Consider the following 106,141-nt stretch of genomic DNA (forward strand, 5'->3'; position numbering starts at 1 on the left):
TTGCGCTGCTGGGCATGCCGTCGAACTCGCAACTGGCGGCGGTCTGCGCCAGCACCAAGCCGCCGCAGGCCTTGACGGCGTGCAAGCCTTGGCTGCCGTCGCAGCCATTGCCCGAGAGCACGACGGCGATCGCGCGCTCGCCCTGATCCTGGGCCAGCGAGCGAAAGAACAAGTCGATCGGCATTGACTGCCCATGTGGCAGGCCGACTTCGCTCAAATGCAGCTGACCGTTCAGCAGCGCGATCGCGTGGCCGGGCGGGCAGGTATAGACGCAGCCGCCGCTCACGGCCATGCCGTCCGCCGCCTCGAACACCGGCATGCGGGTGCAGCGCCCGATCAGCTCGGGCAGCAGGCTTTTGTGTTCCGTCGCGAGGTGCTGCACCAGCACAAAGGCGATCTGGTCGGCGCCCTTGGCCTCGGCGGGCATGGCGGAAAAGAAGGCTTGAAAGGCCGCCAAGCCGCCCGCCGAGGCGCCCAGGCCGACCACGACGGGGCTCATTTCGGTGGCGGGCGATGTTTGCTGCACGAGCTTCCTTTTCAGCGACCCTGGCCTGATGCCGCCGCAGAGTTCTTGACTGCAGGCATGGTACGCGAAAAGCCGACCCGCTAGCCGCAGGGAGTCGGCGCTAGGTATTCCGGCGGGGCACTCAATCGCGCAGCGCCAAGATCGGCCGCATCGCCAGTGCCGCCAGGCCATGGCGCAGGCTGGCCAGTGCGGTCACCAGCAGCAATCCACCGAAGGCGATGGCGAGCGGCCAGGCGCCGCTGCGCGCGCGGTCGGCAAACTGCGCCAGGTATTGCTCACCCAGCCACCAGGCCAGTGGCAGCGCCAGCAGCGCCGCGCAGGCGAGCAAGGTAGCGAATTCGCGCAGCAAGCTTCTCATGGCCTGCAGGCCGGAGGCACCGTGCAACTTGCGCATCACCATCTCCTTGGCATGGCGCCGCACCAGATAGGCCGCCAGCGCATAGACGCCGAAGCCGGCCAGCGCGAGCGTCAGCAGGCCGCAGGCGCTGACCAGCTGGGCGATGCGCAGATCGGTCTGGTAGGCGGCCAGCAAGGTCTGCTCGGCCGGCTCCACCGCAAAGGGCTCGCCCGCAAAGAAACGCTTCCATAAGGGTTCCAGCCATTGCTCGGCCCCTAGGGTCTGGCTGCCCGGCCGCAAGCGCAGATTGAGCACCCAAAAGCCCCGCCCGCCGCTCAAGGCCTGGGCGCTGGTCTGCAGCAAAAACGCATGCGGGCGCGCCGCCTGGCGGGTGCTCTCCAGCATCTGTTTGGGCACGACGGCGACGACTCGCCAGGAGGTTTGGGTCTGGTTCAGACCCGTCATCACAAAGTTGAGGGTCTGGCCCAGCGCCAGTTCCGGCCTGGCCCAGCCCAAGGCCCGCGTGGCCGGCTCGTCGAGCACCAGACCACCTTGGCTGACACCGTCTATCTGGCCCTCCAGCACCGGGATTTTGTAGAGCCCGAAGAAGTCGGCGTCGACATTGCTGATGCGCAGTTCGATCTCGCGCTCGTGATGGGTGAACTTGGCGTTACGGTCCATGAAGACATTGCCGGGCACGCTCTCGCTCCAGCCCAGCGCCTCGACTTCGGGTCGCTGGCGCAGCGCTTGATGCAGATCCTCGGCCTGCTGCGCGGTGGCGCCGGCGGGCATACGCAGCGTCAGCACGCCGGCGGGCTGAAAGCCTAAATCGCGGGCCAGCACATGGCGATTCTGAGCGCCAAGCAGCAAGGCCAAGCTCGTGGCCAATAGCGCGATGCCGAACTGCAGCGTCGTCAACACGCGGCGCAGCCAGCGGCCGCCTTCGCCTTCGCTGGTCTGCCGGCCTTGCAGCGCCGGGGCGGCCTGCATGCGCCACGCCAGCCAGGCGGGGTAGAGGCAGACCAGCATTGCCAGCAAGGCACAGGCCAGGCCCAGGCCGGCCAAGGGCAGCGGCTGCAGCAAGCTGTCGGGCAAGGGAACCTGTAGCGCGTCGGCCACCCAAGGCAGCAGCAACCAGGCCAGCAGCAGGCCAACGCCGGCCGCCAAGGCGATGCTCAGCTGCGCCTCGACGGCGAACTGCAAGAGCAGGCGTGCCGGGCCGATGCCCAGCGCCTTGCGCACCGCGATCTCGCGCTGCCGCTGCAAGGTGCGCACGCTGCTGAGGTTGACGGTGTTCAGCAGCGCCAGGCCGAGCAGCAAGGCGGCCACCGCAGCCAGCGCGAGCAGCACCGTCAGGCGCTGGCGGCCGGCGCTTCCTTCGAAGGGCATTTGCGTGACCGGCAGCGCGCGCATGAAGGCGGCCTTGCGCCCGCCGGCGGTCCAGTCGGCGGGCAATTGCTGCATCACCGGGCTGCGGTCGAGCAGGCTTTGCGCCAACGCGCCCAATTGCGCCGCGCTGGCGCCATGCGCGAGGCGGCCGAAGACTTGGCCATTGATCTGGAACCAGGCGCTGCGGGTTTCGTCGTCAATACCCGCCGCCGGCGAGTCGAAGCTGACGAAAGCCTCGGCGCGCAGCAGGCTCAGCGAGCTGGGTTGCGGCAGGATCGCGGCCACGGTGAGCCGGTGCGCGCCGACATCGAGCACGCGGCCCAGCGCCGTATCGCTGCCGAACAGCCGCCGAGCCAAGGGCTCGGTCAGCGCGATGCTGTCGGGCCGGCTCAGCGCGTCTTTCAAGTTGCCTTGCAGCGGGCGCAGATTGAACAGCTCCACCAGGCTGGCGTCGGCGGCCGTCACTTGGGCACGCAGCTGGCGCTCACCCTGGCGCAGCGTCAGCCTGTCGTCGGCGATGCGGGTGAGCAAACCGACCGGCGCCTGTGCTTCTTGCAGCGCCTGCTTGAAGACAAAGGGCGCGCCCAGAAACCAATCTTCTTGCCGGCCCGGCATATTGCCGTGGAAGTCGATCAGCACGATGCGCTCGGGCTCTTGCAGCGCCGGGTCGGGGCTGAGCCGCTCGCCCAAGAGCACGGCCAGCAAATAACAGCTCGCCAGCGCCAAGGCTAGGCCCAGAATCAACACCGCCGTGTTCAAGGGGTCGGCCCGTAATTGGCGCGCGGCGACGCGCAGGTCAAGCAGTCTCATCGGGGCCGGCTCCTTTGCTTAGAGGGTGGGAAATTTTGTAGCGAGCGGCCGTCAGGCTAGGCGGGCGGAGCGCAGGAACCGCAACGTACTTCCTGTACGTGAGGATTCCGAGCACCCGACCAACGACGCATGGCGGTCGCGCAGTAAAAAGTTCTCACCCTCTTAGTCGCGTAATGCCAAGATTGGCCGCATCGCCATCGCCGCCAGACCATGGCGCAGGCCTGCCAGCATCGTCATCAACAGTGTGCCCAGCAGCGCTGCCAGCAGCGGCCAGCCGCCCATATCGGCATGCTCGACAAAGCCGCCCAAATACTGCCGACCCGCCCACCAGATCAGCGGCAGGCTGATCGCCGCGGCGATGCCGAGCAAGGGCGCGAATTCCTTGACCAGCAAGCCGGCGATATGGCGGTGGTCGGCACCGTGCAGTTTGCGCATCACGATTTCCAGCGCGGCGCGGCGCACCGTGTATGCGGCCAGCGCGTAGACGCCGAAGCCGGCCAGCAGCAAAGCGATCAGGCTGGTGGCGGCGATCAGCATGCCGATATTGCGGTCGAGCCGGTAGCGCTGTGCCAGTTGCTCCTCGACGCCCCTCATCTCCACCACGGTGTCGGGCAAGTAACGTGGCCAGACCTCGCTGACGGCGGCGCGCAGCGCGGCCATGTCTGTGCCCTTCAAGGTCAGCACATTGCGGACCTTTTTGGACAGGCGGAAGACCTGCGGCTGGGCGATATTGCGCGCCGATTCTTGTTTGATCGCGCCGACCACGGCCTTCACCCGCCAACCATCGTTGCCCACCTTGAGCTGCGCGCCAATCGCCGCCTGTGGCGAAGCAAAACCCAGCGCCTTCACTGCGGTCAGGTCAATCGCGAGCGGCCGGTCAACGCCGGGCTCGGTCTTCTCGGGCAGCACAATACCTTCGAGACTGCCCGCCAGTAGCGGGATTTGGTAGACCTTGAAGAAGCCCAGATCGAAGCGTCCGGTGCGCACGCCGGCACGGGTTGTGCCGTTGTCCATCGTATCGACCTGGCCGACCGCATTGCGGCCTGGCACATCCTCGCTCCAGCTCAGGGCCTGTACCGCAGGGTGGCGCTGCAAGGCTTCATAGAGGCCGTCGGTCTGTTCCGGCTTCAGGCCTTCCGGCAGGTCCAGGGCCAGCAGACCTTGCGTCTTGAAGCCCAGGTCCAGGCGCGCCACATATTCACTCTGCCAGACCACCATCACGGCCGCGCCCGACAAGCACAGGGCGGCGCTGAATTGCAGCACCGTCATCGCGCGGCGCAGATTGCGCCCGCTCTTGCCTTCGCTTTGTTTGCGACCCTGCAAGGCCGGCGCGCAATGCACGCCCAAGGCAACGCGGGCCGGGTAGAGACCGGTCAAGGCGCCCAGCGCCAGGCAGCCCAGAAACAGGCTCAGCAACTGCATCGGCGCGAACAGCTTGGATGCGAATTTCACGTCGAGCAGATCGGCCAGGCCGGGGGCCAAAAGCCAGGCCAGCAGCAGACCCATCGCACCGGCCAGCAAGGCGACCAGGCTGGACTCGAACACGAATTGCGCGGCGATGCGCGCGGGGCTGGCGCCCAGGCTTTTGAGGATGGCGATCTCGCGCTGGCGGCGCAAGGTGCGCACGCTGCTCAAGTTGACATAGTTGATCGCGGCCAGGGCCAGCATCATCGCGCTCGCGGCGCTCAGCGCGCTGTAAAGCATCAAGCGGGTCGCGCTGTAGGCGCCATCAAACGGCAATCGGGTCAGCGCCACGGCGCGTGTGAAGGCCGCCTTGCGACCGCCGGCACGCCATTCCGGCGGCACTTCCAAGGTGCCGGGGCTGCGGTCAAAGATGCTCTGCATCAACTGGCCCAGCTGCTCGGTGCTGCTGCCATCGGCCATGCGCACAAAGACGCGGCCGGCAATCATGTACCAAGCCTTGTCCATGCCCTGGGCCATGATGCCCGAGGCTGGCGACTCGAAACTCGCCAAGGCATCGAATTGCAATTCGCTGTTGGAGGCTTGCACCGGCACGATGGCCGCCACCGTCATTTCCTGACCGCTCATGCGCACGCGCTGGCCCAAGGCTTCTTGGCCGGCGCCAAACAGGCGCTCGGCGGCCAGCGTGGTCAGCACCAGCGTGTCGGGTTTTTGCAGTGCCGCGCTCACATCGCCCTTGAGTGCCTTGAGGCCGAACATCGGCGCCAGATCGGCATCGGCAAACAGCACCGCATTCTTGCTCAGGCGCTCGCCGACGCGCAGGCTCAGCTCGGCCTCGGCGACCCGCGCCGACTGCGTGATCGGCGCCTTGTTTTCCAGCAAAGCATTGCGAAACACATAGGGCGAGCCCTGGAACCAGTCATCGTCGCGGCCGGGGATATTGCCTTTGAACTCCATCCTCGCGACCTGCTGCGGCGCCGGCACGGCCGGGTCGGGCAGCCAGCGGTCGTTCAAGAGCAGGGCGATCAGATAGGTGGCGGCGATGGCGATGGCCAGGCCCAGAATGACCACCAGCGAGTAGGCCGGTTCATTCAGCAGCTGGCGCCAGCTGACGCGCAAGTCTTTGAGTTTCATGGCGTCAACTTTCAGGCTGCCAAAGCATCGACCAAGATGCGGCCGTCGAGCAGGCGCAGGCAGCGATTGGCTTGCGCCGCATGGGCCGGCGAATGGGTCACCATCACCAGCGTCGTGCCCTCGTTATTGAGCTCGCGCAGGATGCGCATCACCTCGTCGCCCTGGGCGCTGTCGAGGTTGCCGGTCGGTTCGTCGGCCAGCAACAAGGCCGGGCGCGAGACGATGGCGCGGGCAATCGCCACACGCTGCTGCTGGCCGCCCGAGAGCTGCGAGGGCCGGTGGTTGGCGCGGTGATCAATGCCCAAGCGCTGCATCGCGGCATCAACGCGGCCGGCATGCTCGGCCACCGGCACATCGCCGTATTCCAGCGCTAACTCGATGTTCTCGCGCACAGAAAGGTCGTCGATCAGGTTGAAGCTCTGGAACACAAAGCCGATGCGGCCGCGCCGCAGCTTGCTCAATTGGCGCTCGTTCCAGCCGGTGACGTTCTGGCCGTCGAACCAATATTCGCCGCTGCTCGGTGCGTCGAGCAGGCCCAGGATGCTCAAGAGGCTGGACTTGCCGCAGCCGGAGGGGCCGGTGATGGACAGATACTCGCCCGCCTCGATATGCAGGTCGATCTGGTTCAGCGCGGTGGTTTCGATGTCGCTATTGCGATGCAGCTTGCTCAGGTTTTTCAGCTTGATCATGGGTTGCTCCTTGGCATGTGGGGTAGGTGAATCAGGATTTGATGTTCAGTAGCTTGGCGTCGCCGTACTGGCGCACCTTGGACGTGATCACGCGCTCGCCGGCAGCCAGGCCGTCCAGCACCTCGATGCGGCCGGCGGCGCGGCGGCCCAGGCGCACCGTGCGGCGCTCGGCGGTCTTGCCGTCGGCGCTCAACACATAGACCCAGGCGCCGCCGCTGTCGGCGTAGAAGGCGCCGTCGGCCAGCAGGCGCGCCTGTGCGGGCGAGCCCAGGCGGATGCGGGCGTCCAGGCTTTGGCCGGCCTGCATGCCGGGCGGCATGTCTTTGGCGAATTCCATCTCGACGCCGAAGCGGCCGTCCTTGACCTGCGGCAGGCGTTGCGACACCGTCAGGGGCCAGTTCTTGCCTGCCGCCTCCAGGCTGGCCTGCAAACCGGTCTGCACGCGCGCCAAATAGAACTCATCGACATTGCCGCTGAGCTTGAAGCTGGCGATGTCGTCGATGCGGCCGAGGCGGTCGCCCGGTTTGACCGAGCTGCCGACCTGCAGCGTGAAGCCGCTCAGCTGGCCGTCGCGCGGCGCGCGCGCCGACAGGCCGCTGGCGGCCTTTCGCACCACGGCCAGGCCTTCGCTCAGGCCCTTGACCGCGCGTTCCATCTCGGCAACGGCCTGCTCGCGGGTGCGCAGCTCGGCGGTGCCGTCTTGCTTGGCTTGTTCGAGCAGGCGCTGTTGTTGCGAGAGCTTGAGCTTGGCGTCCTCCAGCACCGCGTTCGACACGAAGCCCTGCGCCGCCAAGCCCTGCTGGCGCCTGAAGTCGTTCTCGGCCTTGGTCAATTCATGGGTGAGATTGCTGACGTCGCGGCGCTGCATCGCCTGTGCGTTGGCGAACGCCGTGCGCTGCATCGCCAAGTTGGCCTGCTGCTGGGCCACCTCGGCCGAGCGCTGCAAGATTTCTTGCTCGCGCTGCGGGTTGGACAAGCGGTAGAGCAGCGCGCCCTCCTTGAGCATGTCGCCATCGCGCACCAGCACCTCATCGACCCGGCCGCTCTCGGTCGCGTCCAGCAGCACCTGGTGAGCCGGCACGACCTGGGCGCGCAGCACCAACTCGTCGAGGAATTGGCCGTCGGCCACCGTCGCCAGGGTCAGGTCACTCATGGGCACGCTCAAGCCGCGCGGCACGCTGAAGTACAGCGCCGCGCCGGCGATGGCGACAGCGGCGGCAACCGCCGCCCAGCGCAGCGGCTTGGCGTATTTGTTCTTGGGCAGGGCGCGGTCCATGGCGGCGCCACTGACGGGCGGTGTGGGTCGCAGCGAGTGAAGGTTTGCATTCATGCCTGAGTCATTGCAAGCACCGTGCCAGCGTTTTCGCGCTTGTTCGGGCCGTTTTTGCGGCCGACTGTCCGATTCCGGACAGTCTTTTGCGGGCGCGATGGTCGAATCCGGACAGTCCGCGCTGCTACGCTATCGACCATGGCAATTTTGATCCTCGACGACGACCCCGATGTGGGCACGGCAGCCCGCTTGCTGCTGCAACGCCGCTTTGGCCCGGTGCGGCTGCTGCAACGGCCGGCCGAGCTGGCTGCGGCCATGGCTGCGGAGCCGGTGGAGCTGCTCTTGCTGGACATGAACTTCCTGCCCGGCCATACCGACGGTGCGCAGGGTCAGGCCTTGCTGCGCGAGGTTTTGGCGCGCGGACCCAAGGCGCCACCCGTCATCGTGATGACCGCTTACGCCGAGGTCAGCCTGGCGGTGGCGTCGCTGAAGGCCGGTGCCTTCGACTTCATCACCAAGCCCTGGGACAACCAGAAGTTAACAGCCACCGTGGCGGCCGCGCTGGCCAGTCGGCAGACCACGGCCCCTGTGGCCACCAGCTTGCTGGGCGAGTCACGCGCGATGCGTGAGCTGCGCGCCTTGATCCAGAGCGTCGCGCCGACCGAGGCGAATGTGCTGGTGCTGGGCGAGATGGGTTCCGGCAAGGAGCTGGTGGCGCGGGAAATTCATGCGCTGTCCAAGCGCGCCGGCCAGACCTTTTTGGCCGTCGACCTGGGTGCGCTGAGCGAGACGACGCTGGAGAGCGAGCTGTTCGGCCACAAGCGCGGCAGTTTTACCGATGCCCGCAACGAGCGGCCCGGGCGCTTTCAGGCGGCCGAGGGCGGCACGCTGTTTCTGGACGAAGTCGCCAATCTGCCGCTGGCCGGCCAGGCCAAGCTGCTGACCGTGCTGGAGCGGCGCGAGGTCACGCCGCTGGGGGCGGACAGCGCGCAGCCGGTCAATGTGCGCATCGTCAGCGCGACCAATCTGGATGAGACCTCGCTGTTTGATGCGCAGCGTTTCAGGCCCGACCTGCTGTACCGGCTCAACACCATCGTCTTGCGCGTGCCGCCCTTGCGCGAGCGGCGCGACGATGTGCCTTTGCTGCTCAATCACTATCTGGCCCATTACGCCGAACAGTACGGCAAGCCGGCTCGGACCTGCAGCGAGGCGGCGCTGGCGGCGTGCCAATCGCATGACTGGCATGGCAATGTGCGGGCGCTGCGCCATGCCTGTGAACGCGCCGTTATCTTGGCACAGGGGCCGCAGTTCGAGGCGGCGGATTTTGCGCTGCAGGGCGGCGGGCAAGCGCCTGACGCCGCAGCGCCGCCAATTTCTAGCGTGAGTAGCGCGGTGCCCTTGCCCTTGAGCGATATGGAGCGAGCCGCCGTGGTCGAGGCGATGCAATCGGCGCAAGGCAATATCAGCCAGGCCGCCAAACTGTTGGGTCTGAGCCGGGCGGCGCTGTACCGCCGTTTGGAAAAGCATGGACTCTAGGCGCGCGTTCAGCCGCTGGCCGCTGCTGTTGTGGGTCGCCTTGATGTGCCTGGGCGCGGCCTTGGCCGGCTGGCAGCATGAGGCGCCAAGGCCGCTGGTGCTGGCGCTGCTGCTGATGTTGCTGGGCTTGTACGGTGCGCAGGGTCAACTGAGGCGTCTGCTGGCGCTGGCCGACGCGGGCTTGGCCGAGCCGCTGCGGGAGCCGCCCGAGTCGGCCCGCGCCGCCGAGCTGACCCAGCAGCGCATGCTGCGCAATGAGGCCTTGTTGGAACATGCGCCGGTGGCCTTGTGGCATCAGTCGGCCCAGGGTCGGGTCTTGCCGCTGAACAACGCCGCGCGCCGATTGGTGGCGCCCGGTGGGGCGACGGACAGCGCCGATCTGCTGGCGCGCCTGGCGCAGCCGCGCGAGCAAAGCGCCGGCCATAGCCTGTTCAGCTTCGAGAGCGAGCGCGGCAGCGAGCGCTGCCTGCTGGCCGGCCGCGATCTGGTGCTCGGCCAAGTCCCAGAGCGCCTGCTGGCGCTGATGCCGATCGAATCCGAGTTGGAGGCCGAGACGCTGAAGGCCTGGCGCCAGTTGGTCCATGTGCTGACGCATGAAATCATGAACTCGCTGACGCCGATTTCCTCGCTGTCGCGCACCGCGCGGGAGTTACTGGCGGAGCAGGGCGGGGCCGACTCACCGGAGCAGCAAGACCTGACCCTGGCGATGGACACGATTGCGCGCCGGGCCGATTCGCTGGCCAGCTTTGTCGGCAACTACCGGCGGGTCAGCGAGCTGCCCGAGCCCAAGCTGGAGCCGGTGCGTTTGAGCGAGTTATTTGCCCGCTTGGAAGCATTGACCAGTGGCGATTGGGCGGCGCGCGGTGGTGCGGCGGTATTTGCTGTGGAGCCCGCCAGCCTGACGCTGATGGCCGACGCCGGGCAGCTGGAGCAGGCCTTGTTGAACCTGATCAAGAACGCGGCGCAGGCCTGTGCCGGTCAAGCCAAGCCGAGGCTGCATGTCACGGCCCGCCTGGTGCGCGGTGGGCGGCTCAGCATCGAGGTGCGCGACAACGGCCCCGGCGTGCCGGCCGGTCTTGAGAACGACATTTTCTTGCCCTTCTTCAGCACCAAGCCCTTGGCCAAACCGGGTGCGGCCGAAGGTGGCCAGGGCATAGGCCTGGCGGTGGTGCGCAATCTTGTTCACGGCATGGGCGGCAGCGTGCGCCATGTCAAGCCGGTCAGTGGAGGGGCGGCGTTTGTGTTGAGTTTTTAGAGGCGGCCAAGGGCTGGTGTAAACGGCGAACGTGCTGGCGTTGGTCAGCTCGGTTTCCGGAGCTGTCGAAGGGGGTTGAGGCTTGGCAGGCCATATGCGAGAGCGGCCTTTCAAGCCTTTGAATCCTCCCTGCTTCTCTGTTCGAGTGGCCGAACGACTTGGATTGCTCACACTGCGAGCCAAGCAGCCACATCATTCTGTGATGCAACTCACGCCCAAGGACTTTGCCCCCCCCGAACCAATGGAGGCCAGAGAAGGGTTGTCGACTAGCATGCGCTCACCCTTGAGGCTTGCCTGTTCCATTTGATTCCCATTCAATGGTCGGAGGAAGTCTTGCTCAACTACTCCGACAAAGGTCCGCCTCGTGCCGAAATCAATTTCCTCTATCCGCCCTAGTTTGACCCTAAAAGGCTTACTGACTCTGGGCCTGCTTGCGGCATTTGCACCAAGCTTTGCCACCACAACGACAACGACGATTTCAGCCGGCACTGTGGTCACTCAGACCAGCAATTACTGGATGGGAGCGAGCGGGAACACCGACACACTGAACGTCACGGGTGCTGGCGCGGTATTTAACGCCTCGGGTCGGACCATTAACGTGGGTTCTGGCGGCACCGCTATCTTGAATATCAGCAACGGCGGCGTCGTGATCGATGCCACTGGCAATGTGGGTAAGGAAATCGGTGGCTCAGGTACCGTCACGGTCACAGATTTGGGCTCGCGGTGGAGCAATATCCTGCTCAATATAGGCGGCGGAGATTCCAGCAGAGTTGGCACCCTGAACATCAAGAGTTCGGGCAAAGTGGTAGCTACGGGTGACGTGGCCGTCAAGAACGGTGGAACGGTCAATTTGAACGGTGGCAGCTTGGAAGCCACGGGGAACAATGGCGCCCCTTTTGGCGATGTCAGATTTGAGACCGGCTCGGTGTTAAGCATGAAAGTGTTTGGCACTACCCCTCTCGAGCAGTATGGCCGGTTGACCACCCTCGGTTCGATGAACTTCAATGGCATGCTGAACCTCAGTTTTGAGAGCGGCTTTACGCCTTTATCGGGCAGCAGTTTTTCCCTGTTTGATTTCAAAGGCTTTAGCGGATCTTTTGGTACAGCTCAAGACAGTTATTCGCACATCACCGTCGCTGGCTTTGAGCGCTCCAAGCTGGACTTCTCCCATCTGGCCACCGATGGCACCCTGCGGGTGGCCGTAACAGCTGTGCCGGAGCCACAAACCTATGCGATGCTCCTCGCCGGTCTTGGCCTCGTGGGCTTCGTTGCCCGCCGCCGCAGCAAGCAGCAATAATCGACTGGCTTTGGCTGCATGACAGAACCGGCTCAAGTGGCCGGTTTTTTTATGGGCGGGCGCGAAAGATGGGTTGTCAGGGCTGCTAGGTGCATTGCCCAGCAATTGGGGTAGCCCATCAACCCCTTTGAAGGCGCAATGAAGCGCAGAAGGCCGGGGCGCTTGCGCCGCAGGCGAGTTCCGGCATCGGGCGGGTAGCACCCCTCAATGGCTGCCGAACGATGCCACAAACCACCGGCACGGCTTCAAGCAGTAGCGCCGGGCACTAGCGTTCCCAAGATGAGCGCCAATCCAGCTCGCGGGCTTCAGCTTATTGGCCAAGCACCCATTTCGCGATTTGCCTGGCTTCCGCTTCGCTGACCAAGGGGCGTTCGGCTTGGTCGGGCATGGTGGCCTTGTTCCAGTGCGGGCCAGCGGTGGCTGCGCTGCCTTGACGAATGATCGCCACCAGCTTGGCTTCGGCGTCCTTATTGCCCTTCCAATGCTGGGAAATCTTCTGGAATGAGGGGGCGGCACCGTCGGGTTTTGTCGTGTGACAGCCGAAACATTGCTTGTCCTGCGCGAGTTTTTCGTTCGCCATGGCGACAGCCGGAAGGCTAGAGGCGATTGCGACGCTGAGGATCAGGGCGATTTTCATTGCTGAACTCCATTTGTCCGAAGGCCTTGGCAAGCGTAGAAGGCGCGGCCTCGGCTAATTTTGCGAAAAATCAAGAAGTGGCGGCTTCGGGCTTGGCGTTCAGCCTCAATGCCGATGCAGTTTTTCTTTTTTGACAAAGCCGATGTCTTGACGCTGCGCCAGCGCTTGAGGCTCGCCCATCTCTCCCATCTCGCCCGGCTCGATCAAGTACGCGAGCGTGTTGGTGACGGGCTGCCTGCGCCGAGTGCCGGCGTGGCTTTGGTTGCTCTTAAGGTTCGTGCCGCTATAGTTTTTGCATGCATATTCTCCTCATCGAAGACGACTTTGACTTCGGCGCCGCCTTGCAGCGTGCGCTCAAGGCCGAAGGCGTCAGCAGCGAATGGCGGCGCCGGCTGGCCGATGCGCCGCGGCCGCCCTTTGCGGCGGAAGATCTGCTGTATGACTGTGTGCTGCTCGACATCACGCTGCCCGACGGCAATGGCCTTGATCTTCTGCAGCGCTGGCGCAGTGCCGGCGTGACCCTGCCCATCATCATGATCACGGCTCGCTCGGCGCTGGAAGATCGCTTGACCGGCCTTGACGGCGGGGCCGACGACTTCATCATCAAACCCTTCGCCACTGCCGAGCTGCTGTCGCGCTTGCGCGCTGTGTTGCGCCGTTATGCGCAACAGTCCAGCGAGCTGTGGTGTGTGGGTGAGCTGCTGATCGAGCCGCGTGCTCACAGTGCGAGGCTGAGCGGCGAACGGCTGGATCTGTCGCCGCGCGAATTTCAATTGCTGCGCGAGCTGGCGCGTGAGCCCGGCGTGGTGGTGCCCAAGGGCTCGCTGGCTCAGCGCCTGGAGCCGCTCGGTGAGGCGCTGGATTTCAGCCTGCTTGAGGTCTATGTCTCGAACCTCAGGCGCAAGATAGGTGCCCAACGTATCCGCACGGTTCGCGGGGTCGGCTATATGTTGCAGCCATGAACAAGGCCCTCCACCGGTTATGGCAACCGACGCTGACGCGGCGCGTGATCCTGACGCTGCTGCTGACGGCCGGCTTGGCTTGGCTGGTGCTGCTGACCTACTACTACCAGCGGGAAACCAGCCCGCAGAGCGTCGACGCCTATCAGCGGGAGCGCACCCAGGCATTGGCCGCCGCCTTGGCCAAGATCGAACAGCCGGAGCAGGCGCTTGTCGCTGCGGCGTTCGCGGCCGACCTGCTCAATAGCAGACACAGGCAGGCAGGCCGGCCGCATCCCGTCTTGCTTCAGTTGGAGGACAGTCAGGGCCGACGCTTGTACCGATCGGCCGAGGCGGGCGCGACTGGAGGGGCAGTCTTGGCGGGCGAGCCCGGGCGCTTTGTGGACCTGAGCCTGAATGGCGTTCTCTACCATGTGCTGCGTATCGACAGTGGGCGCTGGCGGCTGCTGATTGGCGAGGTGCGCGCCGACGATAGTTGGCTGCTGGGTCGTTTGAGCAGTGACCTGGCGATGTCGGTGCTGATCTCTTTTCCCTTCGTTTTACTGCCGACCTGGTTTGCGGTCGCGCGGGGCTTGAGTCCGCTGCGCAAGCTGTCCCGCAGCATCGGAGCGCGCGGGCCAGATGATCTGGGGCCCTTGGGCTTTGTGGCCAGATACGCCGAGCTGGCGCCGGTTGCCGATGCGCTTGATCGCTTGCTGGCTCAGCTGCGCAGCAAGATAGCGCGTGAGCATGGCTTTGTGCAGGACGCGGCACATGAGCTGAGAACGCCGATGGCGGTGATCTCGGCGCAGGCTCATGTATTGGCCTGCGCCGACGGCGCGGACGAGCGGCGGCTGGCCGCCCAGCAGCTGGAGCAGGCTGTGGCTCGCGCCTCGCGGCTGATTCAGCAATTGCTCGAGATGGCCCGCATCGATGCTGCCGGCCCGGCCAAGCCATCGCTGATCGATGTGGCCCAGCTGCTGCGCCAAGAGCTGGCGGAGGCAGCGCCGCTGGCGATCTCGCGCGATATCGATTTGTCGCTGGAGGCGCCCGATTCGCTGCTGCATGAGCTCGAGGAGACGGCCCTGCGCTCGGTGTTGCAGAACCTGCTCGGCAATGCCTTGCGCTATGTACAGCCGGGTGGCCAGGTGGTCGTCGAGCTGGCTGCGCAGCAGGGCCGTTTGAGCCTGTCGGTGGCCGACGATGGCCCCGGCATCGCCGAGGCCGAACAAGGCTTGGTGTTCGAGCGTTTCTACCGCGTTGCGGGCAGCGAGGTGGCGGGCTCCGGGCTCGGCCTGGCTATCGTGACGCAGGCCGTCGCGCGGCTCCACGGCAAGCTGCGGCTGGACGCCGGCCTCGGCGGGCGCGGCTGCCGCTTCCTGGTCGAGTTGCCCGGCAAAGATTGACCCATCAACCCATCAATGGACTCGAAGAAATGAAAATATTGAAATGGATGGCCGGCGGCTTGCTGGCGCTGCTGGTCTTGGCGGGCGCACTGCTGGGCTACGCGATGCTGACGGCAATCGACAGCGAGCACCCGGTGGGCTTCCAGCTGAGCCAAGCCAGCGGGCCGGACGGCAAGGTGTTTCCAATCGGCGTTTGGTACCCGACCGAGTCGAGGGCCTGGCCCACGACACCAATTGGAATGACCGTGATGAAAGTGGCGGCAGGCGCGCCCATCGCCGGGCAGCGCTTGCCGCTGGTCCTGATCTCGCATGGCAATGGCGCCGGCATACCGGCTCACGCCGATCTTGCGATGGCAATGGCCAGCGCCGGCTACATCGTTGCGGCGCCGATGCATGGGGGCGATAACTTCGCCGATCAAAGCGCCGTCGGCAAGCCCGCTTGGCTGAGCGGCCGCGGCCAGGAGCTGAAGGCCACGCTCGACCATATGTTGCAGCGCTGGCCGGCGCGGGCGCAGATCGACCCCGCACGTGTCGGCGCCTATGGATTTTCGGCCGGGGGCTTCACCGTCATGAGTGTGATCGGTGCCATGCCGGACCTGCGTCTGATTGCCAAGCATTGCAGCGCGGCGGCGGAGTTCGCCTGCAAACTGCTCGCCCACAGCAAGTCGCCCTTGCTGAGCGCCGATACGGCAACGATGGGGGAGAGTTTCGTCAGCGATGCGCGGATCAAGGTGGCAGCGGTGGCCGCGCCCGGCCTGAGCTTCGCCTTCGGGGCGGAAGGTCTTGCGCAGGTGCGAGTGCCGGTCCAGTTATGGAGCGGCGATGGGGACGAGATCGTTCCGTTTGCGACGAATGGTCAGGCGATTCAGGCCGCCCTGGGTGCGAAACTCGAACTCCACAAGGTCCCGGGTGCGGGACATTTTTCCTTTCTGGCCCCCTGCAGCGGGCTGGCCAAACTATTGGCACCACCGCAGCTGTGCGAGGACGCCGGGCAATTCGACCGCAAGGCTTTTCATCGGGACATGAACGCCAGCGTCGTCAACTTCTTCGATGCGCAGATGAAACCGCGCTGAGCTGCGGCAATCCCCTTGTTCTGGATTTGATTGCCACAAAAAGCAGCAAAGCGAGTTTTTGCCGATGAATAGTGGGTACGCAGCATCGCTCAAGTGGGCATCCCCAGACTTATCCACAGAGACCATGGATAAGTCAGGGCGTTGCGCGCCCTGGGGTGGATACAAGCGTTTTCGGCCGATGTTGAGCATGACTTTCGCCAAACGACTGCAGCTGCGGCATCATGGATTTTCGCCCGGACTCGGGCCTAGTCTGGCCCGACCTCAGCCCCTTCTTCTTCTTCCTCCTGTCGCCATGAACAAATCATTTGCAGTTGCCAACATCGCCAAGCGCTCCGGCTTGCTCGTCGCTTTGCTGATCTCTTTCTCGGCTCAGGCGGCTCCGGCCGCAGCCATCCCCGAGGCGATCAAGGCGCCGGCCGGTCAAGCCATGAGCCTGGAAGTGCAAGCCACCGGCGTGCAGATCTATGAATGCAAGGCCAACGACGCTGCAAAGTTCGAATGGGTTTTCAAGGGCCCCGAGGCCGAGTTGTTCGACGGCGCCGGCATCAGCATCGGCAAGCATTACGGCGGCCCGAGCTGGGAATCGGCAGACGGCAGCAAGGTCGTCGGGGAGGTCAAGGCGCGCGACAACGGCCCCGATGCCAACGCCATTCCCTGGCTGCTGCTGAGCGCCAAGTCGAACAGCGGCGCCGGTGTGTTCGGCGCGGTGCAGAGCATTCAGCGCGTGAGCACCAGCGGCGGTAAGGCGCCGGCGGACGGTTGCAATGCGGCGGCTGCCGGCAAGGGCGTGCGCGTGGCCTACAAGGCGGCCTACTATTTTTATACCGCCAAGCCCTGAGATTATGAGGGGCTGATGAGGCTCGGATGGGGCGCCGAAAGCGCTGGCCGTTTGGTTCTGCGCCCTGATTGCCAAGCCACGCTGAAGCTCTCCACTTGAGCATCGGCTCGGTCCAGAGCCCTCACCAAACAGGCCGCCGCCGCGCCGGTCGCCGCACAGGCACGGGCCTGCTCGGGTTCAAGCAAACCACCTATCGCCACCACCGGTCGGCCGGCCATGCGTACCCACCAAGCCAGATTGACCAGCCCCTGCGGTTGCCAGGGCATGTCTTTGGTGGTGGTGGCCCAGACCGGGCCGCAGGCGATGTAATGCGGGTTCAGACCACGCGCCCTTGCTAACTCCCAAAGACTGTGGCTGGAGAGACCGAGCTTGATGCCGCTGCTTTGCAGCAGTTGCCTGTCGTGGGCGCTCAAGGCGGCCCAATCTTCTTGGCCCAGATGCAGGCCGACGCAGGGCAACTCAAGGGCAAAGCGCCAATGATCATTGATCCAGAGCTGGCAGCCGATATGGGCGGCCACGACCGCTTGCGCGGCCGCTATGGCGCCGCGGAGCGCGGCCTCGCTGCCCGGCGAGCTGGGGAATTTGATGCGCAGTTGAATCTGCTTGATGCCGGTGGCCGTCAACTCGGCGATGCGCTGCGGCCGGTCGGTGATGGCATAAAGACCCCAATCGACGGACTCGGTACTGTCCGCCTGCAAGACCTGCTCCCAGCGTGCCAGCGTGTCGGCGTCTATCGCTTCGCCGCCGAAGCTCATCACCGGCATGGCGCGCGGGTCAAATAAAAAACTTGCCGATGCGCGCACCGGCCCGGCTCCGGCGCCTGCCGAATGGCCGTCGCGCACCGCCACCCAGGTCGCCATCTTGGCCAGCAGCACCGCGTCGGCGGTGACAAAGCCGCGCGCTAGCGCGGACGCAGCGGAGCTGGCGAAGCTGCAGCCGCTGCCATGGTGATGCCCTTGCCCCAGCCTTGGCAGCGCCAGATGGCCCTTGGCCTCGGGGCTGTGCAGATAGTCCAGCGCCAGGTGATGCGGGTCATCGCCGCCGGTGATGCAGACCGCCTCGGTGCCTTGCGCCAGCAGCTTCTCGGCCATCAACTCGCGGCTCATTGCCTGCGGGGCCAGGCCCAGGAGCAACTCGGCCTCGCGCCGGTTCGGCGTGATCAGCTGCGCGCGCGGCAGCAATTGCTCCCGGTAGGCCCGCAGCAATGAGGCGTTAGCAAAGACCGAGGCCGGCCCGCCGGCGCTGGCACCTAAGACCGGGTCCACTACCAGGGGCACCGGGCGATCGCGGCGCAGCTCATCCAAAATTTCGCACAGCGCATGGACGGCATCGACCGAGCCTAAGAGGCCGGTCTTGATCACGGCCGGCCACAGATCGGTGGCCAAGGCGCGCATTTGCGCCAGCAGTTGATGGAGGGGCAGCGGAAAGACCGCCTCGACGCCAACGGAGTTTTGTGCCGTCACCGCCGCCACCACCGGACATAAATGAACGCCAAAAGCGGTCGCCGCGCGGGTGTCGGCGGACAGACCGGCGCCGCCGCCGCTGTCGGTGCCGGCCACGCTCCAGATGATGGGCGGGCTTGGGTCGTCACACCAGTTCATGTCGGTTCTCCCAGCAAAAATGGGTGGCCGCTGACCGGCGTCGACGGCACGGCAAAGTCCTGGCTGCTCATCAGCCCGGCGCAAAAGCCCTGACGCCCAGCCCGCACGGCATCGCGGAAGGCGCCTGCCATCTGCACCGGCTTGCGCGCCTGCGCCACCGCCGAGTTCAACAGCACCGCGTCGAAGCCCAGCTCCAGCGCCTGCGCCGCATGCGAGGGCGCGCCCAGGCCGGCGTCGATGATCAGCGTGGCGTCCGGCAGGCGCTCGCGCAGGCTGCGCAAGGCAAAGGGGTTGAGCAGGCCCTGGCCCGAACCGATAGGCGCCCCCCAGGGCATCAAGACCGGGCAACCGGCATCGAGCAGACGGCGGCACAAGACCAGATCATCGGTGCAATAGGGCAAGACGGTGAAGCCCAGCTTGACCAGCTCGGTGGCGCCGGCCAGCAGCTCGAAAGGGTCGGGTTGCAGCGTGTGCTCGTCGCCGACCACCTCCAGCTTGATCCACGCGGTGTCATACAACTCACGCGCCATGCAGGCCAGTTGCACCGCCTCGCGGGCGCTGCGGCAGCCGGCGGTATTGGGCAGCAGGCGCGCGCCCTGCGCCTTGGCTGCTTGCAGGGCCATGGCAACGAAACCGTTGTCGCCCCCGGCCAGGGTCCGCTTCAGACCGACGGTCAAAACCTCGGTTTGCGAGGCCTCAATCGCCTCGGCCAGCGTCTGGGGATTCGGGTAGCCGGCGCTGCCCAGCAGCAGCCGGCTGCTCAGGCTGATATCGCCAATCATCCAGGGGTCGGGTCTTGCCTCACGCATGGCTATCAACCTCCGACGATGGGTTTGAACAGCAGCACTTGGTCGCCGTCCTTGAGCAATGCAGCGGCGCGCGCCGAGCGGGCGACGAACTGGCCGTTGAGTGCGGTAGCGACGCTCTCGGGCGCCAGGCTCAGCTGCGTCAGCAGATGTTCCAAGGGCGTTGCAGCGGGAATCCGTTGTAGCTGACCATCCAGCGAGACATTGATTTCTTGTTCGTTCATGGCTTCTCCAAATTGGCCAAACCGCTGGCCAACAGCAGCTCTTGCACCAAGGCCGGCGCTAACAGCCAGCCATGGCGGTACAGGCCATTGAGTTGCAGCAGGCCCGGCTCACAGTGAGCGAAGGGGCGGTTGTCGTTCAAGGCCGGGCGCAGATTGACATCCAGCCGCTCTATCCGGGCTTCGGCCAGCGTCGGCATCACGCTGTGCGCGGCCGCCATCAGCTCGACGGCCGATTGCAGGCTGACGGGGCTGCGGTCCTCGCTTTCGATTTCGCTGGCGCCCAGCACCAGTTGATCGCGGCTGCGTGGCACCAGATAGACGCGGTGGCGCGGGTGCAGCAGACGCACCGGCCGCGTCAGGCCATGATTGGCCAAGCTCAACGTGATCACCTCGCCGCGCACGCCGCGCAGCGGCAATTGCGGCTTGGCGCCGAGGCCGCGCGCGTCGACGATCCAGTCGAAGCGAAGATCGACGCCGTCGGCCAGCTTCAAACGCCCCGGCTCCACGGCAATCACCGGGCGACGCCAATGCCAGCGCGCCTGGCTGTCTTGCTGCAAGGCCGTCATCGCCTCAAGCGGGTTGATGAATCCTTCGCCGGGCAGGCGCCAGGCGCGCAGCCCGCGCAGCAGCGCCGGCTCCAGCGCCGCCAACTCGGCCTCGCTCAGGCTTTGCGCGGCCGGAAAGCCGCTCACCCGCAGGCGCGCCAACACCCGCTCGGCGGCGCCAAGATCCTGGCGATGCGCGAGCAAGAGGCTGCCATCCATTTGCATGGTTGGCTGTCCGCTTAGCCGAGCCGCGATCAGCGGCCACAGGCGCAGTGACTCGAAACCGCGCGCCGCCACCTCGGGCTCGGCCGCGTCCAGCTCGGCCAGCGGGCTGAGCATGCCGGCCGCGCTGAAGGCGGCTGCACCCTGGCCGTCAAAGCGCGGCTCGGGGCCGGGGCCGGCCTCGAATACCTCGACCTTATGGCCGGCTTGACTCAAGGCCCAGGCGAACAAGCGCCCGACCAGGCCCGCGCCGGCGACTCCAACATGCTGAGGCCCCCTAGGCCGCCGCTGCGCGGCGTCCGCCCCCCCAAGGGGGAGCAGAAAAGCTTGGGGCGGCCCGGCGCTTTTCTCTCCGCTCATACCGCTTGAATCGGGATATAGATCTCGCTGCCCAGCGCCTTGAATTCCGCGCTCTTCTTCTCCATCTCGGCCGTGTATTCGCGCACATCCTGGGTGATCTTCATCGAGCAGAACTTCGGCCCGCACATCGAGCAGAAATGAGCGACCTTGGCGCTGTCCTTGGGCAGGGTTTCGTCATGGAAATCGCGTGCGGTTTCGGGGTCGAGGCCGAGGTTGAACTGGTCGGTCCAGCGGAAGTCGAAGCGCGCCTTGGACAAGGCGTCATCACGCGCCCGCGCACCCGGATGACCCTTGGCCACATCGGCCGCATGGGCGGCGATCTTGTAGGCCATCAGCCCGGCCTTGACGTCGTCGCGATTCGGTAAACCCAGATGCTCCTTGGGCGTCACATAGCAGAGCATCGCGCAGCCGAACCAGCCAATCATCGCCGCGCCAATGCCGCTGGTGATGTGGTCGTAGCCGGGCGCGATGTCGGTCGTCAAGGGCCCCAGCGTGTAGAAGGGCGCCTCCTCGCAGTGCTTCAATTGCTCGGTCATGTTTTGCTGGATCAGGTGCATGGGCACATGGCCGGGGCCTTCGATCAGCGTTTGCACCTCATGCTTCCAGGCGACCTTGGTCAGCTCGCCGAGCGTGCGCAGCTCGGCAAATTGGGCCTCGTCATTGGCGTCGGCCAGGCTGCCCGGGCGCAGGCCGTCGCCGAGCGAGAAGGTCACGTCGTAGGCCTTCATGATTTCGCAGATCTCTTCGAAATGCGTGTACAGGAAGTTCTCCTTGTGATGCGAGATGCACCATTTGGCCAGGATGGAGCCGCCACGCGAGACGATGCCGGTGCGGCGCTTGACCGTCATCGGGATGAAGGGCAGGCGCAGGCCGGCATGGATGGTGAAGTAATCAACACCTTGCTCCGCCTGCTCGATCAGGGTGTCGCGGAACAGCGCCCAAGTCAGATCTTCGGCCACGCCGCCGACCTTCTCCAGCGCCTGATAAATCGGCACGGTGCCGATGGGCACGGGGCTGTTGCGGATGATCCAGTCGCGGGTGCTGTGGATGTTGCGGCCGGTGCTCAGGTCCATCACCGTGTCGGCGCCCCAGCGCGTGCTCCAGACCAGCTTCTCCACTTCCTCCTCGATCGAGGAGGTGACGGCCGAGTTGCCGATATTGGCATTCACCTTGACCAGGAAGTTACGCCCGATGATCATCGGCTCCAGCTCGGTGTGGTTGATGTTCGCCGGGATCACGGCGCGGCCACGCGCCACTTCGTCGCGCACGAATTCGGGGGTGATGACGGGCGGAATGCTGGCGCCGAAGGCATTGCCGCGAAGGCGCGCTTCGCGCTCGGCGTCTTGCTCGTATTCGCGCATCCAGTCCAGGCGCTGGTTCTCGCGGATGGCGATGTACTCCATCTCCGGCGTGATGATGCCGCGGCGGGCGTAATGCATCTGCGTGACGTTGGCGCCCGCCACAGCCTTGCGTGGTTGGCGGCGCAGGCCGGCGCTCATCTGCATCAAGGCCTCTTGCTGAGCGATGTCGCGCAGACCGTCGTCGATCAGCTGAATCGGCCGACCCTGGTACAGCTCGGTGTCGGCCCGCGCCTCGATCCAGGGCGCGCGGGTTGCGGGCAGGCCGGTTCGGACGTCGATCTCGGCTGTGATGTCGGTGTAGGGGCCGGAGCAGTCATAGACGGTGATCAACTCGCCATTGGTCAGGGCAATTTCCCGCATCGGCACGCGCAGCTCGGGGTTGCGCTCGCCGCTGACATAGGTCTTGCTGGAGCCGGGCAGCGGTGTGCGTGTCAGCTCAAGGCTGCTGGCCAGGCTGTTGAGGCCGGGTTCGGTGATGCTGTTCATGGTCGGTTCTCGCGGTAGCTGTGAAGCGCTGCGAGGGCCGGCTTGAACGTTCTTGGGGCGTGGAGATGAGGCCCTTGCCCGGTCCTGGCTGGTGGACGGGGCGCTGCTAAGGGCGGGCTCTTCTTACGCCGGTATCAACCGGATCAAGTTCAGCGGGTCTATGGTTTCCACCACATCTCAGCCCGGCGCATAACGACTTACTTATGTATGCGCAGCAGGGCACCCCGGAGCGAAACGCAGTATAGATGTGATTTATTGCGCAGCGCTTGGCCTGGCCTGCGGGTAAACCCACGCCCTGTTCGCGGGGGAGGGCTGCCTACACTGCCAGCCTTGGCGTAGTCGTGTCGCGCCCTCTATGTTGGAGAGTTCTTCATGAGTCGACGCTTTGCTTGTGCGCTGCCCGGGTTGGTGGTCTCGTTGATGGGCGTGTTCGGGACGGTCAATGCGGCCTTTGCCCAGGCTGAAACACCGCTCAAGTCCGAGCTCAGCGCCGAGGAGCGGGCGCAAAAGCAGGCCGATAAGGTGTTCACTTTTATCAAGCTGCAATCGGTCAAGCCCGCCGCCAAGCGTGCTGCAGCGGAGCCTGTTGCGCCCAGCCCGCCGGTTCAAACCGCCAGCATTGCGGTGGCCAAGGTGGCGCCCAAACCCCAGGCCAAAGTGGCCGCAGCGGCCGAGCCTCGTCAGCTGGCCTCTGCCGCTGCGCTGGCCAGCCCTTCCTTGGACGCTCAGCGTTCGCAGGAGTCCCAGCCCGCCTTGTTGGCATCGGCGAGCCTGACGGCTGCGACCGCTCAGCCCGAGCTTTTGCCACAGCGTCCCGCCCCGCAGGCCGAGCCGGAGCCGCCTGCCTTGCAGCTATTGACCAAGGTCGAGCCCGAGATCCCGCGTCAGCTGCAGGCCGACTTCAAGGGCGGCGCGGTGACGGTGCGTTTCATGGTGCAGACCGATGGTTCGGTCGGGCAGGCGCAGGCCGTGCAGGCGTCGCACAAGCGTTTGGCGATGGCGGCGGTGACGGCAGTCAACCAATGGCGCTTTGCTCCCTTGCCGGCGCCGCGTGAGGCCTCGGTAGATATCGCGTTTGCGGTGGAATAAGGCAGCTTCAAATCTGACCGGGGCAGGCAGACAGGGCCACTGCGACCGCCTCCAGAAACACCCGCGTGCGCAGCGGCATCAAGCGCCGCTCCGGGAACACCGCCCAGCAGGGCGTGGGCGGCAAACACCAATCCGGCAGCACGCGCAGCAACTCGCCCCTGCCGACATAGCTTTGCGCGAAATGCTCGGCCACGGCGGTGATCCCGACGCCGGCGCAGGCCATCTTCAGCAACAGGTCGGGGGCATTGACCAGGCTGCGCTGCTCGGGCGTACCGCGCCAGCTTTGCGCTTCGTCGCCGGCTTCGCCTCGGCTGAGCGACCAAGGGATGGCTTCACCCGCGCGGCTCAAAAGCATCAGCCCGTGCGACTGCGCCAAGGCCTGCGGCAGCAAGGGCAAGCCATGACTGCGCAGATAGGCCGGGGCCGCGTAGAGGCCGCTGCTGAACAGTGCCAGACGGCGCGCGGCCAGTTGACTGTCTTGTGCCAAATCGCCCATGCGCAGCGCCAAGTCAAAACCCTCGGCGACCAGGTCGACGCGACGCGGCGACAGGTCCAGCTCCAGCGTGACGGCGGGATGATCGAGTACGAATTGGCTCAGCATGGCGGGCAGCGCCAAATTGGCCAGGTCGCCCGGCATGGAAACGCGCAGCCGGCCTGTCGGGCGCTGCTGGCGGTGCAGGGCCAGCGCCAGGGCACCGTCAACCTCGACCGTTAGCGCGCGGGCATGCTCCAGCACCCCGGCGCCGAACTCGGTCAAGCTCAGGCTGCGGGTGCTGCGTTGCAAGAGCTTCTCGCCCAGTCTTTGTTCCAGCGCGGCGATTCGCCGGGAGACCGTCGATTTGGGTAAATTGACCCGCTCGGCGGCGCGGCTGAATGAGCCGGCCTCCATCACGCGGGCAAACAGCAAGAGGTCGTCGGCGTCTAGGCTCATTGCTTTGATTGGTGCATTGGTGGAACAAAGTAATCCATTTTATGGACTTCCGTTGCTTGGTTGGATTCAATAAAGTGAGCTCATCGTCAATCGAAACACTTTGAAGAAGGCATGACCATGAAGATCCTCCAAATCAACGCCAGCGCCCGCCGTCTGCAAGCCGACGGCAAAGGCTCGGATTCCGCTCGTTTGGCCCATGAGTTGGTGCAAGGCCTGATCGCTCAGGCCGACGCGGGCGCCGCCAGCGTGGCATTGCTGGACCTGGCGATCAACCCTCATCCCGCCTTGGACGAGTCAAGCTTGCAGGCCTTGTTTACGCCGGCCGAGCAGCGTAGCCCGGCCCAAGCCGAACGTGTGGCCTTGGACAGTGGCCTGATCGAGCAGTTGCGCGCCGCCGATGTCTTGGTGCTGGCCGTGCCCATGATCAATTTTGGCGTGCCGACGCAGCTGAAGAACTGGATCGATGCCGTCGCCAAGGCGGGCGTCACCTTCCGCTACACGGCCCAGGGCCCCGAGGGCTTGTTGACCGGCAAAAAGGTCTATGCCGTGCTGACGCGTGGCGGTATCTACCGCGATCAGGCCAGCGATACCATGGTGCCCTATCTGCGCACGGCACTTGGATTTTTGGGCCTGAGCGACATCAGCTTTGTCTATGCCGAAGGATTGGCCATGGGCGCTGATGCGGCCGCCCAAGGTCTGGCGGCGGCTCGCGAACAAATCTCGGAACTTGTCGGCGCGGCCTTGCCGGCATGAAGTAAAAAAAAGGTGGAACGAATGAACAAGAACCTTGCAGCGATCCAGGCCCCGCGCGCCGTCGAGCGCCTGGTCACCGGCCAAGCGACCAGCGACGGCGCGGGGGTCAAGCTGACCCGTGTCTTGACGCAAAACCTGCAGCGCCGACTTGACCCCTTTCTGATGCTCGACGCCTTTGGCTCCGACCAGGTGGACGATTACATCGCCGGCTTCCCCGATCACCCGCACCGGGGTTTCGAGACCATCACCTATATGCTGGAAGGCCGGATGCGCCACCGTGATTCGGCCGGCAACGAAGGGCTGCTCGGCAATGGCGGCGTGCAGTGGATGACGGCCGGGCGCGGCGTCATCCACAGCGAGTTGCCCGAGCAGGAGCAAGGGCGCATGGAGGGTTTTCAGCTCTGGTTGAATCTGCCCAGCCAAGAAAAAATGTGCGCGCCCTGGTACCGGGATATCCCGAGCGAGCAAATTCCGGAGTTTGAGCGGGATGGCGTCAAGGTGCGCGTGATCGCGGGCAGCAGCCATGGCATGGCCGGGGCGGTGCAGCGCGAGCACACCGAGCCGCTTTATCTGGATCTGCATCTGGCGCCCGGCGCGAGCTTCGAGCAGGCCTTGCCCGACACGCACAACGCCTTTGTCTATGTGTACCGGGGTGAGCTGCAGTTTGCTGGAGCGGTACAAGTGCCGCAGCAGCGAATGGCGATTCTGGCCAACCAGAGCGGCAGCGACGGCCTGCGTTTCAGCGCCGGGCCGGAGGGCGCCCGCGCCATTCTGGTCGCCGGCCGCCCTTTGAATGAGCCGATCGCCCAGCATGGGCCCTTCGTGATGAACACGCAGGCCGAGTTGATACAGGCGGTGCGCGACTTTCAGGCCGGTGTGTTGGCTTGAGCGTGGGGCCAGCGGTGGCTGAGCCAGATCACGCGGGCTGGACCGGTGCCGAGCCGCTTCGCTCAGATCGGCGTCTGGCTTGGCGCGGTGGGCTTGAAGAATTCCGTCAGATCGATCGACCTGGCTTGCCGATGTCGGGTGGCTCGCTCAGGCAAACACCGGCCTGAAGAAGCTTCGCTCGTAGCTGAGGATGCAGCGGGTCTGTTCGGCGTAACGGAAGGCCGCTTTGCAGTCGGCGTCCTCGGCCGAGCCTTGTCGGTACTTCTCGTATTTGGCGAGGCTGGCGAAGCTGAACATCGCCAGCGCAATATTGTTGGCCCCTTCGGAGGGCAAAAAATAGCCGTGATGTTGCCCGCCGAAGCGTTGAACCAGCGGAATCCAGAGGCGACCGTAATGCTCGAACTCGGCGAGTTTGTAGGGGTCGATGACGTAACGCAGGTAGACCGTGATCATGTTGCCAATGAACGGGTTTTGGAGATGGGTCATCCTAGCCTACGGTCCGGCGGCTGCTGTATCCTTGGTCGTTGCCTATTTTGACCTTCAGCCCTTTGATGATGTCCATGCGCGCCGCGCTTTTTTGCTTTCTTGCGAGCCTGTCTTGTTTGCCGGCAGCTGCGTCGCCGCTGCGATTCATTGTCGACACCAGCGTCTCCTTGCCCTATGCAAAGTTCGAGAACGGCGAGCTCAAGTCCGGCCTCAGTTTCGAGCTGGGTGTCGAGTTGGCCCGCCATCTGAAGCGGGAGGCGAAATTTGTGCCGGTGGCGCGCAAGCGGATTGGCCAGACCTTGGAGAGCGGCCAAGCCGATTTGATCTGCGGTTATGCCCAGGGTTGGTTGCCGGGGCCGTTCCAGTGGAGCCGCCCAGTGGCTCAACACATGGAGTTGCTCATCAGCCGCGCCGATGTTCCGGCGCCGCAGCGTTTGAGCGATCTGGCCGGGCAGTCCATCGGCAGCATCGCCGGTTTCCGTTACGTGGCGCTGGAGCTTCAGCTGGGGGCGCAGTTTGTTCGCGATGATGGGCCGGACGCCGAGGCCTTGCTGCGTCGGCTTGCCGCCAAACGCATTTCGCACGCGATCGTCAGCCGCAGTTATCTGGACTACCGGCGCCGAGAGGGCGGCTTCGCTGTGGCCCTGCACCCGCCCTTGGTAATAGAAAAAATGGATCTGCGCTGCGCCCTGTCGCCCAAGGCGGAGTTAAGCCTTCAGCAGTTGGACGAGGGCTTGACCGAGATGCAAACAGAAGGCTCTTTGCGCGTCCAACATTAATTGTCCGCGCGCAATGAGTTCGCCCCTCAAGCCTTCCAGCGCTTTAACAGCAAGGCATTGCTGACCACCGAGACGCTGGACAGCGCCATCGCCGCCCCCGCAATCACCGGGTTCAGGTAGCCGAAGGCCGCCAGCGGAATGCCGACCACGTTGTAGGCAAAGGCCCAGAACAGGTTTTGCCTAATCTTGGCGACGGTGCGGCGTGACAAATCAATCGCCTGTGCCACCAGCGCCGGGTCGCCATGCATCAGGGTGATGCCGGCCGCCGCCATCGCCACATCGGTGCCGGTGGACATGGCCAAGCCCACATCGGCGGCGGCCAGCGCGGGTGCGTCGTTGATGCCGTCGCCGACCATGGCCACGCATTGGCGGCCGCCGTTTCTGAGTTCCGCCACGATGCGCGCCTTGTCTTCGGGCAGCACCTCGGCACGGACCTCGTCAATGCCGAGTTGGCGGCCGACCTGGTTTGCGCTGCCGGCGTTATCGCCGCTGAGCATGACGGTGCGTACCCCCATCCTGTGCAAGGCCTGTACGGCCGCCGCAGCCGTGGGCTTGATGCTGTCACCAAAGGCCAGCAGACCCAAGAGACGCGGTGCCGTGGCGGTGTCCGACACATCCGCTAACCACGACACCGTGCGGCCTTGCTGCTGCAGCGCATCGGCCTGGGTCTGCAAGGCCCCGGTCGCCACGCCCAATTCCTGCATGAAGCGGCTGCTGCCCAGGCGCAGGTCCAAGGTCTGGCCTTCGCTGGCCATCAATGTGGCGGCCACGCCGCGTCCGGCCACCGCCCGCATGGCAGCGGCCGGGGGGATTGCCAGCTTGCGGGCCGCGGCGGCCTCGGCCACCGCATGGGCGAGCGGATGTTCGCTGCCCGCTTGCAGCGCGGCGGCCCAGGCCAGCAATTGCGCTTCATCGATGCCGGGCGCAGCCAGCAAGGCCGCCAGCTGGGGCTTACCGACGGTCAGCGTGCCGGTCTTGTCGAAGGCCACCACATCGAGCCGCGCGGCCAACTCCAGCGCCTCGGCGTCCTTGATCAGAATGCCATGCAGCGCCGCCACGCCGGTGCCGGCCATGATGGCCGTCGGTGTGGCCAGGCCCAGCGCACAAGGGCAGGCAATCACCAGCACCGCCACCGCGTTCAGCAGCGCTCGCTCCCAGTCGCCGGCCATAAGGCCCCAGCCCAGCCAAGTGAGCAGGGCCACGACTATCACGACCGGCACGAAGACGGCGCTGACCTGGTCGACCATGCGCTGAATCGGCGCCTTTTTGGCCTGCGCCGACTCGACCAGGCGAACAATGCGCGCCAGCGTCGACTCCGCACCCAGGGCCGTCACGCGCAACAAGAGCAGGCCCTCGCCATTGATGGCGCCGCCAACGACCTTGTCTTTGAGCCCTTTGCTGACCGCTAGGCTTTCGCCGGTGATCAGCGATTCATCCACATGGGAGGCGCCTTCCAGCACCTCGCCGTCGACCGGGATGCGTTCACCCGGCCGCACCACCACGAGGTCGCCCAGGCGCAGCTGGCCCAGCGGCAGCTCCGCTTCGACGCCGGCGCGGCGCACGCGGGCGGTTTCGGGCTGCAGCTTTTTGAGCGCGCGAATCGCTTCCGTAGTTTGCCGCTTGGCGCGTGCCTCCAGCCATTTGCCCAGCAGCACCAGGGTGATGACGACCGCCGCCGACTCGAAGTACAGCTGCATCGTGTGCGGGCCATGCAGCCAGAGCTCGTAGACCGACAAGGCAAAGGCCGCGCTGGTACCCAGGGCGACGAGCAAATCCATATTGCCGCTGGCGGCACGCAGCGCGGCCCAGCCGGCCTTGTAAAAGCGCGCGCCCAGCCAGAACTGCACCGGCAGCGTCAAGGCGAGCTGCCAGTAGCCATTCAGCATCCAATGCTGACCCAGCAGCAGGCCGGCCATGGGCAGCACCAGCGGCGCGGACAGCAGCGCGGCGATCAGCACCGGCCAGCCGCTGTGCTGCCACGCGGGTTTGGGCTCGGCGGTCTCGGCGTCCGCGGCAGGCAGACGGGCGTCGTAGCCGGCCTTGGCGATGGTCGCAATCAGCGCCTGCGGGTTGACCGTGCTGAGCATGTGGATGCTGGCCGACTCGGTCGCCAGATTGACTTCGGCCGACAAGACGCCGGGCAGCTTGAGCAGCGCCCGCTCGACCCGGCCGACGCAAGAGGCGCAGGTCATGCCGCTGATTTGCAGGCTTAGCGTTTGTTCCGGCAGGCTATAGCCGGCCGCCTCGACGGCTTCGCGCAGTGGCGCCAGAGTCAAGGCGGCGGAGCCGCTGACGCTGGCCGTCTCGGTCGCCAAGTTGACCTCCGCCCCGCTTACGCCGGGCACCCGCAGCAAGGCTTTTTCCACCCGTTTGACGCAGGAAGCGCAGGTCATGCCGGCGACGGGGATTGTGAGGGACTGGATGTTCGAGGGATTCATCATGGCGGGATACTAAGGCTTGCCACGATGGGCAGGTCAAGCTCTCTTTGCGCAGACTTGGCCTTGGGCCGATCCGATCCGATCCGATCCGTTTCGCTTCGCTTCGGCTGAATTGCTTGCCCGGCATCGTGCCGGGCGGCCACCTCAACCATACAGGCAAGACCTGACCCTTACACGCCGCTCGCGCGCCGGTTTATGCTCAGCCCTGTTCAACCAAAAAATTCCCTCCATGTACGAATTCAAACTCCCCGATATGACTTGCGGCCATTGTGTGGCCGCCATCACCAAGACGGTTCAGGCCTTGGACTCTTCCGCCAAACTGGAATTTGACCGAGAGGCCAGAATCCTGCGGGTCGAAAGCGAAAAAGGCCGCGAACTGTTCGTCGCGGCCTTGACCGAAGAGGGCTATCCGCCCGCTTGAGGCATTAGGCTTTCTTCAGCAAGCCGATGTCGATCGGCAGCTTGCGCACGCGTACGCCGGTGGCGGCGAAGATCGCGTTGGTGACGGCCGGCGCGATCGGCGGGGTGCCGGGCTCGCCGATGCCGCCGGGCGCTTCGCTGCTGGGCAGGATATGCACTTCCACCTTGGGCATCTCGCTCATGCGCAAGACCGGGTAGTCATGGAAGTTGCCCTGCTCGACGCGCCCTTCCTTGTACGTGATTTGGCCGTAGAGCGCCGCCGAGAGGCCGTAGCAGATCGCGCTTTCGATCTGGTGCGTGATGGTCAAGGGGTTGACCGTTAGGCCGCAGTCCACCGCCGCGACGACGCGGTGCACCTTGGGCGTGCCGTCCTTGGCGATGCTGACCTCGGCGACCTCGGCCACATAACTGCCAAAGCTCTCGGCCACCGCAATGCCGCGGAAGATGCCCTTGGCGGCCGATTTTCCCCAGCCTGCCTTGCTTGCTGCCAGCTCCAGCACGGCACGCAGGCGCGGCTGCTTGGACAGCATTTGCAGGCGGAACTGCAGCGGGTCGGCCTTGGCCGCAGCGGCCATTTCGTCGACAAAACTCTCCAGGAAAAAGACGTTTTGCGAATGCCCGACCGAACGCCAGAACCAGACCTGCGGGCCCGGTTCGGCCTGACCATAGGCAATGCGCTGGTTGGGGATCTCGTAATGGTGGTCGGCCAAACCCTCGACCGCCATCGCATCGACACCGCTGGCCGGCAACTTCATGAAGCCGGAGCCGGCCATGATGGAGGGGCATCCGATGTCGGCGCGCAAGAGGCTCACCCGGCCCTTGTCATCGAGCGCGCCCTCGAACTTGACCACCGAGGCCGGCCGGTAGAAGCCCGCCGCCATATCGTCTTCGCGTTCGTAGATCAGCTTGACCGGGTGGCCGCTGAGCTTGGACAAGAGCGTCGCGCTGATGGTGAAGTCATGCGCAAAACGGCGCCCAAAACCACCCCCCAGCAAGCTGGTGTGGACCTGCACCTTGTCGATCGGCACGCCGGCAATTTGGGCGACGATTTGCTGCGTGGGCCCCTGACCTTGGGTGCCGAGCCAGACCGTGGCCGCGCCCTCGCGCACCCAGGCGGTGCAGTTCAGCGGCTCCATACAGGCATGGGCCAAGTAGGGCACTTCGTAAGTGGCGCTCAGTTGCGCGCTTGAATTGGCGGCGGCGTCTTTCAGGTTGCCGCTATCGACCGCGACCGCGCCGGCATTGCTGGCCGCCTCGCTCAGCATGCTGGAGACCTTGGCCGTCGACAGCTCGGCGCCGGCGCCTAGATCCCATTGCGCATTCAGGGCCGCGCGACCTTTTTTGGCCGCCCAAAAGCCGCTCGCCAACACGGCCACGCCGTTGTCCAAGTTGATTACATGACTGACACCCTTGACGGCGCGGGCCGCCGCTTCGTCACTGCTCTTGAGCTTGGCGCCGGCCGCCGGCGCGCGCGCCATCACCGCGACGAGCAGGCCCTCGACATGGGTATCGATGCCGAACTGCGCCGTACCGTTCACTTTGGCCGCACTGTCGATGCGGCGGGTCGGCTTGCCCAGAATCTTGAAGTTCTTGCTGTCCTTCAACTTCGGCGCGCTTGGCACCGGCTGCCTGGAGGCATGCTCGACTAGGGCCCCATAGGCGAGCTTCTTGCCGCCGGGGCCGATGACATGGCCGCGCTCGGTGCGCAGCATCGCCGCATCAACTTTCCACAACTCGGCCGCCGCCGCCACCAGCATCTCGCGGGCCGCAGCGCCCGCCTGGCGCAGCGGCGTCCAATGCGCGCGCACGGTGGTGCTGCCGCCGGTGCCTTGCATGCCGAACAGCGGGTTGTTGAAGGCCGCATCGGCCGGCGCTTGCTCGACGCCGACCCGCGCCCAGTCGGCGTCCAATTCCTCGGCCACCAGCATCGGGATGGCGGTCAGCACGCCCTGGCCCATCTCGGACGAGCCGCAGAGCACGGTGACGCGGCTGTCCGGCGTGATGCGCAGCCAAGCACTGGGCGCAAAGGTATTGCTGACCGACTCGGCGAGCGCACGCTTTGGGGCCAGGGGGAGGGCGAAAGACAGCATCAAGGCGCTGCCGGCGCTGCTCTTCAGGAAGCCACGGCGGGAGGTTTGCAGAGTGTCCATCTTCAGGCCCCTTTCTTCAGCGTCGCCGAGGCGTCATGGATGGCGGCGCGCACCTGGTTATAGGTGCCGCAGCGGCAGATATTGCCGCTCATGGCCTGGTCGATGTCGGCATCGCTGGGTGACTTTTTGGCGGCCAGCAGCGCGCAGGCGCTCATGATCTGGCCGCTCTGGCAGTAGCCACATTGCGGCACGTCGATCTTGACCCAGGCGGCTTGCACCACCTTGCCGGTCTTGCTGGCAGAGATGCCTTCAATCGTGGTGATCTTCTTGCCCGCCGCAGCGGACAAAGGCAGGCTGCAGGCGCGCACAGGCTGGCCGTCCAAATGCACGGTGCAGGCGCCACACAGGCCCATGCCGCAACCGAACTTGCTGCCCGTCAGCTGCAGGTCTTCCCGCAGCGCCCAGAGCAGTGGCATATCGGGGTCGGCATCCACGCTGGCGGGCTTGCCGTTGACGGTCAGTTTGATCATCGAAATTCCTAGCAGAGGAGGGGGTTCTTGGTTGCTGCGCGCGGATTCAACGCAGCGCCGGCCAGCATACACAGGACGGGCCGGCTTGTCTCAAGTTGCCTGAGATCAGGGCTTTTTGAGTGCTTGCCGCTGGTTCAGAAAGCTCTGCAAATCGGCCATCTCCGTATGTTCGATGACCCGCCCGTCCTCCACCGTGAGCGTCAAAATGATGGGGGCCTTGCTGCGCACCACTGGCAGGCCCGGGTGGGCAAACGACCAGTCGGTTTCAGCGATAAAGACGGCCTTGTTGCCCGCCACAAAGCTGCTGCCGACCTTGAATTCGTGGGTGTCGATATAGGGGTAGACCGTGTGAAAGTATTTCAGCAGCGCTGGCTTGCCATGCTGATCAACATCGCCAAAGACGAGCTTGGCGGTCGGGTCGAGGAAGCGAATCTGCTCCGCCATCAAGGGTTCCAAAGTCGCCCAATCTTTGCGCAAATAGGCTTGGAGATAGCGTTCCGCGAGCTGGCGTGTCTCGCTCGACAGGGCTGCGTACTGGGCGGCCGGGTCGGCCGTAGCCGCATCCGCCTTAGCCGCCGCGGCGATGGCGCCGCCGCTGGTGAGCAAACTGAGTGCCACATACAGGCAGGGCAGCAGAGGTTTGAAGCAGTACTTTGTGCGCATCGGGGTCTCGTGGTGAGGGGATGGAAGAAATGAAGGTTCAAGCCTGTGGCTTGTCTCGACGGCGCTAAATGTGGCGCAAAGTCGTTGTCCCAGAGATTCGTTTGGGATGAAACCCCGCCGCCGAGGCATCGGCTTGCCGCAAGCCGGCGCGCGGATCGAATAAAGTGCCCGTAATCGCCTGTCTAGCGCCTTGCTTGCCATCCGCTCGTGCGGTAGAAAGTTACTTTGAAAGCATCCTCGGCCGCCCACGCCTCAATGCGTCAAGCCCGCAGCGCTTTAGCGTTGCCGCGCTGGCAGCTGCTCGGCAAGGCCTTGCAGCGTTTGCTGGTTTGCGCTGCGGTTTGGATGGTGATGTGGCTGCTGATGGCGCTGGCTCAGGTCACCGATGCGAGCAACGCGGGGCGAAATAGTTTCGGGCTCGTCCAAGTGCTGCGCTCAAGCTGGTCGGCCTTCCCGCCCTTCATCCTGCTCTCCTGGTTTTTGTCCCTGCATGCTTGGCAGCGGCCGCAAGCGTGGTCCAGCCCGGAGAAGCAGTTGCGCATCTTTGTGCTCAGCATGACGGGGTTCGCATTCGCTTGGTTGGGCTATTTTTGGTTGCTGGAGTTGCTGCGCGGCGGCAAGTTGCCGGACGCTTGGTGGGCATTCGTTCTCAGAAACCGCTGGTACTCGTTTTTCTACGACCTGGTGTTGGCGAGCGGGGCATTCTTTGCACAGGCCTTTATCGTTGCCAAGCTGAATGCTCGCGAGCGCGAGAAGGCCTGGCAGCGTGAGCAGACGGATAAATTGCGCCTGCGTTTGCTCTTGCTGCAAGGGCAATTGGAGCCGCATTTTCTGTTCAATGCGCTCAATAGCGTGTCCGCCTTGGTGCGGGGTGATGACCGTAGCTTGGCCCTGAGCGCCTTGGCCCGCATCAGTGAGTTGCTGCGCTATGCCTTGCGAGCGAGCAAGACCGAATGGGTCAGCGTGCAGGACGAACTCAGTTTCATGCGCGACTATTTGGAATTGCAGCGCCTGCGTTACGGTGAAAGCCTGTCCGTGCGCTGGGACGTTAGCGAGGCCGCATGGGAGGACGTTGCTTGCCCACCCTTGATGTTCCAGCCCTTGGTGGAGAACGCGATACGCCATGGTCTGGAGGCTTGCGACGGCGAGGGCTATGTGGAGTTGAATTTGGCGCGGGACGACGCCGGCATGCGCCTGACGCTGCGCAACCCGGTCGCGGCTGTCCCGCAGGACCGGGGTGGACATGGCCTGGGTTTGGCGGCAACCCGCGAGCGGCTGCAGATTTTGTACGGCGATGCCGCCCGCCTGATCACGACCCCGCAAGGCGCCAGCTACAAGACCGAATTGATCCTTCCCTGGCGAGAGTTGCATGAGTAGTCCTTGGCGTGTTTTGGTCGTTGACGATGAGGCGCTGGCGCGCAGCAATTTGCAGCTGGCGCTGATGGATCATCCACGCTGGCGCTGCGCCGGTGTTTGCGCCGGGGCCGCCGAGGCCCGCGTCGCGATGGCGCAGCGTGAGGTCGATCTGCTCTTGCTGGATATTCAGATGCCGCGTCAAAACGGACTCAGCTTCGCGGCCGAGCTGTGCGGCTTGGCCAAGCCGCCCTTGGTGGTTTTTGTCACCGCTTATGACGAACATGCCTTGGCCGCTTTCGACGTCTTTGCGCTGGACTACTTGCTCAAGCCCTTTGACGATCAGCGCTTCGCGGCCATGCTGGCGCGAGCCGAGCAGGCCTTGACGCTCAAACAAAATGCCGCCTATGCCGAGTCCATGGGGGGCTTCTTGCGCGAGCAAGGCAGCCTGGCCAATGGCAACGCCTGCCCGGAGTTGGACTTCTTGACCGTTCGCTCGGTGGGTTTGGTGGAGAAGATTGCCATGGCCGATATCGAATGGATCAGTGCCGCCGGCAATTACGTTGAGTTGCATTTGCAGGGCGCTGCCGGCGTGCGTGTTGTGCTGCATCGGTCCACCTTGAGTGCCTTGGAGTTGCGCTTGCCGAAGGCGCAATTCATGCGTGCGCACCGCACCGCTCTGGTTCGGTGCGACGCCTTCACCAGTCTTGAAGTGACCGGCGACGGCACCTACCGGGCCACCTTGCGTTCGGGGGAGACGGTGCCGGTGAGCGAGCGTTTCATGAAAGATGTGCGGGCGCGGTTTTGATGCCGGGCCGGAGAGCTTGGTCGCAACAGGAGCAAAGAAAAAAGGCCAGCATCAGCGGGCCTCTCTTTTTTCAAATAACGACCTGTCAGAGCGGTATCAGAACTTGTGGTCGTACTGCACCGAGAACTTCAGATAGCGCGGCTCGGTATAGCTGATCACGCGGCCATAGGTCGGGTTCGGCGTGAAGGTGGTGCCGACGTTGTAGGCCTCATCAACGTTTTGAGCGATCTGGTTGTTCAAGACATTGAAGACGTCCATTCTGAGTTGCAAGCCCTTGAGGACGGGCGGATTGAACACCACATTGACATCCAGGCGCTTGTCCCAAGGCAGATTGCCAATCGAGCCGCGCGGCGAGGGCAGCTTGTCGCAATAGTGATAGCCCGAGTCGTAACCCGAGTTCGGTTTGCTCGGGTAGCTGCCCGAACAGCTGCGCGGGCGACCCGAGGCCAGCAAGGCGTTGGCACCGAGCTGCCACATATCATTCAACTGCACAAAGCCATAAGCCTTAAACGAATGCTTGCGTGAGTTAGGCAGCGGGCCATAGGAATGCTCCATCAGGTCGGCGTAATCCCAGGAGCGGGTTTCGCCAATGTCGGTCTGGCCGACGTCGGATTGGGTCTGGCCTTCGGTATTGCCCTTGCTGTCGGCGTAGGCGTAGCTGAGCTTGCCGTACCAACCCTGGCTGAGCGGATGTTCGGCGAAGACGTCAAAGGCAAAGAAGGTGCGCTTGGGTTTGTCAAAACCGATGTCTTTGGCCGACACCGTAACCTTGGTGTAGTTGCTCCTGGTGCCGGCATAGTCGACGTTAAAGGTGGCATCTTCGCCCGGGTTGAAGGGCACGCATAAGACACCTGAACCGCTGCCAATCCAGTTTTTGGTGTCGATCTTGTGGTCATCGGCATACTTCTGCAGCGCATCGCCATAGCCGCAATAGTCATCGATGGTCGAAGTTAGCCTGCGGTAGGTGACCTTGCCGCCAATATTGAAGGACTTGCTCAGCGCCTTCTCAAAGCCGAAGGAAATTTCGTCTTGGCTGTTCGGCTTCATATTGTCGACCATCAGGGTCTGGCGATCTTTCTTGCTGCCGTCTTCGCCGTCGGGGCTGTACTTGGGCGTGAGGTTGAAGCGCCCTTGGGGTGAGCCGTCCGGATTGACGCCGGTATAGGTGAAGTATTGGAACAAGAAAGAGGAAGGGCCCGCACCTCGCACCGCCAAATGCGTCGGCATCTGCACCGAATAGCGTCCTGCGCTACCGTAGACCTTCAGCGTGGCGTCGCCGTTGACGTCCCAAGTGGCGGCCAAGCGCGGTGAAAGCTGGTTCTTTTGCTCCAGGAACACCTCCTTTTCGTTGTTCTTGTTCTGGAACGACTCGCTGCGCAGACCCAGGCCCAGCATGAAGTTTTTGCTCACTTGGAATTTGTCTTCCAAATACCAGGCCGAGGTGTCCGAGTAGGCATTCGTGACCGAGGCGAAGTTGAACTCGCGGCCGTAATAGCCTGCCGCTGCCAAGGCGCCCGGGCCCTCGCTGATGAGCTTTGCGCCGGGGAAGCTGCCGCCGGTAGGGTCGCCCGCGCTCGCCAATTTACGGTAACGGTAGGTGCCGGCGCCGGGGTTGATGTCGCCGTTGTTCAGCGAGCTCAAGCGGTTGACGTCCATGCCGGCGCGCAAGGAATGTTGGCCCAGCTTGTACTCGAGGTCGAGGCGGAAGGATTTGGTTTTGTCTACCGAACCATCGGGCAACACATTGTTCAGCAGGGGTTGCGGATTGTTGTAGACGACGCCCGGTGCGGTGCCGGCAGGGTTGACGTCGACAAAGTACTGGCTGCCGCCGGTGGGCCCGCCGAAGGCAAAGGTGTTGATCTTCTCGGTCTTGGTCTGGCCGTACATGGCCGTCAGCGTCAGGTCGTTGCTGAGGTTGCCGGTGTACTTGAGGAACTGAACGTCTGAGCCGACCGGGGTCTGATTGAACTCGTTTTTGTAGTGGTCGCTGAAGTCGGTGGCTTGCGCGCCTTTGCGCGTCAGCGTGGGGTAGTCGAAGCCGCTGACCTTGCGGTCACGGGTCGAGTTGTCGCCAATCAGAGTCAGCTCCAGGCGGTGATCCTCATGCAGATTCCAGTCGAACTTGCCCAGGTAGCGGGTGGTCTTGTCTTCGCGCTCGGCCCAGCCCCATTTGCCGCTCGACACGCTGGTGGTGGGCAGATCAACTCGGCTCGAATTCGTGTTCTTTTGATCCGCCGCGACGAACATGAAGAGCTTGTCCTTGATCAGGGGGCCGCCGACATAAGCGCCCATCTGAGTCTCGCTCTGGGTGTTCTGATCCTGCAGGCGGAACAGTTTGCCGTCGGTGGCTTCATTGCCGGGCTTGCCGGTGACCGCGTAGTTGATGTCCTTGGCGCGACTGCGCAAGGCATTGGGTGCGACGCTGAGCAGCGTGCCGGCCGCCCAGTCATTGCTGCCGCTCTTGGTGATGATGTTGACCACACCTCCCATTGAGCGGCCGAACTCGGCACCGAAACCTCCGGTGATGACCTGCATTTGCTCGATCGCACCGAAGGGCAGCGACGAGGCGCCCAGGCCGGTATTGGGGTTGGTCACCACCATGCCGTTGATGTAGAAGGAATTCTCCGAGGCGGCACCGCCGCCCAGGCTGGCCGCGCCGTTGTAGCGCGAGTCGCCGCGGGTGGCGTTGGGTGCCAGCTGCATGACGGCCTCGACCGTCTTTTGAATCGGGAGCGCGTCGAGTTGTTTGGCGGTGAAGCTGACGCCGTTGTCGGCGGTCGATACGTCAATGGTTTTGGCGCGTCCGATCACCTGCACGGTTTCCAATTTGGCGCCATCTAGGAAGGAGACTTCATTGCCCTTGCCGACCTGGACCAAGATGCCCTCCCGGCTGCTGACGACCGCGCCATTGCGCATCACGCTGACCTTGTAGACGCCGGTGGGCAGCGATGTGGCTTGATAGCGGCCCTGCGCGTCGGGGCTGAGGGTTCGCTTGAAGCCGGTCGCGCTGTTCTCCAGCAGCACCGTGCTGTCAGCGGCCGATTCAACTTGGCCATAGATGGTGCCGGTGGCGTTGGACTGGGCCTGGGCCGGGATTTGCACGGCAAGGCCCAAAGCGGCGCCTCCCAAGGCCAGGGCCAAAGCGCGTGCGAGTGCGGTTTTCTTGTACATGGATCGGTCTCCTGAGATCAAAGTTGTGCACATCGGGTCCGCTCGCTGGGATTGCGGAGCTGGGCGTTAAGGTCCGATGTGGCAAGACTGACTCTAGGAATTCAAGGCGGGCCGGACATGCGCAGCGGGATGAATCACCGCCAAGGTGTTGTGGGGCCTGCGGAGGCGTTGCCGAAGTGAACAGGGTTCGATATTCAGGGACGGAATCGGCGCCAAACCCGGTTCGGCCCAGCCGATCGGCGTTTCATCTCCCTTTCGCCGCTCTTTTGTTTCTCTTTTGGCTCACCCGGGCGCTCCAACGTCAAAGATGGTCGGACTCAACACTCATGCCATCGCGGCTGCGGGCCTTGGCTTCAGAGTGATGACCGCGCCCCATCTGGGGTGGGCTTGGCTGAATTCAAAAGGGGAGCGCGCGGTGGCTGAGAAACGTCCGGCGTGGAAGCGCATGAGTCAAAACGAACTAGAGCGCGAGAGCGCGCTGGTGCGAGCCAAAGAGCGCGCGCTGCGCGAGCGGCTGCGGCGGCGCGAGCAGTTGTCGGGCGATCAGCAGGACCCGCTGCATCTGCGCAGGGTCGAGCAGTTGCGGCTGCAAGTTGAAGCGCTTGGGGGCGCTGCGCAGGCCTTGCGTCACCGCGCGCAGCCGCGCCGCTGAATTGAGCGACGGGCTGCGGCGATGCCGGGCCGACTCAGGCGCCGAAAGTGCCGGCCGGCGCCTTGGACAGCGCTGCGATGACCGCGTGAAGCCGCTGGGCTTGGGCAGGCGTGCAGTTGTTCGCTCGCAAGCCGGTGCTCAGCCAGGCAGCCTGTTGCAGTGCGCCCTGCTGGCTTGAGGCCCGACCTTCCAGCACGTCCTTCATCGTCTTGAGCTTCAATAAACGGCGGGCCGCCTGCATGGCCTCGGACGCCGGCATATCCAGCGCGGCCTCCAATTGCAAAAGCAAGTCGTCAAGATCGACCTTGGCCGGCGCGCGCTGCGTCAAGGCCAAGTCCCAACCGGCGGGCAGAGCGGGAAGGGCGGCCCAGCGGGTGGCGAAATCAAGCTCGTCGGCACCATCTGAACCGTCGGGCTGCTGGCCTTCTTTGGACTCGCACAGCCGCAGCTTGGCGGACAGCGCCTCGCACTGAGCCTGCCAAATCAATTGACCGCGGCCGTCGAGAATTTGCATTGCGGCGGCGTGGGCGGCTTGCAAGCGCGCGTCCAAGGCGTTTGCCACGGCGCGCGGCAACTCGGCACCTTGGCGCCAAGCTCGGTCCACCTCGGCCAGCGTGCGTCGAATTTCGGCGTCAGGCGTTTCGACCGTCAAGGCGATCAGGCGTTGCAAGCTGGCTTCGTACTCGGCCAGGCTGCTCGCCTGCGCTTCTTCACGGGCATCAAAGGCGGCCGAGCGCTGCGCGAAGACCGCATCGGTGGCGGCCTTGAAGCGGCTCCACAAGTCGTTCTCGGTCGGGCGAGCCAGTGCCAGGCTGCGGGCTTGCTCCTGCCACTCGGCTTGCAAGTCACGCACCCTTTGCGTTACGTCGCGCAGCTGCGGGTTCTGCTGCAGCTCTTGCAGCAAGGCCTCGGCGCGCTTGATCAACAGCTCGCGCTGTGCCTCGGCGGCACGGCGGGCTTGCTGCAAGGGCAATTCGATGCGGTCCAGGCTGGCGCGCTGGCGCTGCAGCAGGGCTTCGCGATTGGCCATCGGTACGGTGTGCTCGACCGGCCCCAGCTGGCGCCAGGCCAGTTGAAAGGCGGACAGGGCGCGCAGGCATTCCTTCCATTGCGCGCTGGCGGCTTCGCCGGCGGCGTCGGCGCTGGCCTCGGGCAAGGCGTCGAGCTGGTCCAAGAGCAGCTCGCGGCTGGCCAAGTTCGCTTCGCGGGCGATCTTGAGCTCGGCCAATTGCGCCGCCACCGGCTGGTTGGCGATTTGCAAGGCAGCGTCAAAGCGCTGCCATAGCGCCTGGCCCGCGCCGGCACTCAGGCGATCAACTTCCTTCCAGCGTTTGCGCAAGGCCTGGATGGCCTCACGCTGAGCCTTCAGATTGAGCTTGGCTGGCTTGACGGGTGCGCTTGGAGCTACAGCTTCGCCGTCGGCTGTGGCTTCGGCCACTGTGTCGTCGGCGGGCTCAGCGGCCACATTGGGCTGTGCCTCGGCCGGCGCGGCAGCGGCCTGAGCGGCGGCGGTGGCTTCGGCAAGGCTTTCGGCCTCGGCCACCAAGGCGTCGAGTGCGCGTGCGCCGCCCCATTGCTCCCAGTCCCGCAGGCGATTGCGTTCGGCCAGCAAGGGCAGGTGGCGCTCGCGCAGAGCCTCCGCCAGCGAGGCGGGATCGACGCCCTGCAGCAGGTCATCAATTTGCAGCAGCTTTTGCTGCATATCGCTCAAGAGCCCGGCCGCTTGATCGGCCTCGGCCTGCTCCAGAATGGTTTGGAATTGCGCGGTTTGCTCGGGGCTGGCGCTGCTCAGGCTGGGCCGCTTGTTGCGTGCTTCGGCGCTGCGCTTGGGCTTCGGCGAGGCCTCGGTTTGAGCGGCCGGCTGATCATCCAGCTGAGCCGGCGCGTGGGCGCGCAGCCATTGCTCGAAGCGCTGATTCAACAGGCGAGACAGGCTGGCGTCCGCCACGGGTTCCATCAACTGCCACTGCTGTTTGATGGACGGGGTGCTTGGCGCTGTTGGCGCTGTTGCCTCAGGCGAGCCGGCTTCTGGGTCGACGTCGAGTTTGGTTTCGGCTGCCGGTGCGGCATCGGCCGAGTCCAGCGCTGCGAGCCAAGTCAAACGTGCCTCGGTTTGCTGGAGCGCTTGCAAGGCCTCGCCGACGTTTCCGACCAAAGCGATATGAGCGGCGCTGCCGGCCGCCGCGCTAAGGTCCGGGCAGCGCTGTTGCAATTGCTGCAGGCCTTGGGCTTGTGCGCTCAAGTCATCCTTGAGGCCCGCAGCGGCCGCTTGCTCGGCGGCTTCCGCCCAAGTGTTGAGTGATTGGGTGGCGTCGGCGGTCCAGCGTTGCAGCGCTTGCTCGAGTTCGCTGCGCTGGCGCAAATTGCTGTTCAAGGCCCCGCTCAGGCCTCGGAACTGCTCAATCTGAGCCGGTTCCAAGAGTTCGGGATCGAGTGCTTGCCAGTCGCGGTCCAGGCTGACCAAAACGTTGATGGCCAAATGCGGCTCGGCGCTCAGCGCGGTGGCGCTGGCAATCAAGGTTTGCGCTTGCGCGCGGGCCTCGCGCCTGGCAACGGCGGCTTCGAGGCGCGTCTTGGCGACCCGGTGCACGCGTCGGTCATGGCTGCGGAATTCGCGCTCGGCCTGCTTCAGGGCGGCTTCGCCGGTGAGAGCTTCTACGGCGGCGAGTTTGATGTCCAGCAAAGGGGCAGTTTGAGCCAGGGTCAGCAAGGCGGCGTCGTCGCCCATGGCGGCTTGCAGGCGGGGCGCCCAGTCGGCCTTGGCGGCTTTTACGGCCTCCAATTTCTGGCTCTTTTGCGCGGCTTTTTGCTCCACTGCGCGTTCGGCCTGGGCCGCCTGGGCCTGTGCGTTCGCTGTCTGCTTGCCCTTTGACTTGGCGGCAGACGGGGTGGCCGTGGCGTCGGCGGATTTGCGCCCGAATTTCTTGAAGATCCAGCTCAGCATGTGGTCGCGGCGGTAGCCGCCGGTCAGTTTTGGGGTGTGTTGTTGGACGCGCATCGCGCGCGTCGCCGCCCGGAGTGTAGGCGGACGGCCGTTTAGCACCCCTCTGACGCGGTTTTCGACCGAAGCGCGCCTTGCCTCGGGCGGCGCCGGCATGGGACGAGGCCGGTTCGCTGGGCTGACCCTCCCAGCTTGAGACCAGGCCTGCCGGGCCTACTGCTTGACCAGACTCAGCATGTCGCGCTGCGCCAGCTTGACCAGCCCCAAGACCTCCGCATGGTAGGCCGTGGGGTCGGCGATGGCGCTGGTGAATACAAACTGCACGTCGGCTCCGGTGCCGCCCAGCGTGGTGCCGAGCAGCGCGCCCATCAGGCCGCGCTCCTTCTGAGCGGGCGCCTCGACGTAGAAGGACTCCGTACCGCCCAGCAGTGACTCCGCCAGCGTGACGACGACATCGCCGTCTTTGGCCGGACTGGCGCTTTTGCCGAAATTGGCCGTGTAGCCGCCGGGGGCGGACTCCCCCTTGGGCGAGGCCGCCGCCGTGCGGAAGGCAATGCGCGACTGCCCAGCCAGCAGGCCGACCTGGGCATAGGCGTTGGCCTTGTAGGTCGAGATGATCTTGTCGGCTTCTTTGTCGCGCTGCTCGCGGCTCTTGTACTGCGGGCCCACGGTGTAGGCAATTTGCCGCTCGCCGGGTTGGTAGCTTTGCGTGGTCGCGGCCTTGGTCGAGCCGAGTGTGATCACGTAGCTGGCCTTGACGATATGGGCATTCAATTCCTTGGCCAGCGCCACCTCCAGGCCCGGCAATTCATAGATTTCTCCGGTGCGGGTATTGGAGGGGCCGCCCTCGGTGGAACTCTTTTGTCCCCAGCCCGAAACCCAGTCCTTGATCAGCGTTTTCAACTGGACGCTGAACTTGCCCGTCTCGGCGTTGTAAGGCAGGTAGGGCTTCAAGCCACTGGCGCCGACGAGCATCACGTCGCCGTCCATATTGGCGAACTTTGAGTAGTTGGAGATGCCCGCCAGCGCCGTTATTTTCTGATAGCCGGGGCTGGCCAGCACGGTGGCCTCGGGCAAGACCTCATAGCCATTGGCCTGCAGGTCATCGCGCAGCTGCTGGTAGATGTCATCGCTAATTGCGGCCAGCAGTTTGAGGTCGAAGACCGGCATTTGCAAGGTGGCGGAGGTGTCGGTCTTGTTGGCGAAGAGGCCGCTGGTGTTGGTCTTCTCGCCGCCTGTCGACGCTTGAAAGGACAGCAGCACATTGGTGATGGCCACCCGTTTGTTGCCGGCGAGCCGCGCCGCGTTGCTGTCGGTCAGCTCGACCTTGGCTTGTGGGGCGGGAGCTTGCGCGCCGGCCCATGTGCAAACCAAAAGAGCAGCGACAGAAAGCGCTGTTTTGAAGACAAGGGTTGAGGCAGGCATAGAGGCTCCGTGGGTTCAGGTGAAACTGGAGCGGCGTATTTGCTACCCCATACCCAACTACGCAACAAACTCGGTCCAAACGGCTCATTCACCTCTTTATTCAGCCAGCCTCAGCGCTGCGCCAACTCCCGGTGCAACCAGGCCCGGGCCATGGTCCAGTCACGTTTCACGGTTGCCGCTGAGATGGCCAGCAAGTCGGCGATCTCGTCAATCTCCAGCCCGCCAAAAAACTTCAGCTCGACCACCTTGGCGGCGCGGGCATCGATCAGCTCGAAGGCCAGCAAGGCCTCGTGCACCTGCACCACCTCGCTGTTGATGCTCTGGCCGATTTCCTCGGCCTCGGTCAAGTTCAGGGACACCAACTCGGCCTCGCGTTTGGCTGCTTGTTTGGCGATCGCATGGTTGACCAGAATGCGCCGCATCATCAGCGCGGCCACGCCCATGAAGTGGGCTCGGCTTTGCCAATCGGTGCGGGTCTGCTCCTTGAGGCGAAACCAGGCCTCATGGGTGAGTGCGGTGGCGCTGAGCGTGTGGCCGGCCGACTCCTTGCGCATCTGCGCGGACGCGGCGCGCTTGAGTTCGCCGTAGAGTGCGGTGAATACCTGGTTGACGGCCTGTGCCGAGTTCGCCGGGCTTGCCGCATGTTCCGAGCTTGCCGACGCGCCGCCGTCCAGCTGTTGCAACCACAGCGTCAAATCAGCGCAGGCGGGGTTTGTTTCCATTGGGTCGATTGTGTGGCCGACCGGGCTTTCCCGAACAGAGGGCTTGTGCGGATGGGGTCGGCGCGTAGACCGCCGCACAATCGCGCTCATGCCCTCTTCAGCGCCCTCTTCAGCCCCTTCTTCGAAGCCTGTCTCCAGCGCCTGGCCTGCCATCAAGGCCTTGTTCGAACGGGCGCTTGAGCAGCCGCAGGCGCAGCGCGAGGCCTGGGTACGCGATCAGGCCGCGAGCGACGCCGACGCCTCGCTGAGAGACGAGGTCTTGTCGCTATTGGCGCATCACCGCGATGCGACCGGCGGGTCGGAGTTTTTGGCCGAGTCGGCCGCGCAGAGCCTGGCCGGCGGCGCTGCGCAGAGCCTGGCCGGCGGCGCTGCGCAGAGCCTGGCAGACGGCGCTGCGCGCCGGGGCCAAAGGCTGGGTGCTTGGGAGGTCGTGCGGCCCTTGGGCGCCGGTGGCATGGGCGAGGTGTTCGAAGCACGCCGCGCCGACGGCCAATACCAGGGTCGGGCGGCGATCAAACTGCTCAAACGCGGCATGGATTCGGTGGCGGTCTTGCAGCGTTTTGCACAAGAGCGCCAAGCGCTGGCGCGCCTGCAGCATCCGCATATTGCCGGCCTACTGGACGCCGGCCTGAGCGCCGACGGCCTGCCGTTTTTTGTGATGGAGTATGTCGACGGGCAGCCGCTCGACCTCGCCGCAGCCAAGCTCCCGGTCGAAGCCCGCCTGGCCTTGTTCTTGCAGCTGACAGACGCGGTCGAGCATGCGCACCGGGCGCTGCTGGTACACCGCGATCTCAAGCCCGGCAATGTGCTGGTGACGCCCGAGGGTCAGGTCAAGCTCTTGGACTTTGGCATCGCCAAGGCGCTTGATCCGCTCGAAGGTAGTGGTGGCGTCGGCGACGACACGACGGTCGGCTCGGCGCGCCCCTTCACACCCAACTACGCCAGCCCCGAGCAGGTGCGCGGCGAGCCCGTCACCACCTCAACCGACATCTATTCGCTCGGCGTCTTGCTCTATCAATTGCTGACCGGCGTGCGCCCGACCGGCCGGCGCGCCACCACGCCGGCCGAGGCCGCCCGCAGTGTCTTGGACGAGACGCCCACCCGGCCCAGCGGACTCAGCGAGGATCTGGGCTTGGGCCCGGATTGGCCGAGCACCCGCAAGCGCTTGAGCGGCGATTTGGACAATATTCTGCTGAAGGCACTGGAGAAAACGCCGGCCCGCCGCTACGCCTCGGTCGAGGCCTTTGGCGCCGATCTGCGCGCTCATTTGGCCGGTTATCCGGTCTCGGCCCATGCCCCCAGCCGGGGCTATCTGCTGGGCAAATTCGTGCGCCGCAATCGCCTGCCGGTGGGCTTGGGTCTGCTGGCGGTATTGGCGCTGCTGGGCGGCGCCGCCGCAGCCACCTGGCAGGCGCACGAGGCGGCGCGCGCGCGCGATGAGGCGCAGGCCCATCTGGCGCGCATCCGCAACATCACCCGCGAGGTGGTGCTGCGCCACGGCGACGCCATCACCCATTTGCCGGGAGGCCTGAAGGTCAAAGAGAGCTTGCTGAAAGACCTGCTCAAGCACCTCGAGCAACTCGCCGCGGAAGGCGGGCAGGACAGCAGCGGGCAGGGCAGCGCCTGGCAAGCCGATATTGCGACCGTCTATGCCCGTCTGGCCGATATCGAAGCCGATGACAACGGTGCCTCCTTGAACAAGGGCGCGGAAGCGCGCGAATTTGCCGATCGAGCCGTGAGCCTGGCCGAGCGGGTCTGGCTGCAGCAGCGCGGCGATGCCGATTTCGTCGGCCTGTATGTGCAGGCGTTGCAGGTGCAAGCACTCGGCCTGCGGGCGGCCAAGAAGCCGGCCGAGGCTGTGCAGCTGATGGAAAAAGCGCTGGCGCGGCTCGACGAGGCCGACGCCGCCGTGCCGGCGGACAAACGCCGGGCGCTGCAGTTGACGCGGGCGGCGGCGCTGCTGCGCATGGGTTTGTTCTACGACAACCAGACCAACGCCAGCCTGAACAAGCCCGAACTTGGCCTGCAATGGTTGGCCAAGGGTGAGGCCTTGTTGGACCAGTTGGGCCAAGCGGCAAAAGAGCCGCAGTGGCACGAGATCAGCGCCTCCTTGTACGGCGCTCGTGCGCTGACGTTGGCGCGTGTCAACAAGCTCGCCGAGGCGCGCGTGCAGGCCGAGGCTGCCGTCGCATCGCGCCAGGCCGCGGCCGCGCTGGCGCCCAACAACACGGCGGTGATAGACGGCGTTGTCAGCGAGGCGGCCAATCTGGGTGTGATCCTGTTGCGCCAGCCCGATGTGGCGGCCGCGCTGCTGGCGACCCAACTCTCCTGGACGCAATGCGAGCGCCTGGTGCGCGAGGCCGGGCCGGGCAATAAATGGGAAGCCGACTTGCCCCGCGTGGCCCTGCATCATGGCCGGGCCTTGGTCGAAAACCAGCGCTACGCCGAGGCGCTGCCGGTCGTCAAGCTGGCGCTGGACGGACTCGCGGCGCGGGCCGCCAAGCAGCCCAGCCCCTATCTGGCGCGCTTGCAGGCTTGGCAAAACCTCTATCTGGCGCGGGCCTTGCACGGCAGCGGCCAAGCGGCGCCGGCCTTGGCCCTGTTGCACCAATCGGTCACCGTGTTGATGCCAATGGCCGAGGCCGAAAAGGCGCGCGACGCCTTGCTCAACCTCGGCGAGGGTCAGGCCTTGCTGGCGCAATGGGAGCCCGCGCAGCGCACGCAATGGCAGGCGCAAGCCAAGCGCAGTTACCAGCGCGCCCATGCGATCACTGCCCTGGCCGGCGACCATGCCCAACGCTATCAGGCCTTGGGTGGTGTTTTGTAAGCGCTGCCGTTTTTGGCCGCGCCTGCGCTTGAGGTTCTTTAACGGGCTTGTCCGCTTTTGCACCTGACTTTTTGCCCATTCGTAGCGCCAATCATGCCGATGCCCGCCAAGACCAGCAACAAGCTGGTCGGTTCTGGGATGTTGTTGCCGCCGCCGCTTGCCCCTGAAGTAACACGCCAGCTGCCGGCACCGCGCATGTTTGAAAAGCCTTCGGACAGGCTGGCGTACAGCGGCTCGCTGTGTATGCCGGTCGAGTATTGGCGCAGGTAGTTGCTGGCGAGAAGCTGCTGGTCGTAACCATCGAAAGCTTCCGTCAATGTCGATGTATAGGGTTCCAGGGTCGGGATCACGACGGCCCCATCGAGGTAAAAGCGCGCCATCGTCACCTCGCCGCTATTGCCGGTGCTGAGCGCGAGGCCGGTCAAATGGCCGCCCAGGGCCGAACCGGTATTCATGAAGGCGCTGCCGCCGTGATATTTCCAAGACAGGACGTCCGGCAGCAGATTGGCGTTGCAGCCCACATGCACCGGCCCGGCCCCGCAGCCCGCGTTGATCAAGGGGCCGGCGACGGTGAATTCAAATTCGATGCCCGAGCCGTCCAGGCCGCCGTAATGAGCCCAGTTGGCCGAGCCCCAGCTATTCGCCCAGTAGGTGATGGGCGCCTTGTAGGTGTAGGTGACCGAGGCCTGTGCGGGCATCAGGGTGACAAATGTGAGGGCCATTGCGCCGAGCAATTGGGCACCGTTTGTTAGCATTTTCATGGTCAGGGTCACTTTCAAAAGTCGTTGGCAGGTTTTGAGAGTGCAGGCCAGTCGCGCTGGCGCCATCTTTGCGAAGCTCTCTATGCCTTACGACGATGTTCCGACCTAAAAAGCTCATGCCCCAATAGAAATATTTGTGCCCAGAGGCAGAGGGGGCGAACGGAGCGCCGCGCGTTCATCGCGTCACTGTAAACTTATACAGTGATGACACCTTCCGCCCAAGGCCCAAGCCCGACCCGCCAGCAATTGACGCGCCTGATGAGAATCTGGTCATCCGGCACCTGGCCTTGCCATGATGGTCTGGAGCTGGATCTGGTGGCGGCGGCTTGGGTGGCGCTGGAGTTGTCGGCCGAAGGGCGCCAGACCTTGCGGCTGACGCAGGCCGGTATTCGCTGTGTGGCCGAGGCGCGGCGGCGCAATCAACGCGTATTGAGCGCACATGATGCCTTGGCCACAAGGATGGCGCGCGAGCTACTGCTTGGCGGACGCATCGTCTGGCGCGAGTTGTCGCTGCGGGCGCAGGCACAAGCTGGTTTGGCCGAAGAGGATCAGGCGCCCACCGAAGCCGGAGCCGAGTTTTTGCTTGAACCTTTGGCCGAACAGGCCAAGCCGAAACCGGGGTGGCGGGTCGCGCGGCCGGATCTTTTTTCGGTCCGCAACACCTCGGTGGAGGACTATTTGCAGCCGGTCGTGCATGAGGTCAAGGTCAGCCGAGCCGACCTGCTGTCGGACCTGCGCCATGTGGCCAAGCGCGAGTCCTACCAATGGCTGTGCAACGAGTGCTATTACGTGTTTCCGGTCGGCGTGGCCGAGGCGGCGGAAATTCCCGAAGCCTTCGGCATTTGGCTGCTGCACGGTGGCGTCGAGGCGGGGCGTGTGGAGTTGCTGAGGCCGGCAAGGCATAAGCCCTGCAAGCTGCCATTTGACGTCTGGCTGGCCTTGGCCAAGGCGACACCGCTGCGGCTCGATGAGGATTCGGCGCAAACCCATTTGGGCAGGGCCGACGGGGACGGCGAACTTTGAAACCCTATTCGGTGGCGGTACGGGCGCTGTGCGAGTTCACCGCCAAGCAGGGCGATCTCGACCTGCGCTTCACCCCGGCCCCGAGCGCGCAAGAAGGCATCGCTGGACACGCCTTGGTGGCGGCGCGGCGGCCGGCACATTACCAGGCCGAACTGGCCTTGAGTGCTGAGTTTCAAGGTTTGTTGGTGCGTGGACGCGCCGATGGGTTTGATGCCCTTCTGGGCCGGCTTGAGGAGGTCAAGACCTTCAAGGGGCGGGTCGAGCAAATTCCTGAAAATCACCGGTTGCTGCATTGGGCACAGCTGAAGGTCTACGGCGCGATGCTGTGCCAGGCGCAGGGTTTGGCCGAGCTCGAGTTGGCCTTGGTCTATTTCAATATCGGCTCGCAGCAGGAAACCATGTTGATCGAGCGCCACGCGGCCGTCGATTTGCAGGCGTATTTTGAGCTGCTGTGCGGGCGTTTTTTGGTTTGGGCCGAGCAGGAGTTGGCACATCGCGGCGCGCGCGACTCGGCCTTGTCGGCGCTGGCTTTTCCGCATGGGAGCTTTCGCCCCGGCCAGCGTGATCTGGCGGCGGGCGTCTACCGCGCGGCGCAGACCGGCCGCTGCTTGATGGCGCAGGCGCCGACCGGCATCGGCAAGACGGTCGGCACGATCTTCCCCTTGTTGAAGGCCTGCCCGACCCAGCAGTTGGACAAAATCTACTTTCTGGCCGCCAAGACGGCGGGTCGCGGCTTGGCCTTGGAGGCCTTGAGTCTGCTTAAAAATAGCGTTATGGCGCTGCCCTTGCGGGTGCTGGAACTGGTGGCGCGCGACAAGGCCTGCGAGCACCCGGACAAGGCCTGCCATGGTGAGTCTTGCCCGCTCGCCAGGGGTTTCTATGATCGCTTGGCGGCGGCGCGTGCGGCGGCGGTGAGCGCCTCAATCGGCAAGCTGCTCGACCGAGCGACGCTGCGTGAGCTGGCCTTGGCGCATGAGATCTGCCCCTATTACCTGAGTCAGGAACTGGTGCGCTGGAGCGATGTGGTGGTGGGCGACTACAACTACTATTTTGACGTCAGTGCGCTGCTGCACGGCCTGATGCAGGCCAATCAATGGCGGGTGGCGGTCTTGGTCGACGAGGCACATAACCTGGTCGAACGCGGGCGCAAGATGTACTCGGCCGACTTGGACCAGGCGAGCTTGCGGGCCGCAAGGCTGAACGCGCCGGCCGGCCTGAAGAAGCCGCTCGATCGCCTGCATCGGCAGTGGAATGAAATGAACAAGGAGCAGGCCGAGGACTATCATGTCTTGGGCGGCTTGCCGCTCAAGTTCTTGGCGGCGGTGCAGTTGTTGAATGCGGCCATCTCTGAACACCTTGCGGACCATCCGACCGAAGTCAATGCCACGCTGCAAACCTTCTACTTCGAGGCCTTGCATTTCGTGCGCATGGCCGAGTTGTTCGGCACGCATTCGTTATGTGATCTGAGCCAGTCCAGCAAGGCTTCGGCCAGCTTGGCGCGCGCCAACTCGGTGCTGTGCTTGCGCAATGTGTTACCGGCACCGTTTCTTGGGCCAAGGTTTGCCGCCTCGCGCACCACCGTGCTGTTTTCGGCCACGCTGCAGCCGATGCAGTATTTCTCCGACATCCTGGGCCTGCCGCCCGACACGGCCCGGCTGGAGGTGGCGGCGCCTTTTGCGGCCGAGCAATTGCGGGTGTCGGTGGCCGGCCAAATCTCGACCCGCTATCAGCAGCGCCGCGCGTCGCTGCCGGCCATCGTGGACCTGATGGCGCGCCAGTTTGAGGCCCAGCCCGGCAACTATCTGGCCTTCTTCAGCAGCCATGATTATTTGCAAGAGGCGGCGGCCTTGTTTGAGGCCCAATGCCCCGAGATCACGGTCTGGAAGCAGGCCCGGCGCATGGCGGAGCAAGAGCAGCAGGCCTTTCTGGACCGCCTGACGCCGGACAGCCAGGGCATTGGATTTGTCGTGCTGGGGGGCTCGTTTGGCGAGGCGGTGGACCTGCCCGGCAAGCGCTTGATCGGCGCCTTCATCGCCACGCTGGGGCTGCCGCAAGTGAATGCCGTCAATCAGCAGATCAAACTGCGCCTGGATCAGTTGATGGGCGGTGCCGGCTATGACTACACCTATCTCTATCCGGGCCTGCAAAAGGTCGTGCAGGCGGCCGGCCGGGTTATACGCAGCAGCAGCGATTGCGGTGTCTTGCACTTGATGGATGACCGCTACGGCCGGCGCGAGGTGCAGGCCTTGCTGCCGAGTTGGTGGTGCTTGAGTCACTGCCAGCAATGAAAATCGCCAGTCGGTTCACGTACCGAACTGGCGATTGAAGGGACTCTTGCTTCAGACGGCGTTAACTTCGATGACCCGGCTGTCTATGGCTTGCGCCTCCCAGCGCCGCTTGCGCACAAAGTGCAATAGATGGTGACCAGGGCTTTGTGCTTGCAGCTCGAAGACCTGAGTACCACCGTCGCCGACGGTCGCAGCGGCCGGTTGACGAAAACTTGTTCCGATCAGCGCTATATGTTCGTGAGGTTCAAGCAACTCCCATGTATAGCCGGTGCTGGCGCCTGAGCCCAACTCGACTTCGAAGCTCACTCCTGGTGCGACGGTCAGCATTTGTCTCTCCTTTCAAACGGCTGGCCGCCGGATGGTCTAGCCTTCACACATACCATTTGTGATGCATCGCCGAGTCTGTACCCTCGACGAAACAGTCCAGGCGGCCGGGCGCCCAAGAACTGACACCCACGCCTGAGCTGAGTACGCCGCCCAGATCCTCTTCGCCGCTCCAGCTCTGACCATCCCACCACTTATGCATCATGTGGAAGGTGGCACCTGGGTAGAACACGTCGATGCGGTTTGGCCCCCAAGACTCAGCACCCGGCTCGCCGCCCACATAGCCTCCGAGGCTTTCCCAGCCGCTCCAGGCTGCGCCGCTCCACCACTTGTGATAAAGCTTGCTGTCGGTGCCTTTGACGAAGCAGTCGAGCCGGTTGGCGCTCCAGGATGAAACGGCAGGGCCGGACGCTAGTGCGCCGCCCAAGCCTTCCCAGCCACCCCAGTGGGCGCCGTCCCACCACATGTGATACATCGCGGAGTCCATACCACGGGCAAACACATCGATGCGGTTCGGCCCCCAGGACACCGCGCAAGGGTCGGACGAGAACTGGCCGCCCAAACTCTCCCAGGCGCTCCAGCCGCCCTGGAACCACTTGTGATACATCCGGTGGTCTGTGCCGACGGCAAAAATGTCCAGCCGCCCGGGGCTCCAGGAGCAAATGGCCGGCGCACTTTGAATGCTGCCGCCCAGGCTTTCCCAGCCCTGCCAATTGCTGCCGTCCCACCAGCGGTGGTGTGTGGCCGAGTCGGTGCCGCGTGCGACCACGTCGATGCGATTCACAGCCCATGAGGTGGCGCTTGGTTTTGATGTTATGACGCCGCCCAAACTTTCATAGCCATGCCAACCTGCGGCCGGTTGCGGCAGTACGACGCCTTGTGCGGTGGCAAAGGGATAGGCGTCGAATTTGCATTCTCCGTAACCGATTTTGAAGAAGCCGGCATTGCCGAAGGTGGTGTCCCAGGAGTTCTTGCAGATCCAGCATTGCTCGGCTTCGGAGTAGCCGATCACCTGCACACAGTGCCCGCCGACATAGGCTCCCGATACATGGTGATAGACGCCGCTGCCATAGGAGAAGAAGTCGTCGTAGACATCGAAGGAGGCGGAGCAGGGGCCCACATTGCTGAGGTAGTTCTTGCGGTCCACGATGCTGCTGAGTAAACCGTGCGAGCCGACTTTGACGGCTGAAGCGGCGCGATTCGGGATATTGCCGCAGTGGGGAATCCAGTAGTGTGGAGCGGCCGCCGTGCTTTGGGGTGGATTCTCGAAGGCCGCCATATAGGGGAACAGATTGTCCGGCACGACGCCGCGCACCTTGATCTGCTCAAGGCAGTCGTTAGCATTCCAGCCCCCGCAAGTCGCACCGTGAGACGAGCAGAAATGAGCGTCGGCCTCGGATAGATTGAGAAGCTGCCCTTTTTCGATCGATGCCATCGATTCGATCAAGGCGGTGCAGCAGAAGGAGACGCAGGAGCCGCAGTTCTTCTGGTCTTTGACCGAGGTGACGTGATTGCCGTTGCGATTGCGCCAATCGACCGCCGGGGCAAAGGCCGGCGGGGCCTTGCTTTGCGGCAGAGGCGATGCGGCGGCTTCGATATCTTCCTTGGTGAAGATGACGCCAAGCAGGGCCTTTTTTTGGTCGTCATTGAGCAATGACTGCGGGGTTTGTCTTGGCGTCCAGCGCGCCTTGGCCTGAGTCAGGCTTTTAGACAGGGCATTGATGTCGAGTGTTGGCATTTGAAGACTCCCGATGTTGAACAAGACCGATAAGTCGCGCCGCTCGGAGCGAGCGAGGCGACACTTGGCTGTTTCACACTAGGCGGTTTTTTGCATGATTTAAATACCTGCCCCCTAGCTTGTCGGATCGACTTTGGAGTTCAGGATGACCAAGAACAGCCCGCTTTACTTTTGGCTATGCGGCCACAGGATTGTTTGTTTTTTGATGCTGACGATCAGCTTTGTCAGCTTCGGCGCGCTGTCCTTGGACTTGATCCGGCTGCTTTCTGCCAATGCCGGTTTCTTGTTCGCCAACGGTTGGGCGGGCTTGGTCGACGGGGGGCTTCGACAGTTGATCGAGTTGTCGGCCAGTGCCTTGGCGGCGATGGCCTGCTATGTGCTTTTCAAGTTATGCGAGCACGCCTTGGTGCACCGACTTGCACATGCTCAGTTCGAGGCCCGTCGCTGAGTCACGAGCCGTTCAAAGCCTTGTCAGCGCGCTGTTCAGTTCGTCACGCAAACGGCGCAGGCCCAACAATTCTTGCTCGGGGGCCTGCAGGGCAGGCCACAGGAGCGCGACCAAGTCGCGGGCACTGGCGTCGATATCAATTTGGCGGCCGGCAATGATGACTTCCCACAAAATATGTTCCATGGGGCCGAACACCAGCGAGCGCAGCAGCCGCAGTGGAATGTCGCTGCGCACCTCGCCGCTGGCCTGGCCGCGTGCCAGCAAGTCCATCAAAGGCGCGGTGTAACGGCGTTGCAACTCGACAAAGGCATTGCCAAACTCTTGGCCCGAGTTGTCTTGCTTTTTTCGCCCTTCAGACAGCACCAGGGCGCACAGACCGGTGCCCTGAATCAGGAACAGGCGCAGATGCGTGTGCACCATGAATTCAAGCTGCTCGCGCACCGGCGCCTTGCGCGGCAGGCCGGTTTCTATCGCCGCGATGATCTCGTCATACCAGTCGCTGATCACCCGCATGCACAGCTCGCGCTTGCCGCGAAAGTAGGTGAAGACGGTGGCCTCGGAGATGCCAAGGCGCTGAGCGATCTCGGTCGTGGTGGCGCGCTCAAAGCCGCGCTCAGAAAATACCTCACGGCCGACCCGCAGGATGTCGCGCACGCGCTGCTCGGCCTTGGCGCCGGTAGGCGAGCGGCGTTGGGTTGGAGCGATTTGGGTGGGCGGCGTGGTCACGGAGACTATTCTGCGCAAAAATTGAGTAAAGCTCAAGTCCTGCTTGCGTCAAGCGCCGCTCTGGCCTATTCTTCGGCCTTCGCGCATCGGTTCTGATCGATGGTGAGTCATGTTCATGAGTTTTGTGAGTTCTACTCATTCTGTTCAAGTACAAGCGTTTTTTGGAGACACCATGCCCGCCCTCAACAGCAAGCTCAATGCCCGTTCCGCCGACTTCAAGTCCAATGCCGAGGCCATGCGTGGCCTGCTGGACGATCTGAACGGGCGCTTGGAGAAAATCGCCCAGGGCGGCGGCGAGGCGGCGCGAGCCAAGCATCTGGCGCGCGGCAAGTTGCTGCCACGCGACAGGGTCGAGATGCTGCTGGACCCCGGCACGCCATTTCTTGAGCTGGCGCCGCTGGCCGGCCTGAATATGTACGACAACGCAGCCCCCGGCGGCGGCATCATTGCCGGCATCGGCCGCGTGGCCGGTGTCGACTGCATGATTGTTTGCAATGATGCGACGGTGAAGGGCGGCACCTATTACCCGATCACGGTCAAGAAGCATCTGCGGGCGCAGGAAATCGCCGCGCAAAACCGCCTGCCCTGTGTCTATCTGGTCGATTCGGGCGGCGCCAATCTGCCCAATCAGGATGATGTGTTCCCGGACCGCGACCATTTTGGGCGGATCTTTTTCAATCAAGCCAATTTGAGCGCCCAGGGCATCCCGCAGATCGCCGTCGTGATGGGCTCCTGCACGGCGGGCGGCGCCTATGTGCCGGCGATGAGCGACGAGACCATCATCGTCAAGAACCAGGGCACGATTTTCTTGGGCGGCCCGCCCTTGGTGAAGGCGGCCACCGGCGAGGTCGTCACGGCGGAAGATTTGGGTGGCGGCGATGTGCACACGCGCCTGTCCGGCGTGGCCGACCATCTGGCCAATAACGACACCCATGCGCTGGCCATCGCGCGCCAAGCCGTTGCCGGCTTGAATTGGCGCAAGGATTCGCAACTCCTGATGCAGCCGCCGCGTGCGCCCTTGTTCGACGCGGAAGAGTTGCACGGGGTGATTCCGACCGATACGCGCAAGCCTTTTGATGTGCGCGAGGTGATTGCCCGTGTCGTTGACGGCTCCGAGTTCGAGGAATTCAAGGCCCGCTACGGCGCCACCCTGGTCTGCGGCTTCGCCCATATCGAGGGCATGCCGGTCGGCATCGTCGCCAACAACGGCATCCTGTTCACCGAAAGCGCCAACAAGGGCGCGCATTTCATCGAGCTGTGCTGCCAGCGCAAGATTCCGCTGGTGTTCCTGCAGAACATCACCGGTTTCATGGTCGGCCGCAAATACGAGAACGAGGGCATTGCCCGCGCCGGCGCCAAGATGGTGACGGCGGTGGCCTGCGCCCAGGTGCCCAAGTTCACCATCATCATCGGCGGCAGCTTTGGCGCCGGCAATTACGGCATGTGCGGCCGTGCCTTCTCGCCGCGTTTCCTGTGGATGTGGCCGAACGCGCGCATCTCGGTGATGGGCGGCGAGCAGGCCGCCTCGGTGCTGGCGACGGTCAAGCGCGATGGCATTGAAGGAAAGGGCGGCGCTTGGACGGCCGACGAAGAAGAAGCCTTCAAGGCGCCGATTCGCCAGCAGTACGAAGATCAGGGTCACCCTTATTACGCCTCGGCCCGCCTCTGGGACGATGGTGTGATTGACCCGGCCGATACGCGCCGGGTGCTGGCGCTAGGCCTGAGCGCTGCCCTGAATGCGCCAATCGCCGAGACCAAATTCGGCGTGTTTCGCATGTAATGTGTAAAATGAGCGCAAATTTACATATTGGTACACATCATGCGCACGAATATTGAAATCAATGATGACTTGATGGATTTGGCCATGAAGTCGGGGGCCTTCAAGACCAAGAAGGACGCGGTCGAGGCGGGCCTGCGCTTGCTGGCGCGGCAAGCGGCCTACCGGGAAATTCTGGCCTTGCGCGGCAAGTTGCGCTGGGAGGACGCGCCGCGTGCCGCCGAAGGCATGTTGAATGAGCCGGCGGCGGCTTACAGGGCCAAGCTCGAAGCAGGTCTGCCCACGGACGCGGACGCGGACGCGGAGTCGGGCTCACGATGATTCTGGTGGATTCCTCGGTCTGGATAGACTTTTTCAACGGTCGCGACACCGTCGGTGTGCGGCGTTTGAGCGATCTGTTGGAGGACGCCAGCGCGCCCTTGGCGCTGGCCGACCTGGTGCTGTTCGAGGTCTTGCGCGGCTTTCGTGATGAGCGCGACTATCTGGCCGCAAGGCGGGCGCTGGGTGCGCTTGATGTGGTCGATATCGGCGGCGAAGAAAGTGCGCTGCATGCCGCCGAGCATTACCGCGCGCTGCGTGCCGGTGGCTTCACCGTCAACAGCCCGGTCGATGTCTTGCAGGCCAGTTTCTGCATCGAAAATGACTACGCCCTGCTGCATTCGGATCGCGACTTCGATGCGATGGAAGCGATGCGTGGCCTGAAGGTCTGGAAACATTGATGCGATCTACCGAGAAGAGGCCATGACAGAGCAGACCATTTCGATTCGGGCCCTGGCGCCGTCCGACTGCCTGGGCGAGTTGACCGCTTTGTTGCACAAGGCCTATGCCTCGCTGGGCGCGCAGGGTTGGAACTTCACCGGCGTTGACCAAAGCGTTGAAGTCACCGCCAAGCGGGTCGCGACCGGACATTGCCTGGTCGCGCTGCAAGGCGGCGCCATGGTCGGCACGGTGATGGTGCGCGGCCCCTATCGTCCCGGCGTCGATGCCTGGTACCTGGATACCCCCTGGTACACCCGCGCCGACACCGCCATCTTGTCGCAATTCGCCGTTGACCCGCAGTGTCAGGGTCAAGGCCTGGGCGCGCGCCTGATGCAGGCCGCCGAAGCTTGGGGCCGCGCGCAGGGCATGGCCTATGTGGCGCTTGATACCGCCCGGCCGGCCGAGCATCTGCAGCGCCGCTATGCCGCCAGCGGCTATCGGGCCATGTGCGAGATCCAATGGGAAGGCAAGACGTACGCCAGCGTGTTGATGGTCAAGACCTTGGCGGAGGGGAGCTGAACTTGCGGCGCGACTTTTCACAAACCATGCGCTCCACCGTCTTGTCGATGCTGAGCTTGTTGGGACTGTTTATTGGCTCGGTGAGTGCCGAGACCCAAGTCGATGCGACGTCACTGCACAAGGATATTCGCGAGGCAGTGCTGCGCGTACCCGTCGCCGTGCAAGACGCGTTTGGGCGAGATGTGGCCGGCGACTTGCTCGTGACGACGTTCAAACCGAACGGGCCGGGGCCGTTCCCCCTGCTGATCATCAGCCATGGTCGCAACAGCGAAAAGCGAGGCGAATATGGGCGCCAGCGCTTTGAGTCGGCGGCGCGCTTTTTTGTCCGCAAGGGCTTCGCCGTGGCGGCGCCTTTGCGCTTGGGCTATGGCGAGTTGGCGTCTCAAGGTGACCCGGAAAATAGCCATGGCTGCAGCCGGCCGAACTACGCACCGGCGCTGGCTGCGGCCGCTCGGCAAATCGTGGCGGTCGCTCAGGCGATGGCCACTCAGCCCGATGTGGATGCCAGCCGGCTGGTTCTGGTGGGGCAGTCGGTCGGTGGGATTGCGAGCGTGGCGGCCGCGGCGATGCGTCCGCCGGGTTTGGTGGCAGCGATCAACTTCGCCGGCGGCCATGGTGGTAGCCCGACCGTGCACCGCGGTGAGCCTTGCCAGCCGGCGCAATTGAAACGTCTGTTCCAAAGCTACGGCGAACTCAATGCCGGTGCCGAGGCGCCGACGCCGACGCTGTGGATCTACACCGAGAACGATATGTACTTTGCCCCGCGCCACAGTCGCGACTGGGCCGAGGCCTATAGAAGCGGCGGTGGCTTGGTGGATTACCGGCTCTTGCCCGCCATCGGCGATGATGGACATCGCCTCTTTGCCGCCGCCAATGATGTCTGGCAGCCTTTGGTTGATGAATTTCTTACCCAGCAAGGCTTCAGCCAGAGCGGCGTCATGAAGCCGCCGCCCGGCACCGAGTTCGCGCCGCTGAGCGATGTGGAAGCACTGCCATTGCATTCATTTACCGCTCATGAGGGCTACAAGAAGTTTTTGCTGTCCAAGCCGCCACGCGCCTTTGCGCTCAATAGCGATGGTGAGTTTGGCTATGCGAGTGGTGAGGATGTTTTGTCCCGCGCCTTGGGCTTTTGCCAAAAACGCAAGGGCAAACCGTGCAGCTTTTACGCCGTCGATGACAAAGTGGTCTGGAGGCCTCAATGAATAGCAGTAACTATCAAACGATACGGGTGCAACGCGAAGGCCTGGCCGGCCATATCGCCCGCGTCAGCCTCAATCGCCCCGATGTCCGCAATGCCTTCAATGAAGTAGTGATCGCCGAGCTGACTGCGGCCTTCGCCGAGCTAGGGCAAGACCCGACCCTGCGTGCCGTCGTGCTGGCCGCCGAAGGCAAGGCCTTTTGCGCCGGCGCGGACCTCAATTGGATGAAGGCGATGGCGGGCTTCAGCTGGGAGCAGAACCACGCCGATGCGGCGCTGCTGGCCGAAATGCTGTGGACGATTTACAGCTGCCCGGTGCCGGTGATCGCCCGCGTGCAGGGCGATGTCTATGCCGGCGGCGTCGGCCTGGTGTCGGTGTGCGATGTGGTGGTGGCGGTGGAGTCGGCGGGCTTTTGCCTGTCCGAGGCCAAGCTGGGTTTGTTGCCCGCCACCATCGGCCCCTATGTGGTGCGGGCCTTGGGCGAGCAGGCTTCGCGCCGCTACTTCGTGACGGCCGAGCGCTTCAGCGCGGCCGAAGCCCATCGCCTGGGGCTGGTGCATGAACTGGCCACGGCCGAGGGCTTGGACGAGAAGGTGGGCGCGATCGCCGCCGCCATCGCCGCCAACGGACCGCAAGCGGTGCGCGCCTGCAAACGCTTGGTGCAGGATGTGGCTGACAAGCACATCACACCGGCGCTGCGCGACGACACCGCCCGCCGCATCGCCGACATCCGCGCCAGTGCCGAGGGCCGCGAGGGCGTGCAGAGCTTCCTGAACAAGAGCCGGCCGGCTTGGCTGGCTTGATGAACCGGCCGCATAAATTCAATGACGATGTCTATTCAACAAGATTGGCAGCAGCGCAGCCTGGCCGCCGTCTGGCACCCTTGCACGCAGATGGCGCGGGCGGCGGTGGTGCCGCCCTTGGCCATCGCGCGCGGCGCCGGCCCTTGGTTGTATGACTTTGATGGCGCTCGCTATTTCGACGCCAACAGCAGCTGGTGGGTCAATCTGTTCGGCCATGCCGATGCTGGCCTGAACGAGGCCATCAAGCAGCAGCTCGACACCTTGCCGCATGTGATGCTGGCCGGCTGCACCCATGCACCGGCGGTGCGCCTGGCCGAGCGCTTGAGTGCGCGCACGGGTGGGGCCTTAGGACATGTCTTCTTTGGCAGTGACGGTGCCAGCGCGGTCGAGATTGCGCTCAAGCAGAGCTTTCATAGCTGGCGCAATCTGGGGCGGGGCGACAAGCGCGAATTCGTCTGCCTGAAGAACGGCTATCACGGTGAAACCATAGGCGCCTTGGCCGTCACCGATGTGGCGGTATTCCGCGACGCCTATGACCCGCTGCTGATGCGTGCGCATATCGTGATGTCACCCGACAGTCGCCTTGCTAACGAAGCAGCTGCACTGGCCGCGATGCGCGAGCTGCTGGCCGGGCGCAGCGAGCACATCGCCGCCGTCATCGTCGAGCCGCTGGTACAGGGCGCTGCCGGCATGGTGATGTATTCGGCCGACTATCTGCGCGGCCTGCGCAAGCTTTGTACCGAGTTTGAGGTGCACCTGATCGTTGACGAAATCGCGATGGGTTGCGGACGCACGGGCACGTTCTTTGCGTTTGAACAGACGCGGCCGCAATGCAAAGCCGACTGGCCGGATTTCATCTTGCTCTCCAAAGGCATCACCGGCGGCACGCTGCCTCTGTCCCTGGTGTTGACCACCGAGGCGGTCTATCAGGCCTTCTGGAGCGAGGACGTCACGCGCGGCTTTTTGCATTCGCATTCCTATACCGGCAATGCCCTGGCCTGCGCGGCGGCGAATGCGGTGCTGGACCGCTTCGATGCGGGTCAGCTCAACGCCAACGCCTTGCAGTCGCAGCTCTTGGCCGAGGCCTTCGCGCCGCTGGCCTCGCATCCGCGCGTCCGCCATTTGCGCCAACTCGGCATGGTGCTGGCTTTTGATGTGCAAGACGCCGGCCTGCGCTTTGCTGAGCGTTTTCATCTCGCCGCAAGAGCGCATCAGCTGCTGATTCGGCCGATCGGCAACACGGTCTATCTGATGCCGCCCTATGTGGTCGATGCCGAGATTGCCGCCTTCCTGGTGCAGGCGTTGCGCTCGACCCTGGACGAGGTCTTGGCTCAGCCGATGAACCCTACCGTTAGCGCAAAGGACGACGCCCATGTTGCTTGAGCATCTGCGGGCCAAGCTCTCGGCGATCGAGGCGCAAAGCCTGACCCGCTTTCTGCGCCAAGCCGAGAGCCCGACCGCGCCGCGCCAGCAGGTGCGCGGGGCCGACGGCGTGACGCGTGAGTTATTGATGTTCTGCTCGAATGACTATCTGGGCCTGGCGGCCGAGCCGCAGATCACCGCAGCTCTGATCGAAGGCGCGATGATCTATGGCGGCGGCTCCGGCGCTTCGCCCTTGATCAGCGGCCATAGCCGCGCTCATGAGCAAGTCGCCGAGACCTTGTCCGCTTGGATGGCTCCGCATATCCCGGAAGCCAAGGCCTTGGGTTTTTGTACCGGCTATATGGCGAACTTGGCCGTCGTCACCGCCTTGGGCGACGAGCAGACCGAGATCTTTTCGGAAGCCTGGAATCATGCCTCGCTGATCGACGGCAGCCGGCTCGCGCGCGCGCAAGTGACGCGTTATGCCCATGCCGATGTGGCGCAGCTGCGCGGCCTGCTGGCGGCCAGCCAAGCCAAGGTCAAGCTGATCGTCACCGATGCGGTCTTCAGCATGGATGGGGACCTGGCCCCGCTGCCCGAGTTGCTGGCGCTGGCCGATGACTTCGACGCCTGGCTGATCGTTGACGATGCGCATGGCTTTGGCGTGCTGGGTGAGCGCGGCCGCGGCTCGCTGGAACATTTCAAGCTGCGCAGCGAACGCTTGATTCTGGTCGGCACGCTGGGTAAGGCGGCCGGCTTGGCCGGGGCCTTTGTGGTGGCGCATGCCACCATCACCGACTATTTGCTGCAGGCGGCCCGCAACTACATTTTTTCGACCGCCTCGCCGCCGGCCATCGAGCATGCCTTGCTGACCAGCCTGGCTTTGATCGAGAGCGACTTAGGTGCCGAGCGGCGCGCCAACTTGCGCCGCTTGCAAGCGCAGTTGCGCGTCGGCATAGCGGCGATGTTGGCGCGGCACCCGGCCTTGGGCTGGCGCTTGGCCCCATCCGACACCCCCGTGCAGCCGCTGATCATCGGCGGCAATGCCGAGGTGATGGCGCTGGCGGCAAGGCTTGAGCGTGAGGGCCTGCGCGTGCCCGGCATCCGTCCGCCGACCGTGCCGGCCGGTGAGGCGCGGCTGCGCATTACCTTGTGCGCCACGCACGTCGAGGCGGATGTGGATCGGCTCTTGCTGGCGCTGGCTGCGGCGGCCGCAGATATGGATGTCAGCACGCCATGAAGGGCTTTTTCATCACCGGCACCGACACCGAGGTCGGCAAAACCTGCATCACCGCCGGGCTGACCTTCGCCTTCACGCAGGCGGGCCTGCGGGTGGCTCCGATCAAGCCTTTGGCGGCCGGCCAAGAATTTGTAGATGGCCAATGGGTCAACGAGGATGTGCAGCGCCTGCATGCGGCTCAAAACATCGGCATGACGGCGGACCAGGTCGGCCCCTTGCAATTCCGCGCCGCCTGCGCGCCGCATATTGCCGCCGCCTTGGAGGGCCGCAGCATTGAGCGCGCGCCCTTGCTGGCCGCGATTCACGCCAGTGCCGCCTTGGGCGAGCTGGCGCTGGTTGAAGGCGTTGGCGGCTTTCGGGTGCCTTTGTGTGAAGGGTGGGACACAGCCGATCTCGCCGTCGATCTCGGCCTGCCGGTGGTGCTGATCGTCGGCCTGCGCCTGGGCTGTATCAACCATGCGCTGCTGACGGCCGAGGCCGTGCGCGCCCGTGGTTTGAGGCTGGTCGGCTGGGTAGCTAATACGGTGGACGCCGAGATGCCGCATCTGACCGACAATCTGACCGCGCTTGGCGCATCACTGGATGCGCCTTGCTGGGGCCATGTGCCTCGCTTGGAAAGCCCCACTCCGGCGGCCGTTGCCGCGCATTTGAATTTGAATCACGCGCTCTTGCACTCGCGAGCCGCCTTGTCTTTGTAAGTTCAGGAAGTACTACTTTTTATGACCCACTCCCAAACCGTCAATCAAATCCAGTCGCTGACCCCGACCACCGACGCCGAGCGCCGGGCTAACAAGACCTGGACGGTCAAAGAGGTCGTGGCGCTGTACGACCTGCCCTTCAATGACCTGATGTTCCGCGCCCAGCAGGTGCACCGCGAGAACTTCGATGCCAATGCGGTGCAGCTGTCCACGCTGCTGTCGATCAAGACCGGCGGCTGCGAGGAAGACTGCGCTTACTGCCCGCAGTCGGCGCATTTCGACACCGGCCTGAAGGCCGAGAAGTTGATCCCCTTGCAAGAAGTGCTGGAAGCGGCGCGCGCGGCCAAGGCCAATGGCGCGACGCGGTTTTGCATGGGTGCCGCCTGGCGCACGCCGAAAGATCGCCACTTGGAGGCGATTGGTGAGATGGTCAAGGAGGTCAAGGCCATGGGTCTGGAGACCTGTTTGACCGCAGGCATGCTGGGTGATGGTCAGGCCGAGCAACTGGCCGAGGCAGGCCTTGATTACTACAACCACAACCTTGATACCTCGCCCGAGTTCTATGGGCAGATCATCACGACCCGCACTTATCAGGACCGCTTGGATACGCTGGACCGGGTGCGCAATGTGGGCCTGAAGGTTTGCTCGGGCGGCATTGTTGGTTTGGGTGAGACGCGCGGGCAGCGTGCGGGCTTGATCGTGCAATTGGCCAATCTGAATCCTTATCCGGAGTCGGTGCCTATCAATAATTTGGTCAAGGTCGAGGGCACGCCTTTGGCCGACGCCGAGGCGCTGGATCCGTTCGAGTTCATCCGCTCGATCGCGGTGGCGCGGATCACGATGCCACGTGCGATGGTGCGCTTGTCGGCCGGGCGCGAAGAGATGCCGGAGAGCATGCAGGCGCTGTGTTTCTTGGCGGGAGCTAACTCGATGTTCTATGGCGACAAGCTGCTGACGACGTCGAATCCGCAGGCGGAGAAGGATAGGGCGTTGTTGGATCGGCTGGGGATGCGGTGTGCGACCGAGGAGAAGTTGGTGCCGCAGGCCGAGGCTGAGGATGGCTGCGGGAAGGTGAGTTGCCACGCGCATTGAGGTCGGTTTAAATGGGCATTGCTTTGCAGGGTACGACCGTGCCGGGAGTTCGCCCCGGCGGGCGACCTTCTTTCTTGGGCGGCCAAGAAAGAAGGCAAAGAAACCGCCCCTGCCGCATGGCCCTTCGGGTCCGCTCGGATGCTCAGGTTTACCGGGCCGCGCCCAACTCACTTCGCTACGCTGCGTTCAAACAGGGGGCGCGAATTCAGTCTTTGAAGTCGCTCCGCGACGCCCGGCAAACCTTCCGCTCCTCGCCCATGCAGAAGGGGAACCCCGGAATACCTCACGCCTCGCTGCGCATCGGCGCGGGATTCGTGCCCTCATGTGCGCGCTCACCGACACGTTAGGTCTTACAAGCGTTTTTCTGGAGGAACTGATGAACATTGCTACGCAGGTCGAAGGTGAACGCATCGCTAAAGACGTTGCTGACCATGCTTCGGCGCTAGAAGTCGTACTCAAACGCCCCAAGTTCTTCTCGATGTGGAACTATTGGCTGTCACTGCTATTCGGGGCCGCTTGGGGTGTGTTCATGGTGTCGTATGCGGGGCCATACACACAGCTCATCCTAGGTGCAGCCTCAGGCATAGCGCTTGTATTGGCGATTGCTGTTTTTAAGGAGTGTCTCAGCCTCCGTCGGCGTCTTGATGCAGTGATTACCTTGTTGCTCCAACATGAGCGCTAACCTGCTTAATTTAATTTCCAATGCAGGTCATTCCGGATTGGTACGTTGGAGTGAGCGAACGCGAACTCCAACGACGCGGGAGAGTGTTTTATCTGCCGACGTGCAGCGAGGCTTGGTTGTTTAGGGGTTCCCCTTCTGCATGGGCGAGGAGCGGAGAGTTTGCAGGGCGTCGCGAAGCGACTTCAAGAGCTGGCTTCGCGCCCCTTGTATGAACGCAGCGTAGCGCAGTGAGTTGGGCGCGGCCCGGCAAACTTGAGCGCCACAGCGGACCCGAAGGGCCATGCGGCAGGGGCGGTTTCTTTGCCTTCTTTCTTGGACGCCCAAGAAAGAAGGCCGCCCGCCGGGGCGAACACCCGGCACGGTCTGGCAGGGATGGTGATGTTGCGGCGAAGCCCCGGCGAAATGAAGGTATTGCGGCCGTCCCAGAGACCCTGGAAGTAAAAGTAAGAGTTCAAAGTTCACGAGACTGGAGACAAACAAAATGTTCAAGAAAATCCTGATCGCCAACCGTGGCGAAATCGCCTGCCGAGTCGCGGCCACTGCCCGCCGAATGGGCATCAAAACCGTCGCCGTCTACTCCGACGCCGACGCCAAAGCCAAGCATGTGCAGGCCTGCGACGAGGCCATCCTGATCGGCGGCCCCGCCCCCCGCGACTCCTACCTGCAATGGCAGCGCATCATCGATGCGGCCAAAGCCACCGGCGCCGAAGCCGTCCACCCCGGCTACGGCTTCCTGAGCGAGAACGAAGCCTTCGCCCAGGCCTGCGCCGCCAACGGCATCGCCTTCATCGGCCCTTCCCCCGCCGCCATCCAGGCCATGGGCCTGAAAGCCGAATCCAAGCGGCTGATGGAAACCGCCGGCGTGCCGCTGGTGCCCGGCTACCACGGCGCCGACCAAGACCCGGCGCTGCTGCGCGCCGAGGCCGAACGGATCGGCTTCCCTGTCCTGATCAAGGCCAGCGCCGGCGGCGGCGGCAAAGGCATGCGGGCCGTTTACAGCAGCGACGAATTCGACGCTGCCTTGGCCTCCTGCAAGCGCGAAGCGATCAACAGCTTTGGTGACGACGCAGTCTTGATCGAGCGTTATGTGCAACGCCCCCGCCATATCGAAATCCAGGTCTTCGGCGATAACTTCGGCGACTGCGTCTACCTGTTCGAGCGCGATTGCTCGGTGCAGCGCCGCCACCAGAAGGTGCTGGAAGAAGCGCCCGCGCCGGGCATGACGGCCGAGCGCCGCGCCCAGATGGGCGGCGCAGCGGTGGCGGCGGCCAAGGCGGTCGGCTATAGCGGCGCCGGCACCGTCGAGTTCATCTGCGAACAAGACGGCCGCTTCTATTTCATGGAAATGAACACCCGCCTGCAGGTCGAGCATCCGGTGACGGAAGCAATCACGGGGCAGGACCTGGTCGAGTGGCAATTGCGCGTCGCTGCGGGCGAGCCGCTGCCGCTCAAGCAAGAACAACTGACGATGACCGGCCACGCGATCGAGGCGCGCATCTGCGCGGAGAACCCCGACGCCGGCTTCCTGCCCGCCACCGGCGCCTTGCATGTGGCGCGCTGGCCCGAACATGTGAAGTTCCAGCGCGGCAATGTGCGCATCGATGCCGGCGTGGACGAGGGCGACGCGATCAGCCCCTTCTACGACTCGATGGTCGCCAAGCTGATTGTCTGGGGCGAGGACAGGGCACAGGCCTTGGCGCGCCTGGACGCTGCGCTGCGCGACACCCATATCGTCGGCTTGCAAACCAATGTGGCCTTCTTACGCCGCTGCGCCGCGACCGCATCCTTTGCGAGCGCCGACCTCGACACCGCATTGATCGAGCGCGAGCGCGCCGCCTTGTTCGAGCAGCCGGGCCTGCCTCTGAGCACCAGTGCTGCGGCGGTCGTCGCACATACGCTGGCGGCCGAGGCCGCGCTGCAAACCAGTGACCCCTGGAGTCGCCGCGACGGCTGGCGCATGTACGGCGCCTCGGCGCGTCGCTTCGATCTGGAGATTGCCGGCGTCCATCACGAGGTCTTGCTGTCGCGTCATCATCAAGGCGGCATGCAACTGACCGTGGCCGGCGAGGCGATCGCTTTTGCCGCCAATTCGGCCAGCCTGGAAGCCCATGAGTTGCTCTTGGGTGAAGGCCTCAGCCAGCAGCGTATCACCGTCAAGACCTATGCCGAGGGCGAGACGGTGGCGGTGTTCGCGCCGACCGGCTCGGCCCTGGTGGTCGAGATCGACGTGATCGCCCGCGCCGGCAGCGGCCCGGCCGAGGGCGGGCGCTTGACCGCGCCGATGCCCGGCAAGCTGGTTGGCTTCCTGGCTCAGGTCGGCGATGCGGTCAGCAAGGGACAGCCGCTGGCGGTGATGGAGGCGATGAAGATGGAGCACACGATCAGCGCGCCGCGCGACGGTGTGGTCGCCGAGCTGCTGTTCGCGGTCGGTGACCAGATCGGCGACGGCGCCGAGTTACTGCGCTTGGAAGCAGCGCAATGAGCACGCTGCCTTCCCGCGTTACCCTGGTCGACGTCGGCCCCCGCGACGGCCTGCAGAACGAAAAAGAACTGGTCGCCACCGAGCACAAGGCGCAGCTGGTCGAGATGCTTTATCTGGCCGGCCTGCGCGAGATCGAGGTGACCAGCTTTGTCAGCCCGAAATGGGTGCCGCAGATGGCCGACAACGCGGCGGTGATGGCGGCGATCAAACGCCAGCCTGGCGTGCGCTACTCGGTGCTGACGCCGAATCTGAAGGGTTTGGAGGCCGCTCTGCCCACTCGCCCGGACGAGATCGTCGTCTTCGCGGCGGCGTCCGAAGCTTTCAGCCAAAAGAACATCAACTGCTCGATTGCCGAGAGCATCGAGCGCTTCGCCCCGGTGGTGGAGGCTGCGCATGCGACCGGCATCAAGGTGCGCGGGGCGCTGTCTTGCGCGGTCGGCTGCCCTTACGAGGGCGACATCAACGCCGACCAGGTGGAGCGCGTGGTGCTGTTGATGAAGGGCATAGGCGTTGACCATCTGGGGGTGGCTGACACCATAGGCGTGGGAACGCCTCGCAAGATACAGGCGGCGATGGAGCGCGCCTTGAAGCATTACCCGCTGGTCGAGGTCAGCGGGCATTTCCACGACACCTATGGCCAGGCGCTGGCGAATATCTATGCCTGCCTGGAAATGGGCGTGCATAACTTCGACACCAGTGTGGCGGGCCTCGGCGGTTGCCCTTATGCCAAGGGCGCGACCGGCAATGTGGCGAGCGAAGACGTGGTCTTCATGCTCAATGGGCTGGGCATCGAGACCGGCATCGATATCGACAAGCTGGTCGACGCCGGCGCGTTTATCTCCGGCGTGCTGGGGCGGCCGCCGGTGTCAAGGGTTGGCCGGGCCTTGCTGGCGAAACGCGCTGCGGCCTGATCACTCAGGCCAGCAGATGCTTGTTGAAGAAAGCTAAGGTGCGGGCCCAGGCCAGCTCGGCGCTGGCCGCGTCATAAACCTCGGGGCGCTGCTCGTTGAAGAAGCCATGCTCGGCGGCATAACGGTAAATTTCGGCTGAGGCCGGCAGCTTGGCCTGCAAGGCATCCGCAGCGGCCGGTGTGATCCAGTCATCCAGATTGGCAAAGTGACCCTGGAACGGGATTTTGATCTTTGCCGGGTCCGCCAAGTCGGCCGGCGGGATCCCGTAAAAGCAGCTGGCCGCACTTAAGCTCGGCAGGTGCACGGAGGCGGCGATGGTCAGCGCGCCGCCCATGCAAAAGCCGGTCACGCCAATCTTGGTGCAATGATGGGCCAAAAAGGCCAAGGCGCCGGCCAGGTCCTGGTGGGTGGCGTCGGCAAAGTCCAGGCCGCGCTTCAGATGCGTGGCTTCATCGGTATTGCTGGCCAGGCGGCCACGGTAGAGGTCGGGTGCCAGGGTGGTGAAACCGGCCGCCGCGAACCGATCGGCCACGCCGCAAATCTGCGGGTTCAAGCCCCACCATTCTTGAATCAGAATCAGGCCTGGGCGCTTGAGCCCCTCGCTGCTGTCGGCCTCGGCCAGGTAGGCGGTGCTGTTGGCGCCGTCGGGGCGTGTGAAGGCTATGGTCTGTCCCATGAAGCTTGCTCGCTTGTTTTGCTAACGGAGATCAACGACGGCCTTAAGGCAAGGCCTGGCCGCGCGCACTGAGATAGAGCCGATACCAGTCGTCGCGGCTCAGTTGAAGGGTTGTGGCAGCGGCGCAAGCGCGAATTCGATCGGGCCTTGTGCTGCCGATGACCGCCTGTATGCCCGCCGGGTGGCGCAGCAGCCAGGCCAGCACGATGCTCTCCGCGCTCACCGCATATTGTTCGGCCATGCTCAGCACCAGTTTGGCGGTGGCCTGCTGGGTCGGGCTGGCGCGGTCTGACTTGGCGCCGCTGAAAATGCCTTGTGCCAAAGGGCTCCAGGCCTGCAGCTGAATGCCTTGCTGTTGGCAATACTGCAGCGTGCCGGCCCAGGGCAGGGCGCTGGTGTTTTGCGGGTCGTTGAAAGTACTGTCGTGGTCCAGCCAGTCCAACTTGGCCAGGCTCATTTCCAGTTGATTGGCCACCAGCGGCGCATCCAAGGCCTGTTGCAGCCAGCGCATTTGACCGGCCTGCATATTCGAGACGCCAAAAAAGCGCACCTTGCCAGCGCTGCGCAATCGGCTGAAGGCTTCGGCAATCTCCTGCGGCTCCATCAAGGGGTCGGGGCGGTGCAGCAGCAGGATGTCCAGATGCTCGACGCCGAGGCGCCGCAAGCTGGCCTCGGCGGCGGCCACGATGTAGGCGCCGGACAAGTCATAACGGGCCGGCCCGGCGTCATCGGCGAAGCGAATGCCGCATTTGCTCTGCAAGAGGATGTCGTCGCGCAGCGACGGCTGGCGGCGCAGCAGTTCGCCGAAACATTGCTCGGCGGTGCCGCGTTTGTAGATGTCGGCATGGTCGAACAGCGTGATGCCGATTTCGCGTGCGGCTTCCAGCGCCGCATGGGCTTGCGCGATATGGCTTTCGGTAACGGCGCCGCCTTGCCAGTCACTGCCCATGCCCATGCAGCCGAGGATGAGGCGGCCGCTGCCAGGTAAGAGTGAGGGCGAGGGCAGGGTGTTTTGCATATTCATTCTGGATTGAGTACCTTGGCCACCGGGTTGGGGCGCAGCCGGAAGGCGTCCGGCAGGCCGGAGCCCAAGAGTGGGCGCAGGTAGAGGCGGAAGGCATCGGTGACATCGGTACCGCTGGCCGCAATGAACTCGTCCTCCATCACGCGGGTTTTGCCGGCGACGGCGGTCAGCGGAAGTAACTCGTAATCGACCGAGTAGTAGCCGCTGCGTTTGATGGCGACCGAACCGTCGCGGCCGGCATTGAAGGCAAACTGCACCGCTTTTTCACCGACCTCGCGGGCCTCGCGCTGGTCCACATCCGACACACAGCCGATGAAACTGCGCTGCAGATAGCCGAAGGTGTCGCCGCGCACCCGCTTGATGCCGAGCTTGTCTTTGATCTCTTCGCACAGCAGATCGGCCAGCGCGCCGTTGCCGGACAGTTGCACATTGCCGTGGTCGTCGCGTTCCAGATCCCTGGCCAGCTGCGCGGCAATCGGCTGGCCGGAGGCGTCGTGGATGCCTTCGGAGACGGCGATCACGCAGCGCCCAAACCGCTCGTAGGTCGCCTTCACATCGGCCAGGAATTGCTGCAAGTCGAACACGCGCTCGGGCAAATAAATCAGGTGCGGGCCGTCGTCGGGGAACTTCTTGCCCAAGGCCGAGGCGGCGGTCAGAAAGCCGGCATGTCGGCCCATCACCACGCCGACATAGACGCCGGGCAGCGCCGCGTTGTCGAGGTTGGCGCCGGCAAAAGCCTGGGCCACAAAGCGCGCGGCCGAGGGGAAGCCGGGCGTGTGGTCATTGCCGACCAGGTCGTTGTCAATCGTCTTGGGGATGTGGATGCAGCGTAGCGGGTAGCTTGCCGCGGCGGCTTCTTCGCTGACGATGCGCACGGTGTCGGACGAGTCATTGCCGCCGATATAGAAAAAATGCGTGATGCCATGGGCCTGCAAGACCTTGAAGATCTTGTGGCAGTAAGCGGCGTCGGGTTTGTCGCGCGTCGAGCCCAGGGCGGAGCTCGGCGTCTGTGCCACCAGTTCGAGGTTGTGGCTGGTTTCCTGCGTCAGGTCGACGAAGTCTTCGTTGATGATGCCGCGCACGCCGTGGCGGGCGCCGTAGACCAGGCCGACCTGGTGCTGGCGGCGCGCTTCGAGCACGACGCCGACCAAGGATTGATTGATGACGGCGGTCGGGCCACCGCCCTGGGCGACGAGGATCTTGCAGAGGGACATGAGCGTTCCTTGGCATGGTTAGGGTGCGTGGTGATTGTGACTTAGCTTTGAGCCTTTGGCATGCCCGTATAAGCGGTGCTAATGAGGCTGAAGCGAATCAAATCAAGCTTGCCTAGTGAGCGAGCTTGGGCGTACAAAGCGAGACCACAACAAGCCACCTTGGCCCTGGAGACAAGCATGAAAGTCGGATGCCCTAAGGAAATCAAGAATCACGAATACCGCGTTGGCCTGACTCCGGCCAGCGTGCGCGAGCTGACCTCGCGCGGCCACCAGGTGCTGGTGCAGACCGGTGCCGGTGCGGCCATCGGCCTGCTGGATGAGCATTACGTGGCGGCCGGCGCCAGCATCGCGCCGGATGCGCAGGCGGTGTTTGCGCAGGCCGACATGATCGTCAAGGTCAAGGAGCCGCAGCCGCAGGAATGCGCGATGTTGCGCGAAGGCCAGATTCTTTACACCTATCTGCACCTGGCACCCGATCCGGAGCAGACCGCCGCCTTGGTCAAGTCGGGCGCGGTCTGTATCGCCTATGAAACCGTCACCGGGCCCGGCGGCGGTCTGCCGCTGCTGGCGCCTATGAGCGAGGTGGCCGGGCGCATGTCGATTCAGGCCGGCGCGGCCCACCTGGAAAAGAGCAAGGGCGGCATGGGCGTGTTGCTGGGCGGGGTGCCAGGTGTTGCCCCCGCGCATGTGGTGATCATCGGCGCCGGCGTGGTCGGCACCCATGCGCTGCAAATGGCCGTGGGCATGGGCGCGCGCGTGACCGTGCTGGACCGTAACGTCGATCGCCTGCGGCAGCTGGACTTGGTCTTTGGCAACCGCATCAGCACCGGCTATTCGAATGTGCAGAGCCTGGAGGAGTCGGTGCTGGCGGCCGACCTGGTGATCGGCGGCGTGTTGATTCCCGGTGCGGCGGCGCCCAAGCTGGTCACACGCGAGATGATCTCGCGCATGAAAAAGGGTGCGGTAGTGGTCGATGTGGCGATCGATCAGGGCGGCTGCTTCGAGACCTCGCACGCGACCACGCATGCCGATCCGACCTTTGTGGTTGACGGTGTCGTCCATTACTGCGTCGCCAATATGCCCGGCGCTGTGGCACGCACCTCGACCTTTGCATTGAACAACGCCACCATCGCTCATGCGGTGGCGCTCGCCGACAAGGGCTGGCGCCGGGCCTTGAACGACAACGCCTATCTCTGCGCGGGTCTCAATGTGGCGCTGGGCCAGTTGACCTACGAGGCGGTGGCGCGCGATCTGGGCTATGAATATGTGCCGGCCGAAGGCTTGTTGAACTGAGATTGCCTAGCTGTCGGCTTTGTCGCCGGCGCCGGGCTTTGATTCAAATCAATGGCCCGGCGCCCATGCCTTGAAAAGAGGTGTTAAGTTACGGGGTGAGATTTTTGTAGCCAAGGAGAACATTGCCATGTCCGAAGTCAATCAAGCCCATAGCGATCGCCTGATGAGCGATCTGCATGCCGTTGTTTCCGAAGCCGAGAGCTTGCTGCGCGCTACCGCCGGTTCGGCCAGCGAAGGTGCAGCAGAGTTGCGCGCCAAGGTTCAAGCCAGCCTCGATCGTGCCAAACATAACTTGGCAGATCTGCAGGATGCGGCGGTAGAAAAGGCCCGGGCAGCGGGTCGGGCCACCGATCTCTACGTGCACGAGAAGCCCTGGCAGGCTATCGGCCTCGCGGCCGGTGTGGGCCTGCTGCTGGGAATGCTGATCAGCCGACGCTGAGTCGGCAGTCAGTCGGAATCAAAACAAAGCCGGCACCGCCTTACTCGGAGCCGGTTTTGGCTTGCGCCATCCAGATTTCCAATTGGTCGGCCGGCATTGGGCGGGCGAACAAATAACCCTGACCTTCATGGCAACCCAGGCTGAGCAAGAGCAAGCGTTGTTCTTCGGTCTCGATGCCCTCGGCGATCACCGTCAGTCCCAGGCCGCGACCCAGGTTGATGACCATTTGCGCAATGGTGGAGCCGGCGGTTGAAGTCTGCGCTTCACGTACAAAAGCGCGGTCAATTTTTAGCCTGTCCACATCCAACTGACGCAAATGGCTCAGCGATGAGAAGCCGGTGCCAAAGTCATCGATCGCGACGGTAATGCCCAGTTTCTTGATGTCGGCGAGGATGTGCATCACCAATTCGGTGTCCTCCATCGCCATCGACTCGGTGATTTCGAGTTCGAGATTGCGCCCGGCCACACCGATGTCGCGCATGGCCTGGTTCAACACAGGCAGGAACTCCGGATGGCGGAATTGCGCCAAAGAGACGTTCACACACATACGGAAATCGGCATAACCGAGCTCCAGCATGCGCTTGAGTTGGTGGCAGGATGTGCGCAGCACGAACTCGCCGATGCTGATGATGAGCCCCGACTTTTCGGCCAGCGGGATGAACTGATCCGGCGGCACATATTTGCCGTCCTCGGTGCGCCAGCGCAACAAGGCCTCGGCACCAATGGCTTGGCCGCTGGGCAGATCAACCTGGGGTTGATAGACGACAAACAGCCGGTTTTCTTCAAAGCCGGCGCGCAAGCCCTTCAATAGCTTGAAGCGTTCGCGCGCATCCGTGCCCATGGCGGGCGAGAAATATTGGGAGGAACCACGGTGTTGCTGCTTGGCCTGCTTGAGCGCGATTTGCGCGTCCAGTAAGAGTTCCGAGCCAACCGCTGCCGACTCGGTCAATCGCACCAGTCCGGTTGTGGCCGATAACTGCAAACGTTCGCCGGCCACGGAGAAGGGTTCCAGGAAGACGTCCTGAATGGTCTCCCCGCAAACCACCTTGTTTTCGCCCAGCAGGCCGAAGGTGTCGGCGCCGATGCGCGCCATCGCCGTGCTCAGGCCGAGCTTGGAGCCTAGCCTGGCGACAACCGATTGCAAGACCTGGTCACCGAAGTGATGACCGAAGGCATCATTGATGTCGGAGAAGTCGTCGAGGTCAATCAGGGCCAAAGTGATGCCGGCCGGGTCTTTGAGGTTCTTGTCCAGCAATTCAACGAAGCGATTGCGATTCGGCAGCTTCAGCAGTTGGTCGTTATAGGCTTGGTCCAATAACTTGCTGTAGAGCACGACGTTCTCGAAGCCCACCGAGATGTTGGAGCAGAAGGCCCGCAGCAGTTGCTGATCGAGTTCGCTGAGCTTGCGTCCGACATCGACCAAGGCCGCCATCGGCCGCCCGTTGGAAAGGCCGAAGTACAGACAGGTGCCTTCGTCATAGATGTTCTCGCGCTGGGTCAAACAGCGTTGCAGACGCTCACGCACCGTTTTGATCGGCACCAAGGCGAGCGAACAATTGATCAGCCCGCTGTACTGGCCGGCTGCCGCGACGATGCGCACATCCGTCTCGGCTTCGTTTTCCATCTGTGCGCAGACCATGCCCTCGGGCAAGATGCCCAACATCGCGCAGAGTTGGGTGACGACCCCCTCGGCAAAGCGGTGCAGACCGCGCAGTCGGCTCAATTCGGTGCTGGCCTCGACGATCATTTCCAGGCCGCGCCGGTTCGAATCCAAAGAGCAGATCTGGCGATAGGAGCGGATTGCGGCCGTCAAAACCGTGTACAGCCGCGTGCGCGTCAGCTCGGATTTGGTCTTGTAATCGTTGATGTCATAGGCCTGCACCGTTTCGATCTCGGGTGCATAGCCGGGCTGGCCGGTGCGCAAGATGATGCGCACGGCGCCAAGTCGTAAATCGTCACGGATGTAGCGAACCAGTTGCAGGCCCGCGTCTTCGGATTCCATCACGACGTCCAGCAAAACGACCGCCAGATCGCCTTCGCTGGCCAGCACTTGTCTGGCCTCGGCCGCCGAGTTGGCGTGCAAGAAGGTTAGTGGCAGGCCTTCAACCAGCAAGCCTTGCATCGCAAGCTCGGTGGCTTTATGGACGTCCCCGTCGTCATCGACGATCAAGACACGCCAAGGCTGACTCGATGAGTGATCGCTGGCCTCGCCGTGTTCGGGGCCATCCAAAAATTCCAATAGATCGTCGTCGTCCTGATGTTCGGACTTGGCCGGACTGTTTGTCTCGCGCATGAGGGCCTGTGCTCCAGCCTATGGATTGACAATAGCTTAAGGGTATTTCATTTTGGACCCTGCCACCATCAGCGAAATTGCCTATGAAGCAACGTTCTTGCTGGCATTGTTTGCGGTTATAGACGATTTGCAGCAGCATTGATCAAACGATTAGCGCGGCAAGATGATTTTTTGGAGAAAAATATGACGAGCGAGCCGGGGAGCAAGCAGCGAGGTGATGCAGAGGCCGCGCCAGGTGCAGGGTTGATGGTTTCCTTGCGGCGTTTTTTCGGGCATGGATTGGAGATGGTGCAGATCCGTATCGAGCAGATATCACTGGAATTCGAGGCCGAAAAGCTCAGGCTTTTCAGCGCCCTGATTCAGTCGCTCTTGGCTTTGCTCCTGGCCGCAGCAGCGCTGGGCATGTTGAGCCTATGCCTATTGCTGGTGACGCCCGAGACTTGGCGTTGGCTGACGGCGCTGGTTTTGGGTCTGCTTTACCTGGGCCTGGCCTGGCTTTGCTGGGGTCGCGCAGAGCGCCAGTTGAGCCAGCCCGGCGGCGCCTTTGCCGGCAGCGTGGCCGAGTTGGGGCGTGACCGCAACGCCTTGGAGCCCTGAATGTTTACACGCGAATTGGTTGAACTTCAGCAACGTCAACTGGCCTTGCGCCTGCGCAATATCGAGTTGCGCGCCGAAATGCATAGCGAAGCTCAAGCCTTGCTCAAACCCATGGGCTGGGTCGGCGCGGCCGGTGGTCTGGCCGGCGCCTTGCTGATGGTGACGGGCTTGCGCCGCCCGGGTTTTGTCGGCCGGGTCCTGAGCTTCGCCGCGCTTGGTCTGCGTCTGGCGCGTTTGATGAGTTCCTTGCGCGCCAAGCCCTGAAGCAATTGCCAATCAGCGTTTTGTTTGCGAGCGCCGCACGCCGCTGCTGACCGTCGTCGTTGAACTCGATCGGCGAGGCGCCGGCCGCGACCCGTTATCCCGCGGCGGCAGGCCGGTGTGTTGAGTCAGGATCTGACCTGGACGCGGTTTGCCGCCGGCCGTCTTGCTGCCCGCTGTCTTGCTGACCCCGGTCGGGGTCGAATTTTTGCGCCTGGCACTTTCATAAGCGCCATCGGTGACCGGCTGATAGGTCGGGATCAGATGATATTTGCCGTTACCGATCAGGTCGGCCCGACCCATGGTCTGCAAGGCTTCGCGCAAGAGCGGCCAGTTGTTCGCATCGTGATAGCGCAAAAACGCCTTGTGCAGGCGCCGACGGCGATCACCGCGCACGATGTCCACCGTCTCCGAGGTGGCCGCGTCGCGGGTGATCTTCTTCAGCGGGTTCTTGCTGGTGTGATACATCGCCGTGGCGGTGGCCATCGGGCTGGGGTAGAAGGTCTGCACCTGGTCGGCGCGGAAGCCGTTCTTCTTCAGCCAGACCGCCAGATTCATCATGTCCTCGTCGGACGTGCCCGGGTGGGCGGCGATAAAGTAGGGGATCAGATACTGCTTCTTGCCGGCCTCCTCGCTGGCCTGCTCGAACATCTGCTTGAACTTGTCGTAGGTGCCGATGCCGGGCTTCATCATCTTGGTCAGCGGCCCGCCCTCGGTGTGCTCGGGCGCGATCTTCAGATAGCCGCCCACATGGTGGGTGACCAGCTCTTTCACATACTCGGGCGACTTGATCGCCAGGTCGTAGCGCAGGCCCGAGCTGATCAGAATCTTCTTCACGCCCTTCAAGGCCCGTGCGCGGCGGTACATCTTGATCAGCGGATCGTGGTTGGTGTTGAGGTTCTGGCAGATGCCGGGGTAGACGCAGGACGGCTTGCGGCAAGCGGCCTCGATCTCGGGCGACTTGCAGCCGATGCGGTACATATTGGCGGTCGGCCCGCCGAGGTCGGAGACGACGCCGGTGAAGCCCTTGACCTTGTCGCGCATCTCCTCGATTTCGCGAATCACCGAGTCTTCGCTGCGGCTCTGGATGATGCGGCCTTCGTGCTCGGTAATCGAGCAGAAGGTGCAACCGCCGAAGCAGCCGCGCATGATGTTGACGCTGAAGCGGATCATCTCCCAGGCCGGGATCTTGGTCACATGGTCATGGCTGCCGTTCTCGTCGGCATAGCTCGGGTGCGGCGCGCGGGCATAGTTCAGATCGAACACATGGTCCATCTCGGCCGTCGTCAGCGGGATCGGCGGCGGGTTGATCCAGACATCACGCTCACCATGTTTTTGCACCAGGGCGCGCGCATTGCCGGGGTTGGTTTCCAGGTGCAAGACGCGGTTGGCATGGGCGTACAAAACCGGGTCGCTTTTGACCTGCTCATAGGACGGTAGGCGCACCACGGTGCGTTCGCGCGCGGGCATTTGAATCTTGCCTGACAAGGGTGCCGCAGCCACAGCCGCGCTGGCCATTCGCACGATCTTGATCGGCTTGCTGCCATCGCCAGCGGGTGCCTTGACCTGGCCGGTCACACAAGCAGCGGCCTTGTCGGTGGCGGTTTCTTCGATCGTTTGATAAGGGCTGATATGCGCGTCGATGCGGCCGGGCAGGTCGACCGAGGATGAGTCCAGCTCGAACCATTCGTGCGAGCTGGGGTCGTCGGTGCGGCGCATAAACGAGGTGCCGCGTACATCGGTGATGGACGAGATCGACTGCCGGGCAGCCAGCCGGTGCGCAATCTCGACGATCGCCCGCTCGGCATTGCCGTAGACCAAGAGATCGGCCTTGGAGTCAACCAGCACCGAGCGGCGCACTTTGTCTTGCCAATAGTCGTAATGCGCGATGCGGCGCAGCGAGGCCTCGATGCCGCCGATCACGATGGGCACCTCGTTCCAGGCTTCTTTGCAGCGCTGGGTGTAGACCAGCACGGCGCGGTCGGGTCGGCTGCCGCCCTGACCGCCGGGGGTGTAGACGTCATCGCTGCGGATCTTGCGGTCGGCCGTGTAGCGGTTGATCATCGAATCCATATTGCCGGCGGCGATGCCGAAGAACAGATTCGGTTTGCCCAAGGCCTTGAACGGCTCGGCACTTTGCCAGTCGGGTTGCGCAATGATGCCGACCCGAAAGCCTTGCGCCTCCAGCGTGCGGCCGATGACGGCCATGCCGAAGCTCGGGTGGTCCACATAGGCGTCGCCGGTGACGATGATGATGTCGCAGGAATCCCAGCCGAGCTGATCCATCTCGGCCCGGCTCATGGGCAGAAAAGGAGCGTGACCAAAACGCTTGGCCCAGAACGGGCGGTAGGCCGTCAGGGCCTTGACGGGTTTCGGTGCGGTGAGGGTTGGGTGTGCGGACACGGCGGCAATTCTTTGGAGAGCAACCCGTGATTGTCCCTGACTTGGGGCAAACCCGCTGATTGCCGGCAAAAATCAAGGGCTTAGCGCCCGCATGTGGCGGACTTTCTTCATGACGCGGGCGTTTTGTCAGGCGCCAGGCTCGCTGCTGCGCCGGCAAATGCCGACCTGGCCCAGGCGTGCGCGTTCTTCCTGGCTCATCGGCGGCAGCAAATTGGCGTCCTTGGAGGCCAAGCTGGTCAAGAAGCCTTCCACAGCAGCGTGCCCGACTTCCAGCAGGTCGAAAGAGCTGGGGTCCATCATCCATTGGTGCAGCAAGCCGTCCACGAGGGCCACCAAGGACAGCGCGGCAACGCGGGTATCCAGGCTGGCTGGCAATTGCCCTAAGCCGACGGCGTGATTGAACGCGGCACGGTTTTGCTCGCGCCATTCGCGGTGCGCGGCCAGTTTGCGTTCTTGCAAGGCCTGCATCTCGCCGGTGTACTCGACCTTTTGCATCGCGATTTCAAACACACGGCGGGTGCGTTCGTTGTGCATGGCCGAGTAGAAAACGTTGACCAAACCCCAACGCAATTCCGTCAGCGTCAGGTGGGCTGCGGCCGCGCTGGGCGGGTGCATGCCTTCTTCGAGCGGCATGGTGGCGCGCTCCATCATGGCGTTGAACAACTCGGCCTTGTCCTGAAAATGCCAGTAGATCGCCCCGCGCGTCACGCCCGCCGCCAAGGCAATGTCTTGCAGCGAGCAGCGCGAAACACCGCGTTGCTGGAACAGCAACTCCGCCGCGTCGAGCAAGCTGTTGCGCGTTTCCTGGGCTTCGAGTTTGGTTTTCCTGGCCATCGTGAGGATATTTTAACCTCGTTTACATACATACGCGGATGTATGTATAGAATGCGAGCCATTCTTGTTCAGTTGCTTCTACACATTTGCCTCCCATCACCATGCCGACAAAAAACGCATCCTTGACCCCACGCGCGCTGAGTACCGGCGCTCGGGTTCTCTACCTGATTCCCTTGGTCATCGCCGTGGCTGCCGCATTGACGGCTTGCGGCGGCGGCACGGGTGATAGGCCCGCCGCTGGCGGCGGCGCCCCTCCACCGCCTCAGGTTGGCGTGATCAGCGCGCAGCAGCAGGCCGTGGCCTTGCAGACCGAATTGCCTGGCCGGGTCGAGGCCTTGCGTACCGCGCAGGTGAGGGCGCGCGTCAATGGCGTGGTGCTCAAGCGCTTGTTCACGGAAGGGGCCGAAGTCAAAGCCGGCCAGGCCTTGTTCCAGATCGACCCGGCGCCCTACCAGGCTGCACTCGACAGCGCTCAAGCCAACTTGGCCAAGGCGCAGGCCAATCTGAGCCAGGCGGCCGCTCAAGCCGAGCGCAACAAGCCTTTGTACGAAGGCCGGGCCATTTCGCAGCAGGAATATTTGATTTCGGTTGCTAGCGCCAAATCCGCCGAGGCCGATGTGGCCGCCGCAAAGGCCGCCATCACCGGTGCCAAGCTGAATCTGGACTATGCCCATGTGACGGCCCCGATTTCCGGCCGCATTGGCCGCGCGCTGGTGACCGAGGGCGCGTTGGTCAGCGCCGCCGAGGCGACCCAGCTGGCCCTGGTTCAGCAGACCTCCAGCGTGTTTGTCAATTTCACCCAGAGCGCCAACGAGGTGCAGCAAATGCGCCGAGCGCTCAATGCCGGCCAGTTGCGCAAGCTCGCATCCAAGACCGGCCAGCCTGCGGCCGAAGTGCGCATCGTGCTGGACGACGGCAGCGAGCTCAAGCAAGCCGGCCGACTGCTCTTCACCGATTTGAGCGTCGACCCGAGCTCCGGCCAGGTGATGCTGCGCGCCGAGGTGGCCAATGCCGAGGCTCAGCTCTTGCCCGGCCAATATGTGCGGGTGCGCCTGGTGCAGGCCGAGTTGCCGGCCGGTATTTTGCTGCCGCAGCAAGCCGTCAAGCGCGGTAATCAGGGGGACTCGGTGCTGGTCATCGGCCCCGACAACAAGCCGCTGAACCGCATGGTCAAGATCGGCCAGGCTGCCGGCAATCAATGGGTGGTGCTGGACGGTCTGAAGGTCGGCGAGCAGGTCATTGTTGACGGCTTCCAGAAGATGTTCGTGCCCGGCGCGCCGGTGACGCCGGTGCCTTGGAGCGCTGCACCCTTGTCTGCCGCCTCGGCCGCCAACCCTTCAAGCAAATAAGCCGAGGATCACGCAATGGCACGTTTTTTCATTGATCGACCGATTTTTGCCTGGGTGATTGCGCTGTTCATTTTGGTGTTTGGCGCTGTCGCCATCACCAAACTGCCGGTCGCCCAGTACCCGACCGTGGCGCCGCCGTCGCTGGTCATCAGCGCCATCTATCCGGGAGCTTCCGCCAAGACGCTGGACGAGAGCGTTATTTCCGTGATCGAGCAAGAGCTCAATGGCGCGCCCGGCCTGGCCTATCTGGAGTCGGTCAGCCAGGCCAATGGCACCGGTGCGATCACCGTGACCTTTGAGCCCGGCACCAACATCGACCTGGCTCAAGTCGAAATCCAGAACCGCTTGGGCCGTGCCACGCCGCGCCTGCCGGCCGCCGTGGTGCAGCAGGGCGTGCGGGTGGACAAGGCGCGCAGCAACTTCTTGTTGTTCGTCACCTTGTCGTCCAAGCATGGGACGATGGATCCCGTGCAGTTGGGTGATTACGCCTCGCGCAACATCATCCCCGAGATCCAGCGCCTGCCCGGCATTGGCCAGGCTCAGCTGTTTGGCACCGAGCGGGCGATGCGCATCTGGCTGGATCCGGCCAAGATGCTGTCCTTCAATATCAGCCCGTCCGAGGTCAATAACGCGATCCGCAATCAGAATGCGCTGGTGCCGGCCGGCACGCTCGGTGATCTGCCGAATCTGTCCAGCCAGACCATGTCGGCCACCGTGGTGGTCAAGGGTCAGCTGGAAAGCGCCGCGCAGTTCCAGAACGTGGTGCTGCGCGCCAACGCCGACGGATCGAGCGTGCGACTGAAGGACGTCGCGCGCATCGAACTGGGCGGTCAAAGCTATGGTTCCTACTCGCGCCTGAACGGCAAGCCCTCCACCGGCATCGGCATCCAGCTGGCGCCGAGTGGCAATGCGCTGGCGGCCGCCGATGCGGTCAAGGCTCGCATGCTGGAGTTGCAGCGCTACTTCCCCGAGGACGTCAACTACGAGATCCCTTACGACTCGTCCAAGTTCGTCGACATCTCGATCAAGCAGGTGGTGATGACCTTGATCGAGGCCATCGTGCTGGTCTTCCTGGTGATGTTCCTGTTCCTGCAGAACTGGCGCTACACGCTGATTCCGACCCTGGTCGTGCCGATTGCGCTGCTGGGCACCTTCGCCATCATGTTGACGATGGGTTTTTCCATCAATGTGCTGACGCTGTTCGGCATGGTGCTGGCGATCGGCATTTTGGTCGATGATGCGATCGTGGTGGTGGAGAACGTCGAACGCATCATGAACGAGGAAGGGCTGTCGCCGCTGGAGGCGACCCGCAAGGCGATGGGGCAGATCTCCGGCGCGATCATCGGCATCACCGTGGTGCTGGTGTCGGTTTTCGTGCCGATGGCCTTCTTCGCCGGGTCGGTCGGCAATATCTACCGGCAGTTTTCGCTCGCGATGGTGGCGGCGATGCTCTTGTCCGCGCTGATGGCGCTGACGCTGACGCCGGCGCTGTGCGCGACGCTGCTCAAGCCCGTGCAGGCCGGCCATGCGCATGCCAAGACCGGCTTCTTCGGCTGGTTCAATCGCGGCTTCTCGCGCACCGCCAAGGGCTATGAAGGCTGGGTCGCCAAGCTGCTGCGCCGCAGCGGGCGTGTGCTGCTCATCTATGTGGCGCTTGTGGCCGTGGTCGGCGTGCTCTATGTGCGTATGCCGACTTCCTTCTTGCCCAATGAAGATCAGGGTTATCTGATCGTCAATGTGCAGCTGCCGCCGGGTGCGACGACCAACCGCACCGAGGCGGCGGTCAAGCAGGTGGAAGACTTCATGCTCAAGCAGCCCGAGGTGCAGGCCACCGTCGGCGTGATCGGTTTCTCCTTTTCGGGTCAGGGGCAGAACGCGGCGCTGGTGTTTGTGCCGCTGAAACCCTGGAGCGAACGCCATGGCCCCGAGCACAGCGCACAGGCGCTGGCCGGGCGTGCCTTCGGCGCGATGATGGCGGTGCGCGATGCCTTCATCTACCCGCTGTCGCCGCCGCCCATCCCCGAGCTGGGCACCGCTTCAGGCTTTGCCCTGCGTCTGCAAGACCGCGCGGGTCTCGGTCACGAGGCCTTGTTGAATGCGCGCAATCAGTTGATGGGCATGGCCGCCAAGAGCAAGGTGATCACCGGCATGCGGCCGGACGGCCTGGAAGATGCGCCCCAGTTGCAGGTCGAGATCGACCGCGACAAGGCGAATGCGCTGGGCGTTGCCTATGAATCGGTGGCGGCGGTGATAGGCACCCAGCTGGGTTCGGCCTATATCAATGACTTCCCGAGCAGCGGCCGGTTGCAGCGGGTGATCGTGCAGGCCGAGGCAGCCGCGCGGATGAAGCCCGAGGACTTGCTCAAGCTGAATGTCAACAACAATCTGGGCAAGAGCGTGCCGCTGGCGGCCTTCGCGACCACGCATTGGAGCAGCGGTCAGATGCAGGCGGTGCGCTACAACGGCTACCCGGCGATGCGTCTGGCCGGCGATGCGGCGCTGGGTGCATCCACCGGCGACGCCATGAAGGAGCTGGAGCAGATGATCGCCAAGCTGCCGGCCGGTATCGGCTTCGAGTGGACCGGCCTGTCGCGTGAAGAAAAGCTCTCGGGCTCGCAGGCAACGATTCTGCTGGTGTTCTCGCTGCTGGCGGTGTTCCTGTGTCTGGCCGCGCTGTACGAGAGCTGGACCATCCCCTTGGCTGTTTTGCTGGTGGTGCCGCTGGGCTTGCTGGGGGCCTTGGCCGGTGCCTCGCTGCGCGACATGCCCAATGACGTGTTCTTGAAGGTGGGCCTGATCACCATCATCGGCCTGTCAGCCAAGAACGCGATCCTGATCATCGAGTTCGCCAAGGACTTGCAGGCCGAAGGTCTAGGCCTGATCGAATCGATTCTGCAAGCCTGCCATCTGCGTTTTCGGCCCATCATCATGACCTCGATGGCCTTCATTCTTGGCGTTATGCCTTTGGTGTTCGCCAGCGGCGCGGGCTCGGCCAGCCAGCGCGCCATCGGTACCGGCGTGATGGCCGGCATGATCTCGGCCACCTTGTTGGCGGTCTTGTTCGTGCCGGTGTTCTTCTTGGCGGTGCGGCGTGTTTTCAAGGGCACCGAGCGGCAACGCCAGCTCAGCGCCCAACATCATCTAGCTAGCGGCGTGGCGCAGGCGCCAGCGTCGGCTCAGGAGTAATCGCAATGAATCGCCCTAGTTTCCTCCCCATCACGCTGATCGCGGCCGCGTCAACCTTGTTGCTCAGTGCCTGCATGTCTTTGGCACCCGAGCACAAGACGCCGGCGGCGCCGCTGGCAGCAAGCTGGAATCATGCTTCGGCAGACGGGCAAAGCGCTGCCGACTTGCCCTGGCAGAGCTTCTACGCCGCCGACGCGCGGCTCAGCGAGCTGATCGCAATCGCCCTCAAGAACAACCGCGATCTGCGCATGGCGCTGCTCAATGTCGAGCAGGCGCGCGCGCTGGCGCGGGTCGCCGACGCCAACCGCCTGCCCACCATCGGCGCCGGACTCAGCGCCAATCGGCAGCCCAAAACAGACGGCAGCGGCGGCAGCAGCAATAGCTACCAAGCCGGCTTGCAGATCAGCGCCTTCGAGCTCGATTTGTTCGGGCGAGTGAAGAGTCAGAGTGACGCTGCGCTGGCGCGTTACTTGGCCAGCGCCGAGGGCAGCCGCTCCGCGCAGATCAGCCTGGTGGCCGGCGTGGCTTCAAGCTATCTGGCGCTGCAAGCCGATCACGAGTTATTGGCCTTAGCGCGCCAGACGGCAGCGGCCCGCGAGGACAGTTTGCGTTTGACCAAGCTGAAATTTGACGGCGGCGCCGGCTCGGCCCTGGACCTGAGTGGGGCCGAGTCCGCTGCGGCGGCCGCGCGCGCCAGCCTCGCGCAGGCCAAGCGTCAGCGCGAGCAAAGCGAGAACGGCCTGGTGCTGCTGCTCGGTCAGCCGCTGCCCGCTAACTTGGCCGGTGGCCAGCCATTGGCGGCCGCTCGGGTGTTCGAGCTGCCGGCCGGTCTGCCGTCCGCGGTCTTGATCAAGCGCCCCGATGTCTTGCAGGCGGAGCAATTGCTGATCGCGGCGAATGCCAATATCGGCGCGGCGCGGGCGGCCTTTTTCCCGTCCATCAGCCTGACTACCAGCTTAGGGACAGCCAGCAATGAGCTGTCGCAATTGTTCAGCAACACGGTTTGGAGTCTGGGCGCGCAAGCGCTGATGCCGATCTTTGATGCCGGGCGCAATCAGGCCAATCTGGAAGCCAGCAAGGCGGCGCAAGCGATTGCGGTGGCGCAGTACGAAAAGACGGTGCAGCAGGCCTTCCGTGAGGTGGCCGACGCCTTGGCGGGCCGCGCCACTTATGCGGAGCAAGTGCGGGCGCAGGCCGAGCAAACCCGCGCCGAGGCCGAACGACTGCGTCTGGTGGGGCTACGTTTTGCCAATGGCGCGTCGAACAGCCTGGAGCTACTGGACGCTCAGCGTGCCAGTTATGCTGCGCAGCAGGCCTTGTTGCAGACCCGCCTGGGCCTGCTGCTGAACAATGTGCAGCTATACAAAGCGCTGGGCGGTGGCGTCGGTAAAGGTTGAGTTGCAATTGAGCATGAAAAAGGCGCTCCGAGGAGCGCCTTTTCTCATGGGCCTTGGCCTATTTGCTCATCAATGCGCGCGCACCCAGGCCAGGCCTTCGGCCGTTGCGTAACGCATTGCGGCGCGCTGGCTGATGAAGCGTGGCGTGAAGCGCATGACCCGGTCATGGCTGGCCATGCCGCGTCCTGAGCGGATTGAAACGGACGCAGCAAAACTGCCATCGTCCTGGGGTTTGATCATGGGTGAGACAAGATATTTGCCCACCTCAATGCTGTTTTTAGTTTGCATTTTTCTGAGAGAGGTGTGCGCCATGACAGCTGTCGCGGCGCGATATGGCGAAGGGAGATTTTCTATTGACTGCGTGATCGGGGTACGCGCATGGGATCGTGAGTCTTCGTGGCCTCAAACGATGGTATTGGCTTTGTCGTTGTGGCTTGGTGGCCGCATGACGGGTGCCGGGCTCAATGGGCCGACCTTTGTTTTGCTTGCCGGGATTTGTAATTATTTTGGCAAGGTGACACTCGCGACGCATCAGCATTCAATGGCGCGCTTGGTTTTGTTGGGGGCAAAACCGCTTGATCCGGGGAGATCAAACTCAAAACGGGTAGTACAGAGAGTCAAAACAAAAGGGTCAGCACTTGCGCGCCAACCCTTTTTAGTCACGGCGCTTGCGCGCCGTACCGGGGCTATTACAGGCCGCGGATGTTCGAAGCTTGCAGACCCTTAGGGCCTTGCTTGACTTCAAACTCAACCTTTTGGTTTTCGGCCAAAGTGCGGAAGCCGCCGTTGTTGCGGATTTCGCTGTGGTGAGCGAACAGGTCCTTGGAGCCGTCTTCTGGCGTGATGAAGCCGAAGCCCTTGCCGTCGTCAAACCACTTTACGGTGCCAGTTTGCATTGTCGTCATGATGTGTTCCTTTTGAAACTATTGAAAAAACACTCCGCGGCTTGCGACTTTGCAAGGCCTGCGAAGACAGAAACACTCAAGAACAGTCAAACGGGAGTTGAAACTGAAGCGAGCCTAGCGCGACGAATAAAGCGTACGTACGGCGGGGCTGCAGATTGAAGACCTTGAAGAAACGGTCTTGTGCGTATCTATCCAGCTAATGTAGCACGAATATGACTGGTTTGTCTATGTTTTCGAGTTTTAGCTTGGAGATCTCGCTCGACGCCAATGTGGTGTTGGATGTTTGAAGGTGCGTTTGAGGGCGCTTAACCGACTCGGCGTCTTGCATACTCCTCTTTTGCCCAGAAAGGATGCAGCGATGAAGATCGATATCGGTGGCGGTGTGCGCTTATTCGTGGATGTCGAGGGGCCTGAGTGGGTGCCGGATGGTCCCGCTCTGCGGCAAAAGCCGACGCTGATCTGCCTGCATGGCGGGCCGGGTTTTGACCACAGTGGTTTTAAACCGTCGTTTTCTCGTTTGGCCGATTTGGCGCAAATCATCTATTACGACCACCGCGGCCATGGCCGCAGCGACGAGAGGCCGCGTGCCGAGTGGACGCTGGACACCTGGGCCGATGATGTGGTGCGCTTGTGTGATGCATTGGGTATCGTCAAGCCCATCGTGCTGGGTCAGTCCTTCGGGGGCTTTGTCGCGCAGCGATATATTGCCCGTCATCCCGGTCACGCATCCAAGGTGATCCTGTCTAGCACCTCGCCCAATATGGTGATGGCGCGCAAGCTGGCGATGTTTGAAAAACTTGGTGGCGCTCAGGCTCGCGAGCTGGCGCAGAAATTCTGGAGCGAGCCAACGCCGGCCAGTTGGGCGGCGTATTGGGCCGGCTGTCGCAAGCTCTACAACAGTACCGAGCCACGTGACCCCGATGCGGGTCAGCGCACCTTGTTGCGCGAGGACATCCTGCTTCATTTCGTTGGAGGCGAGAAGCAGGGCATGGATCTATTGTCCGGCCTGGCGCGGGCGCAATGTCCGGTGCTGGTGATGGCGGGCGAAGAAGACCCGGTTTGCCCGCTGGAGGATGCGCGCGACATGGCGGCCGCCTTGCCGGCGCAATGGTCGCAACTGGTCAGCTTCGCCGGCGTCGGCCATGGCGCTTGGCGCGATGACCCTGACGCCGCCTTTGCCGTGCTGCGTCAGTTTATTCAGCGCTGATCAGGGATTGATCAAGGCCGCCAACTCGCGCTCTACCAGCGTCGCGTCGCCCAGATTCATCTCGATCAGGCGGCGCAAGTGGGTGATGCTTTCGATATCTATGCTGCGACACAGAAAACCGGCATGTTTGCCCTCTACATGGGCCAACTCGCCGGCCATCGCGATGACGGTCGTTTTGTCGCTCAACAACACCTTCAGCAAGCAAGGCAGGTTGAGCGCAAGTTCGACCGCGTCGGGCATGCTGAGTAGCGCGCCCTTCAGCGACAGATCAAGCACCTGTGCCTTCAAGTGTTCTTGGGTAGTGATGAGCTCGGCCTCGACGTCGAAGGGGACGCGAGCGAAATGGCGGCGTTCGGTATTGATGGCAGGCTCCTGTTGACTGATTTGATGCTAGCAGAAGCGGTCCCGTACGGCGACCGGATTAGCGACCTGATTCGCGCCAGTTTGGGTCGTCAGCTGTCGTGGGCGTAAATGGTGCTTTGGTCGACCGCCTTTTGCAGACGCAAGGGCACGACGGCGTCCAGTCCCATCGATTCCAAGGTGTACCAAGCGGCGCGCAGATAGGCCGCGGTGGCATCGCGAATTTCCTCGTTTCCTTTGTCGCCGGGTTGGGCGAATCCCAATATCGCCAAGTTGTCGCCGCTGGGTTTGGCCTTCACGCTTCTTGGTTCGAGCGGCGGCGCCTTGTAGCGTCTGGCGATCTTGGCGAGCAGGGCCTGCACCTCATCGCTGTGGGCCGAGGGCCCCAGCAGGCGAGCCAAGTCACCGAGCACTTGCTCGGCAGCGGCGGCCAATAGCTGCGCCGCATGGTCGCTGCCGCCGCTCAAATAGAGGCCGGCCGCTAAGTCGGCGTATTCCAAGGCCATGGTCAGCTTGGATAGGTCGGCTTGAGTGCTCATGAATTTGGTTTTGGATAAGGGTGAGGCCAAATCGACCTCTGGGCGCAAGCGTCTGAGTGTAGGCCGAGCCAGCCCGGTAAGCTGGGGCTTGGCCCGAGCACAAAGTCACGCGGAGCCATGCTGAGTTAAGCGCCGATCAGGCCGCGCCGCTGCGCAAGCTATTGCCGCCGCCACGGCGTGCTGCGGCCAAGGCGCTCTCGGCGCGTTCCAGCAAACGGGCGACATCGTCGGCCGGCCCGCGCCAAGCGCTCAGGCCCATGCTGAGGCTGCCGCCGCTGCGCTGCTTGGGCCAAGCCGAGCGGACTCGCTCGCAGACCTTGCGCGCCGAGGCCAGATCGACATCGATCAAGACCAGCAGCAGGCCGTTGCCGGAGCCGCGGCCTTGGCGAGCGATCAAATCTTCGGGGCGACATTGGCGCAGCAGCAGCTCGGCGAGTTGCACCTGCTGAGTCACGCCTGGCGTAGCCCCGTCGGCCTCAAGGGCCACCAAACACAGGCCGGCGCCAAATTTTTCGGTATGAGTCAGCAACTCACTCAGGCGCTCCAGTAGATGCTCGCGTTCCAGTAACTCGGTGCTGCGGCCCAGCAGACTCAATTGATGAAAGCGCCGATGGTGTCGCAGCGCGGCCTCGAAATCACCGGCCTGCGCACACAAGTCGCTCAGGCGCTCAAGGGTGGCGCTCAAATCAGCCGCTAGCGCTGGGTCGGTCGCTTGCGTTTCGGCTTGTGCCTGTGCTTGTGCAATTGCCAGCTCCAATGCTTCGCGGCCGGCGCTGACTGGATTCATTTCGGGCGGCATTCGTGGCTCAATCTGCTTGGCATGTGACAGGCTCAAGGATAGCGCGCCGCCGGCCAATATCAATCCCTTGCAGGGATTGGTAGAAATAGGCTGACCGCCAAGCCGCCGCCGGCCCGGTTGGCCAGCGTGATGTGCCCGCCATGGGCCTCGGCTATTTCTCGCGCCAGCGCCAGACCCAGGCCGGTGCCGCCGCCTTGGGCGTTGCGTTTGGTCGAGTAGAACGGCAGCAGCGCTTGCGCCAACACCGCCTCGCTCATGCCGGGCCCGTGATCGGTGATCGTCATCACCAGCGCCTCCCCGCGCCACTGCAGGCTTAGGCCGACGCCTTCGGGCGGCCCACCGGCCTCATGGGCGTTTTTGATCAGGTTGATCAAGGCTTGCTCGATCTGTCCGGCATCAAAAAATCCGGCCTCCCCAGGCGGCGCACTTTCCAGCTTGAACTGGCAATGGGCACTCAGCCCGGCCAAGAACTCGGGCCACAAGACGGGGCTTGGCTGTGGCAGCGGCAGCTTGGCAAAGCTGGCGTAGCCGGACAGAAATTGATGCAGATGGCTGGCGCGCCCGCCTATGCTTTTGAAGACGCCCTCCAAGCGTTCGATCTGGCCACGCCGCGCCAACTCGGCGCCGCTGTGCGCTAGAGAGGAAATGGGCGCCAGCGAGTTATTCAGCTCATGGCTCATCACCCGAATCACCCGCTTCCAGCTCGCCACCTCCTGGCGCGACAGCTCGCGCGTCATGCGGCGAACCAACAGCAGGCGGTGCGCCTGACCCTGCAGCAAGAGGCTGCGCTGGGAAATGTGAAACTGCTCCTCTTGCTCGTTTTCGAGCACGCTGACGAGTTGGTCCTGCTGGCTTTGCAAGGCCGCAGCCAAGGTCGGCGGGGCATCTGCCAAAAGCTCGCTCAAGGTGGTGCCGGACAAGCTGCGTCCCTTGGCCAGCAATTGGCGTGCGGCAAGGTTGGCATAACTGACGATGCCTTGCGGGTTGCACAAAAGCATCGCGACGGGCGTGTTCTGCACCACGGTGTCCAGCAGCAACTCGCGCTGCGCGAGTTGTTTCCGCTGCTCGCGCAGGGCCAGGCCTAACTCGCTGTGCAAGCGCAGCAATTCGGCCAGCTCGGGCGGCTGATCACGGCCGGGCGCCGCCAGCGACATGCTGAAATCGCCGTCGCGGTAGCTCAAAACAGAACCCTCCAGCGCCCTCAGAAGCCGACGCAGTGGCGCCAGCATCAGGCCGGCCAACCAGATCAGCAAGGCCAGCAATATCAGCGCACCCCCGATCAGTGCTGCCATGTTTTGCATCGCCGGCCAGTTGCTCAGCGCCGCATTGGCCAGCCCGCCGGCCAGCGCCGCCATCAGCAGCAGCAGGGTCAGACGGGTCTGCAGGCCCGGGCTGCGCATCAGCCGGCGTCCAGACCGTAACGTTCCATCCGCCGGTACAAGGCTTGGCGCGACAGGCCCAGCTCCTGCGCTGCGCGGCTGACCACACCGCCGGCAGCGGCCAAGGCGCCCAGCACCGTCTCGCGGCTGGGCTCATCCAGGTTGCGGTTGGCGGCGGCCGCCGGCGTTGGGGTCGTCAAGCCCAGATGGCCGGGCTGAATCGCGCCTCCATCGGCCAGTAGACCGGCGCGCGCCATCACGTTTTTGAGTTCACGCACATTGCCCGGCCAGGGGTGGGCGAGCAGGGCGCTGCGGGCCGGCTCGGAAATGCGCCTGCTGCCGCCCGGGCCGAGGAAAAATTCGGCCAGCGGCAAGATATCGTCGCGCCGGTCGGCCAAGGCGGCCAGCCGCAGCTCAAACACATTAAGGCGGTAGTACAAGTCTTCGCGGAAAGTTCCCGCAGCCACCATCGCCTTCAAATCGGCATTGGTGGCGCTGATGACCCTGACCTTGGATTCGCGCGTCCGGCTGCTCCCCAAACGCTCAAAACGACCGGTCTCCAAAACTCGCAAAAGCTTGACCTGACCGGCCAGCGGCAGCGTGCCGATCTCGTCCAAGAACAGCGTGCCGCCATTGGCCGCCTCGAAGCGGCCTTCGCGCGCCTTGTGGGCGCCGGTGAAGGCGCCGCTGTCGGCACCGAACAGTTCGGCCTCGATCAAATCGGCCGGCAAAGCGCCGCAGTTCAGGGCGACAAACGGGCCCTTGCACTGCGCCGAGTTGGCATGCACCAGCGCCGCAACGCGCTCCTTGCCGCAGCCGTTCGGGCCGCTGACCAAGACCGGTAAATCCGTACGCGCCACTTGAGCGGCCAACTCCAAGGTTGACAGCATCGCCTCGGAGGCAAACACCAAGCCGTCCAAGTCGAAGCGCCGTTGCAAGGCCTCGCGGCGATCACGGCGCTGCTGATGATGGCGCCGCAACTCGCCCGAGGTTTCCGACAACTCCAGCAGATTTCCTATCGTGATGATCAGCTTGGCGTCGTCCCAGGGCTTGGCCAGATAGTCGGCCGCGCCGGCCTTGACCAACTCCACCGCCGCCTCCAGCCTTGTCCAGGCGGTCAGCAGAATCACCGGCAGGTCGGGATATTTGGCTCGAATGGCGCGAAACAGCAGCGCCCCTTCCGCGCCCGAGGTGGTGTCGGCCGTGAAGTTCATGTCCTGTATCACCAGGTCGATGTTGCGGCCGGCCAGCAGGCCTAAGCCCGCCTCGGGGCTGGCCGCATACAGCGGCTCAATCTCGTGCAGAGACAGCAGCAGCGAGAGGGCCTCGCCGACGCCGGGGTTGTCGTCAATGATCAGTACGTTTGCCATCAGGGTGAGAGCATAACAATCAAGCGCCTCTGAGTGCTTCGACCGGAGGCAAAGCCGCCGCCCGGCGGGCCGGCGCCAGCACCGCCAGTTGCCCCAAGCCCCACAGCACGAAGGCACCGATCGGCAAAAAGGCCAGCGGCAGCGGCGGCAACTCATAACTCTTCATCAGCAGCAGACTGATACCGTAGGCGGCGATCATGCCCAGGCCTATGCCTATCGTCGAGAGTATGAAATTCTCGGTCTGAAAGTAGCGCAAGATCTGACCCCTTGTGGCGCCAAGCGCCCGGCGGGTGCCAATCATGCGGGTGCGTTGCTGGACCCAGAAGCTGGCCAGGCCGACGATGCCGAAGGCGGTCACCACCAGCAGGCCTAAGCAAACGGCGGCCAGCAGATTGATCATGCTGCGGTCCTGGCGGTAGTAATGCTTGCGCTTGTCGGCCAGGCTTTGGCTCTCGATCAGGATGCGCTTGGCCCCGCTCTTGTCCAAGGCCAAGGCCGCTGCTTTCAGCACCTCGTCGCGCTTGCCCGGCTCGGTCCGTGCGATGAAATAGCCACCGCGAAAAGTCTCGCGTACCGGCAGCAACATGCTGTAGTTCAGCGACTCGTCCTTGCCGCCCGGTTGCGGCGATACCAGGCGGTCAACCACGCCGACCACGCGGATCGGCTTTTCGCCTAAGCCATAGATCACCTGGCCCAGTGCATCGCCTTTCGGAAACATGCGCGTGGCCATCGCCCGGTTGAGGATGATGGCCGGGTAGCTCGCGTCCTCGGACTTCTCCAGATCCAGCAAATTTTGGTATTCGCCCGCCTCGAAATCCCGACCGGCAACCAGGCGCAGGCCTAGCGTCTTCAACCAAGCCTCGCTGACGTTGTACATCGACGCGGTGACGCCGCCGCCATCTTCCTTTTGCTGCAGTCGCATGGTGCTCATGGACATGTTTTCGCCAAAGGGCAGTTGATTGACCAAGGTGGCATCCTTGACGCCGGGCAATGCCCGCAAGGCCTGCAGGTCGGCGCGGGTCTGCGCGTCCTGATTCTCGACCGGGCCAATGGCACCGATGCGGAGCGAGACGATCTCTTGATCGGCCAGACCCGAAGGTTCGTTGATCTTGTCGATCCGTTGCATGATCAAAAACAAGGCGTTGCAGACGATGGCGCAGGTCAAGGCGATCTGCAGCACGATCAAGAATGACGCCGTTTTGTGGCGCTTCAAAGTGGCGAGGATGGGCAGGATGTCCATATTGCTAATTCCGTCCTTCTTGAGACTTTATTGAGACTTCAATTGCAGGGCCGGCGTGACCTGGCAAGCGCGCCAGGCGGGCAAAATGCCGGCGATCAGGCTTGCGGCCAAGGCCAAGCCTAGGGTGGTGGCTAACATCAAGGCGTCCATCTCGATCAGTCCGGCGTATTCACTGGCGCCATTGCGCACCGCCATGACGCCGGCCCAGGTCAGGCCCAGACCCAACAATCCACCGGCCAAGCCGAGACTGCCGGCCTCGACCAGAAACTGCGCAAAAATCTGCCGGCGAGGCGCGCCCAAGGCGCGGCGCGCGCCGATCTCGCCCGAGCGGCGCAGCGCCTTGGCCAGTTGCAGGCCGACCGTGTTGGTCAGGCAAACGGCCAGGAAGCCGAAGGCCAGCCAGAGTTGCAGGCCAATGTCATCGGGCACCACTTGGCTCTGCTTGAGCCAGGCCATCACGTCACGCATGCGCACATTGCTGGGGCGCTCGAAACGGCCGCTGGCACGCTGTTGCTCCGAGTATTGGTTCAGGTAGTTCAGGTAGTTTCTCGCCTTCTCGGGGCTGTCGAGTTGGGCCCAATATTGAATCCAGGAACAGGGTGCATTGAGGGCGCGGGCATTGCCGCCGGGGGGGCTGCCCCAGCAAGAAAAATTACCGGAGATGCCGAACCTGAGCGCCATCGCCGTGCTGAAGGGAAAGTAGATCTCGTCGATCCTGGAGAAAGCACCGTTGGTCAGGTCGTAGTACCGCGGTACGACGCGCCAGTCATTCATCACGCCGACGATGGTGACGTCCTTGTCACGCACGCGCAGCGTTTTGCCGCGGCTGTCGGCGCCGCCGAACAGGCGCTCGTTCAAGGCCTTGCTAATCACCGCCACGCGCGCCTCGGACTTGTCATCTTCCGCCGTCCAGCCCTTGCCGTAGAGGAAGGGCACCTCGAACATGGCGAAAAAGTCGGCCGAGGTGTTGCGCGATTTGGCGATGAAGGGTTGCTGGCCGGCTTGCGGCGGGGTGATCGCCATATTGCCGCCCGACATCATCACCTGCTTGTCGGCGCGGGCCTCGCGCAGCAAGGTCTCGGCGTCGAAGCGGGTCAGCTGCAAATTGGGTTCATCACCGGGCTTGTAGCCCCGCAGCGGATTGGCATCCAGTTGGATATTGAATAGGCGTCCGCTCTTGCCCGGGATCGGGTCGCCCGACAGCACGTGGAACACCGTCAGTGTCGTCATGCAGGCGGCCACGCCCATCGCGATGGTGATGAGCATCAGCGCGGTCAGCCCGCGCGAGGACTTGAAGCTGCGCAGCGCCAACTCGAAGTAATAGGTGAGCATCATCATGAGGATTTCCTTTCGGTGCTGGTCTGTTGCAACCATTGGTTGACGCCGGCCAATTCGGTCGCATCGAGTGCCCCGGCCGCTGCGCTGAGCAGCAGCTTGGCCAAGACGTAACGGTGGCGCGCTTGTTCATGCGCGTTCTGCGCCGAGGCCTGGGTTTGAATCGCCAGCAAGAGGTCGGTCATATTGCGTAGGCCCAGCGCCTGACCGGCCTTGGTGGAAGCGAGCGCTTGATTGGCGGCGGCGACGGCCAGGCGGCTGCTGTCCATCTGCGCCATCGCCGCCAGCACCGCTTGGTACTGGGCTTGGGTCTCACGGATCAGCGCCCGGCGGGTCTGCTCCTGCTCGCCCTGCGCCGCGTCACGCCGATAGCCGGCTTGGCGCACCTGCGACTGAGTCGCTCCGCCCGCAAAAAGCGGGATGTTCAACTTCAGTCCCACGGTGTTGATCGTGCGAGCGCCGGGTGAGTCATTGGGGCTGCGCCGTTCGCTGTCCAGGCCCAGACTCAGCGTCGGCAAATGGCCGGCGCGGGCCGCCTCGATGCGGCGCTCGCTGGCACTCACAGCCAATGCACTGGCCTTGAGCTGGGGGTTGCCGATCAAGGCGCGCTCCACCCAGGCTTGCGGATCTTGCGGTTGAGGCGCCAGCGCCGGCAGGTCTTGCACCAGGGCGGCCAATTCGCCCGGCTGACTGCCGGTGATTTCGGCCAGGCCCTGTTTGGCGTCGGCCAGGCCTTGCTCGGCCTGGACCACATTGCCGCGCACCAGCTGGTGATAGGTGCGCGCCTGGTCGACATCGAGCTGCGCCGACAAACCGGCCTCAAAGCGGCTTTGGGCTTGCTTGACCTGCTCGGCAAAGGCGGCCTCATTGGCCTGCGCGGTGTTCAGCCCCGCCTGCGCGATCAGCACCGCGAAATAGGCATTAGCGACACGCGCACAAAGCGCTTGCTGTGCGGCGCGCAGGCGCTCATCCTGGGCCGACAGCAAGGTGTTCTCGGCGGCCAGGCTGCGCCATTGGCCGATGTCCAGCAGGCTTTGGCTGATGTGGCTGGCCAGCAAGTTGGTGTTGGCCGAGCCGGGATTGACCTGGTTTTTATCGGCGGCCAGCGACCATTGCGGCAGCAGCGCGGCGCGCGCCTGGGTGGCGGCTTCTTGCTGCACGCCGCGCGTGGCGCTGGCGCCGGCCAAGACCGGGTCGGCCGCCAGCGCTTGCGTGTAAATGCTCAGCAGGTCGTCGGCCTGGGCCAGCGCCGGCAAGATCATCAGCGCGCCGAGCAAAACGAAAGTGTTGGCCTTCATGGCCTTCATCCGGCTTGCACCGACGCGGCCTTGAACAGCGCCGGGTCCATGCGTAGCTCGGCGGCGATGTCGACCACCTGGCCGTCGATCACATGCACATTGCGCTGGGCGCGGGCGGCCAGCTGCGGGTCATGCGTGACCATCACGATGGTGGCGCCTTCGCGGTGCAACTCCTCCAACAACTCCATCACGCTGCGCGCCATCTGGCTGTCGAGGTTGCCGGTCGGCTCGTCCGCCAGCAAGAGCTTGGGCTCGCCGGCCAGCGCGCGGGCGATCGCCACGCGCTGCTGCTGACCGCCGGACAATTCGGCCGGATAGTGCTTAGCGCGGGCCGACAGGCCGACGCGGGCTAAGGCCTCCTTGGCTCGGCGCGTGCGCTCGGCCGCCCCCATGCCGCGGTAGCGCAGCGGCACCTCGATATTGTCGAGCACGTTCAAATCACCGATCAGGTTGAAAGCCTGGAACACAAAGCCGATCTTCTGGTTGCGGATCTTCGAGCGCTCGTCGTCGTTCATGCGGCTGACGTCGACGCCGTCCAACTCGTAGCTGCCGCCGCTGAAGGCCTCCAGCAGGCCGGCGATGGTCAAAAAGGTGGTCTTGCCGGAACCGGACGGGCCGGTCACGGCAACGAATTCGCCTTGTTTGACCTCCAGATTGAAGTCGCGCAGCGCATAGGTCTCGACCATCTCGGTGCGGTAGACCTTGGCGAGTGATTTCATTTTCAACATGGTGTGGGATCCTGAGTGTTTGAAGAGTTAGCTTTTTAGCGGCTGATGGTGACGCGCGGCGCGTCCTTGAAGTTGTCGGCGCCCGAGATCACGACCTGCTCACCGGCCTTCAGACCTTCCAGCACCTCGACCTTGGCGAGGCTTCGAACGCCGAGCTTGATCGCGCGCTTCTCCGCCTGGTCGCCTTGCAAGACATAGGCAAAGTGGCCGCCGCCTTCTTCGACAAAACTGCCGCGCGACAGCGTCAACACCTTGTCGCGGTGGTCGAGCAGCATGCGCACCGACAGGCGCTGGTTCTGGCGCAGTTGTTCGGGCTGCTTGCCGGCAAAGCGCAGCCGCGCCGCCACCTCGCCGTTGACGACCTCGGGCGAGACCGAGCTGAGCAGGCCCTGCCATTTCTGATCGGCACCGCCGCTGATTTCGCCCGCCATGTTTTGCTGCAGTTCGCGCGCCAGGCTCTCGGCCACCTGGATCTGCACCTCCAGCGCAGACAGATCGACGACCGACAGCAGCTTGGCATCCTTGGCCACGCTGGCGCGGTCGGTGACAAAGAGCTGGCCGACCTGGCCGTCGACCGGCGAGCGCAGGCTCAACTCATCCAATTGCCGCTCGACATCCTTGACCATCAGCGCCTGGCGCTCGAAGGCCTGGCGCTTGGCTTGCAGCTCGAACTTGAGCGCGTCGTCCTTCAGGCCCAGCAACTCCTGCGCCTGCTTCAGCGCGACCTGCGCCTTGGCCAGGGTGTCACGCGCCTGGTCGACCTGGGCGGCCGCCGTGGCGCCGGCCTGGAAGGCCTGGGTCTGGCGGGCCAGGTCGTTCTGCGCGGTCTTGAAGCTGATGGTGGCCGTTTCAAGCTGGCTCTGCGCCTGCGCACGCTGCTGGCGCGAGTCGGCTTGGGCGCGCAGCCATTCGCTTTGCAGCGCGTCGGCATTGGCGCGCTCCTGCGCCAATCTGGCAGTCAACTCCGGGCTGGCAATCTTCAGCAAGACCTGCCCCCGCTTGACCTGATCACCGGCCTGCACGCTCAAGGCGACCGTGCCTGGGCTGCCGGCATAGAGCGTCGGGCTGTTGGCGGCGACCACGCGGCCCTCGGCGGCGATATCACGGGTCAGCGGGCCGATCTCGACGGTGGCCAGCGACAACCTGGCCAAGGCGACCGAAGCGCCGCTGAATTGGCTCATCAATTTCGGGCCGGCGTAGGCGGCCAATGCCAGCGTTGCCAGAGCCAAGCCGGCGAGGGCGAGGCGGCGGCCCGGCTTGCGGCTGGGCTTAAGGATTTGATCCTGCGCGGAGGTGTCTCGAATCATGGGGTGCTTGTCTTGGGTGGCCTAGTTAGCCTATTCATCGCAAGCGGCGTGCCAGGTGTGACCGTGCGCCGAAATCCAGATCAATCAAGGACTTAGGGCGATGCAGCCGGGGGCGGGACTGTCCGCGGACAGTATTCGGACAAGCCTGCCGGACAACACAGGCCGGACAATGCACTTACAGGAGAGTGCAAAGCATGAAGTTGACCGAACTGCAGGTGCGCCGGGCCTTGCCCGAAGACCGCTTGCCGCTGTATCGAATGTTGGAGCTGTATCAGCATGATTTGTCCGATATCTGGGATCAGGATCTGGACAGCCATGGCGAATATGGCTACGAGCTTGATCAGTACTGGCGCGATCCCAGCTTTCACCCGTTTGTGGCCGTCGTGGATGGCCGTTACGCGGGCTTTGCATTGGTAAATCCGGCGCTCAAAGTCGGCGAGCCCGGCGCCGCTGCGCATTGGATGGCGCAATTCTTCGTGCTGAAAAAATATCGCCGCGCCGGGCTGGGTGCCGAGCTGGCTTGTGCGGTGTTCAGGGCGCTACCCGGGCGGTGGGAGGTCGGGCAAATGAGGGATAACCTGCCGGCCCAGGCCTTTTGGCGGCGGGTGATCGGTGAATATTCGGCTGCTGCCTACACCGAGCATGAGTTGACCGAGGGCTGGTGGCAGGGGCTGGTGCAATGCTTTGTCAGCGGCCCGACTGTTGCGGCTTCGCCAACAGATCAAACTCGATAAGCAGCTCGTCCTGCACCGCCAGTAGACCGCCGGCCACCGAGAAGGGCGTCAGACCGTAGTCGCTCTGCCTCAGCACCATCGCACCGCGCGCCCGCAGGCTGCCGCCCTCAAGGCTCGCATGCAGGGCCAGCCATTGCTGTTGCCTGCGGCCATGCAGTTCCACTTCGACCAGCGCGGCCAACTTGGGGTAAGCGCCCTTGAGCGCCAAGGAACGCAGGCGCAGCAGCGGATAGGCATCGGCCTGCAAGCCCTTCTCGCCCAGCATATTGGCGCGCGTGGCGGCGATCATCTCGGGCGATAGCGTCGATGCCCAGCCCGCACCCAAGGCGGCGCGCGCCTCTGGCGCGTCAAGCTGCAATTCATCCAGCCGCAAGGCGAGTTCGAAGCCGGCCGAAGCAAGATCCAAGTCGCCCGCCGGCAGGCTCACAAAACCCTTCAGCTTGGGCGCGTTCAGCACATGGTTGTGGCCCAGTTTGGCCGCTCTGCCTGCGCGGAATACATGGACATTGAGCACCGATGCGGCGGCGTCAATCTGCAAAAGCGCACGGCCTTCGCCCGCATTGCGCAGATCGGCAAAGTCATCCCCCCAAGCCGAGGCCGCCGCGACTGTTGCGACCCGGTCCGGCGCAATAGAGCAGGCGCAGAGCAGCACCACCGCGAGCGAAGGCAGCCAAGATTTTTGGAATGCGCTAGAAAATGGGGTCAGGTTCATTTTTGGGTCGGCCAAACTGCCGCAAAATCTGGGTTGATTTTGACCGCCCGATGGCGATGCGTTGAATTAGTATGATTGGCAAACGCCTTAGCCTTGAATCAGGAGACCACTATGGCCGCCAGCCCCTTTCGTCCCGCGCTTGACTTGATGGCGCAATATGCGAGCTACCACCGCGATCGCCGCAATATTGCGACTCACTTCGTTGGCATTCCTTTGATCGTTTTTGCGATCGGCGTGTTGCTGGCGCGGGCCGATCTCAGCCTCGGCGCGGTGCAGTTGACGGCGGCCTGGTTGCTTTGGGGTGCCAGCACGGCTTGGTATCTGACCCGGGGCAATTTGGTCTTGGGTTTGGCCGTTAGCGCGGTGAATGGTTTGTTGATGGCCGCGGCCGAACCGCTTGCCGCCGGCAGCGTCGGCAACTGGCTTGCCTGGGGCATCGGGGCCTTTGTGCTGGGCTGGATCATTCAGTTCCTGGGCCATTATTACGAGGGCAAGAAGCCCGCCTTTGTTGATGACCTGGTTGGCCTGCTGGTGGGCCCGATGTTCGTCGTCGGCGAGGCGATGTTTGCGCTCGGCTGGGGCCAGGACTTGGCCGGCGAGATCGAACGCCGGGTTGGCCCGACACATCTGCGCGATCTGGCCCACCCGCTCGCATGAGCGGCATGTCCCCGCCGCTCGCATGAGCGGCATGTCCCCGCCGCTCGCATGAGCGGGGGGCTTCAGCCGCCAAAGGCTGAACCGATTTCCGTCTTGGTCATGGGCGCCGGCTCGGTTGGCTGCTACTTGGGCGGCATCCTGGTCGCCGCCGGGCTGCGAGTCGATTTTGTCGGCCGGCCCCGCGTGTTGGCCGATTTGCGAGCGCAGGGCTTGACGGTGAGCGATTTGGGTGGCGGCCACCGCCATCTGCCGGCCGCCGCCTTGCGGCTGCACGACGAACTGCCCGCCGAGCTGAAACCCGATATCACGCTCTTGTGCGTCAAGAGTGGCGCCACCGCAGAGGCTGCGCAAGCGCTGCAAGCGAAGCTGCCGGCCGCCAGTCTGGTCGTCTCGATGCAGAACGGCGTCGGCAATGCCGAGCGGGCCCGTGCCGCAGCGCCGGCGCTGGCTTGGCGCGCCGGCATGACCCCGTTCAATATCGCCGAACTGGGCGCCGGGCATTTCCACCGTGGCAGCTTGGGTGCGCTGGCGATGCAAGGCTTGGGCGATGAGCCGGCCTTGGCTGCGCTGCAACGATGCTTTGAAAGCCAAGGTCTGGGCCTGCGTTTGTACGCCGATTTGCAGGCGGTGCAGTGGGGCAAGCTGCTCATCAATTTGAATAATCCGGTCAATGCGATGTCCGGCCAAGCGCTGCGCGCCGAGTTGCTGCAGCGCGGCTACCGGCGCTGTTTTGCCGCCTTGCAAAGCGAGGCGCTGGACATTCTGGAGGCGGCCGGCATCGAGGTCGCGGCGATGACGCCGCTGCCGCCACGCCGCCTGATCACGATGTTGCGCCTGCCGACGCCGGTCTTCCGGCTGCTGGCGGCGCGCATGCTCAAGATCGACGCCAAGGCCCGCTCCAGCATGGCCGATGACTTGAGCCTGGGGCGGCCCACCGAGATTGATGCGCTCTGCGGCGAGGTGATCCGCTTGGCCGCGCAGCAGGGCCGCCAAGCGCCCTTGAATGCCCGTATGCAGGCGCTGGTGCAGGCCTGGTTGCCGGGGCAAAGCCCTTTTTATTCACCGGCCGAATTGCTGGCCGAGCTGGGCTTGGCCTGAATTTTTGTCGAAATAGCGGTGAATTTTTCAGCCCTTACGCGGCGATTCGGATACTTCTAGATCAATATTTTCAGCGGCTTGGCCAAGAAGTAACTGCTCACAATTGATGATTTTTGCCATCCGCGCCGGCTGAAAAATTGAGTCGATGATGGCTGGCTCATGATCAGGGTCAAGCACCGCTCGCTAAGATGCCGGCAACATCGCGCACCGAATTTGATCCCGCCGTCCCGGAGACCTGCATGAGCTCGCCCACCCCTACCCAGCCTTCCACCCAAACCACCAGCGCCGCTCAAGGCGACATCTTCAGCGCACCGGCTTTCCGCGTCGCCGTCGCGCCCGCCTCGGCGCTGCCGGCCCAGGAGATCAGCGCCGAGGTTTTGCTGGAGAAATACGCCAAAGGCGATGAGCAGACTTTGGATGAATTACGCCAGCGCGTGGCCCGGGCCTTGGCGCAGGCCGAGGCGCCCGAGGCGCGCGCCGAGTGGGAGGCGCGTTTCCTGGATGCCCAGCGGCGCGGTTTCGTGCCCGCCGGCCGCATCAATTCGGCCGCCGGCACCGAGCTGTCCGCTACCTTGATCAACTGCTTTGTGCAGCCGGTCGGCGATTCGATCGCCTCCAGCGAAGACGGCCACCCCGGCATCTACACGGCGCTTACCGAGGCGGCCGAAACGATGCGCCGCGGCGGCGGCGTCGGCTATGACTTTTCGCGCATTCGCCCCTATGGCGCCTGGGTCGGCTCGACGCAGAGCAGCGCGTCCGGCCCGGTCAGCTATATGCGCGTGTTTGACCGCAGCTGCGAGACGGTGGAGAGCGCCGGCAGCCGCCGTGGCGCGCAGATGGGCGTCTTGCGTTGCGACCACCCGGACATCGAAGAATTCATCCGCGCCAAGGACAAGGGCGACCTGAAGAACTTCAATATCTCGGTCGGCGTGACCGATGTGTTCATGCAGGCGGTCGAGGCCGACGGCGAAATCGAGCTGACCCACAAGGCCGAAGCCGGGCAAAAACAAAAGGCGGCCGGTGCTTATCAGCGCGCCGATGGCCTGTGGGTCTATCGCAAGCTGAAGGCGCGCGCGCTCTGGGATCAAGTGATGCGCAGCACCTATGACCACGCCGAGCCGGGCGTGCTGTTCCTGGACCGCATCAACGTTGACAACAATCTGCATTACTGCGAATCGATCGCCGCGACCAACCCTTGCGCCGAACAACCGCTGCCGCCCTATGGCTGCTGCTGCCTGGGTTCGGTCAACCTGACCTGCTTTGTGCGCAACCCCTTTGGCCCCGACGCCAGCTTCGATGAAGAAGGCTATGCCGAGGTGTGCCGGGTTGCCACCCGCATGCTCGACAACGTCTTGGACGTGACGCCCTGGCCGCTGCCCGCGCAGCAGCAAGAAGCACGCAACAAGCGCCGCGTCGGCCTGGGCTTCACCGGCCTGGGTGATACCTTGGTGATGCTGAACCAGCGCTATGACACCGAGGCCGCCCGCGATGTGGCGCGCCGCCTGAGCGAGGTGATGCGCAATGCCGCTTATGAGGCCTCGGCCGATCTGGCGCTCGAGCGCGGCGCCTTCCCGCTCTTCAATGCCGATCTGTATTTGTCCGGCGGCAACTTTGCTTCGCGTCTGCCGACTGGCTTGAAGGACAAAATCCGCACGCAAGGCCTGCGCAACTCTCACCTGCTGTCGATCGCGCCGACCGGCACCATCAGTCTGGCCTTTGCCGACAACGCCTCCAACGGCATCGAGCCGGCCTTCAGCTGGAGCTATACGCGCAAGAAGCGCATGGCCGATGGCTCGTTCAAGGAATACGCGGTCGAGGACCATGCCTGGCGCTTGTACCGCCATATGTTCGGCAAAGACGCGCCACTGACCGAGGCCTTTGTGACCGCCTTGGAGCTGAGCGCCGCCGACCACGCGGCGATGGTGGCGGCGGTGGCGCCCTTTGTGGACACCTCGATCTCCAAGACCGTCAACGTGCCGGCCGATTACCCCTATGCCGATTTCCAGGACCTCTATACCGACGCCTGGAAGGCGGGTCTGAAGGGTTTGGCCACCTACCGGCCGAACAGCATTCTGGGCTCGGTCTTGAGCGTCGAGCCGACGGCCGTCAAAGAACCCGAGGCGCTTAAACCCGTGTTGGCCGATGGCAGCAACCAGCGTATGTTGGTGTCGCGCCTGCCGAACGCGGTGTTGGCTTCGCTGCGCTGGCCGAGCCGGCCCGAGTTGCCCGGCGGCAACCCGGCCTGGAGCTACATGATCCGTCACCCGCATGGCGACTTCGCGCTCTTCGTCGGCGAGCTGCCGGCCGAGGGGCCGGACGCCGGCCTGTTCGGCAAGAATTTGCCTTTCGAGGTTTGGGTCAATGGCGCCGAGCAGCCGCGCGGTTTGGCGGCGGTGGCCAAGACCTTGTCGATGGACCTGCGCACCAATGACGCGGCCTGGCTGCGCCTGAAGCTGGACGCGTTGGCGACGGTGGCCGAGGAGCGCGCCTTCGAGATGCCGATCCCGCCGAGCGGCGAGTCGCGCCTCTTCCCCGGTGTGGTGGCAGCGACGGCGGCCGTGATCCGCTGGCGCTGCGAGCAACTCGGCGCGCTGCAAGACGGCGGCGCCACGCCGGTGATCGACGCGATGTTCAGCCGCGAGGAGCCGCGCACCAGCACCATGGGCACGCTGGCCTGGGCGGTCGACGTCGACAACCCGGCCACTAACGAGCAATTCACGCTGACGCTGAAAGAGGTCAGCCTGCCGACACCGGAAGGTGGCTTCGTCACCCGGCCTTGCGCGATGGGCTTCTCGGGCAATTACCCGAAAGCGCTGGACGGCATGGCGCGTTTGCTGAGTTTGGACATGCGGGTGATGGACCCGGCCTGGATCGGCATGAAGCTGCGCAAGTTGCTGAACGTGGGCGAGCCCTTGGGTCACTTCATGGCGCCGGTGCCGACGCTGACCGGCGAGCGCCGCCAGCAGATCTGGCCGTCTACCGTGGCCTATGTGGCGCGTTTGATCATCCATCGCTATGCGATGTTAGGCGTGCTGGACGAGCAGGGCCTGCCGCTGGTCGAGATGGGGCTGTTGCAGGCGCCGATTGCCAAGGCCCATGTCGGCGAGAAGGTGCAGGCGATGGCCGGCAAGCCATGCCCGGAATGCGGTAACAGCACGATGATTCACAAGGATGGTTGTGATTTCTGTACGGCTTGTGGGTATGTGGGGCAGTGTGGGTGAACTGCTCGCCTTCGACTTGATTGCTTTGGCCGCACGATGCCGGGCGTTCGGCCCGGCCGCCGACCTACTTTGCTTCTCAATTCTGACGTGACCACTATCCTGACATGAAGGGCCAAGAGAAGAGGGTAAGAGAAGAGGGTAAGAGAAGGCGACCCTGCCGCATGGCCACGGGCACAGCCTCCTCATAACTGATCCAGGGGGCTGCGCACGGCTCCGCCGCCCATCTGCAAGACATGGGTATAGATCATGGTCGTGGACACATCCGCATGGCCCAGTAGCTCTTGCACGGTGCGGATATCGCTGCCGTTTTGCAGCAGATGGGTGGCGAAACAGTGCCTGAGCGTGTGGGGCGTGGCGGGCTTGACGATGCCCGCGGCCGTCACTGCTCGTTTGAAGGCCCGTTGAAATGTTTCCTCATAGAGGTGATGCCGGCGGATCACGCCACTGCGTGGATCGGTGGCATGGTGATCTTGCGGGAAAACCCAAAACCAGCCCCAGCTGAGCGCCGCTCGGGGGTACTTGCGTTCCAAGGCGTAAGGCATCTCTACGCCGGCTCGCCCGGACTCAACATCGGCCCACCAAACCTGCCGTCCACAGCCCAGTTGCTCACGCAAGTCCAGCAACAGTGAAGTAGGCAACATGACGACGCGGTCCTTGCCTCCTTTGCCCTGGCGCACGAAAATTGCGCGTTGGGAAAAGTCGATGTCCTTCACACGCAGGCCTACGGCCTCAGAGATGCGCAAACCGGTGCCATACAACAGGCGCGCCAGCAGTTGGTGGACGCCGACCAGTTGCCGCAGGATGGCCGACACCTCGTCCACACTCAACACCACAGGCAAGCGCCGCTTGGGCACCGGTCGCCCGATCTCCTGCATCCAAGGCAATTGCTGACCCAACACCTTGCCATAGAGAAACAGCAGCGCAGACAAAGCTTGCCGGTGGCTGGACGGCGCCAAACAGCGGTCGGCGGCCAAGTAGGTCAAAAAAGCCTCGACCTCTGGGCCACCCATCGTCGAGGGATGCCTCAAGCCATGAAAGCGAATGAAGGCTCGACACCAATACTTGTAAGCCTGCTCGGTGCTGGGGCTGTAGTGCAACATCCGAATGCGTTCGCGGAGCTGGTCGAGCAGCCGAGTCGACTGGAATTGCGGCAAAGGCTCAAAAGAAATCGGCCGCTGCCGCAGCTGGGCCGGCATAACGCCTGTAATTGATGGCAACATACACACCTACCTAGCTCCTGGCGGTGCCGCGCAACCACCAGGGAGTTTGTAACAGGCGCGGCTTTTGTCGCTTAATTTAATACTGTATGAATAAACAGTCAAGTGCTGACAAATCAACGCCGTTTCAATCACTTGCTGCAATTTTCAGAAGTGCCGTTATTGCGTTGGTTTCGGCGTTATTCCGCTCGACCCTGCGGTATACAACACGTTAGGCCTCTCACGCCATGAATATCCGCGAGATTCATCCGAACGAGCTGCCCGAGTTGCTGGCTCTGTATGCGCACTTGCATGTGTCGGATGCCCAGTTGCCCGAAAAGGCTGTCATCCAAGCTGTCTGGCAGGAACTCATGGCAAATCCGCGCTACAAATACTTTGGCGGGTACCTCGACAATAATTTGATCGCAAGCTGCACGATTACGGTCGTCCCAAATCTCACGCGGGGGTGCAAACCGTATGGCGTCATCGAGAATGTAGTCACCCACGCCAGCCATCGAAGTCAGGGGTACGGCAGGGCGGTATTGGCACAAGCTCTATCCCATGCTTGGTCGGCTGGCTGCTACAAGGTCATGCTGCTCACCGGCAGGAAAGATGAAGCCACTTTACAGTTCTACGAATCGGCAGGGTTTAGCCCGCATGAAAAGCAAGCCTTCATTGCCAAGCCAGAGGCCTAACCCGGCGTTCGAGCCGACTCGCAACGGCTGGGCTCTTCAGGCCCCCATTTCATTCTGGGCCTTCTGTGCCCAGCCGCTGCTCGCGGCTCAACTTCAACGCTATGCCGCAGGCTAAGAATATTTCGAAGAGCCGTTTCAGATTGCGCGTCCGCGCCAATCGCCTTTGGCAATGGGCTTCGCTTTTTGCCAGTTCGGGCGGGGAGCAGGCGGCTTCAGCTTTCGGCGGCCAGGATCTTGCCGGTTTAGGCCAGGCTGGACTTTCGCTTTCCTCGGTTCGCCACCGGCCGCATGGTATCGAGGCGGCCTGTCGCCTCAGCCGAGCGCGGCATGGGTACAGCTCCGGTATGCTGTCGGCCACCTCCACCGCAGTGCCTTCGATGCGGCTCCGCATAGCCGGTCGCTCAAGCGGACCGCCTGCGGCGGCCGCTTACCTTC

At 63.8% G+C, this 106,141-nt stretch carries 91 protein-coding genes and 1 riboswitch (1 of these 92 only partly in view); of the genes, 46 read left to right on the forward strand and 45 right to left on the reverse strand.

The window, feature by feature from the left end:
• The 5 genes from LNV07_RS17060 to LNV07_RS17080 all read right to left on the reverse strand — a co-directional run.
• A protein-coding gene (locus tag LNV07_RS17060; RefSeq protein ID WP_263572365.1) for a CheR family methyltransferase crosses the window boundary here: on the reverse strand, window positions 1-499 show its beginning. Its footprint begins 3,494 nt before the window's first position; only the first 499 of its 3,993 coding nucleotides appear in the window; it begins with the start codon at window positions 497-499; the stop codon falls past the left edge of the window.
• A 148-nt stretch (window positions 500-647) separates the two neighbouring features.
• Window positions 648-3,062: an ABC transporter permease gene (locus LNV07_RS17065; protein WP_263572366.1), complete on the reverse strand. Its 2,415-nt coding sequence runs from the start codon at window positions 3,060-3,062 to the stop codon at window positions 648-650.
• A 162-nt stretch (window positions 3,063-3,224) separates the two neighbouring features.
• Entirely contained in the window at window positions 3,225-5,618 is a 2,394-nt protein-coding gene (locus LNV07_RS17070) for an FtsX-like permease family protein (RefSeq protein WP_263572367.1), read from the reverse strand.
• An 11-nt stretch (window positions 5,619-5,629) separates the two neighbouring features.
• Window positions 5,630-6,307 (reverse strand): ABC transporter ATP-binding protein, encoded by a 678-nt coding sequence (locus LNV07_RS17075; protein ID WP_263572368.1) that lies wholly within the window; start codon window positions 6,305-6,307, stop codon window positions 5,630-5,632.
• 31 nt (window positions 6,308-6,338) lie between these two features.
• A complete protein-coding gene (locus LNV07_RS17080) occupies window positions 6,339-7,637 on the reverse strand; it encodes an efflux RND transporter periplasmic adaptor subunit (protein WP_263572369.1) in 1,299 nt (432 codons plus the stop codon).
• A gap of 138 nt (window positions 7,638-7,775) precedes the next feature.
• Between LNV07_RS17080 and LNV07_RS17085 the strand changes: the two genes are divergently transcribed.
• The 3 genes from LNV07_RS17085 (at window position 7,776) to LNV07_RS17095 (ending at window position 11,665) form a co-directional block, all read left to right on the forward strand.
• On the forward strand, window positions 7,776-9,113 hold the full coding sequence (locus LNV07_RS17085) for a sigma-54-dependent transcriptional regulator (RefSeq protein ID WP_263572370.1): 1,338 nt from the start codon (window positions 7,776-7,778) through the stop codon (window positions 9,111-9,113).
• The gene (locus LNV07_RS17090; RefSeq protein WP_263572371.1) at window positions 9,103-10,368 is read left to right on the forward strand and encodes a sensor histidine kinase; all 1,266 of its coding nucleotides are present in this window, start codon (window positions 9,103-9,105) and stop codon (window positions 10,366-10,368) included. The genes LNV07_RS17085 and LNV07_RS17090 overlap by 11 nt, the downstream gene beginning before the upstream one ends.
• Before the next feature lie 364 nt (window positions 10,369-10,732).
• Window positions 10,733-11,665, forward strand: a complete 933-nt coding sequence (locus LNV07_RS17095; protein WP_263572372.1) for an FxDxF family PEP-CTERM protein — start codon at window positions 10,733-10,735, stop codon at window positions 11,663-11,665.
• Between the two features lie 310 nt (window positions 11,666-11,975).
• Here the strand turns inward: LNV07_RS17095 and LNV07_RS17100 are convergent, their stop codons facing one another.
• A complete protein-coding gene (locus LNV07_RS17100; protein WP_263572373.1) occupies window positions 11,976-12,302 on the reverse strand; it encodes a c-type cytochrome in 327 nt (108 codons plus the stop codon).
• On the opposite strand from LNV07_RS17100, the gene LNV07_RS17105 reads away from it, so the two are divergent.
• The 5 genes from LNV07_RS17105 to LNV07_RS17125 all read left to right on the forward strand — a co-directional run bounded on the left by LNV07_RS17105 (window position 12,302) and on the right by LNV07_RS17125 (window position 16,557).
• Complete coding sequence (locus tag LNV07_RS17105) at window positions 12,302-12,436, forward strand: hypothetical protein (RefSeq protein ID WP_263572374.1); 135 nt, start codon at window positions 12,302-12,304, stop codon at window positions 12,434-12,436. The two genes, LNV07_RS17100 and LNV07_RS17105, sit on opposite strands and share 1 nt — an antisense overlap.
• 162 nt (window positions 12,437-12,598) lie before the next feature.
• On the forward strand, window positions 12,599-13,264 hold the full coding sequence (locus tag LNV07_RS17110) for a response regulator (protein WP_263572375.1): 666 nt from the start codon (window positions 12,599-12,601) through the stop codon (window positions 13,262-13,264).
• Window positions 13,261-14,646 carry a sensor histidine kinase gene (locus LNV07_RS17115; protein WP_263572376.1) on the forward strand — a complete coding sequence of 462 codons (1,386 nt, stop codon included), beginning with the start codon at window positions 13,261-13,263 and terminating at the stop codon, window positions 14,644-14,646. Before LNV07_RS17110 ends, LNV07_RS17115 begins: the two co-directional genes overlap by 4 nt.
• Before the next feature lie 29 nt (window positions 14,647-14,675).
• The gene (locus LNV07_RS17120; RefSeq protein WP_263572377.1) at window positions 14,676-15,719 is read left to right on the forward strand and encodes an alpha/beta hydrolase family protein; all 1,044 of its coding nucleotides are present in this window, start codon (window positions 14,676-14,678) and stop codon (window positions 15,717-15,719) included.
• Window positions 15,720-16,011: 292 nt separating this feature from the next.
• Complete coding sequence (locus LNV07_RS17125; RefSeq protein ID WP_263572378.1) at window positions 16,012-16,557, forward strand: DUF3455 domain-containing protein; 546 nt, start codon at window positions 16,012-16,014, stop codon at window positions 16,555-16,557.
• A gap of 2 nt (window positions 16,558-16,559) precedes the next feature.
• Here LNV07_RS17125 and LNV07_RS17130 read toward each other — a convergent pair whose 3' ends face one another.
• From LNV07_RS17130 to thiC, 5 genes are read right to left on the reverse strand one after another with little or no spacing between them, the layout of a single operon-like run.
• A complete protein-coding gene (locus LNV07_RS17130; RefSeq protein WP_263572379.1) occupies window positions 16,560-18,158 on the reverse strand; it encodes a bifunctional hydroxymethylpyrimidine kinase/phosphomethylpyrimidine kinase in 1,599 nt (532 codons plus the stop codon).
• A complete protein-coding gene (locus LNV07_RS17135) occupies window positions 18,155-18,967 on the reverse strand; it encodes a thiazole synthase (RefSeq protein WP_263572380.1) in 813 nt (270 codons plus the stop codon). The genes LNV07_RS17130 and LNV07_RS17135 overlap by 4 nt, the downstream gene beginning before the upstream one ends.
• A 5-nt stretch (window positions 18,968-18,972) precedes the next feature.
• Window positions 18,973-19,188, reverse strand: a complete 216-nt coding sequence (gene thiS / locus LNV07_RS17140; RefSeq protein WP_263572381.1) for a sulfur carrier protein ThiS — start codon at window positions 19,186-19,188, stop codon at window positions 18,973-18,975.
• Window positions 19,185-20,315, reverse strand: a complete 1,131-nt coding sequence (locus tag LNV07_RS17145) for an FAD-dependent oxidoreductase (RefSeq protein WP_263572382.1) — start codon at window positions 20,313-20,315, stop codon at window positions 19,185-19,187. Before LNV07_RS17145 ends, thiS begins: the two co-directional genes overlap by 4 nt.
• Window positions 20,312-22,162, reverse strand: a complete 1,851-nt coding sequence (gene thiC, locus LNV07_RS17150) for a phosphomethylpyrimidine synthase ThiC (RefSeq protein WP_263572383.1) — start codon at window positions 22,160-22,162, stop codon at window positions 20,312-20,314. The genes LNV07_RS17145 and thiC overlap by 4 nt, the downstream gene beginning before the upstream one ends.
• A 103-nt stretch (window positions 22,163-22,265) precedes the next feature.
• Window positions 22,266-22,399: riboswitch (TPP riboswitch) on the reverse strand.
• Window positions 22,400-22,534: 135 nt separating this feature from the next.
• On the opposite strand from thiC, the gene LNV07_RS17155 reads away from it, so the two are divergent.
• On the forward strand, window positions 22,535-23,251 hold the full coding sequence (locus tag LNV07_RS17155) for an energy transducer TonB (RefSeq protein ID WP_263572384.1): 717 nt from the start codon (window positions 22,535-22,537) through the stop codon (window positions 23,249-23,251).
• 7 nt (window positions 23,252-23,258) lie between these two features.
• Here LNV07_RS17155 and LNV07_RS17160 read toward each other — a convergent pair whose 3' ends face one another.
• Complete coding sequence (locus LNV07_RS17160; protein ID WP_263572385.1) at window positions 23,259-24,182, reverse strand: LysR family transcriptional regulator; 924 nt, start codon at window positions 24,180-24,182, stop codon at window positions 23,259-23,261.
• Window positions 24,183-24,299: 117 nt separating this feature from the next.
• On the opposite strand from LNV07_RS17160, the gene LNV07_RS17165 reads away from it, so the two are divergent.
• Entirely contained in the window at window positions 24,300-24,935 is a 636-nt protein-coding gene (locus tag LNV07_RS17165) for an FMN-dependent NADH-azoreductase (RefSeq protein WP_263572386.1), read from the forward strand.
• A gap of 21 nt (window positions 24,936-24,956) precedes the next feature.
• On the forward strand, window positions 24,957-25,823 hold the full coding sequence (locus tag LNV07_RS17170) for a pirin family protein (protein WP_263572387.1): 867 nt from the start codon (window positions 24,957-24,959) through the stop codon (window positions 25,821-25,823).
• Between the two features lie 147 nt (window positions 25,824-25,970).
• Here the strand turns inward: LNV07_RS17170 and LNV07_RS17175 are convergent, their stop codons facing one another.
• A complete protein-coding gene (locus LNV07_RS17175; protein WP_263572388.1) occupies window positions 25,971-26,276 on the reverse strand; it encodes an NIPSNAP family protein in 306 nt (101 codons plus the stop codon).
• A gap of 107 nt (window positions 26,277-26,383) precedes the next feature.
• Here LNV07_RS17175 and LNV07_RS17180 point away from each other — a divergent pair, with 107 nt between their 5' ends.
• Window positions 26,384-27,088, forward strand: coding sequence for a substrate-binding periplasmic protein (locus tag LNV07_RS17180; RefSeq protein ID WP_263572389.1), 705 nt, complete (start codon window positions 26,384-26,386; stop codon window positions 27,086-27,088).
• A 26-nt stretch (window positions 27,089-27,114) separates the two neighbouring features.
• Here LNV07_RS17180 and LNV07_RS17185 read toward each other — a convergent pair whose 3' ends face one another.
• Window positions 27,115-29,526: a heavy metal translocating P-type ATPase gene (locus LNV07_RS17185; RefSeq protein WP_263572390.1), complete on the reverse strand. Its 2,412-nt coding sequence runs from the start codon at window positions 29,524-29,526 to the stop codon at window positions 27,115-27,117.
• Between the two features lie 229 nt (window positions 29,527-29,755).
• On the opposite strand from LNV07_RS17185, the gene LNV07_RS17190 reads away from it, so the two are divergent.
• Window positions 29,756-29,947 (forward strand): heavy-metal-associated domain-containing protein, encoded by a 192-nt coding sequence (locus LNV07_RS17190; protein WP_263572391.1) that lies wholly within the window; start codon window positions 29,756-29,758, stop codon window positions 29,945-29,947.
• 4 nt (window positions 29,948-29,951) lie between these two features.
• On the opposite strand, the gene LNV07_RS17195 is transcribed toward LNV07_RS17190, so the two are convergent.
• The 3 genes from LNV07_RS17195 to LNV07_RS17205 form a co-directional block, all read right to left on the reverse strand.
• Window positions 29,952-32,096 carry a xanthine dehydrogenase family protein molybdopterin-binding subunit gene (locus tag LNV07_RS17195; protein ID WP_263572392.1) on the reverse strand — a complete coding sequence of 715 codons (2,145 nt, stop codon included), beginning with the start codon at window positions 32,094-32,096 and terminating at the stop codon, window positions 29,952-29,954.
• A gap of 2 nt (window positions 32,097-32,098) precedes the next feature.
• Complete coding sequence (locus tag LNV07_RS17200; protein ID WP_263572393.1) at window positions 32,099-32,566, reverse strand: (2Fe-2S)-binding protein; 468 nt, start codon at window positions 32,564-32,566, stop codon at window positions 32,099-32,101.
• Between the two features lie 105 nt (window positions 32,567-32,671).
• Window positions 32,672-33,229 (reverse strand): nuclear transport factor 2 family protein, encoded by a 558-nt coding sequence (locus LNV07_RS17205; RefSeq protein ID WP_263572394.1) that lies wholly within the window; start codon window positions 33,227-33,229, stop codon window positions 32,672-32,674.
• A gap of 255 nt (window positions 33,230-33,484) precedes the next feature.
• On the opposite strand from LNV07_RS17205, the gene LNV07_RS17210 reads away from it, so the two are divergent.
• Both LNV07_RS17210 and LNV07_RS17215 read left to right on the forward strand, forming a co-directional pair.
• Window positions 33,485-34,606, forward strand: coding sequence for a sensor histidine kinase (locus LNV07_RS17210; protein ID WP_263572395.1), 1,122 nt, complete (start codon window positions 33,485-33,487; stop codon window positions 34,604-34,606).
• Window positions 34,599-35,390, forward strand: a complete 792-nt coding sequence (locus LNV07_RS17215; protein WP_263572396.1) for a LytR/AlgR family response regulator transcription factor — start codon at window positions 34,599-34,601, stop codon at window positions 35,388-35,390. The genes LNV07_RS17210 and LNV07_RS17215 overlap by 8 nt, the downstream gene beginning before the upstream one ends.
• A gap of 96 nt (window positions 35,391-35,486) precedes the next feature.
• Here the strand turns inward: LNV07_RS17215 and LNV07_RS17220 are convergent, their stop codons facing one another.
• Complete coding sequence (locus LNV07_RS17220; RefSeq protein ID WP_263572397.1) at window positions 35,487-38,561, reverse strand: TonB-dependent receptor; 3,075 nt, start codon at window positions 38,559-38,561, stop codon at window positions 35,487-35,489.
• Window positions 38,562-38,976: 415 nt separating this feature from the next.
• Here LNV07_RS17220 and LNV07_RS17225 point away from each other — a divergent pair, with 415 nt between their 5' ends.
• On the forward strand, window positions 38,977-39,213 hold the full coding sequence (locus LNV07_RS17225) for a hypothetical protein (protein WP_263572398.1): 237 nt from the start codon (window positions 38,977-38,979) through the stop codon (window positions 39,211-39,213).
• A 34-nt stretch (window positions 39,214-39,247) separates the two neighbouring features.
• Here the strand turns inward: LNV07_RS17225 and LNV07_RS17230 are convergent, their stop codons facing one another.
• The 3 genes from LNV07_RS17230 to LNV07_RS17240 all read right to left on the reverse strand — a co-directional run bounded on the left by LNV07_RS17230 (window position 39,248) and on the right by LNV07_RS17240 (window position 44,301).
• Window positions 39,248-42,211, reverse strand: coding sequence for a DUF349 domain-containing protein (locus tag LNV07_RS17230; RefSeq protein WP_263572399.1), 2,964 nt, complete (start codon window positions 42,209-42,211; stop codon window positions 39,248-39,250).
• A 156-nt stretch (window positions 42,212-42,367) separates the two neighbouring features.
• Window positions 42,368-43,579 carry a hypothetical protein gene (locus LNV07_RS17235; protein ID WP_263572400.1) on the reverse strand — a complete coding sequence of 404 codons (1,212 nt, stop codon included), beginning with the start codon at window positions 43,577-43,579 and terminating at the stop codon, window positions 42,368-42,370.
• Between the two features lie 110 nt (window positions 43,580-43,689).
• Window positions 43,690-44,301: an ECF-type sigma factor gene (locus tag LNV07_RS17240; RefSeq protein WP_263572401.1), complete on the reverse strand. Its 612-nt coding sequence runs from the start codon at window positions 44,299-44,301 to the stop codon at window positions 43,690-43,692.
• An 88-nt stretch (window positions 44,302-44,389) separates the two neighbouring features.
• Here LNV07_RS17240 and LNV07_RS17245 point away from each other — a divergent pair, with 88 nt between their 5' ends.
• Window positions 44,390-47,128: a serine/threonine-protein kinase gene (locus tag LNV07_RS17245; RefSeq protein ID WP_263572402.1), complete on the forward strand. Its 2,739-nt coding sequence runs from the start codon at window positions 44,390-44,392 to the stop codon at window positions 47,126-47,128.
• A gap of 38 nt (window positions 47,129-47,166) precedes the next feature.
• Here the strand turns inward: LNV07_RS17245 and LNV07_RS17250 are convergent, their stop codons facing one another.
• Window positions 47,167-47,889 carry a PEP-CTERM sorting domain-containing protein gene (locus tag LNV07_RS17250; protein WP_263572403.1) on the reverse strand — a complete coding sequence of 241 codons (723 nt, stop codon included), beginning with the start codon at window positions 47,887-47,889 and terminating at the stop codon, window positions 47,167-47,169.
• Between the two features lie 204 nt (window positions 47,890-48,093).
• Between LNV07_RS17250 and LNV07_RS17255 the strand changes: the two genes are divergently transcribed.
• Together LNV07_RS17255 and LNV07_RS17260 are read left to right on the forward strand one after the other, a co-directional pair.
• Window positions 48,094-48,912 carry a hypothetical protein gene (locus tag LNV07_RS17255; RefSeq protein WP_263572404.1) on the forward strand — a complete coding sequence of 273 codons (819 nt, stop codon included), beginning with the start codon at window positions 48,094-48,096 and terminating at the stop codon, window positions 48,910-48,912.
• Window positions 48,909-51,200 carry an ATP-dependent DNA helicase gene (locus LNV07_RS17260; RefSeq protein ID WP_263572405.1) on the forward strand — a complete coding sequence of 764 codons (2,292 nt, stop codon included), beginning with the start codon at window positions 48,909-48,911 and terminating at the stop codon, window positions 51,198-51,200. Before LNV07_RS17255 ends, LNV07_RS17260 begins: the two co-directional genes overlap by 4 nt.
• Window positions 51,201-51,251: 51 nt before the next feature.
• Here the strand turns inward: LNV07_RS17260 and LNV07_RS17265 are convergent, their stop codons facing one another.
• Window positions 51,252-51,527, reverse strand: a complete 276-nt coding sequence (locus LNV07_RS17265; protein ID WP_263572406.1) for a protease inhibitor I42 family protein — start codon at window positions 51,525-51,527, stop codon at window positions 51,252-51,254.
• Window positions 51,528-51,570: 43 nt separating this feature from the next.
• A complete protein-coding gene (locus tag LNV07_RS17270) occupies window positions 51,571-53,262 on the reverse strand; it encodes a C1 family peptidase (RefSeq protein WP_263572407.1) in 1,692 nt (563 codons plus the stop codon).
• A 145-nt stretch (window positions 53,263-53,407) separates the two neighbouring features.
• Here LNV07_RS17270 and LNV07_RS17275 point away from each other — a divergent pair, with 145 nt between their 5' ends.
• Entirely contained in the window at window positions 53,408-53,710 is a 303-nt protein-coding gene (locus tag LNV07_RS17275) for a hypothetical protein (protein WP_263572408.1), read from the forward strand.
• 12 nt (window positions 53,711-53,722) lie between these two features.
• Here the strand turns inward: LNV07_RS17275 and LNV07_RS17280 are convergent, their stop codons facing one another.
• On the reverse strand, window positions 53,723-54,436 hold the full coding sequence (locus LNV07_RS17280; protein WP_263572409.1) for a TetR/AcrR family transcriptional regulator: 714 nt from the start codon (window positions 54,434-54,436) through the stop codon (window positions 53,723-53,725).
• Between the two features lie 172 nt (window positions 54,437-54,608).
• Between LNV07_RS17280 and LNV07_RS17285 the strand changes: the two genes are divergently transcribed.
• The 13 genes from LNV07_RS17285 to LNV07_RS17345 all read left to right on the forward strand — a co-directional run bounded on the left by LNV07_RS17285 (window position 54,609) and on the right by LNV07_RS17345 (window position 67,960).
• A complete protein-coding gene (locus tag LNV07_RS17285) occupies window positions 54,609-56,216 on the forward strand; it encodes a carboxyl transferase domain-containing protein (RefSeq protein ID WP_263572410.1) in 1,608 nt (535 codons plus the stop codon).
• A 39-nt stretch (window positions 56,217-56,255) separates the two neighbouring features.
• Window positions 56,256-56,534 carry a type II toxin-antitoxin system VapB family antitoxin gene (locus tag LNV07_RS17290; RefSeq protein ID WP_263572411.1) on the forward strand — a complete coding sequence of 93 codons (279 nt, stop codon included), beginning with the start codon at window positions 56,256-56,258 and terminating at the stop codon, window positions 56,532-56,534.
• A complete protein-coding gene (gene vapC, locus LNV07_RS17295) occupies window positions 56,531-56,932 on the forward strand; it encodes a type II toxin-antitoxin system VapC family toxin (protein ID WP_263572412.1) in 402 nt (133 codons plus the stop codon). The genes LNV07_RS17290 and vapC overlap by 4 nt, the downstream gene beginning before the upstream one ends.
• 22 nt (window positions 56,933-56,954) lie before the next feature.
• Complete coding sequence (locus LNV07_RS17300; RefSeq protein WP_263572413.1) at window positions 56,955-57,491, forward strand: GNAT family N-acetyltransferase; 537 nt, start codon at window positions 56,955-56,957, stop codon at window positions 57,489-57,491.
• A gap of 26 nt (window positions 57,492-57,517) precedes the next feature.
• Window positions 57,518-58,693, forward strand: coding sequence for an alpha/beta hydrolase family protein (locus LNV07_RS17305; protein ID WP_263572414.1), 1,176 nt, complete (start codon window positions 57,518-57,520; stop codon window positions 58,691-58,693).
• The gene (locus tag LNV07_RS17310; protein ID WP_263572415.1) at window positions 58,690-59,493 is read left to right on the forward strand and encodes an enoyl-CoA hydratase/isomerase family protein; all 804 of its coding nucleotides are present in this window, start codon (window positions 58,690-58,692) and stop codon (window positions 59,491-59,493) included. Before LNV07_RS17305 ends, LNV07_RS17310 begins: the two co-directional genes overlap by 4 nt.
• A 21-nt stretch (window positions 59,494-59,514) precedes the next feature.
• Window positions 59,515-60,876 (forward strand): adenosylmethionine--8-amino-7-oxononanoate transaminase, encoded by a 1,362-nt coding sequence (gene bioA, locus LNV07_RS17315; protein WP_263572416.1) that lies wholly within the window; start codon window positions 59,515-59,517, stop codon window positions 60,874-60,876.
• Complete coding sequence (locus LNV07_RS17320; protein ID WP_263572417.1) at window positions 60,866-62,095, forward strand: aminotransferase class I/II-fold pyridoxal phosphate-dependent enzyme; 1,230 nt, start codon at window positions 60,866-60,868, stop codon at window positions 62,093-62,095. Before bioA ends, LNV07_RS17320 begins: the two co-directional genes overlap by 11 nt.
• Window positions 62,092-62,793, forward strand: a complete 702-nt coding sequence (gene bioD, locus LNV07_RS17325) for a dethiobiotin synthase (protein WP_263572418.1) — start codon at window positions 62,092-62,094, stop codon at window positions 62,791-62,793. Before LNV07_RS17320 ends, bioD begins: the two co-directional genes overlap by 4 nt.
• A gap of 21 nt (window positions 62,794-62,814) precedes the next feature.
• Entirely contained in the window at window positions 62,815-63,885 is a 1,071-nt protein-coding gene (gene bioB / locus LNV07_RS17330; RefSeq protein WP_263572419.1) for a biotin synthase BioB, read from the forward strand.
• 376 nt (window positions 63,886-64,261) lie between these two features.
• The gene (locus tag LNV07_RS17335) at window positions 64,262-64,567 is read left to right on the forward strand and encodes a hypothetical protein (protein ID WP_263572420.1); all 306 of its coding nucleotides are present in this window, start codon (window positions 64,262-64,264) and stop codon (window positions 64,565-64,567) included.
• A 481-nt stretch (window positions 64,568-65,048) separates the two neighbouring features.
• Window positions 65,049-67,049, forward strand: coding sequence for an acetyl-CoA carboxylase biotin carboxylase subunit (locus tag LNV07_RS17340; RefSeq protein WP_263572421.1), 2,001 nt, complete (start codon window positions 65,049-65,051; stop codon window positions 67,047-67,049).
• Window positions 67,046-67,960: a hydroxymethylglutaryl-CoA lyase gene (locus tag LNV07_RS17345; RefSeq protein WP_263572422.1), complete on the forward strand. Its 915-nt coding sequence runs from the start codon at window positions 67,046-67,048 to the stop codon at window positions 67,958-67,960. The genes LNV07_RS17340 and LNV07_RS17345 overlap by 4 nt, the downstream gene beginning before the upstream one ends.
• 4 nt (window positions 67,961-67,964) lie before the next feature.
• On the opposite strand, the gene LNV07_RS17350 is transcribed toward LNV07_RS17345, so the two are convergent.
• Genes LNV07_RS17350 through LNV07_RS17360 form a run of 3 tightly spaced genes read right to left on the reverse strand, consistent with a single transcriptional unit; the run spans window position 67,965 to window position 70,874 of the window.
• The gene (locus LNV07_RS17350; RefSeq protein ID WP_263572423.1) at window positions 67,965-68,636 is read right to left on the reverse strand and encodes a dienelactone hydrolase family protein; all 672 of its coding nucleotides are present in this window, start codon (window positions 68,634-68,636) and stop codon (window positions 67,965-67,967) included.
• Window positions 68,637-68,679: 43 nt separating this feature from the next.
• Complete coding sequence (locus LNV07_RS17355) at window positions 68,680-69,660, reverse strand: aldo/keto reductase (RefSeq protein WP_263572424.1); 981 nt, start codon at window positions 69,658-69,660, stop codon at window positions 68,680-68,682.
• Window positions 69,657-70,874 carry a 6-phosphofructokinase gene (locus LNV07_RS17360; protein ID WP_263572425.1) on the reverse strand — a complete coding sequence of 406 codons (1,218 nt, stop codon included), beginning with the start codon at window positions 70,872-70,874 and terminating at the stop codon, window positions 69,657-69,659. Before LNV07_RS17360 ends, LNV07_RS17355 begins: the two co-directional genes overlap by 4 nt.
• A 177-nt stretch (window positions 70,875-71,051) precedes the next feature.
• On the opposite strand from LNV07_RS17360, the gene ald reads away from it, so the two are divergent.
• Both ald and LNV07_RS17370 read left to right on the forward strand, forming a co-directional pair.
• Window positions 71,052-72,167: an alanine dehydrogenase gene (ald, locus tag LNV07_RS17365; protein ID WP_263572426.1), complete on the forward strand. Its 1,116-nt coding sequence runs from the start codon at window positions 71,052-71,054 to the stop codon at window positions 72,165-72,167.
• Between the two features lie 127 nt (window positions 72,168-72,294).
• Window positions 72,295-72,606 carry a DUF883 family protein gene (locus LNV07_RS17370; protein ID WP_263572427.1) on the forward strand — a complete coding sequence of 104 codons (312 nt, stop codon included), beginning with the start codon at window positions 72,295-72,297 and terminating at the stop codon, window positions 72,604-72,606.
• A 40-nt stretch (window positions 72,607-72,646) separates the two neighbouring features.
• Here the strand turns inward: LNV07_RS17370 and LNV07_RS17375 are convergent, their stop codons facing one another.
• Window positions 72,647-74,899 carry a GGDEF/EAL domain-containing response regulator gene (locus LNV07_RS17375; RefSeq protein ID WP_263572428.1) on the reverse strand — a complete coding sequence of 751 codons (2,253 nt, stop codon included), beginning with the start codon at window positions 74,897-74,899 and terminating at the stop codon, window positions 72,647-72,649.
• Window positions 74,900-75,082: 183 nt separating this feature from the next.
• Here LNV07_RS17375 and LNV07_RS17380 point away from each other — a divergent pair, with 183 nt between their 5' ends.
• Window positions 75,083-75,496 carry a phage holin family protein gene (locus tag LNV07_RS17380; RefSeq protein ID WP_263572429.1) on the forward strand — a complete coding sequence of 138 codons (414 nt, stop codon included), beginning with the start codon at window positions 75,083-75,085 and terminating at the stop codon, window positions 75,494-75,496.
• Window positions 75,497-75,760 (forward strand): hypothetical protein, encoded by a 264-nt coding sequence (locus LNV07_RS17385; protein WP_263572430.1) that lies wholly within the window; start codon window positions 75,497-75,499, stop codon window positions 75,758-75,760.
• 12 nt (window positions 75,761-75,772) lie between these two features.
• On the opposite strand, the gene LNV07_RS17390 is transcribed toward LNV07_RS17385, so the two are convergent.
• Together LNV07_RS17390 and LNV07_RS17395 are read right to left on the reverse strand one after the other, a co-directional pair.
• A complete protein-coding gene (locus LNV07_RS17390) occupies window positions 75,773-78,160 on the reverse strand; it encodes a YgiQ family radical SAM protein (protein ID WP_263572431.1) in 2,388 nt (795 codons plus the stop codon).
• A 126-nt stretch (window positions 78,161-78,286) separates the two neighbouring features.
• The gene (locus LNV07_RS17395) at window positions 78,287-78,994 is read right to left on the reverse strand and encodes a TetR family transcriptional regulator (RefSeq protein WP_263572432.1); all 708 of its coding nucleotides are present in this window, start codon (window positions 78,992-78,994) and stop codon (window positions 78,287-78,289) included.
• A 101-nt stretch (window positions 78,995-79,095) separates the two neighbouring features.
• Between LNV07_RS17395 and LNV07_RS17400 the strand changes: the two genes are divergently transcribed.
• From LNV07_RS17400 to LNV07_RS17410, 3 genes are read left to right on the forward strand one after another with little or no spacing between them, the layout of a single operon-like run.
• On the forward strand, window positions 79,096-80,343 hold the full coding sequence (locus LNV07_RS17400; protein ID WP_263572433.1) for an efflux RND transporter periplasmic adaptor subunit: 1,248 nt from the start codon (window positions 79,096-79,098) through the stop codon (window positions 80,341-80,343).
• Between the two features lie 15 nt (window positions 80,344-80,358).
• Entirely contained in the window at window positions 80,359-83,529 is a 3,171-nt protein-coding gene (locus LNV07_RS17405) for an efflux RND transporter permease subunit (protein ID WP_263572434.1), read from the forward strand.
• Between the two features lie 5 nt (window positions 83,530-83,534).
• Window positions 83,535-84,926, forward strand: a complete 1,392-nt coding sequence (locus LNV07_RS17410) for an efflux transporter outer membrane subunit (protein ID WP_263572435.1) — start codon at window positions 83,535-83,537, stop codon at window positions 84,924-84,926.
• 69 nt (window positions 84,927-84,995) lie between these two features.
• Here the strand turns inward: LNV07_RS17410 and LNV07_RS17415 are convergent, their stop codons facing one another.
• Entirely contained in the window at window positions 84,996-85,214 is a 219-nt protein-coding gene (locus tag LNV07_RS17415) for a hypothetical protein (RefSeq protein WP_263572436.1), read from the reverse strand.
• 401 nt (window positions 85,215-85,615) lie between these two features.
• Entirely contained in the window at window positions 85,616-85,822 is a 207-nt protein-coding gene (locus tag LNV07_RS17420) for a cold-shock protein (protein WP_263534780.1), read from the reverse strand.
• Between the two features lie 367 nt (window positions 85,823-86,189).
• Between LNV07_RS17420 and LNV07_RS17425 the strand changes: the two genes are divergently transcribed.
• A complete protein-coding gene (locus tag LNV07_RS17425; protein WP_263572437.1) occupies window positions 86,190-87,038 on the forward strand; it encodes an alpha/beta fold hydrolase in 849 nt (282 codons plus the stop codon).
• Here LNV07_RS17425 and LNV07_RS17430 read toward each other — a convergent pair whose 3' ends face one another.
• The 10 genes from LNV07_RS17430 to LNV07_RS17475 form a co-directional block, all read right to left on the reverse strand.
• Entirely contained in the window at window positions 87,039-87,422 is a 384-nt protein-coding gene (locus LNV07_RS17430) for a PilZ domain-containing protein (RefSeq protein WP_318013748.1), read from the reverse strand.
• A gap of 68 nt (window positions 87,423-87,490) precedes the next feature.
• On the reverse strand, window positions 87,491-87,937 hold the full coding sequence (locus tag LNV07_RS17435) for a hypothetical protein (protein ID WP_263572438.1): 447 nt from the start codon (window positions 87,935-87,937) through the stop codon (window positions 87,491-87,493).
• Between the two features lie 136 nt (window positions 87,938-88,073).
• The gene (locus tag LNV07_RS17440) at window positions 88,074-88,724 is read right to left on the reverse strand and encodes a nucleotidyl cyclase domain-containing protein (protein WP_263572439.1); all 651 of its coding nucleotides are present in this window, start codon (window positions 88,722-88,724) and stop codon (window positions 88,074-88,076) included.
• Between the two features lie 71 nt (window positions 88,725-88,795).
• Window positions 88,796-90,136, reverse strand: a complete 1,341-nt coding sequence (locus LNV07_RS17445; protein ID WP_263572440.1) for a sensor histidine kinase — start codon at window positions 90,134-90,136, stop codon at window positions 88,796-88,798.
• A complete protein-coding gene (locus LNV07_RS17450; RefSeq protein ID WP_263572441.1) occupies window positions 90,136-91,485 on the reverse strand; it encodes a sigma-54-dependent transcriptional regulator in 1,350 nt (449 codons plus the stop codon). The genes LNV07_RS17445 and LNV07_RS17450 overlap by 1 nt, the downstream gene beginning before the upstream one ends.
• 19 nt (window positions 91,486-91,504) lie before the next feature.
• Complete coding sequence (locus tag LNV07_RS17455) at window positions 91,505-92,725, reverse strand: ABC transporter permease (protein WP_263572442.1); 1,221 nt, start codon at window positions 92,723-92,725, stop codon at window positions 91,505-91,507.
• Between the two features lie 27 nt (window positions 92,726-92,752).
• On the reverse strand, window positions 92,753-94,063 hold the full coding sequence (locus tag LNV07_RS17460) for an ABC transporter permease (RefSeq protein WP_263572443.1): 1,311 nt from the start codon (window positions 94,061-94,063) through the stop codon (window positions 92,753-92,755).
• Window positions 94,060-95,358 (reverse strand): TolC family outer membrane protein, encoded by a 1,299-nt coding sequence (locus LNV07_RS17465; RefSeq protein WP_263572444.1) that lies wholly within the window; start codon window positions 95,356-95,358, stop codon window positions 94,060-94,062. Before LNV07_RS17465 ends, LNV07_RS17460 begins: the two co-directional genes overlap by 4 nt.
• Window positions 95,359-95,363: 5 nt before the next feature.
• Complete coding sequence (locus LNV07_RS17470; protein WP_263572445.1) at window positions 95,364-96,086, reverse strand: ABC transporter ATP-binding protein; 723 nt, start codon at window positions 96,084-96,086, stop codon at window positions 95,364-95,366.
• 35 nt (window positions 96,087-96,121) lie between these two features.
• Window positions 96,122-97,393: an efflux RND transporter periplasmic adaptor subunit gene (locus LNV07_RS17475; RefSeq protein ID WP_263572446.1), complete on the reverse strand. Its 1,272-nt coding sequence runs from the start codon at window positions 97,391-97,393 to the stop codon at window positions 96,122-96,124.
• A gap of 194 nt (window positions 97,394-97,587) precedes the next feature.
• On the opposite strand from LNV07_RS17475, the gene LNV07_RS17480 reads away from it, so the two are divergent.
• Window positions 97,588-98,127: a GNAT family N-acetyltransferase gene (locus LNV07_RS17480; RefSeq protein WP_263572447.1), complete on the forward strand. Its 540-nt coding sequence runs from the start codon at window positions 97,588-97,590 to the stop codon at window positions 98,125-98,127.
• On the opposite strand, the gene LNV07_RS17485 is transcribed toward LNV07_RS17480, so the two are convergent.
• Complete coding sequence (locus LNV07_RS17485; protein WP_263572448.1) at window positions 98,081-98,839, reverse strand: hypothetical protein; 759 nt, start codon at window positions 98,837-98,839, stop codon at window positions 98,081-98,083. The genes LNV07_RS17480 and LNV07_RS17485 overlap by 47 nt on opposite strands.
• A 111-nt stretch (window positions 98,840-98,950) precedes the next feature.
• Between LNV07_RS17485 and LNV07_RS17490 the strand changes: the two genes are divergently transcribed.
• The 3 genes from LNV07_RS17490 (at window position 98,951) to LNV07_RS17500 (ending at window position 103,815) form a co-directional block, all read left to right on the forward strand.
• Window positions 98,951-99,496 (forward strand): Mpo1 family 2-hydroxy fatty acid dioxygenase, encoded by a 546-nt coding sequence (locus LNV07_RS17490; RefSeq protein ID WP_263572449.1) that lies wholly within the window; start codon window positions 98,951-98,953, stop codon window positions 99,494-99,496.
• A 48-nt stretch (window positions 99,497-99,544) separates the two neighbouring features.
• Window positions 99,545-100,594, forward strand: coding sequence for a 2-dehydropantoate 2-reductase (locus LNV07_RS17495; protein WP_263572450.1), 1,050 nt, complete (start codon window positions 99,545-99,547; stop codon window positions 100,592-100,594).
• Between the two features lie 239 nt (window positions 100,595-100,833).
• Entirely contained in the window at window positions 100,834-103,815 is a 2,982-nt protein-coding gene (locus LNV07_RS17500) for an adenosylcobalamin-dependent ribonucleoside-diphosphate reductase (protein ID WP_263572451.1), read from the forward strand.
• A gap of 182 nt (window positions 103,816-103,997) precedes the next feature.
• Here LNV07_RS17500 and LNV07_RS17505 read toward each other — a convergent pair whose 3' ends face one another.
• The gene (locus tag LNV07_RS17505) at window positions 103,998-105,011 is read right to left on the reverse strand and encodes an integron integrase (RefSeq protein WP_263572469.1); all 1,014 of its coding nucleotides are present in this window, start codon (window positions 105,009-105,011) and stop codon (window positions 103,998-104,000) included.
• A gap of 248 nt (window positions 105,012-105,259) precedes the next feature.
• On the opposite strand from LNV07_RS17505, the gene LNV07_RS17510 reads away from it, so the two are divergent.
• On the forward strand, window positions 105,260-105,706 hold the full coding sequence (locus tag LNV07_RS17510) for a GNAT family N-acetyltransferase (protein WP_263572452.1): 447 nt from the start codon (window positions 105,260-105,262) through the stop codon (window positions 105,704-105,706).
• Window positions 105,707-106,141 lie beyond the last annotated feature (435 nt).

Origin of the sequence: Roseateles oligotrophus, assembly GCF_025717515.1 — a bacterium.
GTDB lineage: Bacteria > Pseudomonadota > Gammaproteobacteria > Burkholderiales > Burkholderiaceae_C > Paucibacter_A > Paucibacter_A oligotrophus.

Coding starts and splice junctions, on each gene's coding strand:
- LNV07_RS17245 (WP_263572402.1), top strand. CDS start 44,390: ATGCCCTCTTCAGCGCCCTCTTCAGCCCCTTCTTCGAAGCCTGTCTCC.
- thiC (WP_263572383.1), bottom strand. CDS start 22,162: ATGAACAGCATCACCGAACCCGGCCTCAACAGCCTGGCCAGCAGCCTT.
- ald (WP_263572426.1), top strand. CDS start 71,052: ATGAAAGTCGGATGCCCTAAGGAAATCAAGAATCACGAATACCGCGTT.
- LNV07_RS17285 (WP_263572410.1), top strand. CDS start 54,609: ATGCCCGCCCTCAACAGCAAGCTCAATGCCCGTTCCGCCGACTTCAAG.
- LNV07_RS17400 (WP_263572433.1), top strand. CDS start 79,096: ATGCCGACAAAAAACGCATCCTTGACCCCACGCGCGCTGAGTACCGGC.
- LNV07_RS17425 (WP_263572437.1), top strand. CDS start 86,190: ATGAAGATCGATATCGGTGGCGGTGTGCGCTTATTCGTGGATGTCGAG.
- LNV07_RS17505 (WP_263572469.1), bottom strand. CDS start 105,011: ATGCCGGCCCAGCTGCGGCAGCGGCCGATTTCTTTTGAGCCTTTGCCG.
- LNV07_RS17490 (WP_263572449.1), top strand. CDS start 98,951: ATGGCCGCCAGCCCCTTTCGTCCCGCGCTTGACTTGATGGCGCAATAT.
- LNV07_RS17480 (WP_263572447.1), top strand. CDS start 97,588: ATGAAGTTGACCGAACTGCAGGTGCGCCGGGCCTTGCCCGAAGACCGC.
- LNV07_RS17155 (WP_263572384.1), top strand. CDS start 22,535: ATGAGTCGACGCTTTGCTTGTGCGCTGCCCGGGTTGGTGGTCTCGTTG.
- LNV07_RS17195 (WP_263572392.1), bottom strand. CDS start 32,096: ATGGACACTCTGCAAACCTCCCGCCGTGGCTTCCTGAAGAGCAGCGCC.
- vapC (WP_263572412.1), top strand. CDS start 56,531: ATGATTCTGGTGGATTCCTCGGTCTGGATAGACTTTTTCAACGGTCGC.
- LNV07_RS17375 (WP_263572428.1), bottom strand. CDS start 74,899: ATGCGCGAGACAAACAGTCCGGCCAAGTCCGAACATCAGGACGACGAC.
- LNV07_RS17410 (WP_263572435.1), top strand. CDS start 83,535: ATGAATCGCCCTAGTTTCCTCCCCATCACGCTGATCGCGGCCGCGTCA.
- LNV07_RS17250 (WP_263572403.1), bottom strand. CDS start 47,889: ATGAAAATGCTAACAAACGGTGCCCAATTGCTCGGCGCAATGGCCCTC.
- LNV07_RS17345 (WP_263572422.1), top strand. CDS start 67,046: ATGAGCACGCTGCCTTCCCGCGTTACCCTGGTCGACGTCGGCCCCCGC.
- LNV07_RS17180 (WP_263572389.1), top strand. CDS start 26,384: ATGCGCGCCGCGCTTTTTTGCTTTCTTGCGAGCCTGTCTTGTTTGCCG.
- LNV07_RS17160 (WP_263572385.1), bottom strand. CDS start 24,182: ATGAGCCTAGACGCCGACGACCTCTTGCTGTTTGCCCGCGTGATGGAG.
- LNV07_RS17445 (WP_263572440.1), bottom strand. CDS start 90,136: ATGCGCAGCCCGGGCCTGCAGACCCGTCTGACCCTGCTGCTGCTGATG.
- LNV07_RS17460 (WP_263572443.1), bottom strand. CDS start 94,063: ATGATGATGCTCACCTATTACTTCGAGTTGGCGCTGCGCAGCTTCAAG.
- LNV07_RS17170 (WP_263572387.1), top strand. CDS start 24,957: ATGAACAAGAACCTTGCAGCGATCCAGGCCCCGCGCGCCGTCGAGCGC.
- LNV07_RS17305 (WP_263572414.1), top strand. CDS start 57,518: ATGCGCTCCACCGTCTTGTCGATGCTGAGCTTGTTGGGACTGTTTATT.
- LNV07_RS17240 (WP_263572401.1), bottom strand. CDS start 44,301: ATGGAAACAAACCCCGCCTGCGCTGATTTGACGCTGTGGTTGCAACAG.
- LNV07_RS17135 (WP_263572380.1), bottom strand. CDS start 18,967: ATGCGTGAGGCAAGACCCGACCCCTGGATGATTGGCGATATCAGCCTG.
- LNV07_RS17465 (WP_263572444.1), bottom strand. CDS start 95,358: ATGAAGGCCAACACTTTCGTTTTGCTCGGCGCGCTGATGATCTTGCCG.
- LNV07_RS17080 (WP_263572369.1), bottom strand. CDS start 7,637: ATGAATGCAAACCTTCACTCGCTGCGACCCACACCGCCCGTCAGTGGC.
- bioD (WP_263572418.1), top strand. CDS start 62,092: ATGAAGGGCTTTTTCATCACCGGCACCGACACCGAGGTCGGCAAAACC.
- LNV07_RS17485 (WP_263572448.1), bottom strand. CDS start 98,839: ATGAACCTGACCCCATTTTCTAGCGCATTCCAAAAATCTTGGCTGCCT.
- LNV07_RS17495 (WP_263572450.1), top strand. CDS start 99,545: ATGAGCGGGGGGCTTCAGCCGCCAAAGGCTGAACCGATTTCCGTCTTG.
- LNV07_RS17190 (WP_263572391.1), top strand. CDS start 29,756: ATGTACGAATTCAAACTCCCCGATATGACTTGCGGCCATTGTGTGGCC.
- bioA (WP_263572416.1), top strand. CDS start 59,515: ATGACGATGTCTATTCAACAAGATTGGCAGCAGCGCAGCCTGGCCGCC.
- LNV07_RS17510 (WP_263572452.1), top strand. CDS start 105,260: ATGAATATCCGCGAGATTCATCCGAACGAGCTGCCCGAGTTGCTGGCT.
- LNV07_RS17065 (WP_263572366.1), bottom strand. CDS start 3,062: ATGAGACTGCTTGACCTGCGCGTCGCCGCGCGCCAATTACGGGCCGAC.
- LNV07_RS17230 (WP_263572399.1), bottom strand. CDS start 42,211: ATGCGCGTCCAACAACACACCCCAAAACTGACCGGCGGCTACCGCCGC.
- LNV07_RS17475 (WP_263572446.1), bottom strand. CDS start 97,393: ATGATTCGAGACACCTCCGCGCAGGATCAAATCCTTAAGCCCAGCCGC.
- LNV07_RS17085 (WP_263572370.1), top strand. CDS start 7,776: ATGGCAATTTTGATCCTCGACGACGACCCCGATGTGGGCACGGCAGCC.
- LNV07_RS17455 (WP_263572442.1), bottom strand. CDS start 92,725: ATGGACATCCTGCCCATCCTCGCCACTTTGAAGCGCCACAAAACGGCG.
- LNV07_RS17125 (WP_263572378.1), top strand. CDS start 16,012: ATGAACAAATCATTTGCAGTTGCCAACATCGCCAAGCGCTCCGGCTTG.
- LNV07_RS17405 (WP_263572434.1), top strand. CDS start 80,359: ATGGCACGTTTTTTCATTGATCGACCGATTTTTGCCTGGGTGATTGCG.
- LNV07_RS17235 (WP_263572400.1), bottom strand. CDS start 43,579: ATGCCTGCCTCAACCCTTGTCTTCAAAACAGCGCTTTCTGTCGCTGCT.
- thiS (WP_263572381.1), bottom strand. CDS start 19,188: ATGAACGAACAAGAAATCAATGTCTCGCTGGATGGTCAGCTACAACGG.
- LNV07_RS17500 (WP_263572451.1), top strand. CDS start 100,834: ATGAGCTCGCCCACCCCTACCCAGCCTTCCACCCAAACCACCAGCGCC.
- LNV07_RS17075 (WP_263572368.1), bottom strand. CDS start 6,307: ATGATCAAGCTGAAAAACCTGAGCAAGCTGCATCGCAATAGCGACATC.
- LNV07_RS17440 (WP_263572439.1), bottom strand. CDS start 88,724: ATGAATCCAGTCAGCGCCGGCCGCGAAGCATTGGAGCTGGCAATTGCA.
- LNV07_RS17090 (WP_263572371.1), top strand. CDS start 9,103: ATGGACTCTAGGCGCGCGTTCAGCCGCTGGCCGCTGCTGTTGTGGGTC.
- LNV07_RS17145 (WP_263572382.1), bottom strand. CDS start 20,315: ATGAGCGGAGAGAAAAGCGCCGGGCCGCCCCAAGCTTTTCTGCTCCCC.
- LNV07_RS17395 (WP_263572432.1), bottom strand. CDS start 78,994: ATGGCCAGGAAAACCAAACTCGAAGCCCAGGAAACGCGCAACAGCTTG.
- LNV07_RS17270 (WP_263572407.1), bottom strand. CDS start 53,262: ATGCCAACACTCGACATCAATGCCCTGTCTAAAAGCCTGACTCAGGCC.
- LNV07_RS17205 (WP_263572394.1), bottom strand. CDS start 33,229: ATGCGCACAAAGTACTGCTTCAAACCTCTGCTGCCCTGCCTGTATGTG.
- LNV07_RS17385 (WP_263572430.1), top strand. CDS start 75,497: ATGTTTACACGCGAATTGGTTGAACTTCAGCAACGTCAACTGGCCTTG.
- LNV07_RS17420 (WP_263534780.1), bottom strand. CDS start 85,822: ATGCAAACTGGCACCGTAAAGTGGTTTGACGACGGCAAGGGCTTCGGC.
- bioB (WP_263572419.1), top strand. CDS start 62,815: ATGACCCACTCCCAAACCGTCAATCAAATCCAGTCGCTGACCCCGACC.
- LNV07_RS17130 (WP_263572379.1), bottom strand. CDS start 18,158: ATGAACTGGTGTGACGACCCAAGCCCGCCCATCATCTGGAGCGTGGCC.
- LNV07_RS17320 (WP_263572417.1), top strand. CDS start 60,866: ATGTTGCTTGAGCATCTGCGGGCCAAGCTCTCGGCGATCGAGGCGCAA.
- LNV07_RS17255 (WP_263572404.1), top strand. CDS start 48,094: ATGACACCTTCCGCCCAAGGCCCAAGCCCGACCCGCCAGCAATTGACG.
- LNV07_RS17300 (WP_263572413.1), top strand. CDS start 56,955: ATGACAGAGCAGACCATTTCGATTCGGGCCCTGGCGCCGTCCGACTGC.
- LNV07_RS17450 (WP_263572441.1), bottom strand. CDS start 91,485: ATGGCAAACGTACTGATCATTGACGACAACCCCGGCGTCGGCGAGGCC.
- LNV07_RS17200 (WP_263572393.1), bottom strand. CDS start 32,566: ATGATCAAACTGACCGTCAACGGCAAGCCCGCCAGCGTGGATGCCGAC.
- LNV07_RS17290 (WP_263572411.1), top strand. CDS start 56,256: ATGCGCACGAATATTGAAATCAATGATGACTTGATGGATTTGGCCATG.
- LNV07_RS17470 (WP_263572445.1), bottom strand. CDS start 96,086: ATGTTGAAAATGAAATCACTCGCCAAGGTCTACCGCACCGAGATGGTC.
- LNV07_RS17215 (WP_263572396.1), top strand. CDS start 34,599: ATGAGTAGTCCTTGGCGTGTTTTGGTCGTTGACGATGAGGCGCTGGCG.
- LNV07_RS17110 (WP_263572375.1), top strand. CDS start 12,599: ATGCATATTCTCCTCATCGAAGACGACTTTGACTTCGGCGCCGCCTTG.
- LNV07_RS17310 (WP_263572415.1), top strand. CDS start 58,690: ATGAATAGCAGTAACTATCAAACGATACGGGTGCAACGCGAAGGCCTG.
- LNV07_RS17435 (WP_263572438.1), bottom strand. CDS start 87,937: ATGAGCACTCAAGCCGACCTATCCAAGCTGACCATGGCCTTGGAATAC.
- LNV07_RS17335 (WP_263572420.1), top strand. CDS start 64,262: ATGAACATTGCTACGCAGGTCGAAGGTGAACGCATCGCTAAAGACGTT.
- LNV07_RS17070 (WP_263572367.1), bottom strand. CDS start 5,618: ATGAAACTCAAAGACTTGCGCGTCAGCTGGCGCCAGCTGCTGAATGAA.
- LNV07_RS17210 (WP_263572395.1), top strand. CDS start 33,485: ATGCGTCAAGCCCGCAGCGCTTTAGCGTTGCCGCGCTGGCAGCTGCTC.
- LNV07_RS17185 (WP_263572390.1), bottom strand. CDS start 29,526: ATGAATCCCTCGAACATCCAGTCCCTCACAATCCCCGTCGCCGGCATG.
- LNV07_RS17355 (WP_263572424.1), bottom strand. CDS start 69,660: ATGAATATGCAAAACACCCTGCCCTCGCCCTCACTCTTACCTGGCAGC.
- LNV07_RS17220 (WP_263572397.1), bottom strand. CDS start 38,561: ATGTACAAGAAAACCGCACTCGCACGCGCTTTGGCCCTGGCCTTGGGA.
- LNV07_RS17370 (WP_263572427.1), top strand. CDS start 72,295: ATGTCCGAAGTCAATCAAGCCCATAGCGATCGCCTGATGAGCGATCTG.
- LNV07_RS17340 (WP_263572421.1), top strand. CDS start 65,049: ATGTTCAAGAAAATCCTGATCGCCAACCGTGGCGAAATCGCCTGCCGA.
- LNV07_RS17165 (WP_263572386.1), top strand. CDS start 24,300: ATGAAGATCCTCCAAATCAACGCCAGCGCCCGCCGTCTGCAAGCCGAC.
- LNV07_RS17120 (WP_263572377.1), top strand. CDS start 14,676: ATGAAAATATTGAAATGGATGGCCGGCGGCTTGCTGGCGCTGCTGGTC.
- LNV07_RS17115 (WP_263572376.1), top strand. CDS start 13,261: ATGAACAAGGCCCTCCACCGGTTATGGCAACCGACGCTGACGCGGCGC.
- LNV07_RS17350 (WP_263572423.1), bottom strand. CDS start 68,636: ATGGGACAGACCATAGCCTTCACACGCCCCGACGGCGCCAACAGCACC.
- LNV07_RS17265 (WP_263572406.1), bottom strand. CDS start 51,527: ATGCTGACCGTCGCACCAGGAGTGAGCTTCGAAGTCGAGTTGGGCTCA.
- LNV07_RS17275 (WP_263572408.1), top strand. CDS start 53,408: ATGACCAAGAACAGCCCGCTTTACTTTTGGCTATGCGGCCACAGGATT.
- LNV07_RS17175 (WP_263572388.1), bottom strand. CDS start 26,276: ATGATCACGGTCTACCTGCGTTACGTCATCGACCCCTACAAACTCGCC.
- LNV07_RS17360 (WP_263572425.1), bottom strand. CDS start 70,874: ATGTCCCTCTGCAAGATCCTCGTCGCCCAGGGCGGTGGCCCGACCGCC.
- LNV07_RS17100 (WP_263572373.1), bottom strand. CDS start 12,302: ATGAAAATCGCCCTGATCCTCAGCGTCGCAATCGCCTCTAGCCTTCCG.
- LNV07_RS17380 (WP_263572429.1), top strand. CDS start 75,083: ATGACGAGCGAGCCGGGGAGCAAGCAGCGAGGTGATGCAGAGGCCGCG.
- LNV07_RS17415 (WP_263572436.1), bottom strand. CDS start 85,214: ATGCAAACTAAAAACAGCATTGAGGTGGGCAAATATCTTGTCTCACCC.